The organism is Marinobacter denitrificans (genome assembly GCF_008795955.1).
GTDB lineage: Bacteria > Pseudomonadota > Gammaproteobacteria > Pseudomonadales > Oleiphilaceae > Marinobacter > Marinobacter denitrificans.
The window spans coordinates 346,030-461,372 of record NZ_VMHN01000002.1 but is presented as its reverse complement, the minus strand read 5'-3'; the positions used below and the strand labels follow the sequence as shown (position 1 = coordinate 461,372).

Annotated in this window: 99 protein-coding genes and 3 tRNA genes (1 of these 102 running past the window's edge); 28 read left to right on the top strand and 74 right to left on the bottom strand. The window is 54.5% G+C overall.

The window, feature by feature from the left end:
- The 5 genes from FO268_RS10030 to xrtA all read left to right on the top strand — a co-directional run.
- Window positions 1-874 carry the 3' portion of an SDR family oxidoreductase gene (locus FO268_RS10030; protein WP_150992506.1) on the top strand. 74 nt of this gene lie to the left of the window's left edge, so 874 of the gene's 948 nt are visible here — the last part of the coding sequence; the start codon falls outside the window, past its left edge; its stop codon occupies window positions 872-874.
- Between the two features lie 29 nt (window positions 875-903).
- A complete protein-coding gene (gene prsK, locus FO268_RS10025; protein WP_150992504.1) occupies window positions 904-3,042 on the top strand; it encodes an XrtA/PEP-CTERM system histidine kinase PrsK in 2,139 nt (712 codons plus the stop codon).
- Window positions 3,043-3,162: 120 nt separating this feature from the next.
- Window positions 3,163-4,536: a PEP-CTERM-box response regulator transcription factor gene (gene prsR / locus FO268_RS10020; protein WP_150992502.1), complete on the top strand. Its 1,374-nt coding sequence runs from the start codon at window positions 3,163-3,165 to the stop codon at window positions 4,534-4,536.
- 52 nt (window positions 4,537-4,588) lie between these two features.
- Window positions 4,589-7,288, top strand: coding sequence for a tetratricopeptide repeat protein (locus FO268_RS10015; protein WP_150992499.1), 2,700 nt, complete (start codon window positions 4,589-4,591; stop codon window positions 7,286-7,288).
- A 17-nt stretch (window positions 7,289-7,305) separates the two neighbouring features.
- The gene (xrtA, locus tag FO268_RS10010) at window positions 7,306-8,808 is read left to right on the top strand and encodes an exosortase A (protein ID WP_191966938.1); all 1,503 of its coding nucleotides are present in this window, start codon (window positions 7,306-7,308) and stop codon (window positions 8,806-8,808) included.
- A gap of 85 nt (window positions 8,809-8,893) precedes the next feature.
- On the opposite strand, the gene FO268_RS10005 is transcribed toward xrtA, so the two are convergent.
- On the bottom strand, window positions 8,894-9,568 hold the full coding sequence (locus tag FO268_RS10005) for a THxN family PEP-CTERM protein (protein WP_150992495.1): 675 nt from the start codon (window positions 9,566-9,568) through the stop codon (window positions 8,894-8,896).
- A 258-nt stretch (window positions 9,569-9,826) separates the two neighbouring features.
- Between FO268_RS10005 and FO268_RS10000 the strand changes: the two genes are divergently transcribed.
- Complete coding sequence (locus tag FO268_RS10000) at window positions 9,827-11,176, top strand: glycosyltransferase (protein ID WP_191966937.1); 1,350 nt, start codon at window positions 9,827-9,829, stop codon at window positions 11,174-11,176.
- Here the strand turns inward: FO268_RS10000 and FO268_RS09995 are convergent.
- The 5 genes from FO268_RS09995 to FO268_RS09975 all read right to left on the bottom strand — a co-directional run bounded on the left by FO268_RS09995 (window position 11,151) and on the right by FO268_RS09975 (window position 16,817).
- Window positions 11,151-12,032 (bottom strand): polysaccharide pyruvyl transferase family protein, encoded by an 882-nt coding sequence (locus tag FO268_RS09995; protein WP_150992491.1) that lies wholly within the window; start codon window positions 12,030-12,032, stop codon window positions 11,151-11,153. The two genes, FO268_RS10000 and FO268_RS09995, sit on opposite strands and share 26 nt — an antisense overlap.
- 66 nt (window positions 12,033-12,098) lie before the next feature.
- Window positions 12,099-13,643 carry a golvesin C-terminal-like domain-containing protein gene (locus FO268_RS09990; RefSeq protein WP_150992489.1) on the bottom strand — a complete coding sequence of 515 codons (1,545 nt, stop codon included), beginning with the start codon at window positions 13,641-13,643 and terminating at the stop codon, window positions 12,099-12,101.
- A 97-nt stretch (window positions 13,644-13,740) separates the two neighbouring features.
- A complete protein-coding gene (locus FO268_RS09985) occupies window positions 13,741-14,382 on the bottom strand; it encodes a PEP-CTERM sorting domain-containing protein (protein ID WP_150992487.1) in 642 nt (213 codons plus the stop codon).
- 132 nt (window positions 14,383-14,514) lie between these two features.
- Window positions 14,515-15,678: a DegT/DnrJ/EryC1/StrS family aminotransferase gene (locus FO268_RS09980; protein WP_191966936.1), complete on the bottom strand. Its 1,164-nt coding sequence runs from the start codon at window positions 15,676-15,678 to the stop codon at window positions 14,515-14,517.
- 5 nt (window positions 15,679-15,683) lie between these two features.
- Window positions 15,684-16,817 (bottom strand): glycosyltransferase family 2 protein, encoded by a 1,134-nt coding sequence (locus tag FO268_RS09975; RefSeq protein WP_150992483.1) that lies wholly within the window; start codon window positions 16,815-16,817, stop codon window positions 15,684-15,686.
- Window positions 16,818-16,989: 172 nt separating this feature from the next.
- On the opposite strand from FO268_RS09975, the gene FO268_RS09970 reads away from it, so the two are divergent.
- Together FO268_RS09970 and FO268_RS09965 are read left to right on the top strand one after the other, a co-directional pair.
- Window positions 16,990-19,044 carry an acyltransferase family protein gene (locus FO268_RS09970; RefSeq protein ID WP_150992481.1) on the top strand — a complete coding sequence of 685 codons (2,055 nt, stop codon included), beginning with the start codon at window positions 16,990-16,992 and terminating at the stop codon, window positions 19,042-19,044.
- A 231-nt stretch (window positions 19,045-19,275) separates the two neighbouring features.
- Window positions 19,276-20,433, top strand: coding sequence for a polysaccharide pyruvyl transferase family protein (locus tag FO268_RS09965; protein WP_150992479.1), 1,158 nt, complete (start codon window positions 19,276-19,278; stop codon window positions 20,431-20,433).
- Between the two features lie 235 nt (window positions 20,434-20,668).
- On the opposite strand, the gene FO268_RS09960 is transcribed toward FO268_RS09965, so the two are convergent.
- On the bottom strand, window positions 20,669-21,997 hold the full coding sequence (locus tag FO268_RS09960; protein WP_150992477.1) for a phenylacetate--CoA ligase family protein: 1,329 nt from the start codon (window positions 21,995-21,997) through the stop codon (window positions 20,669-20,671).
- A gap of 130 nt (window positions 21,998-22,127) precedes the next feature.
- On the opposite strand from FO268_RS09960, the gene FO268_RS09955 reads away from it, so the two are divergent.
- Together FO268_RS09955 and FO268_RS09950 are read left to right on the top strand one after the other, a co-directional pair.
- Window positions 22,128-23,159 carry a polysaccharide deacetylase family protein gene (locus tag FO268_RS09955; RefSeq protein ID WP_225316585.1) on the top strand — a complete coding sequence of 344 codons (1,032 nt, stop codon included), beginning with the start codon at window positions 22,128-22,130 and terminating at the stop codon, window positions 23,157-23,159.
- Window positions 23,156-24,337, top strand: a complete 1,182-nt coding sequence (locus FO268_RS09950; protein ID WP_150992473.1) for a glycosyltransferase — start codon at window positions 23,156-23,158, stop codon at window positions 24,335-24,337. The genes FO268_RS09955 and FO268_RS09950 overlap by 4 nt, the downstream gene beginning before the upstream one ends.
- Here the strand turns inward: FO268_RS09950 and FO268_RS09945 are convergent.
- From FO268_RS09945 to FO268_RS09925, 5 genes are read right to left on the bottom strand one after another with little or no spacing between them, the layout of a single operon-like run.
- Entirely contained in the window at window positions 24,312-25,154 is an 843-nt protein-coding gene (locus FO268_RS09945; protein ID WP_225316582.1) for a Stf0 family sulfotransferase, read from the bottom strand. The two genes, FO268_RS09950 and FO268_RS09945, sit on opposite strands and share 26 nt — an antisense overlap.
- Window positions 25,155-25,157: 3 nt before the next feature.
- The gene (locus FO268_RS09940; RefSeq protein WP_150992471.1) at window positions 25,158-26,618 is read right to left on the bottom strand and encodes a lipopolysaccharide biosynthesis protein; all 1,461 of its coding nucleotides are present in this window, start codon (window positions 26,616-26,618) and stop codon (window positions 25,158-25,160) included.
- Window positions 26,611-27,885: a polysaccharide pyruvyl transferase family protein gene (locus tag FO268_RS09935; protein ID WP_150992469.1), complete on the bottom strand. Its 1,275-nt coding sequence runs from the start codon at window positions 27,883-27,885 to the stop codon at window positions 26,611-26,613. The genes FO268_RS09940 and FO268_RS09935 overlap by 8 nt, the downstream gene beginning before the upstream one ends.
- Entirely contained in the window at window positions 27,878-28,651 is a 774-nt protein-coding gene (locus FO268_RS09930) for a sulfotransferase family protein (protein ID WP_150992467.1), read from the bottom strand. Before FO268_RS09930 ends, FO268_RS09935 begins: the two co-directional genes overlap by 8 nt.
- Window positions 28,652-28,666: 15 nt before the next feature.
- The gene (locus FO268_RS09925; protein WP_150992465.1) at window positions 28,667-29,845 is read right to left on the bottom strand and encodes a glycosyltransferase family 4 protein; all 1,179 of its coding nucleotides are present in this window, start codon (window positions 29,843-29,845) and stop codon (window positions 28,667-28,669) included.
- On the opposite strand from FO268_RS09925, the gene FO268_RS09920 reads away from it, so the two are divergent.
- Window positions 29,816-31,141, top strand: a complete 1,326-nt coding sequence (locus tag FO268_RS09920; protein WP_202336597.1) for a glycosyltransferase family 4 protein — start codon at window positions 29,816-29,818, stop codon at window positions 31,139-31,141. The genes FO268_RS09925 and FO268_RS09920 overlap by 30 nt on opposite strands.
- Here the strand turns inward: FO268_RS09920 and FO268_RS09915 are convergent.
- Genes FO268_RS09915 through FO268_RS09905 form a run of 3 tightly spaced genes read right to left on the bottom strand, consistent with a single transcriptional unit; the run spans window position 31,126 to window position 34,351 of the window.
- Window positions 31,126-32,262: a glycosyltransferase gene (locus tag FO268_RS09915; RefSeq protein WP_150992461.1), complete on the bottom strand. Its 1,137-nt coding sequence runs from the start codon at window positions 32,260-32,262 to the stop codon at window positions 31,126-31,128. The genes FO268_RS09920 and FO268_RS09915 overlap by 16 nt on opposite strands.
- A gap of 38 nt (window positions 32,263-32,300) precedes the next feature.
- A complete protein-coding gene (locus FO268_RS09910; protein ID WP_191966934.1) occupies window positions 32,301-33,485 on the bottom strand; it encodes a glycosyltransferase family 4 protein in 1,185 nt (394 codons plus the stop codon).
- Window positions 33,486-33,538: 53 nt separating this feature from the next.
- A complete protein-coding gene (locus FO268_RS09905; RefSeq protein WP_150992457.1) occupies window positions 33,539-34,351 on the bottom strand; it encodes a sulfotransferase family protein in 813 nt (270 codons plus the stop codon).
- A gap of 230 nt (window positions 34,352-34,581) precedes the next feature.
- Between FO268_RS09905 and FO268_RS09900 the strand changes: the two genes are divergently transcribed.
- Window positions 34,582-35,502 (top strand): hypothetical protein, encoded by a 921-nt coding sequence (locus FO268_RS09900; protein WP_191966933.1) that lies wholly within the window; start codon window positions 34,582-34,584, stop codon window positions 35,500-35,502.
- Window positions 35,503-35,563: 61 nt separating this feature from the next.
- Here the strand turns inward: FO268_RS09900 and FO268_RS09895 are convergent, their stop codons facing one another.
- Genes FO268_RS09895 through FO268_RS09885 form a run of 3 tightly spaced genes read right to left on the bottom strand, consistent with a single transcriptional unit; the run spans window position 35,564 to window position 38,668 of the window.
- Window positions 35,564-36,859 carry a glycosyltransferase family 4 protein gene (locus tag FO268_RS09895; protein ID WP_150992456.1) on the bottom strand — a complete coding sequence of 432 codons (1,296 nt, stop codon included), beginning with the start codon at window positions 36,857-36,859 and terminating at the stop codon, window positions 35,564-35,566.
- Window positions 36,856-38,136 (bottom strand): O-antigen ligase family protein, encoded by a 1,281-nt coding sequence (locus FO268_RS09890; RefSeq protein WP_150992454.1) that lies wholly within the window; start codon window positions 38,134-38,136, stop codon window positions 36,856-36,858. Before FO268_RS09890 ends, FO268_RS09895 begins: the two co-directional genes overlap by 4 nt.
- A complete protein-coding gene (locus FO268_RS09885; RefSeq protein ID WP_150992452.1) occupies window positions 38,129-38,668 on the bottom strand; it encodes an arsenate-mycothiol transferase ArsC in 540 nt (179 codons plus the stop codon). Before FO268_RS09885 ends, FO268_RS09890 begins: the two co-directional genes overlap by 8 nt.
- Window positions 38,669-38,870: 202 nt before the next feature.
- Here FO268_RS09885 and FO268_RS09880 point away from each other — a divergent pair, with 202 nt between their 5' ends.
- Both FO268_RS09880 and FO268_RS09875 read left to right on the top strand, forming a co-directional pair.
- Window positions 38,871-40,046, top strand: a complete 1,176-nt coding sequence (locus FO268_RS09880; protein WP_150992450.1) for a carboxylate--amine ligase — start codon at window positions 38,871-38,873, stop codon at window positions 40,044-40,046.
- A 2-nt stretch (window positions 40,047-40,048) separates the two neighbouring features.
- Complete coding sequence (locus FO268_RS09875; protein ID WP_150992448.1) at window positions 40,049-41,224, top strand: carboxylate--amine ligase; 1,176 nt, start codon at window positions 40,049-40,051, stop codon at window positions 41,222-41,224.
- On the opposite strand, the gene FO268_RS09870 is transcribed toward FO268_RS09875, so the two are convergent.
- The 13 genes from FO268_RS09870 to prpD form a co-directional block, all read right to left on the bottom strand.
- Window positions 41,221-42,027: a polysaccharide deacetylase family protein gene (locus FO268_RS09870; RefSeq protein ID WP_225316654.1), complete on the bottom strand. Its 807-nt coding sequence runs from the start codon at window positions 42,025-42,027 to the stop codon at window positions 41,221-41,223. The two genes, FO268_RS09875 and FO268_RS09870, sit on opposite strands and share 4 nt — an antisense overlap.
- A 242-nt stretch (window positions 42,028-42,269) precedes the next feature.
- On the bottom strand, window positions 42,270-43,376 hold the full coding sequence (locus FO268_RS09865; protein ID WP_150992444.1) for a hypothetical protein: 1,107 nt from the start codon (window positions 43,374-43,376) through the stop codon (window positions 42,270-42,272).
- 69 nt (window positions 43,377-43,445) lie between these two features.
- Entirely contained in the window at window positions 43,446-45,071 is a 1,626-nt protein-coding gene (locus tag FO268_RS09860) for an asparagine synthase-related protein (RefSeq protein ID WP_191966931.1), read from the bottom strand.
- A 13-nt stretch (window positions 45,072-45,084) separates the two neighbouring features.
- Window positions 45,085-46,188 (bottom strand): glycosyltransferase family 4 protein, encoded by a 1,104-nt coding sequence (locus tag FO268_RS09855; protein ID WP_150992440.1) that lies wholly within the window; start codon window positions 46,186-46,188, stop codon window positions 45,085-45,087.
- A 21-nt stretch (window positions 46,189-46,209) separates the two neighbouring features.
- Complete coding sequence (locus tag FO268_RS09850; RefSeq protein ID WP_225316580.1) at window positions 46,210-47,190, bottom strand: GNAT family N-acetyltransferase; 981 nt, start codon at window positions 47,188-47,190, stop codon at window positions 46,210-46,212.
- On the bottom strand, window positions 47,187-48,500 hold the full coding sequence (locus FO268_RS09845) for a FemAB family XrtA/PEP-CTERM system-associated protein (RefSeq protein WP_150992438.1): 1,314 nt from the start codon (window positions 48,498-48,500) through the stop codon (window positions 47,187-47,189). The genes FO268_RS09850 and FO268_RS09845 overlap by 4 nt, the downstream gene beginning before the upstream one ends.
- Before the next feature lie 21 nt (window positions 48,501-48,521).
- Entirely contained in the window at window positions 48,522-49,388 is an 867-nt protein-coding gene (locus FO268_RS09840; protein WP_150992436.1) for an XrtA system polysaccharide deacetylase, read from the bottom strand.
- A gap of 38 nt (window positions 49,389-49,426) precedes the next feature.
- Window positions 49,427-50,665 carry an outer membrane beta-barrel protein gene (locus tag FO268_RS09835; protein ID WP_150992434.1) on the bottom strand — a complete coding sequence of 413 codons (1,239 nt, stop codon included), beginning with the start codon at window positions 50,663-50,665 and terminating at the stop codon, window positions 49,427-49,429.
- A 43-nt stretch (window positions 50,666-50,708) separates the two neighbouring features.
- Window positions 50,709-51,656 (bottom strand): P-loop NTPase family protein, encoded by a 948-nt coding sequence (locus FO268_RS09830; RefSeq protein WP_225316579.1) that lies wholly within the window; start codon window positions 51,654-51,656, stop codon window positions 50,709-50,711.
- On the bottom strand, window positions 51,656-53,182 hold the full coding sequence (locus FO268_RS09825; RefSeq protein WP_150992432.1) for an XrtA system polysaccharide chain length determinant: 1,527 nt from the start codon (window positions 53,180-53,182) through the stop codon (window positions 51,656-51,658). The genes FO268_RS09830 and FO268_RS09825 overlap by 1 nt, the downstream gene beginning before the upstream one ends.
- Before the next feature lie 52 nt (window positions 53,183-53,234).
- The gene (locus tag FO268_RS09820; RefSeq protein WP_150992430.1) at window positions 53,235-53,879 is read right to left on the bottom strand and encodes an XrtA/PEP-CTERM system exopolysaccharide export protein; all 645 of its coding nucleotides are present in this window, start codon (window positions 53,877-53,879) and stop codon (window positions 53,235-53,237) included.
- Between the two features lie 59 nt (window positions 53,880-53,938).
- Window positions 53,939-55,351: a TIGR03013 family XrtA/PEP-CTERM system glycosyltransferase gene (locus tag FO268_RS09815; protein ID WP_150992428.1), complete on the bottom strand. Its 1,413-nt coding sequence runs from the start codon at window positions 55,349-55,351 to the stop codon at window positions 53,939-53,941.
- Window positions 55,352-55,603: 252 nt separating this feature from the next.
- Window positions 55,604-57,088, bottom strand: a complete 1,485-nt coding sequence (gene prpD, locus FO268_RS09810; RefSeq protein WP_150992426.1) for a 2-methylcitrate dehydratase — start codon at window positions 57,086-57,088, stop codon at window positions 55,604-55,606.
- 464 nt (window positions 57,089-57,552) lie between these two features.
- Here prpD and FO268_RS09805 point away from each other — a divergent pair, with 464 nt between their 5' ends.
- Complete coding sequence (locus FO268_RS09805; RefSeq protein ID WP_150992424.1) at window positions 57,553-59,175, top strand: FAD-binding oxidoreductase; 1,623 nt, start codon at window positions 57,553-57,555, stop codon at window positions 59,173-59,175.
- Between the two features lie 120 nt (window positions 59,176-59,295).
- Complete coding sequence (locus FO268_RS09800) at window positions 59,296-60,135, top strand: PEP-CTERM/exosortase system-associated acyltransferase (protein WP_150992422.1); 840 nt, start codon at window positions 59,296-59,298, stop codon at window positions 60,133-60,135.
- 133 nt (window positions 60,136-60,268) lie between these two features.
- On the opposite strand, the gene FO268_RS09795 is transcribed toward FO268_RS09800, so the two are convergent.
- From FO268_RS09795 to FO268_RS09735, 13 genes are all read right to left on the bottom strand, one after another.
- Entirely contained in the window at window positions 60,269-61,081 is an 813-nt protein-coding gene (locus FO268_RS09795; protein ID WP_150992420.1) for a THxN family PEP-CTERM protein, read from the bottom strand.
- Window positions 61,082-61,762: 681 nt separating this feature from the next.
- Complete coding sequence (locus tag FO268_RS09790) at window positions 61,763-63,361, bottom strand: hypothetical protein (RefSeq protein WP_150992418.1); 1,599 nt, start codon at window positions 63,359-63,361, stop codon at window positions 61,763-61,765.
- A gap of 105 nt (window positions 63,362-63,466) precedes the next feature.
- Window positions 63,467-64,636, bottom strand: coding sequence for a 2-methylaconitate cis-trans isomerase PrpF (gene prpF, locus FO268_RS09785; RefSeq protein WP_150992416.1), 1,170 nt, complete (start codon window positions 64,634-64,636; stop codon window positions 63,467-63,469).
- Entirely contained in the window at window positions 64,633-67,245 is a 2,613-nt protein-coding gene (gene acnD / locus FO268_RS09780) for a Fe/S-dependent 2-methylisocitrate dehydratase AcnD (RefSeq protein WP_150992414.1), read from the bottom strand. Before acnD ends, prpF begins: the two co-directional genes overlap by 4 nt.
- Window positions 67,242-68,372 (bottom strand): bifunctional 2-methylcitrate synthase/citrate synthase, encoded by a 1,131-nt coding sequence (gene prpC / locus FO268_RS09775; protein ID WP_150992412.1) that lies wholly within the window; start codon window positions 68,370-68,372, stop codon window positions 67,242-67,244. Before prpC ends, acnD begins: the two co-directional genes overlap by 4 nt.
- 120 nt (window positions 68,373-68,492) lie before the next feature.
- Window positions 68,493-69,380 (bottom strand): methylisocitrate lyase, encoded by an 888-nt coding sequence (prpB, locus tag FO268_RS09770; RefSeq protein ID WP_150992410.1) that lies wholly within the window; start codon window positions 69,378-69,380, stop codon window positions 68,493-68,495.
- 46 nt (window positions 69,381-69,426) lie between these two features.
- Window positions 69,427-70,107, bottom strand: coding sequence for a GntR family transcriptional regulator (locus tag FO268_RS09765; protein ID WP_150992408.1), 681 nt, complete (start codon window positions 70,105-70,107; stop codon window positions 69,427-69,429).
- Window positions 70,108-70,212: 105 nt separating this feature from the next.
- The gene (locus FO268_RS09760; RefSeq protein WP_225316577.1) at window positions 70,213-71,388 is read right to left on the bottom strand and encodes an AI-2E family transporter; all 1,176 of its coding nucleotides are present in this window, start codon (window positions 71,386-71,388) and stop codon (window positions 70,213-70,215) included.
- A complete protein-coding gene (locus FO268_RS09755) occupies window positions 71,343-72,923 on the bottom strand; it encodes a glucan biosynthesis protein (protein WP_150992406.1) in 1,581 nt (526 codons plus the stop codon). Before FO268_RS09755 ends, FO268_RS09760 begins: the two co-directional genes overlap by 46 nt.
- Window positions 72,905-74,962, bottom strand: a complete 2,058-nt coding sequence (gene mdoH, locus FO268_RS09750) for a glucans biosynthesis glucosyltransferase MdoH (RefSeq protein ID WP_404802915.1) — start codon at window positions 74,960-74,962, stop codon at window positions 72,905-72,907. Before mdoH ends, FO268_RS09755 begins: the two co-directional genes overlap by 19 nt.
- A 79-nt stretch (window positions 74,963-75,041) precedes the next feature.
- On the bottom strand, window positions 75,042-75,308 hold the full coding sequence (locus tag FO268_RS09745) for a hypothetical protein (protein ID WP_150992402.1): 267 nt from the start codon (window positions 75,306-75,308) through the stop codon (window positions 75,042-75,044).
- A complete protein-coding gene (locus FO268_RS09740; RefSeq protein WP_225316652.1) occupies window positions 75,305-76,822 on the bottom strand; it encodes a glucan biosynthesis protein G in 1,518 nt (505 codons plus the stop codon). Before FO268_RS09740 ends, FO268_RS09745 begins: the two co-directional genes overlap by 4 nt.
- 124 nt (window positions 76,823-76,946) lie before the next feature.
- Window positions 76,947-78,122 carry a ShlB/FhaC/HecB family hemolysin secretion/activation protein gene (locus tag FO268_RS09735; RefSeq protein ID WP_150992398.1) on the bottom strand — a complete coding sequence of 392 codons (1,176 nt, stop codon included), beginning with the start codon at window positions 78,120-78,122 and terminating at the stop codon, window positions 76,947-76,949.
- Window positions 78,123-78,490: 368 nt separating this feature from the next.
- Between FO268_RS09735 and galU the strand changes: the two genes are divergently transcribed.
- Entirely contained in the window at window positions 78,491-79,327 is an 837-nt protein-coding gene (gene galU / locus FO268_RS09730) for a UTP--glucose-1-phosphate uridylyltransferase GalU (protein ID WP_150992396.1), read from the top strand.
- Window positions 79,328-79,339: 12 nt separating this feature from the next.
- Here the strand turns inward: galU and FO268_RS09725 are convergent, their stop codons facing one another.
- On the bottom strand, window positions 79,340-79,756 hold the full coding sequence (locus FO268_RS09725; protein WP_150992395.1) for a helix-turn-helix domain-containing protein: 417 nt from the start codon (window positions 79,754-79,756) through the stop codon (window positions 79,340-79,342).
- Between the two features lie 131 nt (window positions 79,757-79,887).
- Between FO268_RS09725 and FO268_RS09720 the strand changes: the two genes are divergently transcribed.
- Window positions 79,888-80,760: a RibD family protein gene (locus FO268_RS09720; protein WP_150992393.1), complete on the top strand. Its 873-nt coding sequence runs from the start codon at window positions 79,888-79,890 to the stop codon at window positions 80,758-80,760.
- Here the strand turns inward: FO268_RS09720 and FO268_RS09715 are convergent.
- The 4 genes from FO268_RS09715 to FO268_RS09700 are packed head-to-tail and all read right to left on the bottom strand — an operon-like array spanning window position 80,735 to window position 85,046.
- A complete protein-coding gene (locus FO268_RS09715) occupies window positions 80,735-81,676 on the bottom strand; it encodes a lysylphosphatidylglycerol synthase transmembrane domain-containing protein (protein WP_150992391.1) in 942 nt (313 codons plus the stop codon). The two genes, FO268_RS09720 and FO268_RS09715, sit on opposite strands and share 26 nt — an antisense overlap.
- On the bottom strand, window positions 81,666-83,612 hold the full coding sequence (locus FO268_RS09710; protein WP_150992389.1) for a glycosyltransferase: 1,947 nt from the start codon (window positions 83,610-83,612) through the stop codon (window positions 81,666-81,668). The genes FO268_RS09715 and FO268_RS09710 overlap by 11 nt, the downstream gene beginning before the upstream one ends.
- Entirely contained in the window at window positions 83,599-83,997 is a 399-nt protein-coding gene (locus tag FO268_RS09705) for a 6-pyruvoyl trahydropterin synthase family protein (RefSeq protein ID WP_150992387.1), read from the bottom strand. The genes FO268_RS09710 and FO268_RS09705 overlap by 14 nt, the downstream gene beginning before the upstream one ends.
- A gap of 32 nt (window positions 83,998-84,029) precedes the next feature.
- A complete protein-coding gene (locus FO268_RS09700; protein WP_150992385.1) occupies window positions 84,030-85,046 on the bottom strand; it encodes a zinc-dependent alcohol dehydrogenase in 1,017 nt (338 codons plus the stop codon).
- An 82-nt stretch (window positions 85,047-85,128) separates the two neighbouring features.
- Here FO268_RS09700 and FO268_RS09695 point away from each other — a divergent pair, with 82 nt between their 5' ends.
- From FO268_RS09695 to FO268_RS09665, 7 genes are all read left to right on the top strand, one after another.
- Window positions 85,129-85,851: a CDP-alcohol phosphatidyltransferase family protein gene (locus tag FO268_RS09695; protein ID WP_150992383.1), complete on the top strand. Its 723-nt coding sequence runs from the start codon at window positions 85,129-85,131 to the stop codon at window positions 85,849-85,851.
- Window positions 85,848-86,450 (top strand): YceI family protein, encoded by a 603-nt coding sequence (locus FO268_RS09690; protein ID WP_150992381.1) that lies wholly within the window; start codon window positions 85,848-85,850, stop codon window positions 86,448-86,450. Before FO268_RS09695 ends, FO268_RS09690 begins: the two co-directional genes overlap by 4 nt.
- A gap of 150 nt (window positions 86,451-86,600) precedes the next feature.
- Window positions 86,601-87,671, top strand: a complete 1,071-nt coding sequence (locus FO268_RS09685) for a hypothetical protein (RefSeq protein ID WP_150992379.1) — start codon at window positions 86,601-86,603, stop codon at window positions 87,669-87,671.
- 120 nt (window positions 87,672-87,791) lie between these two features.
- On the top strand, window positions 87,792-88,877 hold the full coding sequence (locus FO268_RS09680) for a hypothetical protein (RefSeq protein ID WP_150992377.1): 1,086 nt from the start codon (window positions 87,792-87,794) through the stop codon (window positions 88,875-88,877).
- 139 nt (window positions 88,878-89,016) lie between these two features.
- The gene (locus tag FO268_RS09675; RefSeq protein WP_150992375.1) at window positions 89,017-89,973 is read left to right on the top strand and encodes a DMT family transporter; all 957 of its coding nucleotides are present in this window, start codon (window positions 89,017-89,019) and stop codon (window positions 89,971-89,973) included.
- A 55-nt stretch (window positions 89,974-90,028) separates the two neighbouring features.
- Window positions 90,029-90,105, top strand: a tRNA-Val gene (locus tag FO268_RS09670).
- A 272-nt stretch (window positions 90,106-90,377) separates the two neighbouring features.
- On the top strand, window positions 90,378-91,232 hold the full coding sequence (locus FO268_RS09665; RefSeq protein WP_225316575.1) for a nidogen-like domain-containing protein: 855 nt from the start codon (window positions 90,378-90,380) through the stop codon (window positions 91,230-91,232).
- A 69-nt stretch (window positions 91,233-91,301) separates the two neighbouring features.
- Here FO268_RS09665 and FO268_RS09660 read toward each other — a convergent pair whose 3' ends face one another.
- From FO268_RS09660 to FO268_RS09630, 7 genes are all read right to left on the bottom strand, one after another.
- Window positions 91,302-92,309 (bottom strand): NAD-dependent epimerase, encoded by a 1,008-nt coding sequence (locus FO268_RS09660; RefSeq protein WP_150992373.1) that lies wholly within the window; start codon window positions 92,307-92,309, stop codon window positions 91,302-91,304.
- A gap of 20 nt (window positions 92,310-92,329) precedes the next feature.
- The gene (locus FO268_RS09655; protein WP_150992371.1) at window positions 92,330-93,058 is read right to left on the bottom strand and encodes a TIGR04219 family outer membrane beta-barrel protein; all 729 of its coding nucleotides are present in this window, start codon (window positions 93,056-93,058) and stop codon (window positions 92,330-92,332) included.
- A gap of 34 nt (window positions 93,059-93,092) precedes the next feature.
- Window positions 93,093-93,806, bottom strand: a complete 714-nt coding sequence (gene purC, locus FO268_RS09650; protein WP_150992369.1) for a phosphoribosylaminoimidazolesuccinocarboxamide synthase — start codon at window positions 93,804-93,806, stop codon at window positions 93,093-93,095.
- Between the two features lie 43 nt (window positions 93,807-93,849).
- The gene (gene bamC, locus FO268_RS09645; RefSeq protein WP_225316573.1) at window positions 93,850-94,881 is read right to left on the bottom strand and encodes an outer membrane protein assembly factor BamC; all 1,032 of its coding nucleotides are present in this window, start codon (window positions 94,879-94,881) and stop codon (window positions 93,850-93,852) included.
- A 103-nt stretch (window positions 94,882-94,984) separates the two neighbouring features.
- Window positions 94,985-95,860: a 4-hydroxy-tetrahydrodipicolinate synthase gene (gene dapA, locus FO268_RS09640; protein ID WP_150992365.1), complete on the bottom strand. Its 876-nt coding sequence runs from the start codon at window positions 95,858-95,860 to the stop codon at window positions 94,985-94,987.
- A 112-nt stretch (window positions 95,861-95,972) separates the two neighbouring features.
- Window positions 95,973-97,049, bottom strand: a complete 1,077-nt coding sequence (locus FO268_RS09635) for an AI-2E family transporter (protein ID WP_150992363.1) — start codon at window positions 97,047-97,049, stop codon at window positions 95,973-95,975.
- A gap of 30 nt (window positions 97,050-97,079) precedes the next feature.
- Window positions 97,080-97,307: a sulfurtransferase TusA family protein gene (locus FO268_RS09630; RefSeq protein ID WP_150992361.1), complete on the bottom strand. Its 228-nt coding sequence runs from the start codon at window positions 97,305-97,307 to the stop codon at window positions 97,080-97,082.
- 159 nt (window positions 97,308-97,466) lie between these two features.
- On the opposite strand from FO268_RS09630, the gene FO268_RS09625 reads away from it, so the two are divergent.
- Window positions 97,467-98,945 (top strand): M48 family metalloprotease, encoded by a 1,479-nt coding sequence (locus FO268_RS09625; protein ID WP_150992359.1) that lies wholly within the window; start codon window positions 97,467-97,469, stop codon window positions 98,943-98,945.
- Window positions 98,946-98,947: 2 nt separating this feature from the next.
- On the opposite strand, the gene nadA is transcribed toward FO268_RS09625, so the two are convergent.
- From nadA to aspS, 14 genes are all read right to left on the bottom strand, one after another.
- On the bottom strand, window positions 98,948-100,009 hold the full coding sequence (gene nadA, locus FO268_RS09620; RefSeq protein WP_150992357.1) for a quinolinate synthase NadA: 1,062 nt from the start codon (window positions 100,007-100,009) through the stop codon (window positions 98,948-98,950).
- Between the two features lie 149 nt (window positions 100,010-100,158).
- Window positions 100,159-100,234 (bottom strand) — tRNA-Lys (locus FO268_RS09615).
- Window positions 100,235-100,301: 67 nt separating this feature from the next.
- Window positions 100,302-100,377: transfer RNA gene (locus FO268_RS09610), tRNA-Lys, on the bottom strand.
- Window positions 100,378-100,462: 85 nt separating this feature from the next.
- The gene (gene ybgF, locus FO268_RS09605) at window positions 100,463-101,236 is read right to left on the bottom strand and encodes a tol-pal system protein YbgF (RefSeq protein ID WP_150992355.1); all 774 of its coding nucleotides are present in this window, start codon (window positions 101,234-101,236) and stop codon (window positions 100,463-100,465) included.
- A gap of 12 nt (window positions 101,237-101,248) precedes the next feature.
- On the bottom strand, window positions 101,249-101,815 hold the full coding sequence (pal, locus tag FO268_RS09600; RefSeq protein ID WP_150992353.1) for a peptidoglycan-associated lipoprotein Pal: 567 nt from the start codon (window positions 101,813-101,815) through the stop codon (window positions 101,249-101,251).
- A gap of 71 nt (window positions 101,816-101,886) precedes the next feature.
- Complete coding sequence (gene tolB / locus FO268_RS09595; RefSeq protein WP_225316648.1) at window positions 101,887-103,140, bottom strand: Tol-Pal system beta propeller repeat protein TolB; 1,254 nt, start codon at window positions 103,138-103,140, stop codon at window positions 101,887-101,889.
- Window positions 103,141-103,229: 89 nt separating this feature from the next.
- Window positions 103,230-104,195 carry a cell envelope integrity protein TolA gene (gene tolA, locus FO268_RS09590; RefSeq protein ID WP_404802920.1) on the bottom strand — a complete coding sequence of 322 codons (966 nt, stop codon included), beginning with the start codon at window positions 104,193-104,195 and terminating at the stop codon, window positions 103,230-103,232.
- A 96-nt stretch (window positions 104,196-104,291) separates the two neighbouring features.
- Window positions 104,292-104,738, bottom strand: a complete 447-nt coding sequence (gene tolR / locus FO268_RS09585; RefSeq protein WP_150992347.1) for a protein TolR — start codon at window positions 104,736-104,738, stop codon at window positions 104,292-104,294.
- A gap of 43 nt (window positions 104,739-104,781) precedes the next feature.
- Window positions 104,782-105,471: a protein TolQ gene (tolQ, locus tag FO268_RS09580; protein WP_150992345.1), complete on the bottom strand. Its 690-nt coding sequence runs from the start codon at window positions 105,469-105,471 to the stop codon at window positions 104,782-104,784.
- A gap of 14 nt (window positions 105,472-105,485) precedes the next feature.
- Window positions 105,486-105,929: a YbgC/FadM family acyl-CoA thioesterase gene (locus FO268_RS09575; protein ID WP_150992343.1), complete on the bottom strand. Its 444-nt coding sequence runs from the start codon at window positions 105,927-105,929 to the stop codon at window positions 105,486-105,488.
- Window positions 105,922-106,950 (bottom strand): Holliday junction branch migration DNA helicase RuvB, encoded by a 1,029-nt coding sequence (ruvB, locus tag FO268_RS09570; RefSeq protein ID WP_150992341.1) that lies wholly within the window; start codon window positions 106,948-106,950, stop codon window positions 105,922-105,924. Before ruvB ends, FO268_RS09575 begins: the two co-directional genes overlap by 8 nt.
- A gap of 144 nt (window positions 106,951-107,094) precedes the next feature.
- Window positions 107,095-107,727, bottom strand: a complete 633-nt coding sequence (gene ruvA, locus FO268_RS09565; RefSeq protein WP_150992339.1) for a Holliday junction branch migration protein RuvA — start codon at window positions 107,725-107,727, stop codon at window positions 107,095-107,097.
- A 66-nt stretch (window positions 107,728-107,793) separates the two neighbouring features.
- Window positions 107,794-108,324: a crossover junction endodeoxyribonuclease RuvC gene (ruvC, locus tag FO268_RS09560; RefSeq protein WP_150992337.1), complete on the bottom strand. Its 531-nt coding sequence runs from the start codon at window positions 108,322-108,324 to the stop codon at window positions 107,794-107,796.
- Between the two features lie 18 nt (window positions 108,325-108,342).
- Complete coding sequence (aspS, locus tag FO268_RS09555) at window positions 108,343-110,148, bottom strand: aspartate--tRNA ligase (protein ID WP_150992335.1); 1,806 nt, start codon at window positions 110,146-110,148, stop codon at window positions 108,343-108,345.
- A 182-nt stretch (window positions 110,149-110,330) separates the two neighbouring features.
- On the opposite strand from aspS, the gene fabR reads away from it, so the two are divergent.
- Window positions 110,331-110,954, top strand: coding sequence for an HTH-type transcriptional repressor FabR (gene fabR, locus FO268_RS09550; RefSeq protein ID WP_150992333.1), 624 nt, complete (start codon window positions 110,331-110,333; stop codon window positions 110,952-110,954).
- Window positions 110,955-110,959: 5 nt separating this feature from the next.
- Here the strand turns inward: fabR and FO268_RS09545 are convergent, their stop codons facing one another.
- Genes FO268_RS09545 through tadA form a run of 4 tightly spaced genes read right to left on the bottom strand, consistent with a single transcriptional unit; the run spans window position 110,960 to window position 114,281 of the window.
- Window positions 110,960-111,391: an HIT domain-containing protein gene (locus FO268_RS09545; RefSeq protein ID WP_150992331.1), complete on the bottom strand. Its 432-nt coding sequence runs from the start codon at window positions 111,389-111,391 to the stop codon at window positions 110,960-110,962.
- Between the two features lies 1 nt (window position 111,392).
- Window positions 111,393-112,736 (bottom strand): UDP-glucose dehydrogenase family protein, encoded by a 1,344-nt coding sequence (locus tag FO268_RS09540; protein ID WP_150992329.1) that lies wholly within the window; start codon window positions 112,734-112,736, stop codon window positions 111,393-111,395.
- Between the two features lie 51 nt (window positions 112,737-112,787).
- Window positions 112,788-113,771 carry a UDP-glucose 4-epimerase GalE gene (gene galE / locus FO268_RS09535; RefSeq protein ID WP_150992327.1) on the bottom strand — a complete coding sequence of 328 codons (984 nt, stop codon included), beginning with the start codon at window positions 113,769-113,771 and terminating at the stop codon, window positions 112,788-112,790.
- Between the two features lie 9 nt (window positions 113,772-113,780).
- Window positions 113,781-114,281 (bottom strand): tRNA adenosine(34) deaminase TadA, encoded by a 501-nt coding sequence (gene tadA / locus FO268_RS09530; protein ID WP_150992325.1) that lies wholly within the window; start codon window positions 114,279-114,281, stop codon window positions 113,781-113,783.
- A 239-nt stretch (window positions 114,282-114,520) separates the two neighbouring features.
- On the opposite strand from tadA, the gene FO268_RS09525 reads away from it, so the two are divergent.
- Entirely contained in the window at window positions 114,521-115,069 is a 549-nt protein-coding gene (locus tag FO268_RS09525) for a hypothetical protein (protein WP_202336596.1), read from the top strand.
- Window positions 115,070-115,343: the final 274 nt, after the last annotated feature.

The window sequence follows — 115,343 nt, the reverse complement described above, 5'->3', positions numbered from 1 at the left end:
GCTGCGGGAGACCTGTAACCTGGTAGCGGTGGACTTCCGTGAGCAGGTCTATCTGGGCGATGACATTCCCAGCTATTGCATCGACTTTAACAAGCGCTCGTTCGAGGATCTTTTCCGGCGCTACCAGTTCGATGGCATCATCCACCTGGGCCGTATCATGTCCAGCCAGCTCACCCGCATGCGCCGCTACAACGCCAACGTGCTGGGCACCCAGAAATTGCTGGACCTGAGCCACAAATACAACATCAGACGGATGGTGGTTTTATCCACCTTTCATGTCTACGGTGCGGTAGCCTACAACCCGGCATTGATCGACGAAGAAGCGCCACTTAAAAGTGCGGGCCTGAGCGCAGACCTCATCGATTCCGTAGAACTGGAAAACCTCGCCAACATCTACCTGTGGCGCTATCCGGATTTGAACATTACCATTCTGCGCCCCTGCAACATCGTCGGTCCCGGCGTTCGCAATTCCATAAGCACCCTGCTGGGCATGGAACGGGCCCCGGTTCTGGCGGGCTTTTCACCAATGATGCAGTTTATCCATATCGACGATATGGCCGACGCCATCGTGCTTACCTACAACAAGCCCCAGCGCGGCATTTTCAATGTGGCACCTGAAGACTGGGTGGCCTATCAGCACGCCCTGAAACTCTGCGGCTGCAAACGAATTCCCATACCCTCCATTCCGCCAATACTTCCGAAGATCATATTACGGACCCTCAATCTGCGAAGTTTTCCTTCGTATCTGATGCACTTTTTCAAGTATCCTGTCGTGATTGACGGCAGAGCGTTCGCGAGAGAGTTCGGATTCACCCCCAAGCGACCGCTGAAAGAAATATTCCGGTTCTACCGCGAGAACAAAAAACCGGTGTAACTAATGGCGAACAACGCAGGACGCGAGCCATGCTGAACGATTTCAGCCTGATAAGTCATTCCATCGCAGCCATAGCCTATGGGCTGCTGGGGCTGGTTATTGCCACGCGATACCTTCGGCGGGATATCGACCGCTCACTGGTACTGGCCTCTTTCGTTACCCTGATATGGGCCGCCTCCCTGATCGCCCAGAGCCTGTGGGGCGAGCCCGGGTTTTTCATCCGTTATACGCTGGAACTGCTGCGGGACGCAGCCTGGATCACAGTGCTTTTCGCCCTTTTGCGGGATTCCTTCCGGACCGCCAACCTGGTCGGCCGGCTGCGCCGTATCCTCGCCACGGCCACAGTGGCCCTGGTCGTACTGCTGCTAGGCGCCGGGTTATTGGAATACGCCTTCGGGATGACCATTCTCGACGGTAAAACCAAAGTCGTGGGCCAGATCGCCCTCTCCCTGCTCGGCCTCTCCCTGGTGGAACAGATCTGGCGTAACTCGCTGTCATTCGGCCGCTCCAGCATGAAGTATGTGTGCATCGCCGTCGCCACCCTGTTCGCCTTCGACTTTTTCATGTATGCCGACGCCCTGCTGTTTGGCCAGGTGGCTGACTCCTTCTGGAATGCCAGGGGCCTGGTCAATGCTGCGCTGGTACCGCTGTTTGCCGTCAACGTTATCAATACCCGGAAACAGCCGGTGGATTTCCAGCTCTCCCGCTCAGCGGTCTTCCATGCCGGCACCCTGCTCCTGGCCGGGGCCTACCTTCTGTTTCTGGCGTTGGGGGGCTACTACGTAAAAACCCTCGGCGGCGACTGGGGAGAGGCGCTTCAGGTCCTGTTTCTTACGATCGCCCTCGTATTTCTGGCCACTTTGCTGACATCGCGACGGATCAGATCCCGGTTGATGGTATTCATCAGCCAGAACTTCTTCGACTACAAATACGATTACCGGGAAGAGTGGCTGAAGATGACCCGTGAGATGGCGGATCTCAGCGATAACCCCCCACTGCCGGAGCGGGTGATCCGCATCCTCACCAGCCTGGTGGAAAGCAATGCCGGCGCTCTGTGGATCCGGGAAGACCAGGGCGATTATCTTCTCAAAACCGCTGTAAACCTGGTAACGCCGAAATACACAACCATCGACGCCAATTCTGAATTGGTTCGGTTTTTTGGTGAACGTGAGTGGATCATCGATCTGCATGAATACCACAGCGACCCGGTTGCCTATAACCTGCTGGAAATTCCCGACTCAATCTCGAAGATTCCAGACGGATGGCTTGTCATTCCTCTGTATCTCAGCAACGACCTTTACGGTATCGCAATGATCGGCAACCCCTACGCCCGGGTGGAGCTGAACTGGGAAAACTTTGACCTCATCAAGGTTGTCGCCCGGCAAACCTGTAACCTGCTGGCCCAGGCGGATGCCCAGAACCGGCTCTCACGGGCCATGCAGTTCGAAGCGGTCAGCAAGGCTTCCGCTTTTATGGTCCATGACCTGAAAACGCTGATTGCACAACTGTCGTTACTGGTAAAGAATGCCCCCCGGCATCGGGAAAACCCGGCGTTTATTGACGACATGATCAACACCACGGATCACGCTGTTCGCAAAATGTCCAATCTGGTAGACCATATCCGCAAACCGGCGGACGAAACCCTGGAGACCGAAGTGGTGGAACTCCGCGAGGTCATTACTCACCTTGCGGAGCATTATTCCCGCCGCCAGCCAACACCTCGGGTGGCAGGCACTCCCGGAAAGATCTACATCAACGCCGACCGGGACCAACTCTGTAGTATCCTCGGCCACCTGATACAGAATGCCCAGGATGCCACCCCACCGGACGGCGAAATTACCCTGACCCTAAAAACCGCCAGCGGCAGTGTGGTACTGTTTATTCAGGACACAGGAGCAGGTATGACAGAGGACTTCATCCAGAGCCAGCTGTTCAAACCGTTTGAGAGCACCAAGGGGCTGACCGGCATGGGCATCGGTGCCTATCAGGCCCGGGAATACGTGCGCAACGTGGGCGGCAACATAGACGTCACCAGCGAGCCGGATCTGGGTTCCTGTTTTTCTCTCCGCTTTCCTCTCGCCAGGCCCGTTGAGGAAGAGGGGTCGGCCGAAATCGAGCCGGAGTTACCGGGTAGCGACCAGCTCGAGCCACAGAGGAATGCCAAATAATTGACTATTTTTGAATCCGCCCAAGTCTATCGTTGCAAAGTGTCAATGTTCAGTTAAGAATCAAGGGTGAGAGGATTCACTGCAAAACCATCACAATACAGAAAGGGATTTGTAGCCGTTGTGAGTAGACGACTTTTAATAGTAGAGGACGATCCTGGTCTGCAAAGCCAGATGCGCTGGTGTTTCAGCGAGGACCTGGAAGTGAGCGTTGCTGCAGACCGTGAGTCTGCCCTCGCAGCCCTGCGCAGGACTGAACCAGATGTAATCACCCTGGATCTGGGCCTTCCCCCTGATCCAGGCGGAGCGTCGGAAGGTTTTCTGTTACTCGAGGAAATCCTGCGGCTGGCCCCCATGACCAAGATCATCGTGGTAACCGGCCGGGAAGATAAAGAGAACGCCGTCAAAGCCATCGGCATGGGTGCCAGCGATTTCTACCAGAAACCCCTGGATGCCGATATTCTCACATTTGTGGTCAACCGCGCCTTCCGGCTCGCAGAACTCGAACGTGACAACCGTGAACTGGCCCGCCAGCGCAACGGCACCAGCATCAAGGGCATCGTTGCAGCCAGCCCGCAAATGCTCTCCATTTGCCGGACACTGGAAAAAGTCGCTCCCACCGATGTAACCACACTGATTACGGGCGAGACGGGCACCGGCAAAGAACTGCTGGCGCGCGCCCTCCACGACCTGAGCCACCGTGCAGAAAAACCTTTTGCCGCGATCAACTGTGCGGCGATTCCCGAGAACCTCCTGGAAAGCGAACTGTTCGGCTTTGAGAAAGGCTCGTTCACCGGCGCCACTCAGAGCAAAAAAGGCAAGATCGAAAACGCCAACGGCGGCACCCTTTTCCTGGACGAAATCGGTGACATGCCCATGCCTCTGCAAGCCAAACTGCTGAGGTTTCTGCAGGAAAGAATGGTAGACCGGGTGGGCTCGGTGAAACCCGTCGCCGTGGATGTGCGCGTAGTCTGCGCTACCCACCGGGACGTACAGGAGCTCATCACCGAGGGCACCTTCCGTGAAGACCTTTATTACCGCATCAGCGAAATCACTCTCGACGTGCCTGCACTACGCGACCGGGAGGGCGACGCGCTCGTTATCGCGCAGTCGTTGCTGCAATCCCTCGGCAAGCAGATGGACCGCCCCAACCTGGCCTTCACCGAAGATGCCATCAAGGCCATCAAGAGCTACCCCTGGCCTGGCAACGTGCGGGAAATGATCAACAAGGTGAAGCGGGCCACCATCATGGCGGACGGCAAGCGGGTGACCGCCGCCGACTTGCAGCTGAACTGCGACCTGGATGCCCCCGAAAGCCAGCTGAACCTGCGGCAGGTGCGTGAAAATGCCGAAAGAGCAGCCATTATCCAGGCACTTCAGTCCTGCAACTTCAATATGGCGCAGGCCTCACGCCTGCTGGGTATTACCCGGCCAACGCTTTACAACCTGACCGACAAATATCGGATAGAAACATCCTCCGAGTCTTCGAGTGCCTGAGTAACAGGCAGGGAATCCATAACAACACCCGAAAAAGGAAAGGAACAGGGCCATGAAACCAGTATTAGCAGTACGTGCCACCCTACTTTCAGTTGCCATCTCGCTGACCCTTGCAGGTTGCGGCGGCGACAGCGATGAAATGAGCCAGGAAGAAATCCAGTACATGAGTCATCTGGACCAGTCCCGGTTCTTCCAGCGCCAGGGTGAGCTAAAGGCCAGCACGCTGGAGGCGCGTAATGCCATTGAATTGCAGCCAGAGCAACTCGACCCCTATTTTCTGATTATTGACAACCTGCTGAAGGCCGGCGATGCGATCAATGCGGAAAGACAACTCGCCTGGGTCCTGGAGCAGATCCCAGAGGAGAACCTCAATTCCGAGGTAGAAAACCGGGCCAACCTCATGTACGCCGAAGCATACCTGATGCGGAACCAGCATGAGCAGGCACTGGCGGCGCTCGACAGGATCACCTCTCCAGACCGGTCGCTAGAGACAGAGGCGACTCTGCTCAGGGGCGAAACCTACCTGGCATCAGAGCAACTCGATGAAGCCAGCGCGGCCTTTGAAGAAGCCAGAACCGTTGACTCAGGCGCGGTTGAGGCGGTGGTCGGCCTTTCTAAAGTGGCTTTCGCCCGGGAGGAAAAGGAAAAAGCCGCAGAGCTCGTCGCTGAGGCAGAAGAGATAGACGGTGAGGATACCGAACTCTGGCTATGGAAGGCCCAGATGGCTCACGCGGAGAAAGACTGGCAGAAGGCAGAAGACGCCTACATCAGAGCGCTTGAGGATATTGGCCAGTACGATGTCATGACCCAGCGGAAATACGCCACTATCTCCGCCCTTATCCGCGTATTGAGAGCCCAGGGAAAACAGGCTGAAGCGTTTGTCTATGAAGAAATACTGGCCAAGTCTGCACCCGGCACCATCAAAAGTAACCTGATGGCCGCCCAGGACGCGATGGAAGAAGGCGACCTCACCAACGCAGCACGTTACCTTGAGGAAGTTCGTGCCCAAGCACCCGGTCATGAGCAATCCGCCTTGATGCTGGGCCTGGTGCGTTTCCGGCAGGGGCGTGTCGAGGAAGCCGAGAAGCTACTGGCACCGGTTGCCGAAATGGGCGAATCGGAGGTTGCCGGTAAACTGTTGGCAGCCACCCGGTTACAAATGCGCAATCCGCAAGGCGCGCAAGACATACTCGATAAACTCGAAGGCAAAGACTCCGACCCCGAAACTCTGGCTCTCGTCGCAATAGCATCACTTGCCAGCGGTGACACCGAGGCCGGTGAGGCCTTGATGGAGAAAGCACTGGAACTCAACCCCGACAACCACCAATTGCGGTTGCGATATGCAAACTATTTGAGTCGTAAGGGAGAGCATGAACGAGCCATAGACCTGGCAAGGCAGGTGGTAAACAAGGCGCCTGAGATGGACCAGGCGCGGAACCTTCTGATTCAGGCCCAGGCTCGCTCCGGGGATGTTGCGGCAGCCACCACTACGGCATCAGAGTGGATCAAAGAAGATCCTGACAGTGTCGCAGCCCTGCTGACTCGTGGAAACCTGTCAGCCAGCCAGGACAGAATGGAGGAAGCACGGGACTATTTCACGCAAGCGAGCAATAAGGATGCCGGTGCCCCGGGCCCGGTTCTCGCATTGGGCCGATTAGCTCTGAGCCAGGACAATAAAGCCGAGGCGCAAAGGCACTTCCGTAAAGCCGTGGAACTCGCCCCCGATAGTCGCGAGGCCCTTCAGGGACTCACCGCAGTTCTGGAGCAGGACGAAACCGAGCGTTTCATGAGACAGGTTCTGGAGCAGAATCCTGATGCCACCGGGCCACGTCTCGTCCTGCTGGAACTGGCGCTGCGCCAGGGTAATAGCCAGGAAGCGGATGACCTTACAGCCACTCTGTTGGAGCGAAAAGAAGAGAATACGCCATCACGGGCAGCGCCTCTGGTGGCAAGTATCTACAACACTATCGCGGCGAGCCTGCGAGAGGCAGGAGAGACTGACCGCGCTTCGGCGGTTCTCAACCGCGCCAGAGCCCTTTTCCCTGATAGCGAAGAAATTTCCCTACAGGCAGCCCAACAAGCCTTTAGCGCGGAAAACGAAGATGAAGCTCGGAGCATTCTCCAGGAAGCGAAACAACAACATCCGGATTCTCCAAGGCCGTATCTGCTAGAGGCGCGTTACTTTGAAAGCGAGGGGCAATACCAACAGGCGGCCGAGTTCTATCAACTGGCTATGGACAAACAGTCCACCGCACGCATCGTCAATGCCTATGCTGCAGTCTTGCAGGGCGCAGGTCGTGAAGAGGAAGCGCTTTCACTGCTTGAGTCCGGCATTGAGACCTACCCTGATAGCTTGCAGTTGCGCCTGAGACTCGCACTGCTTCAGCAGTCTGAGGGCGAGAAGGATAAAGCCAAAGCCAATTACGAGAAAATACTCGATTCCATGCCCGAGAATACCGTTGTGCTGAACAACCTGGCCTGGCTATATCACGAGGCAGGGGATGAGCGAGCTGTCTCCATGGCCAAAAAAGCCTATGATCTTGCGCCAGAAAGCGCCGCTATAGTGGACACTTATGGGTGGATCATGCTGAAAGCCGGTAACCATCAAGAAAGTCTGCCTATCCTGCAAAAAGCCCACGAGCTTCAACCCGACTCAGAGGAAATCGCTCTGCACCTCGCAGAAGCATACCGCGCTGCTGGCCGGAATGCTGAAGCAAAAGAAATTCTGGAAAAATTTGGTGATCAGGGCTGATGGATCGAGGTTTAACAATGCGGTATTTCTGGCTGGCCTCAATTCCGCTGCTGGCGGTGGGGCTCTGGGCTGAATGGCAGTCATTTTTTGATCTGTGGTACAACTCGATTATCTACCACCATGGGTTTCTGGTATTGGGTGGCGTGTTCTTTGTTCTCTACAAAAGGAAAAACTCCCTCGCGGCCCTGAGAATGAAAGGCTCGCCCCTGGGGCTATTTTTTCTGGCTGGCGCTATTGTGGGGCTGATCCTCTCCCAGGCGGCGGACATCAGAGTGTTCCGTCTGATGCTGGCGTTACTGATCATCCTCTTCTGGGGGTGGTCAATATGGGGAAAGGGATTTCTGGCCGTCGCAGGCGGGCCCATTCTACTGCTGGTTTTTGCGGTACCCATATGGGACGACTTCTCCCCCCTGCTCCAGCACATCACCGTTTTCTTTAACACAATCCTGCTGCAGGCATTTGATATCCCTGCCACCATCCACGAGTTCTATATTATCCTGGATGTCGGAACATTCCTTGTTGAAGATGGATGTAGCGGTGTGCGCTACCTGATGGTCGCGCTATTTCTCGCAGCTTTCTACGGCCAGCTTTATTACGGCTCGAAGACCCGCATTATTCTGCTTATTGTGATTGCCGGCCTGTTGTCCATGGTGGCGAACTGGATAAGAGTTTTCGGCATCATCGCCGCGGGGCATTACACCAACATGGAAACCTCTCTGGTAGAGGACCATGAACTCTTCGGATGGGTCATCTTCGTCATCATTACGCTGGTACCGCTTTTCTTTATCTCCACCTGGCTTGAGCAGCCTTCCTCGAATGCCGCTGACGAAAATGTCCATCCCCAGCCTGAAACTGAACAGGCGCATACAAGCTCGCTGTCCATCAAGTGGCCTCTGGTGGCTTCGCTGCTGCTCCTCGTGCCACCGCTGATACCGGCTGCCCTTGATGCCCGAACCGAACGCATGGCCAGCGCCTGGGAGCCAGACCTGCCTGTGCCTGAAGCCGGCTGGAGCGGCCCACTCAAGCACGCAGATTTCTGGCAGCCAGACTATTCAAAGCCAGACATTGATCTGGGCGGAGTGTATGTGTCGGATGATCTGGAACGGGTGCAAGTGCAAGTCACAGGGTATCGCCGGCAGGCGCAGGACAGGGAGCTGCTCGGGTATCGAAACCAGCTGTTCGACCGAAAGGAATGGAAGCTTGTTTCCAGGACCACTCGGGCCCGTAACGGCAACAATGATGCTAGCCCGGATGCCGTCAGTGAGACGGTTATCCAGAAAAATGCCGGCGGCTCTTACGTCATTTTATGGTCGTGGTATCAGATAGGTGGGCAACTCACCACGTCGAACATCGAAGTAAAAATCCAGGGAGCACTGAACAAGCTCAGGGGAGACGCCCGTGGCGCCCTATGGGCACTTGCTGGACGGTGTGAAAGCGTATCAAGTGAAGGCGAGACAAGCCCGGACTGCTCCGGGCAGAGAGCCACCTTCGAAAGGTTCCTGAACGGCGCACAACGGTGACATTTCATCCGGCCAATAAAAAACCGGCGCTCATTCGAGCTCCGGTTTTTTTGTTCAAGACCGCTACAATCGTTGTAGGCAGCCTTTATTGGGCTAGAGGCTTGCGGCGACGGGAAAGTCCGAGGCCGGCAAGACCCAGACCGAGCAGCGCAAGAGTGCCTGGCTCAGGAACCTTGGTAAATACACCTCTGAGCTGGGCCACGTTGTCGCCATGCTCCGGTGAGATCAGTTGCTCAAGGGTAGGACCGCCGTTTTGACTGAAGCCTCTCAAGTCAAGTGTGTACCAGGTTCCGTCAATGTCGAACGCTTCTGATGACATGAGGCTCTCGAAGGACACAATGTCGTCGCAGCAGTCGCTACCAGAGTTCCGTGTTTCTTCATGGAGGAACGTAAACGCCAGAGGCGTCGCATAGGGGTTTCCGTCCACGGAGATATCCATTGAGATGCTCAGCAGAACACTGTCGATACCTGAACCAGTATTAATCTGATAATTGAAATGGGTGAAAGTGCCCAGATCAAATTCTTCGTTGATATCTACATTAAATGCGGCGGGTGCAGATCCATCAAAACGGTAGCCGCTCTGTGTTGGCTGACCAATGCCCCAACGAACTTCCCGGCCTCCGTCACTGTAAACGGCGCTACCGCCTTCGGCGTCTGACCAGACACCAGATACGCTATCAACGGAAATCACGGGCATTGCAAAGGCAGGTATAGCTAATGAAGCAGCGAACACTCCTCCCAACATCGACATCTTATACATGGTAGATCCTTCTTCATTATGGTTACTGCGAAATACTCTGTCGCCTATAAGCCATATCCATGCCAATTATTTTTAATCTTTATTTTTCAAAGTGTTATTGATTATAAAAGCTTCAAATGCTTCGTCGTATGTAAAGTTTTTCGACACCATCTGTAAAGCAAGCGCAACAGTATGCGGATTTTAATTTGCGAAGTAGACTCCACTCAGGATAATTCGCGAAACAGCCAAATATTCGATAAACGAAAAGGACTTTCGAAAATGCGTATCACGTTTGTGGCCTTAATACCCGATGCCGGGCACGTCATCCCCCTACTACGCATTGCTTCCACACTGAAGTCGAAAGGTATTGAGTGCAACTTCATCCTGCCGGAGGAAGGCAAAAGCCTTCCGGCAACCCATGGGTTCGAGTATGACCTGCTACCTCCTGTGCTGCCGGCCAATGCCGACTTTCTTCTAAAAAAGATTTCCCATACCAGCCCGCTTTACAGAAAGCTCTTTTTCAATCGGTATTTTGAGTCCCACTATTTCCAGCCAATTCAATACAAAGGCTTTTCCTTTCTGCCCCAGGTCAAAGCGAACCTTCAACACCGCAAACCAGACCTGATCATTACAGACGAACACCTGTTAGGCGCCGCAATACATGACCTGGGTGTTCAACTGGACATCCCGGTCCTGATGCACCGTGCATCCGGGTCAAACCAGCAATGCCAGAACCCACAGCCATACGCTGACCAGCCATCAATTCTGGCCACTAAGACTATCCCCCTAATGGCAAAAATTATTGGAAAGCTCTCGGAGGCAGCCCAATCAACGCTGAACAATAAGGCGCACAGCTCGATAAAAGAAATGAAGGTCGAGGTAAACCGAAACTGGGATGAGATCATCGAAAGAGCAAAACTGTCGGGTAGGCCCAAACAGATCTTTACAACGGGCATGGCCACGATTGAGTGCCGTCACCTTCAGCCCAGAATTACTGTCTGCAGGGACGCTCAGGCATTTGGCCCACTTCCTCCCCTTCTTGCCGGCGACATATCCAGGGAAGACGGGGCCTGGCTCGAAACACAGCCCAAGAAACCCGTCATTCTGGTGAGCCTTGGCTCTATGGTAACCATTACCGACAAGCTCTCCCATTGTTTGATCATGGGAGCGAAACTAAATAATTGCAGAATTCTCTGGGTTTCCCGGACTGATCCTGTACCCGAAAATTTCAGGGATGACCCTGATATTCGCTGGATTTCCTGGGGGCCCCAACCAACGCTATTAGCAGACCCTCGCGTACGTGGGTTTGTATCTCATGCAGGGTCCGGCGCAGTGCAGGAGGCGTTCTGGTTCGCAAAACCAATGCTGTGTATCCCGCAAATATGGGACCAGCCATACAATGCCTGGGTTGTCGAAAGTCTGGGCGCAGGCAGAGTTATCAATAAAGATCGATTCTCTGTTGAGCAAGTATCCGGATACCTCCGGGACATCCTCCACGATAACTCGATAAAAGAGTCAATGGATCGCTACTCCCGGGAAATCCGGGAGCAGGATAGCGGCATTAAGGTTTGCGAGTATATTCTGGCGGCAGCCACCTCCCGGACTATAAGCGGGAATAGGTCCTGTTGATCTCACTCACGACGTCCAGGAGCGCCTGTATTTTTGACTCCATCACATGTGGCTGGCTAAGCAAAGGTTCCTGCGTCGCGATAACCCGTCTGATGTTACGTTTGAGGACCTGCCCCTTACCGCGTTTATACAATCGCTGGACAATGGACGTCGGCTGATTCCCTTCCCTGCTATCCCAGCATCGGGGCGACAGAGAGTGAACCACGCCTCCATTCAGTTCCATCGAGTCCATCCAGTCGCGCCATTTAAACTCATGGAACTCATGTAGGCTCACGGGAATCCAGGGAACCCGCATCGCATCAGCAAGAATCGCCCCGTGCATTGCTTCCGTCACGATATACGGTGCACTTGCCACGGTGTGGATAAACTCATCCGCATTGCAACTCGGGGTCAGGTAATCCATATCCAGCTTGTCGGCAGTTGCCGCAAGCAGTCGCCCTGTTGAAAGGTGAGAGTTAACATGCGGTATAAACACAGCCCTGGAACGCTTTATCGTGGGCTTACTATAAATCTCTGAAAGCAAGATGGCGCCATCAGCTATAGCTTTGTCCAATCCAACGCCAAGCGCCCTGGCCGAGCCAGGCCCCCGGACACAGGCAACATCCCAGGTTTCATCAAGTTTTGTATGAAATTGTCCATACCCCACACCAGAACTGAAAATCACCTTTCTGGCATAGTGATCGTTATTTCTTATGTTTTTATCGTTCAGTATTGTCCCGATGCCGAACAACGCAATGTCATCAGACGACAGAATGTCTTTGCTGATAAACCTGCTCATCAGAGCAGGATTTATGTCGTCACCGAAATTCCTGACACCCGTTCTTTCCATGAATTTGTCAAAGTAAACCAAGGCCACGTACGTCGCTCCTTAACGCTTTTTACCGGGAATCCGCAGCCTCGTTCTAACACAGGACAGCTCCCACTATTCAATTACAGTTACTTCAGGGTCCGTATATTCACTCGCAACCCCCTCCGTGTCCACAGCTCTTATCTGGAACTGCCATGCACCGGCCGGGAGATCACTCACAACATAGGACCGCGTCTGATCAGACTCTATTCTGATCGGCTCCACAACTTTCGTCACCGGTTCCAGTTTGATGGCATCTGCAATTACGTAGCCATCAGCATCGTTCGCCAGTACAACGATCACCTCGCTGGAGCCGGGAATAAACGACCCCAGATTCCGCCATGTACCGCCGCCCGAGGTCTGATCTACAGTGAACTGATTTTCAACAAGTGCACCGTCCACTGTTTGGTACTGAACATGGTAAGTCGCATTTGTTGCACGGTTCCTGTACGACGTCCAGTTAGCTGACAAACGATACTCCGCCCCCGGCGAAAGGTCATTAACCGACCAGCTTGCAAAGCTATCTCCTGTTCCTGCGGGCATTGCCACATAATCCTGGCCCACATACCCTTCCGTGGCCGTCGAAGTGCCCGCATCAGGCCCGTAAACCACGAAGCCGGACGATTCGTTATCGGAAACGATTCCGGGGTCACTGTCATCCACTGCCTGGGCATATTTCAGTTCGTAATAATCAATCTCTTCCGGGGAGAGTTCACTGCCATCAGTTCGTGACAGGGGTGCCTCCCAGGTAAGCAACACCGTATCCGGCGCCAATACACTTGAGGCATCCTTGGGGTCTGTACCTGCCAGATATTCCTCGTAGTTCGTGTACCCATCACCATCTGCATCGAGATCACCGTCGGCTACTGTCGGATCCAAACCCGCGTCGTTCTCGTAGCCGTCAGGAATGCCGTCACCATCAGTGTCGGAGTTAAACGGATCCGTCATCCCCAACGATTCCTGTAGATTCGTCAAACCATCGCCATCAGGGTCCCGCTCGGCATCCACAGCATTGGTAGGGTCAAGGCCGTTCTCAAGCTCCCAGGCATCGAGCATGCCATCGTTATCGGCATCCACAGAGGGTGTTTCGGCAGCTTCTTTAAAAAGAATGGCATCCGCTATGACATAGCCATCAGTATCGTTGGAGACAGTAACGCGACTGGTAAGCGATGACATGCGGAAGGTCCCGAGTTTGAACCACTCCCCTCCAAAGTCCCTCTGGTCAACCTCAACCGTTGTGGTGGTCAAAAAGTCCTGACTATCAAGGTGATGCACAACATATTTAACATTGGAACCACGGTTGCTGTGAGCCGTCCACCTGGCATACACATCAAGCCGCTTAACGATATTCAGGTTCCAGGTCGCAGTCTTCTCACCGGTACCCGCTTCACCAGCAAAGTAGTTTTCTCCGATGTAACCGCTTGAGACCGATGACTCCTTCCATTCACCATCGGTGTAAAAACCAGGGTTGGTATTATCGATAATGTACTCGGTTTCAATGCCGGCTGCTGGCGCTGGTAGCTCGTCTACATCAATTTTGGGTTTGAAACTACTACAGCCGGTTACCACGCTTCCTGAAGCCACTGCCAATACCAGTAACTGTGTCCTTTTCATCATCATCCCTCCCTTGGTGTGCATAACAACTATAGGAAGGATGGCACAGATTCAGACTTACACAGGCCGGGCGATAGTACGTTTAGCAATATAACGGCAGTGGTTATCGCTGATGACGTTGGCGACGTTTGATCAGGAAAAAACCAAGGCCAAGCGCTGAAAGCACCAATGTGCCTGGCTCCGGCACCTTCAAAATACGGGTGATCGATCCGTAAAGATCTTGTTCGGAACCGGTCGAGCTGCCATCAAGCTGGTTAAAGAACCAGAAATGAAAGCCCCCCGACCGAAACTGATCCAGATTGAGCTCACCGGTATCCCGGACTAACTGCTTTTCCTCCGGTATTGGGACTGTCCCGGTTTCCTCCATACCCAACAACGTAAGGTATATATCGTAGGGGGTAACCACAGATCCGTTCCCTTCAGGGGCCGCCAGCGGGGAGAGGCTGCCGGTTGTGTAAAAGCGCTCCGGCGACCAGTCACCCCAATGGTAATAGCCATTACTCTCTTGCTCGAAAATAGTCCAACCGCCTATAACACCATCAAAGGAAATCAGGTGCTCTCCGGCGTCATTCTTGCCAATATCCAGCCGGATAAGAAATTCATCCCCGATATCAACATTTGCCAGGGCGTTCGCCGCAGCGGCCTCACCCGTAACCGTTCCATACAGATCGTAGGAATAATAAGGTTTCGCGTTGACACCACACGCGAAAGAAAGCAAAACGCCAAAGAAGATTATCTGTTTCATACAGCACACCCCTATCCTTAGGTACCAAAAGGCCAGACTGACCGGTGAAAACCTCTTCCTGAAGTCGATACAGCGCTATAAAAGACTAAAACAGCGGGAAGGACTGACTGGCCCCTGAACAGCCAGCATGCGTCATTTTTTATGTTGGGCGGTAACCTTGTCAAGCGTTGCTGCGATTATTGCCAGGTCCTTCTCAGAAACATCTTCATGGCTTGGCAGGGTGACCAATCTGGCAGCGAAGAACTCTGCGTTCGGATAGCCTTCGCGCAAACCGTCCAGGCAAGCAGATACACCTGCTATGTCAGGCAATTTATACCCGTAAAAGGCATTGGCACCGATACCTTTGGCAGTTAATGCGTCAATCGCTTTATCCCTGCTTTCCCTGTCGAGCGCCAGCAACCCATACCGTAGCGTCACCCCACCTACACGGTCGCCCTCTGCAGCCTCATTGCCCATAAACAGCTTCCAACCACGAGCCTCAAGAAAGCCCAACTGCCTGGCGTACTCCAATACAACGTTGGGCCTCTGTTCCGCAGCACGAATACCTGCACCCAGAAGCCCACCAGGCAAAGTTACCCGTTTTATGCTGACCAAAGGTTTGTAAACCGTAGCACCCAGCCCAAGAAACGGAACCCGCCTCAGCAGGCCATAGCCAAGTCGCCCCAGAAGAAAGTTGAAAATGCATCTCCGGGCATGCCACTTCCAGTCAATGCTCACCGGCTCCACCGGTAGCGTGAGCAATCTTTCTGCTGCGCCGGTACGATGATCCTCCCGCACCAGTAAGGCGCCACCCCCCATCAGATTGATGGGCTTACCACGACCAAAACTCAGCACCGCGCAATCCGCATTCGGTTCGCGGGCACAGTCCGGGGGGAAACATTGTGCAGAATCCTCAATAAGCCAGATATTACGATCCCGGCACAGGCTCGCCAGCGCATCCAGCTGCTCTGGCACACCCAGAAAGCCCGCAGCAATGATCGCAACGGTCGCGTCAGAAAAGGCCGCGGATACTTGTTCAGTGTCCATAAAAGGCCGGCCAGGCATTAAATCCACCAGCACCGGCCTCGCTCCCTGCGCCACAACGGCAGCAACGAGATCCGGGCACCCATAGGCGGGCAGGATGACTTCTGGTGCTGAGTTTGTCAGGCCGGACCGCCCGATTGCCAACAACACCGCTGCAGACAGCGCCTGAGTGCCAGAGCCCATGTGCCAGGTGTCGTAGTTCTTCTCCCAGGGCAGGCACGATGCTGTGCCCAAAGCCGGTGCGGGGACACGGCTTCCAACAGGTCTCAACATGCCAATCATCGTTTGGAGGGTGTCCAGACTGTCATTCGCCGGCCGGACAGAAAATCGATCGTGGCACGGGCAATAGCCAGGTTAACCTGAACAAAGAAATAGGGAATCTTGAAGACCGTACGCTCTCGAAGCTCGGGTTTGAAATGACCGGTTATTACAATACCGTAAAACACCAGCTGAGCCAGGAGTGCAAGAAAGTAGACAGCTCCCTTGCCAGCCAACAATAGAGAAGAAACGAATAGTAAGATCTGAAACCACGGCACTGCCCAGCGCATCAGTTTGTGCCCGAATACCTGGAATGCAAACATACCGAATCGAAATGGATTGAGCACCTCTGGGTGCCGGCTCAGCGCTGTCAGTCCTCTTATTATGGTTCTTACCTTACGCTGGTACTCTTTCGATGCATCCGCCACATCCTGATAGAAACCCAATACATCGGGCGCTGTCACAGCCACTAGCCCTTGGCGAGCACTACTAAGGGCAGTATTGAAGTCACTAGGTGAGTAAATATCCCATTCATCACATACTGACCTCCTGGCTGCAAAAAAAGATCCGCTTAGCCCCACGAGCCCTGCCCTGTCGGACTCCAGCCCTCGCAGCCACATTTCGTAGCGAACATAAGCACCCTCTCCCACCACGCCACCATCGCGGCTGGTGAAGCGGTCTTCACTAGAGACCGCCCCCACGGAAGGGTCGTCAAAATAGCGCACCATCCGCCCTATCGCATCTTCAGGAATCGACGTCGCGACATCCGAAAATATCAGAATATCGCCGGTGGCTCTTCTAATGGCGTGCAATTGCGCGTGTTCTTTGCCTTTTCTCTCCTCGGCACGGGCGAGCTTAACGCCCCGGCCCTGGTACTCCAGTACAATCTGGTCTGTACCATCACTTGACGCATCAGAGGCAACGATGATTTCCAGGTTCGGATAGTCCAGACCCAGACAGTTCTCGATTTTTTCGCGAATACGGTGGGCTTCATTATGCGCCGTAACAATCAGGGAGACCGCTTGTTGATTGCCCGCCGGCGCATGCGCTGATCCGGATCCTGGACGGCGGGGCATAAAACGGAGAATTAACGGATAAACAAAGTAGCTGAAAAGTGCGCCAACAGCTGAAAACCAGAACAGAAAAACCAACATCGCTCCCAATCCCTGTGAACCTTTGTGGATGACATCTCTGCACCATAATGGCAGAATCGTTATGACGCTCAATTATACATGTAGGAAATAAAGCCGTTAAACGAAAGCAATAGAGTCCCGCAATGAGTTTCTCCATTGCAAATTACTATTAAATAATGATGGAAAATCAGGGATGACAGCTATCAGAACGGATACCCGCCGAAGGAACGATATCCAAGGCCTGAGAGCTGTTGGTGCCCTGCTGGTTGCAATATACCACATCTGGATAGGAAGGGTTTCAGGTGGCGTAGACGTATTTTTTATCGTTTCAGGCTTCCTTCTCATAGGCTCCCTCAGCCGCGAATTAGAGTCTTCCCAGCACGTCGACCTATTATCATTTCTAAATCGGCTTGCCCGACGGCTCCTCCCCGCCGCCTTTTTCGTCATCATTGCAATACTGGCAACCGGTTGGCTCTGGCTCCCAAAAATCCAGTGGGACCGGACGATAGAACATCTGGCGGCCAGTACCCTTTACATTGAAAACTGGTTACTCGCTTTTAACTCGGTTGACTACCTCGCAAGGGAAACCACTGGCTCACCAGTTCAACATTATTGGGCCATGTCCGCACAAGTACAATCATTGGCACTGGTAGCGATTCTACTGACAACTCTAGGCTGGGTGATGCGACTGACCGGAAAAACCGTAACACAACACCGGCTTCTCTCGTTTTTAAGTTTTCTATTTTTTACATCTTTTATCTATTCCGTAGTAACTACGGCAAATAATCAAGCATTCGCTTATTTCGACACCTTTGCCCGAGTCTGGGAGTTTATTGCTGGGGGCCTCGTCGCACTTTTGCTACCGAAATTCACCTTGGGAAATTACTCGAGATTGGTTCTTGGGTGGCTCGGACTTATCGCAATAATTTTATGCGGTATTATCATTGATGTCTCAACGTTATTTCCCGGCTATGTAGCGCTTTGGCCAATGTCAGCCGCTACGATGATACTGGCGGCAGGATATGGACCATCCGTGTCATTTGGGGTGGAGCATATACTTGGGAGCAAGCCTCTGGTATGGCTGGGTAATATCTCTTACTCGTTTTACCTTTGGCACTGGCCTATATTAGTGGGGTACCTGACACTGTCCTACAAAAACAGTGTGTCGCTTGAGGCAGGGTTTTCTATACTGCTGGTCTCCATTGGTCTCGCTTACCTTTCCGAACGTTACATAGAACGTCCATTCCAGGCAACCCAGAAGATCAACCAGTTCCGGACTGTCTTCGGGAGCATATTGTCAGTTGGCCTGATAAGTTTAGTGCTTCTAACGTGGAATACCTATAAAAACCATTTAATAGACCAAGAATTTGCCCTCGCATACGCTTCCAATACTTATACAGGTAGTGCGGCACTCAACACCGTTGAGTACGATTCTGGTGACTCTCCTATATACCCTGGCCTCCTTACCGCCTCCCAAGACCGAGGACTGCTCTATCGGAGAGGATGCATTCAAACTATGTCTGGGACAGAAATCAAAAGTTGCACCTTTGGCCCGGAAAACGCCAAATTTGAAATGGCTCTGGTTGGGGGCTCCCATAGTGCCCAATGGGTCCCCGCATTTCTAATTTTATTGAAGAAAATTCCAGACTGGAAATTAACAGTCTATACCAAGTCTGTGTGCCCTTTTAGTACAGAGCCACTCACAAATATAAAAGAATACAGAGACTCCTGTCGGGAATGGAATGCAAGCCTTCTCAGGCGACTTATCGAGTCTCCCCCTGACGTAGTAATCACCCTGGCTACCAGAACAACATACCCACAAAGTACAGAAAGAGAGCACGTCCCGCAGGGCTATAGGAATCAATGGCTAGCTCTGCTTCAAAAAGGAATTAACGTGATTGCTTTGCGCGACACACCGCGATTTGGCTTTGATGTACCACTATGTGTCGATGTTAACGGGCGCAACTCAATAGACTGCATGATCGAACGCGAAAAACTTTTACAAAATTCAAACCCCGCAATGGTGCTGGAAGAAGCCGAGGAACTTAATATAGTAGATCTAAGCAACTCGTTCTGCACAAAAAAAACCTGTCCACCAGTCGTCGGAAATCTACTAGTGTACCGTGATAAAGGGCATTTATCCGCAGCCTATATGAAGTCGGTGGCTAGCAGATTGGGAGAAGAATTTATACCCAGGTTAATGCAGATAAGAGATTTAAACAGGTTAGGCTCGACACCTTTAAACTAAGATAGAGGATCTTTCTGACCTGCCCCTAGCCGTTAATATGGCTGATTGCACGTAACCAACTATTTGGAAAAAACGGTCAGTACGAATAATTGCATAAAGCTTTCCCGCGTTAACATTGCATAACTGCGATTCAAGGTTTCACGCTGGGATGCTAGGGATTAAATCCAACAAAACTTAAAATTAGTCACACTTTTACCTTAACCGTGTTGTAAAATTTGGGGCCCGCGATTTATGAATTATAAACCTAAAGTAGCAGTTATCTGCGCGTACAATGATAGCAATCTCGGCATGTACAGCGTCGATCTGGCTGCCAGAGAATTCTTTTCGGAGCTTGCCTGCGAATTTGACCTTTTTGTCGCCCAAACATCCAGAGTCCGAGGTGCACGCTTTCTAGAATTTCTCGGCCCGAAAATCCTCCTGAAGAAATTCAAAAACTATGGCGCGCTTCGCTATCGTTTGCTCCGAAATACCAACCAATTAAGCGATTACACGCATCTCGTCTACTGGGGAGACTTTATAAGCAACCCCGTGTATGGAAAGCATAATTTCTCCGAACTCGAAGTCCGAAAAGCACATTCAGTTGACAAGCGATTGGCATTTCAGTTTTGGCGCTATCTTTTCGCGCTTAGCGAAGGTAAGCCAACCCCAAAAGTGCTATCCATTGGAAACAACCTGCAGAACAGCTTTCAAGAACTTGGTGGTGAGCTTCAGAGTATCATTGAGGGCTTCCGTGCCAACTTTGATCTATTTCTACCGCGAGACCCCTGTTCCGTGAAAAACATGGCCGACAATTTAGGGTCAGGCGCTTTCGCCTGCCGCCTTGACCAGGGCATGGATTGTGCGTTTCTTCTCAATACACCAGAAGCATCCAAAGAGCGCACCCAAACCTTCTGCTATCACTTTGGGCGGTCAGGTTTCCAAGAAACATCGGACGCGGTGATTAAACTAGAGAAAAAAACCGGTTTGAAGGGAGTTCCCCTAACTAATTGGTTAAACACAGATCCGACTCACGCAAGAATCGTCTTCCCAAGACTGCGTCGTCAAATTGCAGAAGCCAGATTTGTATTCACCGACACCTATCATATTTGTGTAAACTCGATGAACTTGAATACTCCCGTTTTTGGCGTTGGCAGGCACTCTTCGCAACAAAAGGGAACCCTTGGAGATTTCAAAAAGAAAGTTTTGTTTGAAATGGTCGGTTTGTCCGATTTCTACAAAGATGCTGATTCAGAAACTGACAAACAATTTTTGGAAAATATGGTCAACTACATAACCAGAAACCCAATTATCCAGATAGACGATACTCGAGTTAATGGCACGTTCGCCAAGCTCAATGACCAAGCGGGATCATTTAAAGAAAAACTAAAAAGTGAAATTCTCAACTTCTAACCGGCCCGGACAAGGCTTAGACTTTGTCTTTGCAACGGGGGCAGACCAGCGCCGGGAATATCGGCGCTTTGCTCTTCCATAAAGCATTTCCCAATGCGCCAAGCGCCCATGATCGACGCCTCGGTGCCGGTTGCCGGTGTCACGCATTGAATGCCGCTGTACAGGTACTGCTCGTTGTTTGCGTGCTCAAACGCCAGCATCCAGGCACGGCCTGCCAACCTTCCCAAGAACTATTTTAGAGTTCACATTTCACCAGGCGTAGCTTCCCAGACTTCTCTCTGTATATCTCATCCACAATATCAATGTTGTAATTTATGTCACTGGATATATCTCTTCTTAAGTCGTTAACCAGCATTTTATGTATGTCATGAGACCAGTTTTTATTGGGGATAATTCTGACGAGAACTTGATCCAAGGACTCCTGGACTACCTGGAACTGTTCAAAGGCATTGGTTTTAGACTGAATGCCTTCAAAAACATAGATAACGGCTTCTGGGTGGATGCGGCTTCCTGATGGCATCTGGAGTACGTCATAAGCCCGCCCATGAATAGATTCCAGAAGAGGAAACCCTCTCCCACAATTGCAGCGCTTATCCGAGAGCGTGGCATAGTCGCCCAGCCGATATCGAATCACAGGTGTGGAAAAATTATAGAAATCCGTAACTATAATCTCACCGCCGCCGGAACCATCCTTTTCAACCTCAAGTAGCACGTTATCAGACATTACGTGCATCCCTCCATGCTCACATTCATGCGCTATAGAACCAACTTCACCACAGCCATACTCATTAAAAACAGAAACGCCGAAAGCCTCAGAGATAACCTGTCTGGATTTCTCCGTAAGAATTTCAGAGGTAGTAATAACAGATTTAACTGAGGGTATCGGTGATAACTGGTTATCTAAAATATGGCGTGCAAAGATCTCTATAACACTAACATACCCATATATAAATCCGGGTTTGAATGATAGCGCCTCTTGGTGATACCGATTCAGTGATTCGGACGTCAGATCAAAAGCGGAAACCCGCTTCCTGTTCGCAATCAAATCGGTAATAAAAGCCTTTGCTTTACCTGCGGTAGAATGAGGCACCCCCCAGAATCTTAGTTGAGGATCGCCTATGCAGAGCCCCGCCCATTCGTAAGCTCGAGCTGTAGCGCAACGTTCACGAGCAAGAGCCATAGGGTTTTTATAGAGTTTGACGGGTTGTCCGGTGGAACCTCCGGTCGTCTTACTCGACCGGAAAAAGCGCCCATGGTCGACAGACATTTCGCCAAGGCTGTTTATCAGATCACGTTTAGAAATCGTTGGAATATTCTGTAGATCATCAAGACTTTTTACAGATTGCGGCTCAACACCAGCATCATCATACAGCTTGCGGTAAAAATCAGAATTTTTATACGCATATGACAGGATATTCTTGAGCCGGGAAAGCTGGAGGTCAGCTAGCTCCTCCTTTCCGACCCACTGATTACGCCTGTATTCATTCATCAGAAACGCAATCGGCTCTCCTTTTGCCATTGTCGCCGGGTAATAAAATAGAAACTTGGACACATTCTTATGCACGCGACTATCCTTCCTTGTGCTTCACTTCCGGATGACTTTCGAGCCAGTGACTGGCAGAATCTCTGTGCCAGCAAACTATACATGGACGATTACGCCAAAACCACAGGCTTGGCCGACGGAGGCAGAAGGCGTGGCTACTTTACGATCCTTATTGAAATTCTGGGCTCTCAGTGCTTTCGCTATCTACGGATGGCTACGGCTGAAATTAACCCGCAGCCCTACCCTGATCATCCTTACCTACCACCGGGTGCTGCCGGAAAGCTCCGACGAACGGGAACGGGAACAACCGGGCATGATCGTTTCACCCGGGAACCTGCAGAGGCACATAAAACTCATTCAGTCCCTTGGCGCAGTCCCCATCCACCTGGACGAATGGCTACGCAAGAAAGAGGCCGGCGAGGCCCTGCCGGCACTGTCGGTAGCCTTTACCTTTGATGACGGCTGGAGGGACAACTACCTGCATGGTTATCCCGTACTCCGCCAGGCGCAAGTGCCTGCAACCATCTTCCTTGTCACCGGCATGGTAGACACGGGCGATACCTTCTGGCCTGAAAAGGTCATTCGGCTGGTCCGTACTCCAGGTATCGATCTCAGCGATCAAGCCTTCGCGTGGCTTCAGCCTTACCTCAGCGATCGTGGTAGCAAATCCACCCCCCTCTCCCTTCTGGAGGCTGATGAGATAATCCATCGCCTCAAAGAGCTGGATGATGTCACTATTATTCAGCACCTGGAAGAATCAACGTCGCTGCTCACCGCCGAAGACAACCTGGCCGATCAGGTACCCGTAATACTGCAGACCGAGGAACTGAAGGAAATGGCCGGGGAGAACCTGGTCAAATATGGCGCTCACACCAGAAACCACTTCCGCCTTAACCGGCTGAACAGCAAAGAGGCGCTTGAAGAACAAATTGCAGGGTGTCTGTCAGATCTTGAAACCATGAACGTCATCAGCGTGCCGATCTTCTGCTACCCCAATGGAGACATCACCGACGGTGGTGAACACCTTGTTGCAAAACATTATCAGGCGGCCTGCACAACCAAAACCGGCTGGAACAGAGCCGCCAGCCGAAATGACTTTGACCTCCATCGTTTCAACCTTCATGACGGGAACAGTTCAACCGCCCGCACATTTCTGGCCACCATCGGGCGCAGCCTGGCATGAGTGAAGAAACGATGAAGCCCCCTATTACCGTGACGCATATCATATCCGGAGACCTCTGGGCCGGAGCCGAGGTGCAGGTCTACAACCTTTGCCAGGCCCTCAGTGCCCGCATGGACGTTTCCGTGACCGCTGTCGTCTTTAACCCCGGCATCCTGCACGACAAACTGGTAGAGCTCGGCATTCCGGTAACCCTTGCTGCCGAGACCCATACCGGCCCCTTTTCAATCGCAAAAGCCATCGCCACTCACTGCAAAATGCAGGGTACCGACATCGTTCACACCCACGGTTTCAAGGAAAACGTATTGGGGGTGCTTGGTAAGGAACTGGCCAGGGTGCCTTACTCGGTCAGAACGGTCCACGGCAATCCTGAACATGAGTTCTCATTCCGAAAGCCGCATAAATGGCTAACCAGCCGCCTGGATATCTGGCTTGGCCGATTACGTCAGCAAGCGGTCATAGCGGTGTCCACTCAGCTTGAACACTCTCTGCAATCTACGTTTCCAGGGAAGGTTTTCAAGATTTACAACTTCGTCAATGTGGAGGAGATTCAGCAAACGTGGCGCTCCGAAAGCCATAACACGCGCAACCAGGGGGCCTTGCTGGGTATTGTAGGGAGACTGGTACCGGTCAAACGCGTGGACCTTTTCATCAGAATTATCTGCTCCCTGAACGAGGGGGGCTACCCCTGCCGTGGAGCAATAATTGGTAACGGACCACTGGAAGAAAGCCTTAAGAAACTTGCGCAAGAGCTAGGCGTCAGTGACCGGATCAGTTTTAAGGGTTTTGTGAATCCCGCGATGAAGGAAATCAGCAAGCTGGACGCGCTGATAATGCCATCCGACCATGAAGGGCTGCCCATGACATTGCTGGAAGCCGCCACCCTGGGCATCCCTGTGGTAGCCCACAACGTTGGTGGCATTCCCGAGGTACTTGCAGGTTGGAAACAGGGCGGCCTGGTCGACGAACAAACCCCTTCTGCCTATTCAGAGAAGATTCTTTCAATACTGCCAAGACTGACCCAAGCTGAAGACGCAGCAGCAACACCGCAGCTGGCGACTTCTCCCCCTGAGTTCGAAAATAAATTCAGCAGTCGGGAAAATGCCAAAAAATACGTTGCGCTATACACAAACATCCTGTCTTTACACAGAGGCATTAACCTACCGACAGCATCGTCCTGAACTTTGTTAGCAGGCGTTGCTTCAATCCCGGATCCGGAGAGACCAGCTCGTTATTACTGTTCTCAAAATCCCGGACAAATTGCGCTACCCACTCGTCATTCAGACTACTGCCCTGCCTGGCAGTTACGTGCTCCTCCTGGGCCAGGTTTTCCTCCAGCTGAACATCCATAAACTCGGCGATGGCGTGCACGCTGGCTCCCAGATTCATCCGCACAGAATCAAAGTCCATCTCAATATAGTTGCAGCCATTCGCTGCGAGAGTGTAGCGCCAGGACGCGTTATCAAGAATTACTTCCCGCAGACATTTCTCAATCTGTGCAAAGCGATATTCGGGAGGATTACTGTTTTTGGGTTCCTGACCTGCAATCCACACTCCCGTCTGTCTGGCAATTGCCAGAGATACGGCCTGCTTCAAAACGCCTTCACGAGAAAGGAGCACGTAATAGGCCTCAGGAAAAAGAGCCTGCACCCCGTCAAAGCCACCGAGCACACTGATGTGGGTATAGTGGAGTTTTATGCCGAATACACCATTTGGCGAGGTTCTTCTTTGCGTCAGCTCCCTGATAACACGCTCTGTACTCTCCGTATCAATGCGTCTTTTCCACTCCTGGAGGTTTGCCGGGTTTGCATACTCCAAAGGGAAACCGAAGCAGCCAGTCTGGTGGAGAGTGTGACCTAACATGTGGCTGCCACAACGGGGTGTTGATGCAATAACCAGCGTCTTATCAGGACCCTCCTGGCGCGGAAAATCATGAGTTTCCGAAAACTGATCCTTGTACAAATGCACGCCATAACCTCCTGTCTTCAGGCCAACCAAAAACTAACCGTCGCTTCGTCGATTAGCGAATTGAGCCGCCACGATCTCCAGAATATCCGTTAATGCCTTGATTCTTAGCACGAAGGCAAGCAGCACATAGATGCCCCCCCCAACCAGAACCTGAACCCCAAAGGATCCCAGAGGACCAATTTCATACAACATCGGGTCGAGCAGCGTAATCCCGACAGCCATGAGAACTGCCGCTGCCAAGGTGCGGGAAAAAGACAACATCAGTTCAAGCAGGCTCAAATTGATTAGCCGACCTGCAATCGATAACGTAATCAGGCTGTTAATCCACGTCGCCGTGGTCATCCCGATGACAATACCTTCTATGCCCCAGGGGAGGCCAACAATGACCCCTCCGAGCGCAATGGGGCGGGTCAACAGATTAACCTTAAACTGGAGCTTCGCCCGGCCAAGCGCGAGGTAGACCGAACCGGTAACAGTCACGATAGAGCGCGCTATTCCGGCCAGGCACAGCACCTGCAAAAGCGGCACCAGCTCTGCCCATTGCTCTCCAAGAACACCGAACACAAAGTTTTCTGCTACCGCAAAGATGCCTGCCATCATCGGAAATGTGAGCAGAGCAATAGCCTGGGTGCTCCGCATATAAACTTTCCGGATTCGTTCTATATCCGACTGAATCAAACTCAGCGCCGGAAACATAACGCTGCCCACGGTATGGGAAACATTCTGCAGCGGAAAAAGCATCATTGACTGAGCCTTGTCCAATAACCCTGCGGCATCACCTCCTATATATTTACCCGCAAGCAGCTTGTCCGCTTTCATCGTTGCGAACCGAATGACCCTTGTAGCAAACACATAAAAACTGAAACCGAAAAGCTCTTTCAGCGCTCCACCACTAAAGGCAATCGCAGGCACCCAGCGCGCTGCTCCCCAGACATAACATGTTGCGACAAACCGGAGTATTACCGGTTGCCAGGCCAGGCCCCAGTAACCATAGCCTTCCCTGACCATTAACACTGCAACGATCCCGGCGATGATCATACCCAGCAGATCCGCCACAGCGGTAACCTGAAAAGACAAATCCTTTACCAGGCGTTGCCTGGGCACCAGCCCCAGGGCTCCAAGAATAAACTGGAGGGACAGAACCAACCCCAAGTGAGTCAGTTCTTCCCTTCCGTAAAATTCCGCAATTGTGGGAGAAAGCGAGGACACGAGAGCCCACAGCCCGATACCCAGCCCGAGGTTCGTCCAGAATACGGTATTGTAATGTATCTCCTTTACATCCTTTTTCTGAACAAGAGCCGACCCAAGCCCCACGTCCATTAAAAGGCCGGCGAAGCCGGTAAACACCATCATCATGGCAATCAGGCCAAAGTCATCCGGTGTCAGCATTCTTGCGAGCGCGATGCCAAACCCCATGGAGATGACCTGAGTGATCACCTTTCCGCCCGCAGTCCAGCTAAGAGCCTTGAGAACTTTACCTCTGAAGTCAGACATCGGGCAGTTGATCCATCACCGCTGCTGCTTGCCGGTTGCAGTCGGCACGCACTGCAAACACCTTCTCGCGCCAGAATTCGAGGTTATCGAGCATATGCCCGAGGGCGGCTTCAGAACCTTCAGGGTTCATTTCCTTAGTCGACAACCTTGCTTCGTCCATACCCAACTGGTGGAACAGCTCCTCAAGCTTGAATTCGTAAGCGATCCCCAATACGGGTGTGCCTGCCACCAGGCTGAGAATGGCGGCGTGCATCCGCGTTGCGATGACCATATGGAAGCTCTGATAGGCCCTCACAATGTCCAGGGGTTGGCGGAACTGGCGATCAACGGTGACATTCGGGGCGACGTCTTGGGGCAAGGCGGAGACAATTTCATCTGCCAGTTTTGTATCATCCGTCCAGTACTCGGGGATTCCCTGGCAGGTCGAAAGAAACACCACTTCCGCGCCATAATCCCTTACTACTCGGTTGACCATTGCAGTCACAGACGCCTTATATTGCTCACCCAGGGAGCGATCGCCATCATTAAAGAAGTGCATCGTTCGAACGGACACTGCAATCCGTAAAGCACCTGACGGAGGCGCAGGCCGTTCCACATCAATCACAAACGCAGCATCTTTTGCCAGGGCGATCTTGTCCGCCGGAATACCAAGCTCCAGAACATGCTGACGGGATCGCTCATCGCGCAGGCATATGGCCGTTGCCTTATGAAAGATATCCGTGAACGCTTGCCGGTATCTCGGCTGAGCAAAGGGCCCGAGTGTCTGGGTAAAAAACGCCAGCGGAGCACCCGCAATTAAAGTTAACCGATAGTCCCGAATATTGGTCCACAAACCGTAATTCTCGGTCAGGTAAGTGCCACCGGTGCTTACTACAAGGTCTGCGTTTACGTATTCAGCAACCGACTCGCAATCTTCACGACTGGCAATTAATCGCCCAAGATATCCCACCTTCCAGCGGCATAACCGAGCGACGAACGAGAGCTTCATGAAACGAAGTCGTTCAACCCAGTGCCCAAAGCCGTTAGCCTGCATTTTTCTGCCCAGCCTGGTCCTCGGCGGGTTACCGAACATTGCCTGCCGGAAATTTGCCCAGGGGTAATACCTGCCCGCGGCTTCGGCAGACTTGTCGAAAACAATCACACGCGTATTCGAGCCATACCGCCGCCTGAAAATTTCGAACATGCCCCACAGGATGGCAGCATCTCCCGTATTCAGTGAAACAATATTGGTGACGAGAATTCGTTTGGGGCGATCATGTTCATTCATATCCGAACCTGGACATCAGCGGCGACACAATATGCTCAATGCGCTCCAGATTATGAGGACCAAAAAACTCCTCCAGACTGCCTGAGCGAACTCCTTTTGGTTGAAACTGTACATCCACCAAAGAGGATATATCTGCCAGCCTGGTATAACCGAGGTCTTTCGCCAGAGCTTCAATTTCCGCTTTTTTGTTGGTTCTGAAGTCCTCGTAACGGATCAACCTTACGTTGTCCTCGTTCTCCAAATAATGTTCAGCAGAGACACGCCAACGCCAAGCCATCTTCTCGAGAAAATCGTCACCAGGCATATCGGGTGACCGCCCGTTGAGCACATTTCCCCACGCTCCCGAAAGGTTAGCTACGGCTTGTTGCGACACTGCAGGGTCGCCCGCTATCTTTAATCGGCTGAGGATGCTGCGGATATTTTCCCGCGGGTCCCGCACGATAAAAACCATCTTTGCCTCCGGGAAGAGTGTTCCCAGATCCTTGAGAAAAAGAGGGAAGTTAGGATCCTTGATGATCTCGCCGTTAAACACATCCCTGAATTCTTTCCAGAGGCTACCCAAATCAAGTTCGCCCCTGAACAGCTGGTCGCGATAGACAACGCCTTTGACGTCCAGTTTGTAGAACGGATCACTGCAAACGGTTTCTTGTGCGGCTTCTGCCAGCAACTTCGCAATCGCAGTGGTTCCCGATTTTGGCATTCCTGCCACTATTACCTTGCCTTTACCGCTTGAAAGCGGAACCACCTTGTTCAGCAAACGCTTCAATTGCCCGACCTCCCTTCAAGCCAAACTGGTTGTCTGTCTGTCTGCGCCAGCTAACTGCTGAAACAGCTCAAGTGTCGCATCCGCATTATGCTTCCAACTCCTTTCCTGCTGGATCAACTCCCAGCCAGCTCGCCCCAGCCTGGCTGCGAGTTCCGGCTCGTCTCTCAGGCGAATAAGCTGGTTCAGAATGTCATCTGCAGTGTCATCACATAAAAGCCCGTTCTTACCATGGTCGATGATTTCCGCCATCTGGGCCCTGTTCGAGGTAACCACCGGTGTCATGCACGCCATGTACTCAAACATCTTCATAGGGGAATTGTGGAAACCGTATGGGGACCACTGATAATCCGGATGCAAGGCAACGCAGGCATCTGCACAACAGATGGAATCAAGAATGCCTTCCCGGTCCAGGCCTTCTCTTATTTCAACATTTGGCCCCTCAGGCAGGAATTCAGTCCGCTGATTGACTGCCAGAACGAACTTTATGTCCGGCGCCCGACTCTGCGCACGAAGGACCGCACTCGCTATAAAGTCAAGGCCCTGCCAAGGGTAAATCGCGCTTCCGCTATAAAACACAGTGAAAGCATTGTCCTTTCGAAGTGACTTGCGGCGTGTTATTTCCTCCACGGATATCACCGGGCCTCCGTTAGGCAGAACGTTAACGTTAGTGAGCTCCAGTGCTTCACGGGCGTAGTGGCCCAGGGCGGAAGAAACACAGATAGCTGCATCTACATCTTTGCAAAGCTCTTTTCTCAGCTTCTCTTCACGCTTAATGCCGGCAAGCTTTCGCGTCGCATGAATCCAGCGCTTCAACCCCTTTAGCCAAGATTCTCGCTCTCCTGCCCGCTTTCCTCCCAGCCATGAAAAAGCAAGAGTTTCGTTAGCCGGAGAGTTGATTTCCCAAATGATTGGCTTGTGCTCTCCTACCCTTGCCATACATTCAGCAGCTGCTGGCCATTCAGATAGGTAGCGGGCATCAATGCGGATATAAAGCACATCGATGGCTGCACAGAAAGCCCGGAGAGAGCCGGATTCAGAACCCTGGTAATTCCTGGCACCTGGCATTGTGGGGTCATCCACCACCAGCACCTGGTGCCCTGCTTTCAGAAACCCCTGTACCAACTCCAGGGCATGGACATGGTTGCCACCTTTCGGAGGATAGGCGTGCATCTTGTACATATAACCGATTTTCACCAGACAATCTCCTTATCACTGGTACAGCGCAACGGTCTGTTCGGGTACTGCGCTTTCTGGCATGATTACGGCGCGAATTGTGGGAAGGATGCTACCACCGAACGGCGCGTATGTCTGCAACCCTGGATACACGAAACCTTAATGGAATCCTTAATGAAACAGCACGATAACGGAAATATATTGCTGGTCTCCAATTACCCATCTGACGTCGGATACGCTTGGTGGCTGATGGAACATTTTTGGGTCCTTCTGGCGGAGCATTTCAAAGCGCGGGGCGCTAAAGCTTTCCTCGCCTATCCAAGCATCAACCAGCTACCAGCCGCTATCCAAGACAGCTGCATCACCCCGGTGGAGCTCGAAATGACCGGTTCCGGGGCGTTGCCGTCCAACCTCAAAACGTTTATCAAAACCAATAATATCCGCCACATGTACCTGACAGATCGCTCCTGGTTCAACCCGCAGTACGCGGCATTAAGACAGGCCGGTGTGAAGAACATCGTCGTACATGATCACACGCCAGGGGATCGCCCCGTGATTGGCGGCCTTAAAGGACTGATAAAGGCGGTACGTCATCGGCTTCCGCTGGTCTGCGCCGACAGTCAGCTGTGTGTCTCACCCCTGATGCGCCAGCGTAGTATTTCCAATGGCCGGTTACCGGGTGAACGCTGCCACGTGGTACAGAATGGCATACCGCCGATTCAATCCTCCGCTACTTCGCGCTCCTCGCTACTAGAGAGTCTTGGTATCCCCGATGATCGACAGGTGTGCATCACTACCGGCCGCGCTCACCCCTATAAGCGCTTTGATTTCATCATCCAAACCGCTGCAGAGCTTCAAAAGATCGAGCCTGACAACCAACTTGTCTTCGTACTCATTGGTGATGGCCCTGACTTTAACCGGTTGAAACAGCAGGTTCAGGACCTGAAGCTTCAGGAAAGGGTGCGCCTGACCGGATTCCGAACGGACGCCAAGGCCTTGTTGGGCGCCGCTGATATCGCTATGCATGCTGCTCTCGGAGAGGGGTTCTCTCTCTCCATCGTGGAGTATATGAGCGCGGGACTGCCGGTACTGGTGCCCGACATCCCTTCGGTAAAGCAGGCGATCGACCATGAGGACAATGGCTTCGTGTATGAAAAAGACAGCCCTGCCAGCGCCGCGTCTTACATTGCAGCCCTCCTCAATGATGACAGCCGAAGAAAAGCTATGGGAGACTCCGCCAGGAATAAGGCCAGCTCACAGTACAGTCTCGACAACTGCAGCCGGGAATTCATCAGAGCCTGTCAAACGCTCTTCTGAATAATCTCCCAGAGTCGCCCAACGCTCTTTTCGGTAGTCCAGTTTTGCAACACTCTGGCACGCGCCTGAGCTCCCAAGCGCTTTGCGTATTCCGGTTTTGTCGCTACCTGAACCAGCGCCTCCGCCATCCCGGTTGCATCGTACTCGTCCACTAAAAGCCCGGTTTCGCCCTCTTCGATGATATCGCGTATACCGCCGTGGCGGGTTGAGACCACGGGAAGGCCCATACCCATCGCTTCCAGAACTCCCACCGGGGTCCCCTCCATATCACCATCAGGAGCGCGAACCGAGTGTTGAACAAATCCACTGGCCTGCTTCATGGCCTTGAGCACATAGTCGTGGGATTGCGCACCTGAAAACCTGATTCGGTCGTCCACAGACAACGCTTTTGCCAACTGGAGACAAGGTGTTTTCAAAGGCCCATCTCCGATCACCTCAAGCCGGGCATCAGGAACGTGCTTCAGGAGCTCCGCAAAAGCCAGTAGCGAAACGAAGGGGGCCTTTTTCTCAACCAGGCGCCCCACCATCAGGAACCTTGCAGCGTGTTCCCGCAATGATGCTGGCTCATCGGCGACATCTGCACCACAGGCGTTATGGAATAACTTCTCTGCAGGCGCGCCCAGTTTCGATAGCTGCTCACACATATGGGTGGAAACACCAACGATTGCAGCAGCGTTGTTGAAAAGTTGCCTGTAACCCCCCTCAAGCTCCGCGAGCAAAGACTCCCTATAGGCGTCATAACCATGGAACTGAGCAACCAGAGGCACCCCTGCCTGGGTGCATGCTTCCATTACCGAAACAGCCGTTGGCCCATATTCTGCCAGCACTGCGTCTACCTGATTGCGTTCAAGGAAGCGCTTTAGTGCACTGGTATCCTGCGTGGCGACGGTACAGCCAGTCACCTTCCGTTGTAGCCATCGCACGCCGAGCGGAAGCAGTGCCCTGGACGCCATATACGCCCCGGCACCGGAACTCCCTGATCGTATCATACGGTAACCAGGATTCCCGACCAGAGACACCACCGAACAGGGCATACCATTGATATGGGCGTGCAGAAAGGTTTCGGAGGGGCCCAGCTCATTTCCATCCTTATTGACAACAACAGCCAGCTTGAACGACATAATGCATTTCCTGTAAAGCGGATTTGAAATAAGGAGGTTCAGGCCTGGCGATACAGCGCCTCGAGTGATTCACCAAACTGTTTGTGGTTATGGTGTGACAGGATATGACTCAGAGCCCGGGCGCCTTTCTCCCTGATCTGTTGCGGATTTGCCAGAATTTCTTCAAACACGTTTATCAATCCTGCTTTAATTGCGGCGGACAGCACTGCCCGATCGTGATCGCTCTTGAACCAGGCCTCACCGCCTGTCTCCTGTTTGTTAACGGGGATGAGCCAGCCCCGGTCATCACTATTGATTTCCGGAAACGCCCGAACGTTGGTGGTAATGACCGGCCTGCCGCACGCCTGGAATTCCAGAACCGAATAGCCATAGGTTTCGGCGTAAGAAGGCAGCAACCCTACGTCACAGGTGCGCATTTTTTCCAGAACCGATTCCGGACTGAGTGCCTCATGATGCTCGATCCACTCGCCATTCTCGGCAATCACAGCCCTGATACGTGCCACATCCTCGGCATCCGATGAGGATGCATAGGCGTCTGGCTGAAGGCGGCTGACGATCACCAGCCGGAGATCGGTATGACCTCGCCTTCTGACCTCTGCCAGCGCATCAACAATTTCCTCTCCCCCTTTTCGAAAGAAATGATGGCCGACAAGCATGAAGGTTATCTTTCCATCTGTTTCATGAGGAAATGTTAACTCCCCATCGGCGTCTACCAGGGGTTTCTGAGGTGGGTGCAAGACAAGTGTCTTGCTCTCTATGTGATCTTTGAATTCCGGGAAATGCCCCAAAAATCGCCCCTGGATCTGCCTGGCACTGTTCGAGAGTGCGATCAGCCCTTTACACTGATCAGCGGCGAGCAATGAAAGCGCACGCTTTGTCGCTTCTGACGAGCGAACCCTCTCCGTATCAGACGTATGATTTGTCAGCACATGCCGGAAACGGGGTATCAGAGTTTCATAGGTGGTTACCCACGGTGTTCTGGAGTAATTGATGCCATTGAACAGATGCAGACAGTCCACCCGATTCAATCCAAAATCGCGGAACTGAAACTGCTGGTCAAAAAAGCGATCTGAAGAAGGGTCTGCACCCAGCATGGGGCTAACTCGCCTTAACAGGGAGAAGTAGTCGCGGCAAAGGTGGTAGCGGGCGCCCTCGACACAACCGATGATATTGCGCACTTCAGGATACTGCCGGGCGGCGTACCCGATCTTTAACGTGGACATGATGGCAACCTTAAAAACGCTTGAACAATTGAACTGGGCGTAAAATTCTGGTGCTACTCGCCGGTTAACTGCGCCCAGACTTCTCTGCATCGCTTCTCGATAGCCGGAGACATATCCGGCTTGCGGTTTTTGCCAACGGACCCTGCGTATACCTCATCGGTCATCGAAGGGAACCATTTCATGCCAAGTAAATTACAGATTTCCTGCATGGTCTCATCCGGCTTCTGAACAAGGTTCTCATACCGGATCTTGGTAACACGGGGGTTCGACTGAAGATCAAGGAACGTGTAAGAACTGTTGTAAAGAAGCCAGTACAGGCCAGCGGCATCTTCAAGAGACAGGTCAGCATGACAGTGGCTGGCGATAAACTCCCTGATCTCCGTAGGCGCCTGAGGTTGCCTGGCGAAGCCTGTTTCAACCCAGCTCCGGACCGCACGAACCTGGGCCTCACCAAAAAAACGTACCATTGAGTTGATGGCATCGTCGGGATTGCGGATGACAAAAATGACGACGCCAGAAGGGAATTCGGTAAGAAACTCGCGTGCCCGAAGCGTTTCGACAATGGGTTTGAACAGCACCTGGCTTGCCCGGCTTGAGTTGACGGCACTCTGAACAGCATCAAAATTTTTCAGCCGCCAGTTATCAAACGCTTTCGGATTGTCTTCATTTATGAGCTCCACGTCCCAGGCTTTGCTCAGGCAATGAGAGACAATATCCGTACCAGACCGACCGCTTCCCAAAATGAACACTGGTCGTGTTGCCTGAGAAGGGGTAACAAACTGGTAAAGCCGCTTTAGATAATACCGTCCTCGTCTCTTCGCCCTGTAGAGCAGGACACTCTGCTTGATTTCAACATTCAGAGTCATTAGAAATCCTTTTCGTTAAATCGCGAGAAGAATAGTACTCAAAAAGCCCCGTTGTTCAACCAAAACCAATACTTGCCAATAATGAACAATAGCCTAAAGTCACGCGGCAACTAGCATAAACCGCCTCTAAGCCACTCACAAGCAGTAACCAAACTGCAACCATACAAAACGCAAAATTTTGTCAAATGCGCTATAGTCGCAAACTGAACTAGCTCGGGAGTAGGATCCACATGGTACATCTGAAACAACTTAAGCACCTCACCGTATTAGCCCTTGCGTCCCTCTTGGCCACCACAGTCAATGGTGAGCCACTGATGGTAGACTCCTTCGAATCCGGAGATATGGCGGCCACAAACGCAGAGGGTTTTGATTGGGGCCGAAACAATAGGACATCCATTGTCACAGCAGACGCCGTGGTCTACAACAATGGCGAAAGAGACACAGCGATACCTAGTGGGCGTGATTGGGATCCTAAACATGGCGAGCATAGCTTGAGATTTCGATATGCAGCTGGAGATAACATGTCAGAGCAGCGCTTCAAGCTCGGAGGAGCTTACGAAGACATGTGGTTACAGTATTGGATCAGGGTCCCGATTAATTACACTCACGGACAAAGCTCGCCTAGCAATCACAAGTTTTTCGCACTATGGATGGACGCCTATTCACATAAAGGAGAAGGCCCAACAGTTGCGTGGGAATTCTGGGGGTCAGACGGCGGTTCAAGTAGGCTAGCCTTCCATTACAGTGAAGGCTCTTTTAATATCATGGGTGGGCATCAGGGTCATGATGACTTCATATCCGTGCCGGACGACCGTGGCCGCTGGATGGAAATAACAATTCATGCGAAAGCGTCGTCAAATGGACAGTCGAACGATGGCGTAATTGAGTTGTGGCGCAGATGGGAAAACGAATCACCTAGCCAACGAAAACTGATGCATCAAACAACTGATGCAGTTCTTCCGCTACCGAGCCAAGGGGTCCGAGGCTGGAATGCAGGCTACTTCATGGGATGGGCCAATGCTGCCTATGCGAATGATACCGAGTGGTTAATTGATCATATAACCATTTCGGAGCAGTCATTACTCGGCACGCAAGATTTGACGAGTGCCACCTCAAAAGCCCCTAACCCTCCTGTCTTGTCACTGAAGTAGAAGCAGAATTTCACCAAGCCGAAGGGACTTTTAGTTCCTTCGGCTTGGTCGGTTGGGCAGTTTAAAGATGCAGGTAATCCTTCCGGCCAGCGTTGAGTTCACTTCCATTGCCACTTGCCCGCCTAGGGGCCAGTTGATCAAGTGCTTCCGCGTATCTTTTCCCAATGCTGAGATAACTGTAGCGATTCCTGATCAATTCCGGACCGGCTTTACGCAAGCGCGCCTCTTTCTCCGGATTGCCAAGCAGGTCTACTATCGCATCCACGTAGCTCTCTGGTGTTTGCGCGAACGTCACATCAATCCCGTCCTGAACCTTAATGCCCTTGCACGCAAAAGGGTCGGCTATAATGCAGCAGCCACTCGCTAACGCATCCAGAATTTTGAGCTTTGTGCCCCCACCTGTGCGAATTGGGCAGATATAGAACTGCGCCCGCCAGAGGTAGTCTCGAACATCATCAACGAAACCATGGACACGGAACAATTCATCAGTTTCGGCAAGCTTCAACATTTCCGGAGTGGGGTCACGCCCGATGATATCCACACGCATATCAGGGAGTCTCACTTTGATCAAAGGCCATATCTCGCGGATAAAGTATTCTACTGCCTCTCGGTTTGGGTACCAGGAAAGCCCACCGACAATCACTATGCTTTTGGGGGCCACCGTAACGGACGAGTTTGGGTAAAAATAAGAGACATCCGCGCCGTTTGGAACTGATATGAATTCTCCATCGCCTATAGCAGCCTTCATCGACTCGGCGTCTTCGTCTGAACAGGTAACATTGAGGCTCGAATGCCGGCAGTGTTCGACTTCACTTTTCCATAACCGCGAGGCCTCATACTTGTAGTAAAGACTTTTTACCGGATTCTGCTCAGTTTTTGAGCGTGCCCTGAGCATGGCTGATTCGAAATTGTGATGGTTCAGAACAACAGGAAGCCCCTTCAAAAGGTCGGAGTAGACACAGAGACTAATGGTATCGATATGCACCGCATCGAAGGACTTTTCGGCGAGCAGGCTAGCTATGGTGTCCCTAGCCTCAGCAGATTTGAGCCATTCCATGTTGTAAGCTTGTCCACAAAACAACGCTTTCAGTGCCGTAAGATATCGCCCTCCGGAGATAGCATCCTCCGGGATGTCCAGCACGTGAATGGATTCAACGCATTTGAGCAATTCCTGTTTTGCATATTCCAATGGATCATTCTGGTCTGGGAGACTTGCTGAGAGGAAGCCTGCTTGGTTAAACGCAACTAATGTAATTTCGTGGTACTTGCTGACCTCCTTGATCATGTTATAGGTACGTTGGAGCACCCCCCCCTTGGGAGGGTAAGGAATCAGATGGGACAGCCAAAGTAACTTCATGATCGTCCTTTTTTTCGTTTAGAGTCTTCCATAAAACTGTTTCGCATAGACACCAAAAGCGCCAGGTGAATCCAAAGGTACGGATAATAAGTGACCGTTACAAACTGACCTGCCACTATAAAACCGAGTAGTGAAAGGTTTGCACAAGCGCCTATCAGCTTTTGATTGTTCTCACACCCATCGGCACGGAATCTCTGAGCCTTTCTTAATGCGACTAGAATTAGTATCAAAAATATAGCTAAGCCAGTAATTCCCGTGTCTGTACCGACCTGAATTATAATATTGTGAGGCAACTCCACTCGATGGAGGAGCACATCATCTGCGTAGTAACGCCCGAAGTATGAGGGAAAATTAAAATAGCCCACCCCAAGAACCGGATGCTCTTTGATCATCTCGAGTCCGTTTTCCCAATACAGAATGCGTTGTTGAGAAGTTCTGTCTTCTCCCATTGTGCGGAACCGATCTTTTTGCTCTTCAGGCAAAAACGTCCACAGTAAGGTCACCGCTATTGCACACGATATGAGAACCTTGGGTTTGAATACGGTTCTATAGTTCATCACTACAAGTTGAACCACTAACGCAAGCTGCGCCCCACGTGAACTGGCCCCAAGGATTACCATGATTGCAGTAATCGGCATCAGCATCAGCAACCAGTACCATGTCTTGGTGATACGGGGCTTGAGCGAGTGGGCAAAGGCCCAGGCTATGGGCCAGAACACCAGCATCTGAATGGCCAGCTCGCCGGAATTCTGAAAAAATCCTGGTGGCCCAGAAAGCCCCCAAGTGGTAAAGGAAAAACCCCGCATTGCCCACGAAATTGCAAGGGACAAGGAAATCTTGAAAGAGGCCACCAGGAAGATACACAAGAAGATAAAAAAGCGCTTCCTGGTATTAACGATGTTGATGATAAGAAAGTAGATGATCACCCAGAGGTAATAATTCTCAAGCTTTCCATAAGATATCGAGGGAAAATAGGCAAACACACTGGATAACAGAATGAGGATAAGAAAGAGAATCAGCAAAACGTTTACTGATGAAGACACCCAACGTACGGTCCGGTCCGCAAAGCACCCCACGAGAGCACCGATGATAGCCAACTGGGTCCAGGGCAAAAAATCTATAATCGGATAGATCGATTGAGGGCGCACATACTCAAAAAACAGGTACATGCAAATCATCCAGAAAGCAAAGCTTTCGCTTTTTAAATATCGCCAATTCATGCCGATATTCAGCGAATAGAGATCCTCTTCGGTTATTTCTTTGGCTTTTTTACGCATAGAGCCCCCGCACACTTTCCATGACTATGGTTTCGCACCGTGTGAAGAACGCCGGACAGCAATTGAAAGGGTCGTGAATATACGGTATCGGGTTTCGGCAATAGCTTCCGGCAAGAACCAACGTGTATTGTTTTCCTATTTTTTGCTCGAACTGATATAGATGAGAGGGCTCCATAACAACGATAAGGTCGGAAGCCCTGAATTCAAAATCCCGGACGTTGACGGTTTTATGGTCTTCAAGGTTTAGCCCTTGCTGCCTGGCAAACTCACGCGCACGGGGGTCTGCAGGAAAGGCGTCACCGCAGTTCAGGCCGCAGGACGCGGCCTCCATCCCCAGGCTGCGAGCATAGACCTCTGCCAGAGGGCTGCGGCAAATATTGCCGCTACAGATAAAGACCACCCGCCGGGAGGTGACGGGGCCCGGGGGGCGGGAATACTTCCGGTAGGCGCCTGTTAACGACAGAGCGCGGTGGTAGATAAATCGGACAAATCCCTGTTTCGAGCCAAACCGCTCGTACACCCACTGGCTCAACGAATAATCTCCCTTTAGTTCAAACCGAACGCTGCCGGACTTCCCTTTTGTAGCCCATCATGCCACAAACAGGGTCGCCTCTGGCACCGTTACGAGCGTTTCCTACATTTCCGTAAGAAGGCTGCGATAGAATTCGGGCTCATTATGCAGGATAATCGCCTCACAGTTGAATACTCGGTAAAAACACAGGACGTTGCTACCTATGGAACCCAGAATTCTGGTGCTGGACGGAAATCAAAGGGCAGCACTTGCAACAGTGCGCTCACTGGGTGCGAAGGGGTTATGGGTAGCTGTTGGTGAGAGTTGTGCGCCCTCCATGGCCGGGCTGTCCCGGTATTGTCACCAGAGCCTCACCTATGCTGATCCTTTCAACGCGCCCAGACAGTTTTTTGAAGACCTCCTGAAGCAGATCGACGAACACAACATTTCATTTCTGCTACCCATAACGGAAGCCACCACGTACGTTATTCTGGCTTACCGAGAGGAGCTGCCCGCGCATGTTACTCTCCCCTTCCCGGAGACGGCGTCGGTGGAGCAGCTTGCCAACAAGAACAATCTATTCCAGCTGGCGCTTGAGCAGAACGTACCGGTGCCGGAGACGATATTCTGCTCTGAAGCCGAGGAAGGCCTCAAGGCACTGGAGCGCATCGAGCATTTTCCGGTTGTGCTAAAGCCTTTCAAATCAAAGATACTGCAGCCGGCTTCCATCATTTCTACACAGGTTATTGTTGCGCATTCGGCTCAGGAAGCTTCCGAGGCCCTGCGAAACCATGATTTCTTTCAATTCCCATTCACCATACAGTCCTTTATCGAGGGTTCCGGGCAGGGAATTTTTTCCCTGTTTGATCATGGCGAACCTGTGTGCTTTTTCGCCCACCGCAGACTGAGGGAAAAACCACCGGGCGGTGGTGTCAGCGTTCTTTGCGAGTCTGCCCCGGTCAATGATCAACTGCGAAGCTATGCAGAGACACTGCTTCGTTCTGTCGCCTGGCACGGTGTGGCAATGGTTGAATTCCGGGTCGCCCCGGATGGGCCTGGTTATCTGATGGAAGTGAATCCGCGGTTCTGGGGGTCACTCCAGCTGGCCATCGACTCGGGAATCGATTTTCCCTGGTGGCTGTACCTGGCAAGCACCGGGCAAACAGTACCGCAGGCAAGCTGGCAGCACCGGCGAGTGCGATGGTTGCTCGGCGACCTGGACCGGCTTTACCTTGTGCTGAAATCTTCGCCAGACTTCTACTCGTTCGGACAGAAGCTTGCTGAGATTTTGCGGTTCTTCACGCCAGGATTAAGAACCCGTCATGAGGTGAATCGCTGGAAAGACCTTCGCCCGTTCTGGTTCGAGGTAAAACAATATCTACGTGCATTGAAAAGTTGACGATGTCTATGAATCAACCCTATGTGATCATACTTGCTAACGGCCTGAATGGTCTTGGAGCGGTACGGTCAGCCGCGGATGCAGGTTTGCGAACCTATACCCTGCTGACAAGCCAGACTGACCTGAGCGCCTATAGCCGATACAGCCAGTACCGCTTTATATTGCCGGCCAATCCCGGCGTAGAAGATATAAGGCCGGTTCTGGACCAGCTTTACCGCAATGAAGATGGCCCGGGGGTATTATTGGCATGCTCGGACCTTGCAGCGGAACTGCTCGGTAAACTGAAAAGTGAGGGTTACTCCAATCACCATCTGATCGTTCCTTCGTCGGAAACCACCGAAATCCTCAACGACAAAAAGCTGGAATGTCAGTCGATGGAAGAAGGCGGTATTACGCTTCCAAAAACCTATTACGATTTGGCCAACGACGCCCCCGCCTCTTTCCCGCTGATCATCAAGCCCCGCACATTTCGGGAATACGCTGTATTGGGGGCGAAAAATGTCATCGTTAACTCCCTGGCGGAATTCGAAGAATTCCGTAAAGATTTCCGTGGCAAACTGGACCGCTTTATTGCCCAGGAAGTGATTGAGGGTGAGGACGATAACCTTTGGGTGTGCAATGTTACCTTCGACCTGAACAAGCAGTTGAGTGCCTGTTTCGTGTTCAACCGCCTGGGCACCATGCCCTCTCATTATGGCGTAACCTCACTGGCGATCAGCCGGGAGAATCAGGCGCTGCGTGACGAATGCGCAAAGATCGGCGAGGCGCTCAATTATTCCGGGCCCGCCATGATCGAGTTCAAGAAAGACCAGAATTCCGGGAACTATTACTATATTGAAACCAATCCACGCCTTGGCATGTGTAACTGGTTTGATACCCGGTGCGGGATTAATAACATTCTGGCGGCCACCCAGGTAGCTTACGGCAAGCAGGTGGCATTCGCACCCCAGAAGAATAACCGTGTGTACTGGAACTTCTTCGGTGACCTGGTAGCGAGGCTTGAAGACCGCGAAAATGTGTTAGCAGTGCTCTTTCGCTATATCGGGCTGCTCCGCTACCGCCGGGTAGCCGCACTGTTTTACTGGAAAGACCCCCACCCTGCGTTCCGCTACTCTTGCATGTCCATCAGGGACATTGCTACTCGGGTTATGCGGAAACTGCGCGGGGACACCAATTAGCTCCGCAGCTTTTCCTTTAATGCTTCAAAGCGGTTTACAATCTGAACAAAGTCTGCGGTATTCTCCGGCAGGGAAAAGCGTGGAAGTTGATAGCGATCCTGCCCCTGCCTTACATAGGCCGGAACCGTATTAAAGGCCATGTTGAACCCGGCCTGCCCGAGTTCATTCACGTCGCCGCTATCGTAATCCGCAGGCCGACCTGTAGGGTACGCGAAGACCTGTGGGGTATACCCCAGTTCTTCCTCAACTCGTTTCAGGGAACCCACGATTTCTTCCCGCTTTTCTGCCGGGTTCAATGTTGACAGAATTCTATGGGTGCGGGTATGGGGATAAACACCATGCCCCCTCTCCCGCAGGGACTTTGCGTCACTCCAGGACATCGGGCGGTATTCAGGGGGAGTAGAAGAGGGAAAATCAACACCCAGTTTCCCGAAAAGCTCCTCCCGAAGCCACTGGTAGATCTCGGTTTGAGGCCCCGCTTTCAGAGCTTCACGAATCTCCTTCACGGTTGCCTTCGCCGAGTTAACCTCAAGATTGACCGAATAGACCGTGCCGGACGGCAGGCGAATGTCTGTAGGCTCTGAACGGGAGTGGTTGAGTGCGTAGGAAACCTGGTCGTCCCAGGGCCACAGTTGTTGGTCCAGGAGGCCGGTGATAACAAAAAAGTTCAGTGGGAAGCCGAACTCGTCAAATACCCTTGCCGCCACATCGTGATGATCGTAAAAACCGTCATCGATGGTAAACATGACGGACCTGGAGGGGATTGGCTGCCTTTTATCAAGACATTTCCAGAGTTCGTCCATTGAAAGGACGTGGTACCCCTTGTCAGTAAGGTACTGGAGGTGGCTACGCAATTGATCCGCAGGTAGGCCGGACGGAACGCCATCATCTCCGTTGGTGACTCGGTGCAACATGAATACTGGCAATCGACCAGGACATAACAGCCGATAAAGACCAGTCTCACCAACGACGTTTGCCCACTTCAGCACTTTATCCTTCAATGCCAGACTCCCGATGAAGTATTTTGCAGCCCCCTGGAAGTCATCTAGAGCAGTGCCCGCTTGAGTCGGATCAGTGCGCCGTTGATGAAGGTTTCATCCAACTCCTTCAGCGCTTCTCTTTTTCGGAATCGACTGAGTAACCGACTTATTGCCTTCTGGGCCTCCTGGTTCCCGACCTCTTTCGCAAGCTGATAGTTTTCAACCCAGAACACGTATTGGTTGTGTTTTTCCAGCCGAACGTCATCCAGGCAGTCGAAGTTGGGCAGGCTGGGCAAAGAGTCAACGGTTCTGTTGAACAGTTTGAGTGCAGTCATTGTTCGCAGGCATTTTTCACATTTTCCGCAATTGTAAGCGGAGTGCACATTACAAACCCTTAACTCGTCCAGTCCGTGCGGCCAATCAAGGATAGCTCTGGTTTTGTCAGTTCTGAAAGCAATACCATGATGAACAATATGGGTCCTGCCATTGCTTAACAATGGATCGCTCACTGGATGGCTGCCACAGGGGAACAGGTCATTGTAACCATGACTGGCTGGAACGAACAGTTTTCCCAGCCCCATACCAATCCCGGTGCTCACTAAAATAGCACCGTGATTGTCAAAATCTTTGCAATCCAGATGCTCTTTAACATTGGTGGTGACAGAGATGAGGTTCAAACCGGAGTTCCGGGAGAACTGCCAGGCTAACGCACGTGTTTTTTCCCAACGTTGCTGTTCTTTTATGGAGATATCCAGACCAAGGCACAGCACCAGGTGGTCAAGCTCTTCAGACGTTTTCGCGACAGTATAAAGGCTGTCTACTCCGCCACTAAAAAAGCATCCGGCGCCATTGCCAGGCTGTGAGTGTTGTATCTCATTTTTTGCAGTGATCTGCACCCGGGCCAGACCAGGGTACCACTGCCTGAAGATCTCCTGGTAAAGACTCAGGTTTCCCAGCAGCTCTGTGCTTACCGGCACTGACTCGTCAATGCCAAGATTTTCTCCCTGTTGCATAGCCGGCACCAGTGCGGCCATGACAAACGCATCACCACTGATGACTTCAGGACACGCTATACCGTCATAGGAAAAGTATATCTGCTTAGGGCCTACCCAGGCCGAGAGCGTCCAGCGCTGCTCATCACTTTCTTCAACCCTTAGGTTCCGGATCTGCATCCTGCACACCTTCCATAGTTAACGAGAAACATGCTAACTGGCAGGCCCCAACTTCCCGGACTAGTGCTATTAACCAGCACTTTGCCTATTAGTCAGGTACATCAAGTTTAATGCGGACCAAGCCTGTTCTGTATTCTTACTTTCAGAATAGATTTTACAGTAATCTTCGTTATCTGAAATTACAAAATGCTTAATCCATTGAGGGAACGGAGTGGGAAACCCCAGCTTTTCCAGATATATAGCTTCAGGTTCGATAAACTGACAGGCTAATTGCTTTAACAAAGGTTTAACGTGACTTGAAGTGTCTCTACGGAAATTCCTGGGAATGCTGAGCTCGCTTGGGCCAAACATCTGCCGGTTCGAAAGTCTGTTTGAGAGTGCAACCATGCGTTGATTGTAGAAAGGCGTGACGATTTTTTTACCCAGTAAAAGTGCGCTGGTTTCGATTTCCACCATGTGCTGTGAACAATCGGTTTTTAGATTGAATTCCGTACCAGAGACACGGGTGAAAGCCCTCTTGCGGTCTGCTGTATTATTTTTTGGTGGTGAAACCCCAATAGAATCAAGGGTCTTGCCAATGAAGGGTTCGGTAATTTGCGGAATTTCAATCAGTTGCCCTACCCCATGGTTTTTAATACTGGCGCAGATCGATTTTAGCCGAGCAGGGATCAAATAGTCTGGAATAAAACGAAGCACTCTGGCGTACTTTCCATCCATAATGCCGGCTTTGACAGGGCGGCTCCCGAACATCGTATCCGCGTATTCGCCATAAAGGATATTTTCTTCAGGAATATGCTTGAACAAGGCGTGCAAAACCAGGGAACTGTAATTCCTGTTGGGAACACCGTTTGCGTCAATCACCTCAAAAAAAGATGATTTAAACTCGTCCGGATGTATGGTGACAATACGATGCTCCAGCCCCAGCTTCTTCCCAAATCCGATAGCGCGCTCTAATTCAGGGTTTTCACCTTTATCCCATGTGGGCGTATAAGCTTTAACCTTATCGAAAACCTGACAGGCAATTGCAGCGAGGATAAAAGAGTCCACTCCTCCACTTAACAAAACGGCCGCAGGTTCTTGTGTATTAATCTGTTGATAAGACTCACATATACTGTTTTTAATACTTTCAATTAAGTCGTTATCGCTGGATGGTTCCCCACCTTCCCGAATCCTGAGTTGCTCAGCTCCGGTTTCGATGACGGCTAATCCGTTTTTGTCATCATAGGTGATACCGTGCAACAGAGGTAAGACCGACACGCCGTCTTCCAGGGCATCCTCGGTAATTATCCGGGAAACCAGTGCATAGCGCAGCGCTAGAGGGTTCCATTGGATCTGGGTATCCTGGACAGCCCGGGGGTCGGTTGTCACGATTATGTGATCAGTGGTCTCCCTGATCAGCACCCGTTGACTTCCGTATCGATCACGGACGAGTGTCAGGTTATTTCCATCACGTGAAACAAAAACTGCCAGAAAATTGTACTCAGCCCCGCTCACAAAATCCCAGTCGTTGCTGACGATTTTCGCGACAACATCCTCTTCGGACATATTTGCGGGTAATCGCGTGTAATACAGTGTTCCCGGGTTTGGTCCTGTCGATTGGTAAAGGCACGGAGAGCTGACCTTCACTTCCGCGCTTTTTCCCGAAAGGGAGCCTTTATGGATATTGACCGTCATGTACACACGAGAGACATCCATAACCTTTCCCATTCTATTCGATCAACTGGCTGTAAATTTCTTTGTAACTCTCCAGCATGGCCTGCAAAGAGAAACGAGCTTTTGCATTTTGCTTCGCTTCTACAATCATGCGTTTACGCTTCGACTTGTCTTTCATCTTCTGAATGGCCACGACGATTGCCCCAGGGTCTTTTACTGGCACCAATATGCCAGACACACCATCCATAATAATTTCCTCGGGCCCCCCGCTGCGGGTAGCAATAACCGGCACTCCGGACATCATCGCCTCCACCGTAGAAATGGAGAAACCTTCGGACACGGAGGGCAAGAGGAAAATATCTGCCTGCCGAAGAATATTCGCGACATCTGTCCGAAACCCCAGCCAATGAATATTGGGTGGTTTCGAAGCTTTCGCGACCTGTTCCGTCAGCTTGTTGAAAAGTTTTTCTTTCTGGTGGCCTACTACCACAAAGTGAACATTCGGGTCCCGATCCGCCATTGTGATTGCGGCGTCAACCAGATACTCATAGCCTTTTGCCGGGCGGACGTTGCCGATAGAGACCACCAGTCTTGCGTCTTCTGGTAGCCCCAGTTCTTTTTTGAGCCCTGACGCAGGGGTTCTGTTGAAGGCCTTCGGATCCACACCGTTATAGATCAGCTTCAGTTTATGGGTAGGCAACGGGCTGCGATCGGCCAGTTCTTCCTGAAGCCGCTTCGACACGCAAACAATTGTAGAGGCACCCCACCCGATGAGGGAAAACTTTGCCTTGAGAAACCGCTCTCCCGAAGCAACATCCACGGCACCATGGAAGGTTGCAATCATGGGCTTTCTGCATATCAGGGCCAACAGAGCACCATAAACATTTGAACCAAGCAGGTGCGCGTGTATCAGGTCCACTTTCTGGCTAATAATCAACTGCCGAAGTGCTTTGATATAGTCAATATTGAAGCTTCCCTTGGAGTCGATAAGGTGTGGGGTGAGGCCAAGGCTGCGAACCTGGTCAGCCACCCAACCCTCGCCACGCAATACCACGATATTGTGGAATTGTGTCTGCTCCAACTCTTTCAGAAGATTGGTGAATACGGTCTCCGCGCCACCGGGACCCGTTGTATCTATGAGATGCAGAATGGTAGTCATCGCTCTCCTTGCAACAGTGGTTTACCCTCTCATCCAGTAAAGGGCACGGAACAGAACGCTTTTAACAAGCATGATGGATATGAACTGGTAATGGTCAGTCGCAAACCGGGATTTATAGTCTTCTCTCTTACCCCACCCGGCCAGCAAGTCCAGACGATGGGTATCCTCCGCCCGGAAGGCGTCTTCGATAGCGTAACCGAGATGCAATGAGCCAAGGGATAACTTTCTGTGGAAGTTCTCATCGAAGCCGGCCTGGATGTTATAGACAACGCCTTGATACCAAACGTCATAGAGTACTGAAACCACTTCGTCGTCACAATACAGCGCAGACAGCAGAGGCTTGCCTCCCTCTTTTTCAACGCGCGACAAAAACTTCTTGTGGAACTCCAGGCTGGTAGGCGTGACACAATTTTTCTTCCACCGTTCCAGGTGAAACCGGTTCAGGTATTGAAAGAAAGTGTCAGCGTTCGCTGGCCAAAGGTTCTCTTGCCGAACGTTCCCAAGGGACTCCAGTATTTTTCTGCGGTTGTAGAGGCGCAAACGGCTGTTGGCGCCCAGGGACGCAAGATAGTTATCGAAGCTGCCGGATGTCGACACGGCGTAACCATTGTCTGAGGCCGTAATCCTGAACGCCCAGTTATGCGTGGCCGCAATAGTCACCAAAGCAGACAGCTCTTCAGAGCCCGTCCGCAGGTCATTGAAAACGGCTTCTGTCCAAGGCTCTGCCTGGAGAATCTGTTCCATTTCCCGCAGTAACGGCTGCCCACTCAGATCATCGCGGCAGAACTGATTGTACTCGGTTCTGGGTGTTCTCAGCTCCCGATAGCTGGTTCCAACGAACTGGAGTGAACGTACCGGCAACACGCCCTTCAGCCGGTACCGTGACTCGTATAGACCGGATACCTGGCCATCCCATTTACTGACCAGTCTGAAACCTTTTTGATTGCCCCAGGTTTCCCACCATGCACTTTGCCAGGCCTTGGTCTGGAACAGACTCATCATGGCAGCCTCTTGACGATGTGAGGCCCCAGCAGGTTCGTTAGCATCACTGGCAACCGTTGCCACACCGCTATCATCAGTCTGAATTTCGGGTTGTCGGGGTTTAGCGCCGGCAGTTGGTCGCCATCCGGTAGCACATAGTCCCAGTAGAGCTTCAGGGGCTGCGCTCCCCATTGCTGCTTAAAGCGATAGGTGCCGGCATCCTGGCTGCAGCGGCCAAAATCAAACACGCCAAACCCTTGCTGGACAGCAAACTCCAGAATCTTCCAGTACATACTCATGTTGATACTGGTGTGGTTATAGCGGCGCAAGGTCGACGCCCATGGAATCTCCATTCTGCCTTTGTAGCCGGTCAGAAAGGCGCAGCCTACGGCTCGCCCGTCTATTCGTGCAACCACCAACCAGGCCTGTCCTTCCAGAGCCTGTAACAGATTGGCGAAGAAGTCCTTACCGTAAACAGGGGTCCCGAGGTCACGCATGTTGACTGCGAAAACCCTGTAAAATTCGTCGAGCAGCTCGGACCCACCAATGATGAGATCGGTCATTTCCCGCTGGCCCCGGCGTATCTGAGCACGCACTTTGGGCTGGAAACTGTCCCAAAGATCATTGGTGTTGTCGGGCAGGGGTAGCCAGAAAACCACTTTGTCGGTCTTTTGCGGCAGCCCCAGGGCGTTATCCTGGCAAAAACGGAGCTCCAGGTGTTTGGCGTTAACCTCCCGCCGCCACTGATCCGCGCTGGAAATCAACTCCAGGGCAACTTCCCGGTTATCCGCCAATACCCCTCCGTAATTGAAATAAGGCATGCCCACAAGAAAGTTGCCAAACAGACGGCTGTTGAGTTGCACCAGGGGAAGTACACCAACCACGCTACCTGTATCGTCAAATGCACAGAAATATCTGGCATTGTTCCCACAGGTATCCTCGATAAATCCGGACACTGTCGGGCGATGCCATACAGAAGCTGCCGGGTGTTTAGCCAGGTAAGCCTCGACGCCAGCAGGGCCGTCGCCAGTAAAGTGCTGAACTTTGATTGCACCGGAGGATGCCTTATCGGCAATAGCCGGGGGCATTTCAATGACCCCGGGAGCCCATTTTTTAGCTGCCCGGGTTTCATTGAGCTGTTGTTTGAGCAATTTTTGAAGCTGCTTTATCTCATCTGAGACCTGCTTCAGCTCGTCAATCAGTTTGTCTGCATCGCGACCGGATTTCTTGGCTTCGCCAATTTTCCGGCTTAGGCGACCTTTGGTATTTTTCAGCTCATCGAGCCGATCTTTTGAGATATCCAACCTCGGCTCAGGCATCTCCATTCCCATTGCGCTATCCTTAACAGTCTCTTAGACGACAACAGCACCAGCGGGTATCTTGGTCTCCGACAGTACATCTGAAACTGAGCCGAAACGGAAGTCCTCAAGCAATTGCTCAAGCCTCCCCATACATTTGTCCAGATTGTTATAGTGCCTGAAGCGTGAAAGTGGTTTGACCTTCAATCGGGGCTGGCCGGTATCTATCTCCCATGGATGGAGATAGAAAATGAAAGGCTGCCCTGCCCTGTTAATCTTGCCAAGTCCCCATCGGCTCAGCCAATACGGGTAAAGACGGAAGTATCCCCCTCCCGCTATGGGTAACCGGTAGCTACCCAAGGGGCAGGTAGAAAGTGGAAATTCGATCAGTGTGCCGCCGCCGGGGGCTTCCAGCCGATAAGGTTCGTGGGGCGTACCCGGCATGCCGTAGCGGTCGTGATGCACCGGGAAAATGGATGAGTCCCAGGTAAACCCCTCTTCACAAAGGATATCCAATGCCCAGCGCGACTGCGCAGTAATCGAGTAGCTGGCTGCCCGGTACCCTGTAATGGGCTCGCCGGTTATATCTTCCAGTATTTGTTTCGACCTTCGGGTTTCATCCCGGAAGACCTCCGGCGTCTGCTTATAAACCAGCTGATGGCTATAACCGTGGCTAGCAATCTCGTGCCCGGCTTTCTGGATCCGCCTGATCAGTTCAGGAGACCGTTCAGCCACCCACCCCAAAGTAAAGAACGTAGCTTTCACACCTTTTTGTGAAAACAGTTCAAGCAACCGATCCGTGTTGGCCTCTACGCGATATTCCATCGACGACCAGTCATTCTGGTCGACGGCTTCCGCAAGCGCAGCCACCTGAAAGTAATCTTCAACATCGATGGTCAGCGCGTTCTTTGTCACGTCCATATAGCTCCGGGTAGTAGACTTTCTTCTGCGACGGCAAATCAGAAAAACTTGTAGTCAAGAGCCAGTGATACCCAGTTCTCCTGGTATTCACCGGCGCTTGAATCACTGTCTCTGGTGGTATGGCCAACGCGACCGCTAATATCAAGATCCTGGGTAAGCTCGTAAATCAGGCCGATATCGGCGCTATAGGTGTCATCATCAATGTCATCAGAATCGAAAGTGCGATGCCGATATCTGCCCCGGGTCTGAAGAGAAAGCAAGGTTGAGATTGTGCGGTTGTAGTTAACTGTAAAACCGACGGCCTCCTCAACTTCGTCTGTCCGGAAGTAATGTTGTCGGTTGCCGAATACACCTACATCGATGGTAGATGCATCGCTGAATTGTCTCACAAAACCCGCGCTTGCTGCCGTTACCTCTACCGCACTGGTTTCACGCAGGTTGAAAACAACTTCTCCAAACCGGACATCAAAATCGGATGTCTGGTCAGTCAGTTCACGACTGCCTCTGACATAAGCCTGGGTTACAGGATTGATCTCCCGGTCAAGAGAGAAGTTCCATACAACGCCATCATTCGTCTGGGTATTACCCCCGAAAGTGCTCTCTATTTCGCTGACACCAATACTTCCCGATAAGCTTGTTGCCTGCCAGGTTTTGGAGAAAAACACGCTGGCTACGTCGGTATCAATTTCAGCGCCGGTATCCAGTTCCGCCCGGTTGGTACTGAACTGAAGTCCGCCAGAGAGTGTCTGGCTGAAGATATGGTTCCAGCTGGCGCTGCCGATGTAACGGTCACTGTCTGGATCTTCCGGTTCACTATAGTCCGTGTTCTGATACTTTGCGGAAAACGTTAACTGGTCGAGTTGGCCAAGCATTAAAGAATAAACCGGCCCGGTCTTGAAGACGTTCTTTCGTGTGCGGTTCTCCGGAGTGTCGCTGGCTCTCGCGTTTTGAGAAACGTCCCGCAGGTTGTCGGACACTTCCCAGGAAAGCCCTCTCGCAATTTCGCAATCTCCGTCGAAATCCAGAGCTACATAGTTCCGGGGATCAAAGGTATCGTCATGCCAGACACCATAACCAAGCTCTGCAGCGGTTCGTGCCTCACACTCGCCGGGATCAGTCCGGTGCGCAACTGTCAGGTTGGCTCTTGTTTCCGTATCGCTGGTTTCGTTTGACGATGTGCGCGCTGCGTTGTCGCTGAAGCGACTGGTCAGCCCTCCTGACAAGGTCAGTGGCTCAGAGTGGGCTACGTTAGCAGCAGCAAGGACCGTGCACGCCATAGTATACGTGAAAAATTCTGGGCACTTCCGTGGCCCGGCTGATCTAGCCATTGATAACCGCTCCAACAAATTTTTCCGGGTTGAACGCAGAAGCCGCATCCTCGACACCGCTAATCGTCATGCCTCCGTGAGGAATAACCAGCATCGCGTAATCGCACAGATCGGCAAGAATGCGGGCATCAGGTGTTTCTGTAATAGGCGCGGTATCCAGTACGATGAACCTGTCCGGATACCGTCTTCGAACAGCCTGCAGAAACTGCTTCATGCGGAACGACGTGAAGAATTCACTTGGGGTTTCACGCCGGCTACCCGCCGGAATCAGGCGCAACCTGGGGATGCCGGTGGGGTACAGAATGCGTGAGATGTCGAAATCGGAATCGTCCAGAAAATCAGTCAACCCGGCTTCAGGAACAATATCCAGGGTGGAATGAAGGGCGGGGTTGCGCAGATTGCAATCAATGATCAGGGCCGTTTTCGCCTCGTCGAACGCAAAAGCGGCAGCCAGGTTCAGCGAAACAAAGGACGCCCCGGCGCCAGTACCGGCGCCACTCACTACCATTGTAAAATTATTACCGCCAGATTTTTCCAGCAGTTTGGTACGGAGATTCCTGAAATGGTTTACCAGTTTTCTGTTACTGGATTCAGGATAGATGATCCGCCTTTCATCCAAATCATCCGGAGTTAACCGTCGCGGCTCCTGCATCCGGACAATCTGTTTACTGATGACGTATCTGTCGACGGTTCCGGGGCCAAGCTCAAGGGAACTTGGCACAAGCATCCGTGAGTCATCCCAGTCAGAGTAAGACCGCCCCCCTGACACCTCGCCGCCTTTACCGTTACCGCTGCCGTTGGCGTTGGCGTTGGCGTTGCCTCGACTTTCGGACCCGGGTTGATAGTCACCGCCCACGCTTCTGACGCGATTGTCTTTCCTGGCGTCATGGTCCTGCTTATCGAAGATTTCTTTGTCCTGATCCGTTCTGGAATCGTTCATTAGAATACTCCAAACACTGCGGCCAGAGCGACTGCGATATAGGCCCCTGCCACGACAACCGCCATTACTGAAACTGCCATTGTCACCCTGCGCTCCCGTCGTTTCTCGAACGGCGTACGCACTTCAGGAAACTGCTCCAGTATCGACAATTCAAGTACGTCCTCAATCTGTTCCCGGGACCGTACTCTCGGGTCTACCTGCAACAAGGCCGCTACAGCGCCGAATGGCGCGACTAACCCTATGAACAGTCCTGCGAACGCGAACATTGAAAACTGCGGCCCTGCTGGACTCGTGGGATACTGTGCCGTTTCGTTAATCCGGTAATTCAGTCCCTGCCCTTCAATATCGAGGTGCATGGAAACCCGTGCCGTTTCCCGACGTTTAAGCAGATCGTTATAAATCTCCTTATTGACTTCCAGGTCTCGCGTCAGCTCTGAGTACTGAGCCTTGTTTGACTGGATGCCCTCCATGCGACCTTTTTGCTCCGCAATCAGCCTTTGAAGAGACTGGATCCGCGTTTCCACGGTCTCAATCTCCGTATTGGTGGTTACCAACGTAGAGCGCATGTCCTGGAATACCGGATTGGCAATGTTTTCATCACCGAACGATTCTGGCGAATCCATCTGGGTTTCTAGCGCTCGATCCCTTTGCTTGCGAAGCTCAGCAATCTGTTCGCGTAGAATAACGATGTCCGGATAGGTATCGTGGTAGCGCAACCGCAATGAGTCCAACTGTTCTTCCATTGAGTTGATACGCTGCTGGTAGGCATCACCGGCCTGCCCCTGGCGAATTCTGGGGTTGACCTCCGTCATTTGCCGTTCGATCGCATTGGCTCGGGTTTCAAGCTCCTCCTTCTCAAGCTGGGCCATTTCCAGGCGGCTTTGGAGGTTCGACAAGCGGGAGTTGGCACTGGACTCTGTTCCGTCAACATTTTCTGACAGGAACTGTTTCAGGCGCTCCTCTACCCCGGCGATCTGCCGTTCGTAACTTTTGACCTGTTTATCGATAAAGTCATAAGCCGAACGGCTTTCAGCCCGCTTCCGGTTACTGTTTTCTGATATGAACACCTGCCCCAGTTTCTGCGCGATCTGAAACGCTTTGAGGGGAGACGACGCTGAATAGCCAATACTGAAGTAATTGTCGCCGCGCGTAGCCACCGACATATTACTTCGGATACCGCTTATGCGGCCCGTCAGCGCTTCGTCACTCATGTTCTCAGCGTTCTCGCCAAAAATCTCAGTGTCCCTGGCGATTTTCTCCATCACGCTGCGGGTCCACAGCAGCTCCTTGGCCGCAGAAGCTTTTTCACTGATTCCGGTCGTGACGGCCCGCCCTTCCATCAATGGCTGAATGATATTTCGGTCGTCCACAAAAATAATAACCTGGGACTGGTATTTGTATGGCCACAGAAACCCAGCCGCCAGCACGGCAAAACTGACCGCAGCGAACACAAACAGAGCAAGCCATTTGCGGGTACGGATCTCACGAGCAATTTCTGTAGGTAACCGAGTTAATGGAAGTGCCATAGTTATTACCTGCTATCTGAAGGCGCCAGCTGAATTGTTACTCCCGAATTCATCAGATACGTCTCTCTGGCACCGTCAGGATGTCGCCCGGGCGAAGCCTGTAATTGGTGGAAATATCACCTCGGGTCAGTATTTCGTCCAGTTTGACGGGGATTGCGACAACCTCTCCGTCAACTTTCCTGAACAGGACCGATTTGTTTGCAGCTGCGAAGGGTGAGAGGCCTCCTGAGTTCAGCACCATATCCAGTACTGTCATGCCGGCGCGATGCGGAACGGAGGTTGGTTGTTGAACAGCTCCGGTTACCCGAACGCGGTCACTGAATTCGTGGCTCCCCATGCTTGTCACAACGACACTGACCTGGGGCTCACGAATATAAGACTCGAGGCGCAGCTCGATATCCTTGGCCAGCTCTTCCGGTGCCAGCCCACTGGCCTGCACATCACCAGCGAGAGGCACCGAGATCTTCCCATCGGGCCTGATGGGTACTGAGATACTGAGATCTTCGTTGCGCCAGACTGAAATACGGACAACGTCTGTCGCCCCCAGAATGTACTGGTCGACGCTGTTCGTTGTGTCAACATTCAAAGCCTTCTGAATCTTTTCGGGCGATGAGGTGCCGGGGCCGGCACAACCTGCAATAAGTGTTACCGCAGTCAGGGACAGGAGAAGTCCCTTCAGTGAGTACTTCGATGACATTGTTTATCCTCTCTGGTTCCGTTTGTATTTCCATGTCTCGGGGAGAGCTGGTCCCGAAACTACCTTGATCCTTTTTTGAACAGTACCACTTCTACTGTCTGAATTATAATCAATAAGTCGAGCAGCAGACTTTGGTTCTTGATGTAGTAGAGGTCATAGCGGAGCTTTTCGCGGGTGTCCTCTTCATTATCTGCATAAGCAAAACAAAGCTGGGCCCAGCCCGTCAAACCCGGTTTGACCCGATGACGCTCGCTGTAGAACGGAATCTTCTCCGACAACTGCTCTACAAACACCGGTCTTTCGGGCCGCGGCCCAACGAAGGCCATGGTGCCATTCAGTACATTAAAAATTTGTGGCAATTCGTCAATCCGCACTTTACGGATGAATTCCCCTACCCGGGTTACACGAGCGTCATTCTTGCTCGCCCATACTGCACCGTTTTTTTCGGCGTCCGTTCTCATTGAACGGAATTTGTGTACCTTGAATACACGCCCGTTAAGCCCAACCCGTTCCTGACTGTAAAAAATCGGTGCTTTGAAGCCGTCCTCGATCTTGATGGCGATGGCGGTCAGCAGCATAAGCGGCAAGCCGGCCAATAACAGAACGCTGGCAGCCAATATGTCGAGGGAACGTTTGCCAAACCCGAATACGGACGAGACGGTGAATCCGTCAGAGAACACCAGCCACCCGCGGGTGACCATCTCAAGGGCTACTTTCCTGGACTCCCGCTCGTAGAACGAGGCACCGTCCACGATCCTCACTCCTTCCATCTTGCATTCCAGCAGGTCCTCCATGGGCAGCCCTTTGCGGCGATCATCCACAGCTACCACGATCTCATTGACCGGATGTTTGATAATGTACTGTTGAAGTGTCGTGGGGATGTTCAGCAGATATTCTTCGCTGATTTCAATCGGCTCGTCCGGCAATGGCACAAAGCCGGTCAGGATAAAGCCCTTACGGTTGAATGGCGTTCTCAGATCCTCGTGAATCTGCCTTGCGCGGAAGCCAGCACCCAGCACCAGCACCTTTCGTTTAAAGGTTTCCTTGCCCACGGTGGCAAAAAAGAGCAAGCGGGCAATCCCCAGTAAGAAAAAACCGAAAACCGATCCTGTCGTCAGCACGCCGCTGGCGCCGAGGTACCACAGCCACTCACTGGACAGAAGGTGGGCAAATCCACACAGGGGTATACTCACGATCAATGCCATGATGGTGCGCAGCATCATTCCCGACATGCCCTCTTCCAGGCGGGACTGATGAACACCCAGGGCGACCATGACCAACAGGTTTATTGCTGAAAACACGATTGCGGAGGGCAACAGGAAACCCAGGTTTTCAGAAAAGAAGGAAAGGTCACCGAAATAGCGAAAGAACACAGCCAGCGCAAAAGCAAACGCCAGCACGAGAAAATCGATCAGGCCAAGAATGACATACGGAAGATGGATATAGTGTTTGAACAATCTGACGTGGGCCACGCCAACTCCTTTTGCTGTTCACAACTACAAGAAAACGCATCCAGTGCGCTTACATACGGCGTTACGTGAACAGCAGTGTACTGTAAATTTCTGTAACTGCAATCACCGGTTTACGAGCAACGCCGGTTAGATGTGAAGGAGTCTGACGGCCCAAAACCCGCAATCGGCGGGTGCTCCCTGATTGCACGAAGCGTTCTCTGGCTTCGAGTATGTATATTTAACTGACATAACCGTAATCTTGCCGTAACACTGTCATATCACAAAAAGCTCAACGAACTCGTGAACGGGCGTACCTTCCAGCTCTTTCTGGTCCTTGCAGAGCTGAAAGATCTGCTCGCAGCGCTGGCCGGGGAACCGCGTGGCGAGGTTGCTGCGAAATTTGTCTTCCAAAAGCGGGAGCCCTTCTTTTCTGCGGCGACGATGGCCAATAGGGTATTCAACAACAACCTTGTCTGTACTGCTGCCATCCTTGAAATGCACCTGTATGGCGTTGGCGATGGAACGCTTGTCCTCTTCCAGGTACTCACGGGTATATCTTTCATCTTCAACCACTTCCATTTTTTCCCGGACTCTGTCGATGACCGGATTGCCCGCATGGAAGCTGTCTTCGTAATGTTCAGCATTCAGATTGCCGAAGATCAGCGGTACTGCCGTCATGTATTGCAGACAATGGTCCCTGTCCGCAGCGTTCGCGAGCTTGCCCTGCTTGGAGATGATGCGAATGGCTGACTCATGGGTGGTGATGACAATCCGGTCGATCTCGTCGAGTCGATCTCTTACCTGCGGGTGCAGGGTTACGGCAGCCTCCGCCGCAGTCTGGGCGTGAAACTCAGCCGGAAAGGAAATTTTGAAGAGGATGTTCTCCATTACGTAGGATCCAAAATCCTGGGGCAACGAAAACTGACGCTCACCTTCAGGCTTCAGCGTCTGATCTTTATTGATTTTGCTGAACAGTACGTCGTAAAAACCCCACTGGGGGGCTGTCAGTGCACTCGGGATTCCCATCTCCCCTCTCATGGCAATATCTGCCAACCGCACAGCACGAGAGGTGGCATCGCCTGCTGCCCAGGATTTACGGGAGCCGGCGTTAGGTGCGTGACGATAGGTGCGTAAAGACTGGCCATCGACCCAAGCATGTGAAAGCGCCGACAGAAGCTGCTCACGGTTTGCACCCATCAGCTTTGCGGTGACAGCGGTGGACGCCACTTTCACCAGGACTACGTGGTCCAGCCCTACCCGGTTAAACGAATTCTCCAGAGCCAGAACACCCTGGATTTCGTGGGCCATGATCATGGCTTCCAGCACACTCTTCATGGACAGCGGGGTATTACCCCCGGCAACCCGTCGTTGGGAAAGATGGTCAGCCACCGCAAGGATCCCTCCAAGATTGTCGGACGGGTGGCCCCATTCGGCCGCGAGCCAGGTATCGTTGTAGTCCAGCCAGCGGACGATGCACCCAATATCCCAGGCAGCTTTTACCGGGTCCAGGCGGAACGGCGTTCCCGGAACGCGGGCACCGTGGGGGACTACCGTACCCTCAACGAGAGGCCCAAGGTGTTTCAGGCAGTCGGGAAACCGGAGGGCAAGCAGCCCGCAGCCTAATGTATCCATCAGGCAGTGTCGGGCCGTCGTCATAGCCTCTTTACTCTTTATTCGATAGCTCAGGGTATAATCGGCGATCGTCTGTAAGAGGTGATCGTAGTCGGGGCGTTCGTTAAGATCGAAAGTTGCTGACATTGAACTGGTTCCCTTGTCGGAAGCTATATGTGTTGCAGCCTAGTTGAAGAAGCCATGGAATCCAGTGGACACGTATGTATAATATCGATATATATTCATATGTATGTCCACTTTCGCTACACATTTAATCTGCCAGCAATATTAAACCGTATTAATTTCAAATAGTTAAATAAGCGAGCGCCTCTATATCTCGTTGATTAACTTTTTCTGACAGCTTATTACATAAATAAGTTAAAATATTATTAATAAACCACCCCTGCTTTACTTCTCTGATATCACTTTAACTGCTTGATTGTAATTCAGTTCTTTATCACCATTCGTTTTCAAAGTCGTAATGCTATACCGTGGTCTTGCCTCCCTTAACTCGCCTATAATCTCGCCCTAATGACCCTAATGATGAACAACCCGTCAGCAAACGTTAACAAAACACCTATTAACGATATTGATTAACCGTGGAACCGCCCGTGAATAGCACCTCTACAGAGTCTGCAATTGCCGAATGGGTCACTATTCTGGGTGAATCCGGAGTAGTCGCTGCTGGCGCAGAGAGTTTTGGTGCTTCCACAATAGGAACAACCCGTACTATTCCGGCCGTGCTTCGCCCGGAGAATCAGGAGCAGGTGGCAGAGCTTTTACAAGTCGCGCAACGGTGGCAGGTTGCGGTCTACCCCGTTAGCACCGGCAATAACTGGGGCTACGGCAGTGCCAACCCTGTTGAGGACAACTGCGTCATTCTCGATCTGAGCCGGCTTGATCGTATTTCCGATTTTGATCCTGAAATGGGCGTTGTCACTGTTGAACCCGGCGTAACCCAGGGCGCCCTTAGGGCTTTCCTTGATGCCCATGAAGGCGAATATCTTGTTCCAGTGACCGGCGCGGGCCCCACCTGCAGCATTCTTGGTAATGCCCTTGAACGTGGTTACGGCATTACGCCCATTACAGACCATTTTGCAGCGGTGACAAAGATCGAGGCCATATTGCCCGACGGCACCCGCTACCAGACGCCCCTGAGTGAACTGGGCGCTGCAGAAGTAGACGGCCTTTTCAAGTGGGGGTTGGGGCCATATCTGGACGGGCTGTTCAGTCAGGGGAATTTCGGCGTAGTGGTGAATATCACCATCGCCCTCGCGCCCGTCCCCGAAACCGTGACCGCATTTTTCTTCTCCACTAAAGACGACGCCAAACTGGAAGCCCTGGTCCCCACCGTCAGGGCCGTGCTACGGGCCCTTGGCGGGTCTGTCGTGGCAATCAACCTGCTCAACAGCCAGCGCATGCTCTCTATGATGACGCCCTTCCCTGAAGACAAAGCCATTAATGGTGTTCTTCCTGCCCCTGAAGTGGAAAGCATGGCTCACAGCCATGGTGTTCCCGCCTGGAGTGGGGTTGGCGCAATTTATGCCTCCAAAGAAGTAGCTCGGGCAGCCCGACGCACGCTACGACGGCTTCTCGGGCCGGTGACTGACCGCCTCATTTTTATCAACCGGCGGAAAGTTGACACCGTGCGAAATGTTGCCCGTTTACTGCCCGGCCGGCTGGCTACACGGGTCAAGGGCATGGCGGACACGCTCTCGGGAGCTCTGGAAATCATGCATGGCACGCCCAACGATGTTGCATTGGCGCTGGCCTATTGGCGCTCAGGAGAGCTGCCAGCGCCCGGAGAACCGAAAAATCCCGCTCGCGATGGCTGCGGCCTTATATGGTTTGCGCCGCTGGTTCCGATACGAGGAAAAGATGTTCGCCGTTATATCGACATGATTGAAAGAGTTTGCCCGCAGTACGGCATCAATCCACTGATTACACTGACGACCGTAAATGATCGCTGTTTCGACTCTACCGTTCCCCTGCTGTTTGACCGCAGGGATGCCGATGCGACAGCACGGGCAAACGACTGCTATCGCGCACTGGTGGAGGCGGGACAAAAAGAAGGCTTCCTTCCCTACCGTCTCAACATCGACGCGATGGGAATGCTGAATACCGGTGACTCCGCTTTCTCAAGACTTGCCAGTCAACTGAAAGCCGCAGTCGACCCCAATTTTATCCTGGCGCCCGGACGTTACGTGCCCAGGATAAAGCGTTCCGAGGTCTGATGAGCTGTAACCTCGATACACCCGTAGTACGCCGTCTGTTGACGCTCTAAGCGGCGCTTTTATTTCACTGCGACTATCGCCCTAACAGCTCCCGGAAAGGGACAGAACGAGGATATAGAGATGCACTCAGGGTTTGCACTTCAACATATAAAAGAAAACACAAAAAACGAGCCGAATGAGGAAGATGTCAGCACCATTTTCAATTCGGTATTCAATGTCCAGTTGGCGACATCGCCAGAGGTGATTAACGAGGTCTTCGCAGTCCGGTACCAGGTTTATTGCATTGACCGGCCTTTCGAAGACCCCAACTGCTTTGCTGATAAAATGGAGCATGATGCCTACGATCCCCGATCCGCACATGCATTGATCCGACACCGGATAACCGGAGACAGCGTAGCCGCCGTTCGTCTTGTTATGGCGGGAGATACTCCTGAAGAGGCCGATTTTCCCATGGAACGCCCGTGCCTGCCCCGAATGGACCAGAATGCGCGAAATGCCTTTGCAGGCGCGCGCCGGGAGCACATCGCAGAAATCTCCCGGATGTCGGTCAGCCGGGAGTTCCGGCGGCGTCTCAATGAAGACCTGTCAGCCACGGGTATCAGCGATTTTGCCTGCTACAGTGATGCAGAAAACGGCAAACGCGCCATGCCTTACATCAGCCTTGGGCTTTTCTCCGCGATCCTCCAGATGTCGGTCAAACATGGCATAACTCACTGGATGGCCGTCATGGAGCCCGCACAGCTGCGCCTGTTAAAGCGGTTTGGGGTGGAATTTGATCATGTGGGGCCGGTCATGGAGTACCATGGGCGCCGCCGTCCTGCCTTCACCGAGGCAGCATCACTGATTGAAGGCATCAGACAGCGTCGTCCGGATGTCTGGTCACTGATCACTGACAATGGTCGCTACTTGCCAGCAAAGCCGGATGCAGCCTACAAGGCAAGCGAAAGAGAGGTTGCCTGAAGTTACGCCTGGACGGAGCCGTATGCCCAAAGGTGTGCGTTGACAAAGGAACACCTCAAATCAAAAAGCCCCCGCCACATGGCGGGGGCTTTTCTTCAAGCACTTTTAGCTAAACGTCAGATCTTCTCAAACGTTATGCTTGTGCTGCTTTTTTCCTGCGTGACAGACCAAGCCCTGCAAGGCCCAGGCCCAACAGTGCGAGGGTGCCTGGCTCAGGCACTTCTGTAGCAGTGATACGGAAACGGGTTTCGAAGTCGTTCACCGCACCTTCCTGAGTGATCAGACCGATACAGGTAGCTGATGCGCCAGCTTCTGTACAAGCTTCCTCGCCGAGGTAGGCCAGACCAGCCAGCTCAAGGAATACTGTATAGGTGTAGTCATCAATGGTGAACGACGGTGAGGCAAATTCGAAGCCGTCATCCGTTTCCACGAGGCCCAGGTCATCAATGTTGTCAATGGTGAAAATGTCATCGCAGTTAGAAATTGATGCGGTGATACAGTTACCATTGTTCAGAGTTTCATTGAAGAAACTCGCGAAGGTACGAGACTCCGGAGCCAGAGGGTCTCCGGCCGGGTTAGCTGGGGTCAGCGTCAGCGTGGACGTCAGATCGAAGCTTTCCAGTGCAGCACCTCTGGCGGGCAACACGTTGTTGGTATGGGTAAATGTGCCACCCGTTACGTAGCCGCCGTTGGTCATGAGGCCACTTCCGGCAGATACATCAGTGATCGAAACCGATGACTGCGGATCAGAAACACCCCATGAAAGCGTGCGGTTGGAGTCAGAGGCTGTAACGCCACCGTCTCCACCGGTCTGAGTCCAGTTGGAGAACTCGCTGTTTACCTCATAGCCCCAATCCGTGATCAACTCGGCGCTCGCAGACTGCGCGCCCAGCGCGAACGGGACAACAAGAGATGCTAAAAGTGTTCTTTTAATTGCAGTATTCATAGGTTACTCCTCCTTGATTATGGACGCCGACGACTAAGTACACACGTCAGCGGTCTACCATGACAAAGCATCTCCCATGCCACATATAAAAATTTCTGCTTTTTCAACTTATTACAATTATTCCCTCAGTGTTTTATAAACACAGGTGTAAGCATATTCGACAGCCAGATAACCTATATGCATCGCCTTAGGCTCCATGTGTTTTATAACGATACATATAAGCAGAAAAGTCCATAACGTAAACCTTCAAATAGCTCACTTTATAACTGACTGTTAATAAAAATCGCATCTAAAAAGCACTTAAACAACAGCCCGCCGTATAAGGGCGTAAATTATGCTGACGTCGGTAATGCGAACCAGGACGCAAAATTTCGATATATAAGTGTTGGGTTTCTATACACCCCTTGTTTCAAATCCGTTACACCCTGAATGCTTAATCGGTTACCCAACTGTTTTAAATGAAGTATTCCCTAGCTGGTGCTTTTTGTTGCTGGAACTCAGCCAGCCTATCGCTGCACATAAGATGACACGCAGAACACAGGATGCCTGCGAGAAAGAGGGAGAACGAAAAATTGAAAGGACCAAACGCCAACGTGTTTGCTGGCTAGGTAGTAGCTCTGGGGCTGGCAGGCAAGGCCTCCACAGCACCCACAGTCAACGTAAATAATTCTGACGGCGCTATCAGTTAACCGTTCGGTAGTCCGACGTCACGAAGCTTAGCCACCCTCTTTCCAGCTCAAGTTCCTGCAAAGCAAAACCGTCGTCACAGAATGAAAACACGCTCACGTGGCTGTTGATGGCATAGAGCGCATCCATTGACTGGCAGTTGTACTGCAGTTTCGTGACGGCACCAAGATAGCTTCCGGTGTCTTCATTCACTTCCCAGATTTCAGGGTTCAGTAGCGCCACGGGACTATCAATGGCCTTTGGTTCGTCAGAGGTGAGCGCAAATACTTTTGAGCGGTCGCCTCCCCGGGCGAGATTTTGTGCGGTGGCATAATAGGTTTCTACTGCAGTCACAAGTGGCTCCGCAGCGGCCTGAATCATCAGGGTTCTGTACCGCAACTCTGAGTTTAGGTAGTTGATGAAAAGCAGGGAGTCTGTGCGAGCGGCCCTGAACGCAGAATCTTCGGCCAGAAGCAGAGTGACCTCACCGGAGGCAAGGTCAATGCTATGCGCTTCACTCGTAGAGACAAGCCGGTCAACATCGTCGTAGGTGGAAGACAGGACAATGGCCTTGCGACCCACGAGAAAAACCTCATCGATCACCCAGCCATTGTCGTATTTTTGTGAAAAGTCAGCCAGAACGGAAGCAGACCGGTTGATCTGGTCGACCTTGTGAAGCACCCCGCCATCGTCGATAACGGCATATCGATCGTCCTCAATAAGGGACCGTGACGCCAGCCTTGCGTTGCGAGAAAGCCCGGTCAGCAGTGGCTTCGCCCCGGAAAGCCCCGAGTTCACTAACATCGAGACCGTTGTAGCAAGAAACCGATCATCATTCAAAACACCAACATAGGTGTCGTCATGAGTCAGGCCAGGCGCTGCCATGGGATAGATTTCCGGCTTCCTTGTGCTTCCTTCAAGGCGCTGCAATACCCGCCCGGACTCATCGTAAAGGGTAACCGTCTTATCCGCATGGTTATGGGCGGAAATCAAGTCGATATTACCTTCGCCATTGAAGTAGACATGGGAATAAGTCGATTTCCCGTCCGCCTCCCAGCGGTCGACCTTTCCGTTCTCGAACTTCACCCAGTATGTATTATCGTCAGAATCGACAGAGGTGTCACAAGTAAGGTTTCCGCCGGACATCTCCACATAGACTAGCCCGCTGGCAAGATCGCTGTTCGCGAAACCTCGCACGGAACATGGTTCCTGCCCTTTCCCCAGGTCCCATAATTCAGCGCTTTCCCCGGTGACACGGCTGTGAATTGATACTGCATCAGGGCTGGCCGTCACGACTGCGGGAGCGAATAAATCATCTTCATAGACGCCGCCAGCAAATACCTGGCCGCCTACGCTGTCGTCCGACTGAACAACCCCCAGGGACCGGGACTGAAGATTGCGACGGTAGACTCTGGGGTTATCTTCGGTGCCTCGTAACGAAAAATCGTAGGCAATCGTGCCATCCGTATCTGGCAGGGAGCTATCCCCCGTAGCATCAGACCCGGAGGCGGCGGAGCTCCCTGACGAGGAGCTTCCTTCGCCACATCCGGTTAATACGAGAGACAGTGTCAGTATGGTTGCAGACAGGCGGGAAAAACCAGATGGTTGCGGCATGTTCACATTCCTTTGAAATTTAAGCGTTTATCCCTTTTCTTAAAAAGGCTTACAAGCGCTCTATTTCAGAATCGTGAAACATGTCGCACACAACGTCACATTTCGTTACAAAGGAACCCTTACCCAGCCTTCCATCAGTACACGCGCACTGCGGCTCATAATCGCCTTTGTAGCAGTCCATTGGCCATTTAGCTGGGCGGCTTCCGCTCCTACCTGCAAGGTGCCGGAGGGGTGGCCGAAGGTCACTGATGTCCGGTCTCCACCGCCGGCTGCCTGGTTCACCAGCGTTCCCGGCACAGCTGCAGCCGTAGCAATGGCGACAGCGGCTGTACCCATCATGGCGTGGTGAAGCTTGCCCATGGAGAGAGCACGCACAAGAACGTCAACATCCCCTGCCCCGATGGTTTTGCCACTTGAAGAGACGTATTCGGAGGGCTTCGCCACGAATGCGACCTTGGGGGTGTGTTGGCGGTTGGCTGCTTCTTCCACCTGCTGGATCAAGCCCATCTTTACAGCACCGTGGGCGCGGATGGTTTCGAACATCGCCAGGGCTTCGGGGTTACTGTTGATATCCTCCTGCAACTCTGTGCCCGTGTACCCGATGTCTTCCGCATTCAGGAAGATGGTGGGTATACCGGCGTTGATCATTGTGACCTGGAGGGTTCCTATACCGGGCACTTCCAGGTTATCCACCAGATTGCCCGTGGGGAACATGGCGCCTTCACCGTCGGCCGGGTCCATGAACTCCACCTGCACCTCAGCAGCAGGGAAAGTAACACCGTCCAGTTCAAAATCACCGGTTTCCTGCACTTCACCATTGGTAATGGGAATGCGGGCAACGATGGTCTTCCTGATGTTGGCCTGCCAGATCCGAACGGTGGCGGTGCCGTTTTCGGGAATGCGGTCCCTGGCCACAAAGCCACCGTTAATGGCAAACGCGCCTACCGCAGCGGTCAGGTTGCCACAATTACCACTCCAGTCGACGAAGGGCTTGTCGATGGATACCTGCCCGAACAGGTAATCCACATCATGATCCGGCTGTGTAGGTGCTGCCAGGATAACGGTTTTGCTGGTACTGGAGGTGGCTCCACCCATGCCGTCGATCTGCTTCTGGTATGGGTCCGGGCTGCCGATGACCCGGAGCAGGAGCTTGTCCCGGGGTTCGCCCGGGACTTGTGCTGCCTCCGGCAGGTCTTGCAAGCGAAAAAAGACACCTTTTGATGTGCCGCCACGCATGTAGGTGGCGGGGATCCTGGTTTGGGGTGTATAGGTCACGCCGCCCCCTCCGACTGAAGGAAATCCTCGGCAAAGCGCTGCAATACCCCACCGGCGCTGTAGATGGACACCTCCTCTGCGGTATCCAGCCGACAAATTACAGGCACACGCTCGGTGCTGCCATTTTTGCGGTGAATGACCAGGGTGAGTTCGGCGCGAGGGGCAGCTGTGCCTTCCACGTCGTAGGTTTCGGTGCCATCGATGGCGAGGGTTTTGCGTGTGGTGCCTTCCTCGAATTGCAACGGCATCACACCCATGCCCACCAGGTTGGTCCGGTGAATACGCTCAAAGCCTTCAGCCACGATAGCCTCCACGCCAGCCAGAGCAACACCCTTGGCAGCCCAGTCACGGGAGGAGCCTTGGCCGTAGTCGGCGCCGGCAACAATGATCAGCGGCTGCTTGCGCTCCATGTAGGTTTCAATGGCTTCCCACATGCGGGTGACTTTGCCTTCCGGTTCGATCCTCGCCAACGAGCCCTGCTTCACGTTGCCGTTTTCATCCCGAACCATTTCATTGAACAGTTTCGGGTTGGCAAAGGTGGCACGCTGGGCAGTCAGGTGATCGCCACGGTGGGTGGCGTAGGAGTTGAAGTCTTCCTCTGGCACGCCCATTTTGTGTAAGTATTCACCGGCTGCGCTATCCATCAGTATGGCGTTGGACGGCGACAGGTGATCCGTGGTGATGTTGTCTGGCAAAACTGCCAGCGGGCGCATGCCCTTAAGGGTTTTCTCTCCAACCATACCGCCTTCCCAGTAAGGCGGACGGCGGATATAGGTGCTCTGGGGGCGCCAGTCGTAGTTCGGATTGGTGTTGGCCTGAGCATCCCGGGTGATGTCGAACATCGGAATGTAGGTGCTGCGGAACTGCTCCGGCTTCACGCTGGCCTTTACGATGGCGTCGATCTCCGCATCGTCCGGCCAGATGTCCTTCAGGGTGACGGGGTTGCCCTCTTTGTCGTACCCCAATGCATCTTTTTCAATGTCGAAGCGAATGGTGCCGGCAATAGCATAGGCCACCACCAGTGGCGGTGAGGCCAGGAACGCCTGCTTGGCATAGGGATGGATACGGCCGTCAAAATTGCGGTTACCGGAAAGCACGGCGGTGGAATACAGATCCCGATCGATGATTTCCTTCTGGATTTTCGGATCCAGCGCGCCGCTCATGCCGTTACAGGTAGTACAGGCGAACGCCACCACGCCGAAGCCGAGTTCTTCCAGCTCGGACATCAGGTTGGCTTCTTCGAGATACATCTTCACGGTTTTGGAGCCCGGCGCCAGGGAGGTTTTCACCCAGGGCTTCCGCGTCAGGCCAAGCTTGTTGGCATTGCGGGCAATCAGGCCCGCCGCCACCATGTTGCGGGGGTTGCTGGTGTTGGTACAGCTGGTGATGGCAGCAATGATGCATGCGCCGTCCGGCATTTTGCCCTCTTCCTGCTCCCACTTACCGGCAATACCGCGCGCCGCCAGTTCAGACGTCGGCAGGTGGGCGTGGGGGTTGGATGGACCGGCCAGAGTGCGATTGACCTTCGACAGATCAAACTTCAGCACACGTTCGTATTCGGCGTTTTGCATGCTGTCGGCCCACAGGCCGGTTTCTTTGGCGTACCTTTCCACCAGGGCAACCTGATCATCTTCGCGCCCGGTCAACTTCAGGTAATCGATGGTCTGGCCGTCGATGTAGAACATGGCAGCCGTAGCGCCATATTCCGGTGTCATGTTGGAAATGGTGGCGCGGTCACCCACGCTCAGGCTGTCAGCGCCTTCGCCGTAGAATTCCAGATAGGCCCCCACCACCCTTTCCTTGCGAAGGAATTCAGTGATGGCCAGAACCATATCGGTGCTGGTGATGCCCGGCTGCAGTTTGCCCTTCAGCTCAACACCAACGATGTCCGGCAGCCGCATCATGGAGGCACGGCCCAGCATCACGCTCTCGGCTTCCAGCCCGCCAACGCCTACGGATATCACACCGAGGGCGTCGACCATCGGGGTGTGGCTGTCGGTGCCTACGCAGGTGTCCGGGAAGGCAATATGTCTGCCCTCGCCGTCCGGGCGGTTCTGAATCACCGGAGACATTTTCTCCAGGTTGATCTGGTGCATGATGCCGTTGCCCGGAGGGATTACATCCACGTTCTTGAACGCTGTTTTGGTCCAGTTGATGAAATGGAACCGGTCGTCGTTGCGGCGGTCTTCAACGGCGCGGTTTTTCTCGAAGGCGTCTTTCTCAAAGCCCGCGTGTTCAACGGCCAGGGAATGATCCACGATCAACTGGGTTGGAACCACCGGATTGACCTTTGCAGGATCTCCGCCCTTCTCTTTGATGGCATCACGCAGGCCGGCCAGGTCTACCAGAGCAGTCTGGCCCAGGATGTCATGGCAGACCACGCGCGCCGGGTACCACGGGAAATCCAGGTCGCGTTTGCGCTCAATGAGCTGTTTCAGGGAGTCCGTCAGCACATTCGGGTCGCAACGGCGAACCAGTTGTTCCGCCAGGATTTTCGAGGTGTACGGGAGTTTGTCATAGGCGCCAGCCTGAATGTCTTCCACAGCCTGGCGGGTGTCGAAATAGTCCAGGTCAGTGCCCGGAAGGGGTTTGCGGTAATCAGTATTCATGCTCGCTCCTCAATCGGCACCCACTGTGCATGGGCCGGGCCGTTGTAATCGGCACTGGGGCGGATAATGCGGTTGTTTTCGCGCTGTTCTTTGACGTGGGCTGTCCAGCCGGAGACCCGGGACATCACGAAGATGGGGGTGAACAGTTCCGTGGGAATGCCCATGAAGTGGTAGGCAGAGGCGTGGAAGAAGTCGGCATTGCAGAAGAGTTTCTTCTCGCGCCACATGACTTCTTCGCAGCGCACCGACACCGGGTAAAGCACAGTGTCCCCCACTTCATTGGCGAGCTTCTCGGACCACCTCTTGATGATGGCGTTACGCGGGTCGGACTCGCTATAAACCGCGTGGCCGAAGCCCATGATCTTTTCCTTACGCTCCAGCATGCCCAGCAGGCCCTTCTCGGCATCGTCCGGGGTCTGGAACTTCTGGATCAATGCCATGGCTGCTTCGTTGGCACCGCCATGGAGCGGCCCCCGCAAGGTGCCAATGGCACCGGTTACACAGCTGTGAATATCAGACAGCGTGGAGGCACACACCCGGGCAGAGAAGGTGGAGGCGTTGAACTCATGCTCGGCATAGAGGATCAACGATACGTTCATAACCCGCTCGTGCAGTTCGTTGGGCTTCTTGCCGTGGAGCAACTCCAGGAAATGACCACCAATGGAGTCCACATCACTCGCTGTGTCGATGCGAACGCCCTCGTGGGCGAAGCGGTACCAGTAGGTGATAATGGCCGGGAACAGAGCCAGCATGCGGTCGATCTTGTCATCCTGCTCGCTGAAGTCGGTTTCAGTTTCGAGGTTACCCAGCATGGAGCAGCCGGTGCGCATCACGTCCATGGGGTGAGCATCTTTGGGAATATGCTCGAGCACGGCTTTCAGGGCATCCGGCAGAGTGCGCAGACTGGCCAGCTTTTTCTTGTACGCGTCGAGCTCCTGCTGATTGGGCAGCTTGCCGCGAAGGAGCAGATAGGCCACTTCTTCGAACTGGGCGTTCTCGGCCAGGTCGCTGATATCATAGCCGCGATAGGTCAGGCCGGTGCCGGACTGGCCCACGGTACACAGTGATGTTACGCCGGCAACCTGGCCGCGAAGGCCCGCTCCTCCGAGTTTTTTTGCTTCAGCCATGGTGTTTCTCCCCTCATCATTGTTTGGCTGTCGGATTACGGATTCGCCTAATCCGACCTACAATTAATACTTCCCCGTAGATCGGATTAGGCCGTAAGGCCGCAATCCGACAAAACGGGTTTAGCCCTTTTTCTGCTGGAACAGCTCATCGAGCTTCTGCTCAAACTCGTGATAGTTCAGGAAATCATACAACTCCATCCGCGTTTGCATCAGGTCAACCACGTCTTTCTGATCACCCTTCTCCAGAATGTTCTCATACACCGTCAATGCGGCCTTGTTCATGGCGCGGAAGGCGCTCAGTGGATACAGCACCATTCCGGCGCCAGCCTCGGCAAGCTCCTTGCGGTTGTACAGGGGCGTGGCGCCGAACTCGGTAATGTTGGCCAGGATCGGTACGTCCAGGGCTTCCGCAAAGGCTTTGTAGTGCTCCAGTTCGGTGACGGCTTCAGCGAAGATGCCATCCGCACCGGCTTCGATACAGGCTTTGGCTCGTTCAATAGCAGCTTCGAGACCTTCTTTCTGGAAGGCGTCGGTGCGGGCCATGATAAAAAAGTCGTCGTCTTCACGTGCATCCACGGCAGCCTTGATGCGGTCAACCATTTCCTCCTGGGAGACGATTTCCTTATTGGGGCGATGGCCGCAACGCTTCTGGGCGACCTGGTCTTCAATATGGACTGCTGCAGCGCCGGCGCGTTCCATCTCACGAATGGTGCGGCCAATGTTGAAAGCGCCGCCCCACCCGGTGTCGATATCAACCAGCAGCGGGACGTCGGTAGCGGCGGTAATGCGGCGGACGTCTTCAACCACATCGTTCATTGAGGTTATGCCCAGATCCGGCAAACCGTAGGAGGCGTTGGCGACGCCGCCACCTGAGAGATAGATGGCCTGGTGACCCACTTTAGCGGCCATCATGGCGGTGTAGGCGTTGATGGTACCTACAATCTGCAAGGGATGATTGTCTTTGAGAGCCTTACGGAAGCGGGCGCCTGGGGATGGTTTTCTGGACATGGGGTTGGCCTCTCTATTCTGGTGGATTCTTTCTCTCGGATTACGGTCAGATGCTCAGGGTGCCGTTGTGGATCTTTGTTTCTATGTTTTTGCGGGCGGCGTTGATATGACGTTTCATCAGGAACTCCGCCAGTTCGCCGTCACGCTGAGCAATGGCTTCAGCGATTCTTCGATGCTCTTCCAGAGCCATATGGGGCCGACCGGAGGACGTGCTCAGTCGATATCGGTACATCCGGACCATATAGTAAAGATCACCCAACAGCATTTGCGCGAGTTTTGTGTTACGGCTACCGGTGGCGATGCGGTGATGAAAGTCGTAATCGCCTTCGGCCTGATAGTAAGCCTGCCCCTGAGCCTGTTCGATCATTTTTTCATGGCTGTCCAGGGTTGCCTGGAGGTCTGCGATTTCGTCGTCAGTCATTCGTTCGGCGGCCTGTCTTGCCGCCAGGCCTTCCATGGTTTCGCGGATGCGGTACAGCTCCAGGAGCTCCTCGGCGCTGACTGACACCACTTTTACTCCGGCATGGGGCCGGCGGACCAGCAATCCCCGGGATTCGAGGCGGCCAAGGGCCTCTCGGAGGGGGCCGCGGGTCAGATTGAAACGGGAGCAGAGTTCTACTTCACCAATTTTCTCGCCAGGGACGAGATCGCCTTTCACGATTGCTGTTTGCAGACAATCGAAGGCCTCGTCGGCGCGGGTGTAGGTTTGAATGGCAGCTTCGGACATATTTTGTCAACAATAGTGACTGTAATGCTCCGAAATTTACGCCCAAGGGATCATATTGTCAACAATCTATAGACTAAAGAATGCTCAGTTGTTGACATGATGCCTTCATTTTCCCAGTAACTCGCCTAGCGGTTTCAGCTTGCCAACGTGGTCACAGAGGGTTTTGATGATCATCAGTAGTGGCGTTGCTATCACCAGCCCTATCGGACCCCAGAGCCAACCCCAGAACAGCAGGCCAATGAAGATGGCTATTTCATTGAGACTGGAGACGCGACTGGTGAGCATGGGCAGCAGAATATTACCCTGGATGCTGGTGATCACCAGGGATACAACGGCGACGAGAGCCGCCATATCCAGAGCTCCGAACTGAATGAACGCAGCCATGCCAGCGCCGATGAACACGAGGAACGGGCCCAGATACGGCACGGCGCTTGCCAGCCCGGCAACGACCCCCCAGAAAATGGCCTGCTCCACTCCGATCAGGAAGAACGACAGCCAGGTAAAGAAACCCACAAACAGCGCAGACAGAAACATGACAAACAGAAAGCGCCGAACCTGGAAATGGAACTCGTTCATTATTCGCGCAGTATTACGCATGCTGCTGAAAGAAGGGCCCGAGAGTTTGACTGCCTTACGTTTATAAAGCCTCCCTGCCGCAAGCATGAAATACACCAATAGCAGCGCAGAAAAAGCCTGGGACACTATTACCACTATTGCCGATGACTCCTGCATCAGGAAATCCCTGATCTTGAAAGGATCATCCACCACCTTGACGCGCATTACCTCTGGCTGACCTGTCTCTTCCTCCTCTTCCTTGGTACTGTCCTCGATCTTCTTGGCCACCGTCTGGGCCTTTTCCATAACGCCTTCTTCTTCAGGCGCCGAGCGTGCTTCGCCGCGCTGGAACTGCTCGATGGCCAGGGGCGCTTTGTCGAGCATGGCCATGGTTTCCCGATGCAGTGGGATGCTCGAAGCAGCAATGGTGGCCACCACTACGGTCAACACCAGCGCTGCGCCGAGGGGGCGAGGTACCCGGAACCTCGCCGCCACGGACACCAGTGGGTCCAGAGCGTAACTGATGATAATGGCTACCACTACTGGCAGCAGCACTGCCTGAGCCCAGGAAATGAAGTACACAACCACAACGCTGGTCAGGACAATTATTGCAGCACCGCGGAGATTCACCCCCCGTATGACAGCTTCACCTCCCTTGCCCGCTTCCGCCTTTTCCATAGCTACCCTCTCTCGTGCTTCGGTGGCGGCGTGTACTGGTACAGCCATGTTTCTGTCAGCACCTGGTCACCCAGTTTCAACTGCAGCCGCAGGTCGATTGGCTCCAGAGAGTCATCCGGAACGAGATCAAACATGGCACGGTAACCCTTGATGGAATCCAGAGGGCGGGCAGAGGTAATTTCTGTCCGGCCGCGGCTGGCTGTAATGACCGGCTCGACCTCTGCATCGTCGGCAAGCAAAGGCAGGGGGCCGCCGGCGAAGTCCACAGCAAACCGCCATGAAAAGTACTCTCTTTTCTGGCCGACCACGCCCCCAAGCCCGGTACGAGTTGCCTGCACAGTCGCCAGCTGGACGGGGTGTTTCGGCGGCTCTGAACCCCAGCTCAGATTATAGGAATACAGGTATTCATTACCCGGCTCCAGCGGCTCTTCGGGATTCCAGAAGGCGACGATATTGTCGAATGTTTCGTCTTTAGTGGGAATTTCCACCAGCATTATGCTGCCGCTACCCCACTCCCCGTGGGGTGTTATCCAGGCACTCGGACGCCGGTCATAGAACACTCCGTCATCCTGGTAACGGGCAAAATCACGATCGCGCTGGAGTAAACCGAAGCCTTTCGGATTTTTGTCAACAAAACTGTTCACCTGAAGTGATCGCGGGTTCACCAGCGGCCGCCACAGCCACTCGCCCTGCCCGTTATGAACCGCCAACCCGTCAGAGTCGTGGATTTCCGGCCGCCAGTCGTAGGCCATTCGGCGATCGTTCTCACCGGTCTGGTACATACTGGTCAGGGGCGCCATGCCAACCTGCTCCATGGTTTTGCGCGGATACAGCGCCACGTCTACATTCATCACCATGTTTCGCCCAGGGGTCATGGTGAAGGCGTAGGCTCCTGTTGTGCTCGGGGAATCCAACAATGCGTACACGACCATTTGATGGCTACCGGGCGCCGGCTTTTCCAGCCAGAAGGCCGTGAACTGGGGGAATTCCTCTCCACGATTGAGGCCGGTATCGATAGCCAGCCCCCTTGCGGACAAGCCATATTGCATTTCAGAACCAACCGCACGGAAGTAACTTGCGCCCAGAAACGCCACCAGGTCCCTTTCGTAATCGGTATGGAAATGTACGCGAAACCCGGCATATCCAAGATCTTCAGGCAGTGTACCGAGCGGTTCCTCTCCTTCGTATTTAAAATAGCCCGGCTTGTAGGCCAGCTCACGGGCCTGACCGTTCTCGACCTCGTGAATACGCACTGGAGACCTGAAATACAGGCCGAGGTGAAACAGCTGGACCTGGAAGGCGTTATCGTCATTGCGCCAGAGGGCTTGATCCGGGCGAAAACGGATTGCCTGATAGTCGTCCCACGACAACTGCTTGAGAGACCCGGGCAAATTCCCTTCCTCCGATTTCCAGGGCTGTCCTGCCAGAGTTCTGGCGTGCCCCTTAAGCCAGGCATAGCTGAACGGTTGCGCATCACCCAGCGAATCGGCCTGTGCCTGCCGGCTGAAAATCAGGGCGGACAGTGGCACTGCCTGGATCCCTGCAAGTGCAACGAAGGTTTTGATCAGTTCCCGTCGGTCCATGGTGTGCTCCGTTTTCGTCCTTTTCTGCTTAACGTAGTAATACGCCGGCCCCAGAAACTGTCGGGAGGGGCTTGCCAGGCAAGCTGGTGGAGATCCGCCACGGACTGCCTGTCTCGAAATAACTGGCTGAGCTCGCTGCGAGAGAGAGAGCCGGGGCCGTCTGCACCACAACGCTCCACGAGCGGCTCCAGCAGTTTCGCCCTTCTGGCCAGGCGGATATTGCGTGCCAAAGCCTGATGAAGCCGATTCAGACTCGGTCGGATCACCGCTTGCTCCACAGCGGTCAGCATGGGGTCGTCACCACTGTCATTCCGCGCGGCACGGGCATCGTCCAGCACCTGCACAGGCGTAAGCTCTTCCGGTATCAACAGCATACCGCGCTTACGCAGGGCCTGACCGACCCCCACACGACTCAGCCATACCGACGTGGGGGCTGCCAGCACCAGCGGAATCGCAACCGGTAAAGACCAGAGGAAGAACATGGGGTCCAGCGTCCAGGCAAACGCAGACCAGGCTGCGGCAACCACCATTCCGGGTAACTGCGTCACAAAGGCCTCGCGCCAGGTCGTCTCCTGTGTGCGGTTCTGGCCAGCCCAGGTCAGAGAGAGGTTCAGTAAGGCGCCAAGAACATAACGGCTGTGGGCCATCATTCGAACCGGGGCGAGCAGTACAGAGACGACAATCTCGGACATCACGCTGAGGAAAAGTCGCCAGACTCCGCCGAACTGCCTGGCAGTGCCGTGGATAACCGCATCCAGAATGGCCAGGAACTTTGGAATAAACAACAGCGACAAGGTACTTAACGCGAGGCCCAACGCCCATTCCGGGCGCCACTCGGGCCAGAGTGGGAACAGGCCCTGATGACCCTCGGGGAAATAATCAATGCTGGCAACGGTCATCTGAACCGCTTCTACGGTGGTAAGAATCAGAAATGCCAGCCACAGGGGCGAGGCCAGATAGGCCATAACACCGTTCAGCAACGCCATCCGGTGGGCCAGGCGAAGCCGGCGCCCGAACAGCAGGATCCAGAGATGCTGGAGATTGCCCCGGGACCAGCGATTGTCACGGGATAACTCGTCCGAGAGCGTTGGCGGTGACTCCTCGAAACTGTTGCCCAGGCCGGGCTCCAGCCATACCTCGTGGCCCGCCCTGCCCATGTAGGCCGCCTCTACGAAGTCATGGCTCATGATGGGGCCGCGGAAGAGACCGAACCCGCGCAGTTTGCGCAGGCCGCAATGGTCCATAAAAGGTTTGATGCGGATAATGGCGTTGTGTCCCCAGAACGCTGCGTCGCCCATCTGAATCGCGGCCAGGCCGGTGGCGAACAGGGTGGAATACAGCCGGTTGGCGAACTGCTGCACTCTGGCAAACAGCGACTGGCCATTGATGATGGAAGGGGCAGTCTGGAGTATGCCGACATTGGGCTCCCGTTCCATCAACTGCACCATACGTACGATGGTGTCTGCGCTGAGCAGACTGTCCGCATCGAGGACAACCATGTAGCGGTAGCGGCGGCCCCAGCGACGCAGAAAATCCGCAACATTGCCGCTCTTGAAGTTGAGGTTCACCCGCCGGCGACGGTAAAACAGCCGCCCTTCTGCCCCGAGCTCCTGACACAGGCGATACCAGGTAGCCTGCTCTTCAAGCCATACATTCGGATCACGACTGTCTGACAGAATATGGAACTCGAACTGGTCCAGCTGGCCTGAGCGCTCCAGGTCCTGATACACCGCCTTGAGCCCGCTGAGCGTCCAGTGCACTGGCTCATGGTAAACCGGCATGATGATGGCTGTTTTGGCCAACGGCGTGGTCTCTAGCACCTCCGCCGGATGCCGCTTTAACAGACTGTAGCGATCCCCTCCCAGAAGACGCAACACAAAGCCCAGGATCGCGGTCCAGAAGCCTACGGCAATCCACATGTACAGCAGGGCGAACAGCACCAACAGCCCCAGTTCCACCAGGGTTCCGCCATGGTAAGGCAGAACCCAGAGCAGAAAGTAGCACGCGGTGAGGGTTTGCCCCACGACGAACAAAGTCATGAAAAGACGCCTGACGGTAGCGACTCTGCGCCAACTGCCGGAACGTCTCCGAGCCTGCACCTCTGCTGCTTCAGCCAGGTCAGTCATAACCGATGCAACCCCGTTTCAGCGGTGGGCTGGCATCCGGAATGATTTCGCGGGGACGCTCGAAGTAATCGGGGATACTGGAGACACATCTGGCGGGCAGATCCGGGCCCGCGCCTTCAGCAAGTGCCGAATCAACAAGACGAAGGGCCTGCCTGCAGGTTTCTGTGGTGAGTACAACACCCTCATCGCCCAGATAGGCCAGGACACGTTCCAACGCTTGCTGGCAAGGAATGTCCGGCATGTTCAGGGCCCCCGTCATGATTCGCCCTGTCGGTTCCTGGCAGCCTCGGACAGCGAATAGCTCCAGACTTCCGTCAGGGGTTCGTCGTCCAGCAGTAACTGACCGCGAAAAACCGGTTCCGGTCCGCTGCCTGGCCGCACCAGCATCGACAACCGCCAATTGTTGTCTGCTTCAACAAATTCCACATAGTGCTCAATGATTTCGGCGCCTTCGCTACCACCGCCCTCACTGACCTTGCTCACAACCGGGGCATCGGGTTCGAGATCGTCCAGGGGCCCGCCGGCAAAGTCTACGACGATGCGGTAGCTGTTCTCCACGTTGCCTCCCCCGGGTCGATTACCATCTCCCACGAAGGTTTTAACCGCCCGCCCCGTGTTCTGGCCGGCAACGTCCTTGCCACCAAAACTGAGGGTATAGTCCAGTTTACGGTGGTCTCCCTCGCTTGCGCCTCCCTTCGGCTTCCAGAAGGCGACGATGTTGTCGTTGGTTTCCGACTTGGTGGGAATCTCTACCAGTACCACTTCACCACCAGACCAGCCTGGCCGGGGGGACACCCAGGCGCTGGGGCGCAAATCATAGCGAGCGCCGGCATCCTCAAACTGGTGAAAGGCGGTGTCTCTCTGCATCAGGCCAAAGCCGCCCAGGCGATCAACCTGCAGGTAACTGAGTTTGAGTCGATCAGGATTGACCAGTGGCCGCCACAGCCACTCATCCCTGCCTGCGTCGTGAATCAGCAAGCCATCAGAGTCGTGAACCTGGGGCCGCCACTCCCCGGGTGGCTGGCCGGTATTCTCGCCGTAAAAGAACATGGAGGTGAGGGGTGCAAGGCCCGGCTGCTCAATGTCGTTACGGAAAAACAGTTCCGCACTGACATTTACCCGCGTGATTTCCCCGGGCTGTATATCGAAACGATAGGCACCGGCAACACTGGGGCCATTCAGCAATCCATATACCCGTATACGATCACTGCTCCCGCCGGGCCGCTCAAGCCAGAATTCAATAAATGAGGGAAACTCTTCACCAACAGGAAGGCCAGTGTTCAGGGCAATACCCCTTGCCGACAGCCCGAAGCGATTACCCGCCCCTACTCCGCGCAGGTAACTTGCGCCGGCAAAGACCAAAAACTGATTCTGTTCCGTTCCTTCGCCCAGGGGGTAAGTCAGCTTGAAACCGGCATGACCGAGATCTGCCGGTACCCGCTTGGCGAGTTCATCGGGAAAGCTGTAGGCGGTTTTGTCAAAAGGGATCGACCGCACACCGGTGGCGTCAATTTCGTTGAGCTTGACGGTGTGGGTATAAAAATTACCCGGGGGAACCATCATCACCCTGAAAAGGGAAAGGCCTTCTTTCCAGAGGCTTGCCTCCGGATTAAAACGAATTGCCTGATAATCCCGGTAACCCAGATCCCTGAGAAAACCGGGCACCTCCGGTGGTGGTTCGTATTTTCCGGCTGCCAGGGCTCTGGCCTTCTCCACTACATCTCCGAACACAAATGCATGAGCCGGAACTGTGTAGAGAAAACACGACAACATGAGCAGCGCTAGCAATCTTGTCCCTGAGTGCATGGGTCTTCGACCTCTGTTACGTCCCTTAGATCTACTAATGTAGCACCTGCGGGCGAAACTTACTCAAGTGACAACTTTGTAAGACGGCGAATCAGATACCCATGGACAGCGAGAACCGCACGTCCGGGTGATCAGGCATTGTCATGGCGGTGCTCGACGTGCGAAGCATCCGGCCCACGCTCACATTTGCAGTGAAAGCACGGCCCTGCATTTTCAGGGAGACCTGCCCGGCACTTGCCTTGCCGTAACGGTTTGCCTGGACCCCTGAATAGGGAACCCAACCCTGCAGCACAGCGAAGTTCACGCTCGACAACACGCCATCGACAAAGGGCATCGGCCAGGCGGGGCTGGCTGTGTCCAGGCGAAGCCAGCCACCACGAACAACGGAAACCGACTGGCCGTTGAAGCCGGCCAGCATGGAAGGGCCCGCGACGGTCAGGTATTCGGACGACGGAAGGTCTTCATCGGCGAACTGGTAGCGTCCTTTTATCCGCCAGCTCCACTGGAAAAACTCATGCTCTAAAGAGGCCGACATGGCCACCTTGTAGAAGTCCTCGTCTTCGGAATTGCTCTCTTTCATCGGGTAGTCGACTGCCTTGGATTCACGCCCGCTCAACGCCAGCACGCTGGTATTGGCGAATATGCCATTCCAGAGTTCGTGACCACCCCTGGCCTCCAGGCCAAATGTCGAAAGTTCGTAACTGGATTCTGAAACCAGGCTGTCTTGCTCGAACGAGGCGCTGTCGCGACCGTGATGTTTTGCGATACCGTCAAAGGCCATCCCGAAACGTGAGAACAACGGACGACTAAAACCCAGGCCCATAACGCGTGATTGGCCACTGGCATTGACCCGGCGGCTGGCGTTACTCACAGCACGGTCGTAGCGGGATCGTCCTGCTTCGACCTGAAAACGGTTAGCCCCGGCCGGAAAACGGTATCGGAAGGAGGCTGCGCTGGAGTCGGTATCGTTTTTGTAGGAGCGGGCATCGCGGTAGTCGAAGCCGATGGCGTCTTTCTTGCCGATCAGCCTGTCCGCCGCCACGCCCACGGAGCCATCAAGACCGTCGCTGTTCAGTGCCGTCTTGCCTGAAAACTTAAGTCGTGACCGCAACCAGTGCTCGCGCTCTTCCTTGAACGCGTCCGAATTCCCGGCAAGGTAATCGGAATGGGGCTGCCAGCCGTTACGGAGCCAGGATCCGTTTTCTTGGGCATAAAGAGGCTGAGTGATCGTGCACCATATCAGTGCAATCAACAGGGTTAATTTCAATGGTTCAGTTCCCGCCAGATAGCGCCGGCCACAATGCGAGAGGAAAGCCGGTTATTCTAAAGAATTTTTCATGACGGGGAATGTATTGCATCAGAACGAATAAATCCAGCGCCTGTTGCCTAACTTTACAAACGAAATGTGACACCAATACAGTCAGTTACAACAACATCTGAAAGTTTTTTCTATGCAAATCAACAAGCAATACCAAAGGTTACGAAACCCCGCTTTTTACGAAATTCTACATTTCGGCACCGGGGCCTCCATTTAAGCCAACAACTTGGTTACACTTGGCACAATTCGTGAGTCAGCCGTCAAGGATGACTGACTTACAACAGGCAGTGACCCACGCGAATATAAGGACGACCATTATGATCAAGAAGTGTCTCTTCCCTGTTGCCGGATATGGCACCCGTTTTCTTCCCGCCACCAAAGCCATGCCCAAAGAAATTCTGCCGATTGTGAACAAGCCTCTTGTGCAGTACGGGGTGGAAGAAGCCGCAGAAGCCGGTGTTCATGAATTTGGTTTCGTCACCGGGCGGGGCAAGCGCGCAATCGAAGATCACTTTGACATCAGTTATGAGCTGGAGCATCAGATTGCCGGGTCTGGCAAGGAAGATCTTCTTACCTCCATCCGCGAGCTGATTGATCACAACTCTTTCGCTTTCACCCGCCAGAACGAGATGAAAGGCCTGGGTCATGCCATTTTGACCGGGCGCAACCTGGTGGGCGACAACCCCTTTGCGGTTGTTCTCGCAGACGACTTCTGCGTGGCAGACGATGACGGCGAAGGCGTACTCGGCCAGATGGTCCGGCTCTACAATCAGTTCCGCTGCTCTATCGTCGCCATCGAGGAAGTACCGGAAGACGAGACTCACAAGTACGGCGTGATTGCCGGTGAGTCCATGAAGGATGGCCTGTACCGCATTACCGACATGGTTGAAAAACCTGCCCCTGAGGATGCCCCCAGTAACCTGGCGATCATCGGCCGCTATATCCTGACGCCGGACATTTTCTCTATCCTCGAACGGACACCGGCGGGCAAAAACGGTGAGGTGCAGATTACCGACGCCCTGCTGGAACAGGCAAAGAATGGTTGCGTGCTGGCCTACAAATTCAAGGGGCGCCGCTTTGACTGCGGCAGCATTGACGGCTTCGTGGACGCCACCAACTACGTCTACGAAAACATCTACAAGAAAGGCAAGTAGCAGGACGGAGGGTTATTTGCCCAGGATCTGCAGAATCATGCGCCGGTTTTCGCCGGAGGTTTTCCGGAACCGGCGCAGCAGTTCCGCCTCTTCGTCTGACAGCTGAATCCGGCTGATTTCCTGCTCCAGTTCCGTCAGCGCTGCTGAGAGATCATCCCCCTGGCTGAACGCCAGACCTGGCAGCTCCAATTGCCCGGTATCGCAGGTATCGTCCAGATCCAGCAAGTCTTCAAGCGGCGTTCCTGTCTTGATGCACAGGTCAAGCAGCTCAGTTACCCCCGGGTAGCCCCTCTGCCGGGCATCCATTGCCTCCCAGTTGGCCACCCTCACTTCGTCCACACCACACATCTGAGCCACGTCCCCACGGGACAGTTGCCCGGCCTCCCGAATCTGCCGCAAACGGCGGTTGAAAGTTTGCAGGTACCGCATAAGGATTATTCTCTGCCGGGTTTCTGGGGGTTTTATCACGCTTTTTGTGAATCACACCGGAAATGTAACGTACATATAGCTTTACACACAATCTGCCTATAATGAATCCACCAGCAATGGAATTACTCGGTATGGCGGCACAGATACTCGACAAAAACACAGCCTGGACCCTGATACTCGAGGCAGTGAACCGCAGTAACGTGACACTGTCGTTACCCGGCAGCAATACCCCGGCGCTCGAGCTCAGCGGGGAAGGCAACTGGCAGTTGCAACTGCCTGCCGATACAGAAGCCAAAAACCTGCTGTCGGTTTTCCTGCCCCTGTGTTGTCCGCTGACCCGTGGGGCGCCATCCCGCGTAGTGGGCCAGATGGGACAGAGCCTGGATGGCCGCATTGCTACAGTCACAGGCGCCTCGAAATTTATTAATGGTGACGACGGCATAACCCATCTGCACCGCCTGCGCGCCGTATCCGAGGCTGTAATTGTAGGCGCCGGTACCGCTGCCACCGACAATCCCCGGCTTACGGTTCGCAAAGTTCCGGGCGTGAACCCGGTCAGAGTGGTGATTGACCGTCACCGGCGGGTACCGGAGGATCATCACCTCTTCTGTGATGAGGCCTCTCCCACTCTCAGGCTGGTTGCTGGCGAATACCGCGCGGGAAACAAGTTGGCGCCAAGGCACGGCGTTACCGAAGTCCCTTGCCTTGGTCTTGATGAAACCACAGAGCCCGGCCATTTGTTGTCGGTTCTGGCGGACTTCGGCCTGCGCAAGATTTTCGTGGAAGGTGGCGGGCTGACCGTCTCGGAATTCCTGAATGCAGAGCTTCTGGACCGGCTCCACGTCATGGTTGCGCCGATGATCATCGGAAGCGGACGCCCGGCTTTTTCGCTCCCCGAGATCACCCACCTCGACAGCGCCCTGCGCCCACGCGCGCAGATGGTGGACCTTGGCACTGACATGCTGTTTGATCTGGATTTCAGTGAACGGGCCGACGGCCACTGAGAAGAAACAGTACGCCTGGCAAGCTCGAAACCAACACCGCCAGCCCATAGCCCACGCTCAGCGCCACCCCCTGCTCAGCAGGCAACCCGACCAACGGCCATAAAAGTGCCGCAGCGCCCTCACGCACTCCCCAGCCAGCCACGCTGACGGGGACGGCCATTGCCAGCAATAACAGACTGCAGAGCGCGATCAGGATGAGTACCTCTAGCGCACCTGCCCAGTACCCGGCCCCGAACGCCAGAATTGCGAATACCCCCAGATAAGTCGCCACCACCACGGCGGACGAACCCAGCTGCACCACTATTGCGGGCCAGCTCACCAATGACTTACGGATATCCCGGCGCAACGCATGGACATACCCCCTGCCCCGTGCCCAGAACCTGGCAACGAGGCCCAACACAATCATCACCATGACAGCAACGCTGATGGTCAGCCCGCCGAGATCCGAGACCATTCCCGCAGTCTGCCCCTGGAACAGTGCGAGCCATGTACCCAGGCCCAGCGCAACGGAAATCATCACCAACTGGCCGGACAGCCTTTCAATCATTACTGCATGAACAGCGCCCAGCCGAGATCCGGAATCAAGGCTGTGGCGCCAGGCGCGGTTAACGTCCCCCAGGACACCACCGGGCAGTACCTGGTTCAGGAACGTTGCCAGATAGTATTCCCGAACCGCCGCGCTAAAAGGCAGTTCGATGCCCAGCCGCCCGGCGGTGTAGCGCCAGCGCCAGGCCGATACCATTACCTGGAACACTGAAATCACCATCGCTGCCAGCAGCATTGGCAGGGAGAATGCGGCTAGCTCCTCACCGATCACGGAGGTATCAAGAAAGATCGCCGTGGTTAGCAACAACAACAGGGTGAAAGCCCACCGCAACCAGATGGGCAAACTGGCCCGGGACATATCAGAGGGCATGTTCGAATGCGGGCCGGGCGAAAAGGTCCTGATGGACAACGCGAATGGTCAGCTTTTTTGCCCGTGCCTGGGCCAGTCGTTTATCAAACCAGCGTGTGGCGCGCTCCAGCTCACCAGAACACTGCTCTTGCACTGCCTGTTGCCAGCCTTTCAGTAACGCAACCTGTAACGCCGCCTGTTCCGCTGTTAGCTGCCAGGGGCTTGGTGCAACAGATGTTTGATAGCCGTAGGTTTGCAGGCGCGTCTGTAAATAGGTGGTTGCGTCCGGGCCCATGGCAGCCCCCGCCCCCTTTTCGCGATGTTGATGGGCATTGACCGATTCCAGAATCCAGTGGTCGTCGGCCTCTGCTGGCGACAACTCAAAACGACCATCATAGGTAAGCACAATCAACAGCCCGGCACGACGCTCAGCCACAGCGCTGGCAAGTGCCTTCAGCCATTCCGCAGACATCAGGTCAATCAGTGCCGAGGCAGTTACCAGCCGGGTATCATCCGGAATCTGGCTGGCCAGGGTCTGGTATGTCAATTGACAGACCCGGGTTTCCAGTGGCACATCCAGATGTTCCACCCGGTCGGAGGCCAACGACAGCAGGTGTTCGTCCTGGTCAAGCAGAACCCAGCGTTGGGGCACGGTCAAGGCCGGCACCAGGTATCTGGCATTGGAGCCCGTGCCCGCCCCCAGATCGGCTACCAGCAAGGGCGGCGCATGCTGACCACTCGCTGTATTCGGAGTGTTGTACTCATGCTCGGCCCAGCTCAGTACCTCTGCCATCAACGAACGGTTACGGGCCCGATGGTCTGCCGGCTCCCGCAGCGTCAGCCAGTCGCTGTCGAAGGTTGTAAGATCAGCAGGCGGAAGCAGGCTTTCAAGGGCGTCTCTGAACTCCGTCACTGCCAGGCTCCAGCGGCGCAGGCATTGGGCTTCTGTATTCGCCTGCCGTGTCATCCGCAGCAACTCTTGTGGATCACTCAGCCATTCTTTGAGGCAGGCTCTCAGCCTTACCGTATCGCCGGCCGGGTACTGACATATTCCCGGTCGATTACCCGTGCTCGCTAGGGCTCCACCATCGGTTGTGATGACCGGCAGGCCCGCCGCGAGAGCTTCATCAATCACCATGCCATACCCTTCGTACACGGATGGCAACACAAAGATATCCGCGCGTTCATAGGCCGCGGCCAGGCCGTCATCGTCCAGCTCCCCGGCCAGAGTGATTCGCGTCTCAAGGCCGTGCTCAAGTATAAGCTCCCGTATCCGGTGGCCGTAGGTTTCGTCCCGATCTGTTGAGCCGGCCAGCGTGCAATACCAGGCCAGGTGTTGAAGGTCACTCAGGGCTTCGATGAGATGATGCTGTGCCTTGCGGGGAGAGAGGTGTGCGACACACAGCACATTGAGGCCGCTATCGGGCTCGGTTGACCGTTCGTCGCCAGGAGATTCAGGAGTGACCGTGTCAGACCCCGGCTCCACTACACGAATACGTTTTGCAGGCACGTTGTAGTCAAGTAGCCGCTCAGCCGTGTGCCGACTGGTGGTGATTACCCCCGCCACAACAGCGAGCGCCCTGCGTTCGACCCGGAAAAGCCAGTCCCGGGCAGGAGCCGCCAGGCCGGTTTCATCCGCCAATGGGTGATGCACCAGCGCTACCATACTCAAACGCCCTGCGTGGGCGGCCACAACATCCGGCAGCCCGCCCATGGCCAACCCATCGAGAACAACGACAGAACCATCAGCCAGGCCCGCCAACAGGCTCTCCAGTGACGCCTCTGCGAGGCGGTCGGGGATCGGGAAAACACCATTCAGCCCTTCGCGAGAGGCCTCCACGCCAATGTCGATGAAACCTTCGGCTATCCGACGGACGTACCGATAACCACCGGTGTTCTGGTCAGGATCGCCAGGAACAACGAAGAGCACCCGTGGCGGAGTATCAAAGCTTGCCATGGTAGCTGGCCCAGGCAATGTGAGACTCACCGAGGGTGACCTTCATGCCACACAGGCCCTTACCGGTTTCCCCCAGTCTGCCTTTATGGATGGCCGCTGCCATACGATCAAATACTGTGGCAGCCATGAACTCTGTGGTGGTGTTACGGCCCGAGAATTCCTCGATATCGTCCAGGTTCTTCATATTGAATTCGGCAATCACTTGCGAGAGAACTTCAGATGCCAGGCCGATATCGACGATCAGGTCATCTTCGTCCAGTGCTTCTCTTTCAAAGGTCACGTCAACTACGTAGGTCGCCCCGTGCAGGCCCTGGGCCGGGCCGAAAATTTCTCCTTTGAAGCTGTGGGCGATCATTATGTGGTCCCTGACAGTAAGGCTGAACATAGGATCTGTTTCCTTGGTGCAAATGTGAGAATTCAAGAGTGGTTATAGACAATACGATGGCAGAGGGTTTCCGAAGCAGACGGGAAGGCTGGCCCAATGCGGGGCCCTCCAGCCAGAGAGGCCATAATCTCAGGTAATGCTTCGAAGGGACCTTCACCGGTTATGAGATTGTCCAGAGCGTCGTCCTTTAACAGCTCCAGAGCCAGGGACATGCGGTCACGATAGGTCCAGCGCGGCACCTGGGAGGGATGAAGGTGCCCAACCTGGCTTGAGCGTATTGTCAGGCGCCGGGAGTGAAAGGCATGACCAAGAGGTACGGGAACTGTTTGCGCCCCATACCAGCTCATTTCAACAATTCGCCCTTCCATACCCGCCAGTTGCAGTGACGTTTGCAAGCCTTCAGGATGGCCACTGGCATGAATAACCAGATCATGGTCGTCCTGCCCGGAACGGGTCTGAAAAGCAAGCCCCAGGGATTCGGCAACGTCCTGACGGCCGGCGTTGGTGTCCAGCGCGGTTACCCGGGTGCCCGGTATCCTGCTGGCGAGCCATGCCACCAGCAGGCCCACAACCCCAAGACCCACGACGGCAATCCGGTCGCCGATCCGGGGGGCTGCATCCCAAAGCCCATTTATCGCCGTTTCCATGTTTGCAGCCAGCACGGCCCGGCCGGGCGGCAGCCCCTGCGGTAAGGGTACAACTGCAGAGGCAGGCAGACGGTAGCTGGTCTGGTGAGGAAACAGGCAGAACACAGTCCGACCCAACAGATCATCGGGGCCAGAGCTTACCCGCCCGACATTGGCGTACCCATACTTGACCGGAAATGGAAAATCACCTTCCTGAAATGGTGCCCGCATCGTAAGGAACTCGGACTCAGGTACCTGATTGGTGTAAACCAAGGCCTCGGTGCCTCGGCTGATGCCGGAATACAGTGTCTGGACCTCTACCGCCGGATCGTCGGCAGCCTCAGCGGACGGAGGATAATGGTCAAAAGTCGCCGGGTGAATTCCCCCTTCCAGAGGGCCCGTAACCCAGAATGCGTTTGTCATATCGTCTGTTTCCTTACAGCGCACGTAAGCAACTATAGTTCATGGAGAATAGTGCATCGATAAGCACATACGCAGAGGTTTGATGATGGATTCCCGAACCCGGACATTTCAGCTGCCCGTGGCAGCAGACCTTATTTGGGGAGCCGGCCTGACTGCCCTGCTGGTTGCCGCCGCCGGTATCGGGTGGCAGATTTCTGCGGGGCTCTATGGTATCGCGGCATTGCTGTATCTGGCCATTGCCCTCCCGGTTATCTGCCGCTGGCCCTCCGGCCGGGACTTTGGCTGGGCCAATCGGGCTACGCTGGTACGCGCCGCAATGGTTGTATTGCTGGTGAGCCTGGCTCCTTTCATTGCCAGACTGGATAACTGGTTGTGGCTATACGGAGCATTGTGTTTGTTCGCCCTGGTGCTGGACGGAGTTGATGGTGCCATTGCCCGGACCACCCATTCCACCACCGCCTTTGGTGCCCGCTTCGACATGGAGCTGGACGCATTGTTTATTCTGGGGCTCTGTGTTGCCGTGCTGGCACTTGAGAAAGCCGGCGCCTGGGTTCTGGCGCTGGGATTAATGCGTTATGCCTTTGTGGCTGCCGGCCATTGGCTGACTTTTATGAACCAGCCATTGCCGGAGAGCTTTCGGCGTAAAACCGTGTGTGTCTGGCAGGTGGTGACCCTGATGATTGCCATCCTGCCGGTCACTTCAGCGGCGTTTGCAAACTGGACACTCGCGATCGCGCTGGCGCTGTTGTGTTATTCGTTCTCTACAGATCTGCGCTGGCTTTATCAAACTGGGAGACAGCCATGAAAACCTTTCTATCAAAGTCTGTATTTGCCATCAGCATGGTGCTGACCGCTCCAGCCCTAATGGCAGCGCCGGAAACCTATGTCATTGATGACGAGCATTTCTCCATGGCGTTTGAAGTGATGCATATCGGTTATGCGCCGGTGATGGGCATGTTCCGGGAGGTGGAGGGGCAATTTGAATACGACGAGGAAGAGAAACAACTCACCTCCGGCAAGCTGACTTTCAGAAGCAAAAGCGTATTTACCAACCACGATAAACGGGACGACCACCTGCGCAAGGACGATTTCCTCGACAGCAAGAAATTCCCCGACATCACCTTTGAAGTGACAGGGTTCGAATCTACCGGAGACAACGCGGGTGTTGTCACCGGCGACCTCACCCTCCTTGGCCAGACCCAGCCGGTGGATGTAAAGGTTACCCTCAACAAATCCGCCGAATACCCCATCGGTCACAAGGATTACACCCTCGGCCTCACCGCAGAGACGACCATCAATCGCAGCGACTGGGGCATGACCTATGGCATCGAGGATGACCTGGTAGGTGACGAAGTGCGCCTGCGGTTTGGCCTGGAAGCGGTCCGGGATTCCGGCTGGCTGTGAAAGATGTGACGCGCCTCACACCCTGGACACATTTTGTTACACAATCGGGCCAAATTTTTGCCAGAAACAAATTTGGCCCGTTATGTTAGAAGAACAATAAAAAAGTGACGTTCTCGTCATATACGAAATACCACCAACAAGGATCTGACGATGCCACTGCGGGCTCTGTTGACCCTCACCCTCGTTATATCCGGCGCTATCGGGCTGGGTTACCTGCTGGCGGCTGAAAACCCGCTCCGCTTCGCCTGGCTTCCTGGCACCCAGCCCGCAGAGCCACTGTCTGACACCTCTGATGCTCCTTCGCCTGGCATTGCTGACGATCCAATGCCACCCCCAACGCCTGAGCCCCCGGAGGATGCCCTGGGCTTCATGCTCGCCAGCACGGCTGAGCAATACACACAGAATATCCGCTATCCCGAATACTCCATCCCACTGTCGGAAGAACAGGCGAATGCCTACAGAGGCAATCGATTCGAGCCGATTGAGTTACCCCTGGAAGGCGATGGGCGATTTACGGTGACCCTAGAGAAGTATCGCTTTGTGCAGGACGAAGATATTCTTGTTGTGGCCACAATCACCGGTTCATCGGTAGTCTCCGACCGCCTGGAGGTCACTCTGGAGTCCACAGAAGCCCGCCGGCAACACGCCAGCTCTTCACTGAGCAATACCTCAGGCGACAATTACTACGAAGGCGTGATCGAGGCTGATGCCGAGCCGGGAGAATACCGCCTGATTGTCGAAGCCAGCATCGACGGCCAACCCGTACGCCACGCCTCTACCCTGATGATCGAACCCGACCTGGGCGAATTCGATGGGCTGGGAAGCCCCCGGGTGAGCAACAACGACCTGGTAATACCGGTTCACTTTGAAGCCAACGAACCCGGCTTCTACGCCCTGTCGGCGCAGCTTTACCATAACGGCCGTGCAGTGGCCCAGTTACAGGATGAGAAACGACTGGACGGAACCACCGACACCCTGGAGCTGAAGGCCCACGGCTCGGTTATCGCCAAGCGGAAGATCACCGGCGAGCTGGAACTCCGTCACCTGCAGATCCGCCGCCTGCCGGCAAGACCCGGCGATCGCACGGATTATGGCTTTGGCCCTGAGGAGGGCTATTCATTCTCGCCGCCGGACCTGGACGGGCTGACCGACACCCCGGCGAGCGATCCTGAATCAGAGCAACGCGCCGCCCTGCTTCGGCAGCTGGCGGACAAGTTCTGATGGCGGCAATGCCGCACCGGCTCGACGCCGGGTAGTGCCGGTTAAAAGAAGCCCGAACAATGGGCCAGCAACCGGATAAACGTCTTGCAATAACAACAATGGAATAAAGACGGAGCTTTTATGAAAACAAGAAAGCGAACTGCCTGTAAGACCGCTCTTGCGGTCGCCCTGGCCGGCGGACTGTTTGCCGGTACCGCCCAGGCCCAGTTGGCGGGCCACAACGTGGTTCTGGTTCACGGCTTCCAGCAGGAAGACCTGGCCAACCCGCCTGCCAACCTCGATGCAGTAAAAAGTGCCGGCGAGGACTACTGGCGCACCTTCTGGTTATCCCGTTCCGACGCCCGCATTGACTGGGGCAGCGATGGTCGGGTGGAAGGCAACATTGCCCAGCAGGCTTACCAGCAGCTGCGGCAGATCAGCCAACAGGGTCTGTGTAACGATTACTGCCTTGTGGTGTCCCACTCCACGGGAGATCTGGTCACCCGTCACCTGCTGGAAAACCAGGCGCGGTGGCTTCAGGCCGAAGGCCTTCAGCCACTGAAAATCCTCGCCGCCATTGACTACTCCGGTGCCGGCGGCGGTACCGAACTGGCGGACCTTGCCATGAGCATCGCCTACAACGACAGCTGGTATAACTGGCCGTTGAAACAGGCCGTCCGTGCTTTCACCGGCATAGAACCTGAGCCGGGCAAGCTTGGGGTGGTGAACGACCTGCAAACCAACGCAGCGCGCAATCTGGCGGTGAGCCCCAACAATATTCCACGGTTAAGATTTGTGGCCGGCGGTTCTTACTATGGTGGCATCACCAAACCGTTCATTGCCGGCACTGACGACGGTGTGGTTCCCACCCACTCCGCCTGTGGAGCGACCACCAGTAGTGGCATAGACTCCTGCAGCTCGAACTTGAGCCTGGCAGGCAAGGTGTCCAGCCAGAACGGCCCCTCTGACCTGTATTACAACCACTTCCCGATCCTGATGAACGAAGGCGTTTCCCATAGCGGCGTTCTGGGTTCAGAAACCGGCAACATATCGGTGCCAGTGGTGAACAATACAACCCTGAACGGGCTTCAGGTGGATTTCGCCAGCCGCACCTATAACAAACGCGCCTGGTGGCAATGGTGGGGCTCCGGTGACCAGTACGTAGAGATTCCCGGCTCCGACCAGACGGACATGTCCACACTGGTCTACAACACGCTTGATAACTGATAAAAGCAACCAGCGGGCTCACCCGCCCGAGGGAGTACCAACCGGCTCACGGAAGAGCCATTTTTACCCGTCCATGATAAACTCCGCCGCTGTCCCGCTGTTGACCGGGCCCAGTCTATTCTCTGCAAGGCGGTTGTGAATGCCTCTCTCGGACACCCATAAATCCGACCTTTTACTGGTTGTCGTCACCCTGATGGCCGCCATCAGCTGGATGTTTTCCAAGGAAGCGGTTCTGCTGATGCCGCCGCTGATGTTTATGGCCCTGCGATTCTTACTGGCAGGCTCTGTGCTGGCGGTTATTGCCTGGCCAGCGCTGAGACGGCTGAGCCTTGACCAGGTCAAGCGCAGTGCAGGTGTGGGACTTGTGTTTGGCGTTGCCATGAGTTGCTGGGTCATGGGCCTTTTTTACGCTACTCACGTCGGAGAAAGCGCCTTTCTGACCAGCCTGGGTGTGGTTATTGTACCGGTGATTGCCCGTGTGGTGTTTCGGGAGGAACAACCTCTGAGCACCTGGTTTGCCATACCTGTAGCTGTAGGCGGGCTGGCCTTGCTCTCGCTAAGAAATGGATTCCGGCCGGAAATCGGGCAACTTTTTTTCGTGGGTGCCGCCTTCATCTTTGCCCTGTATTTCACGCTTAACACCCGCGCCGCCAACCAGCGCACTGTCATCAATCACAAAGGCGAAACCGTGAAAAAGCATCGGGTACCTGCCCTCCCCCTGACCAGCATTGCGTTGCTTACCGTGGGGTGCGTCACGCTGATCGAATCGATATTCCTGGAGCCCTGGGCACCAACCTTTGGGGACTTCTCCGGCATGCTTGCCATGTGGATCATCGCAAGCGCCGTCATCGGCACGGCGGGCCGGTTTCTGCTCCAGACCTACGCCCAGAGCCTGTCTGCACATAGCCACGGCGTGGTGATCCTGGTGCTGGAGCCCGTATGGGTGGCCCTCTTTGCCGCCGGCTGGTTCAGCGAAACCATGTCTGCCACCCAGGTTGCCGGTTGCGGGCTGATTTTCCTGGCACTACTGATCAATCGCTGGGGGGTGATCAGCAAGGCGGTGAAAGGCTGGGCAAGAAAGCAGAAAACCGCCTGAAAGAGGTTGACCATGCCCATAGGAATCAGTATATTTCCACCCCGTTGCAGGACACAGGACCATAGCTCAGTTGGTTAGAGCGCTGCCTTGACATGGCAGAGGTCGGCAGTTCAAATCTGCCTGGTCCTACCATTCCTGCAAGCAAGAATATCATCAAAAAAAGCCACTCAGAGCGCAAGCCGAGTGGCTTTTTTTGTGCCTGAAATGTTCGTTCTATCAAAGTCTTAACACCAGATCCCGTCAGATATTTTTACAGATTTCCTTTCCTCGACCGCAGATAAATCTGATTTACTCATACAAATCAACCGAGTGCCCTCCTGGCCCTATAATTGCTACAGGGAAAGTCGAGCGACAGATATTTCTTCGCTTACAGAGATCAACCAGAAAACATAAGGATATATCAAATGGATAGGTTTTTAGGCAAAGCGCTAAGCATAACGGCACTTTCTATGACCGTTGGACTGGCATCATTAATGGCGCCCCCAGGCGCTTACGCTGCGGCCATTGTTTCAGGATTCGACAGCAATACCGTCGCCCGTAATGACGACCTTTCTGATGGTCCCATTAACTTTGGTTTTACTGCCAATTTCTTCGGCGTTGAGCACAATCAGCTCTATGTCAACAATAACGGCAACATCACATTCGATTCGACTCTGTCGACCTATACGCCTTTTGACCTCACCTCCACAGGCCGACAGATCATTGCGCCTTTCTTCGCCGACGTCGATACGAGTTCCGCAGGTGAGGCCGTAACTTACGGTACCGGCACCTTCGGCGGGCGTGATGCGTTTGGTGTGAACTGGATCGATGTGGACTACTACAACAGCAGCACCTCACACACGAACCGTAACAGCTTCCAGTTGATTCTGGTTGACCGCTCCGACATCGGCGCTGGTGATTTCGACTTCATCTTTAACTATGACCAGATACAGTGGGAAGCCGGCACAGCCAGCGGCAGTGATAGTGATGGTCTTGGTGGGGACTCTGCCCGGGTTGGTTACTCCAACGGTACCGGCGATGCGGGCACGTTCTTTGAACTGTCAGGCTCGGCGGTTAACGGCGCCTTTCTCGATGGCGGCCCCAATGCCCTTGTATCGAACCGTCTGAATTCGGATATTGATGGCCGTTATGTGTTTTCGGCCCGTAATGGCGGCGTTGACAACCCGGTTCCGGTCCCGGTACCCGAACCCGGCTCTCTTGCCCTGATCGGGCTTGGCCTGGCCGGCCTCGGCCTTGCGCGCCGCAGGCGTGCAGTCTGATTACAGCGAGACCTGAAGAAACTGAAACGGCGACCTTTGGGTCGCCGTTTCAGTGTGTGGGCTATCTGGCTAAATCTTGTAGAAGGCTCTGTACCAGTCCACGAAGTTGGCAATACCCTCTTCCACCGTGGTGGAGGGTTTGTAGCCTACATCGGTGATCAGGTCATCCACATTGGCATAGGTGGCCGGCACATCACCGGGCTGCAGCGGCAACAGGTTTTTCTCTGCCTTCCTGCCAACACGCTCTTCGATGATTTCGATAAAGCGGGACAGCTCCACCGGGTTGTTACTACCAATGTTGTAAAGGCGATACGGTGCCTTGCTGGTACCGGGGTCGGGCTTCTCACCGCTCCACTGGGGATTCGGCGTGGCTACACTGTCCAGGGTTCTGATCACCCCTTCCACGATGTCATCAATATAGGTGAAGTCGCGCCTGTGGTGGCCATGGTTGAACACGTCAATAGGCTCGCCCGCGAGAATCTTTTTGGTAAAGATAAACAGCGCCATGTCTGGCCGGCCCCAGGGTCCATACACCGTAAAGAACCGTAGGCCGGTGGTGGGCATGTTATAGAGGTGGCTGTAGGTATGGGCCATCAGCTCGTTGGCTTTCTTGGAGGCCGCATACAGGCTCAGAGGATGGTCCACGTTGTCATGCACAGAAAACGGCATGGTCTCATTGGCGCCATACACCGAGCTGCTGGAAGCATACACCAGGTGCTTCACATCATTGTGGCGACAGCCCTCAAGGATGTTGGTAAAGCCCACCAGATTGGCGTCGATATAGGCGTGGGGGTTCTCCAGCGAATACCGCACGCCTGCCTGGGCGGCCAGGTGAACGACCCGTTCCGGCTTTTGCTCCCGGAACAGCGCTTCCATCGCGGGCCGGTCGGCCACATCCTTGCGGACCTCGGTGAATCCCGGTTTGCAGGTCAGGCGCGCCAGGCGCGCCTCCTTGAGAGTCGGATCGTAGTAATCATTGACGTTATCCACGCCAATGACTTCGTCACCGCGGTCAAGCAGCCGATGCGCCAGATGGGAACCAATAAACCCCGCCGTACCCGTAACCAGAATCTTCAAAGTCCTTTCTCCCTGTTCCTTCAGAAGGTCAGCCCGGCACTCACAAACGGACCACCCAGTTCAATGTCCAGCCGGTCATCACTGTCTTCGTAATCAATGCTGATCTGACGGTAACCGGCACGAAGCTGCAACAGCGAAACTTCGTACTGGCCATAGGCGTTATAGTCGTAAACCGAGTCGCCGTCGAAGCTGATCAGGTTGGCTTCGCCACCCACCGACACACCCGTCAGGGGAAGGTCAAACCGGGCTGCCACGTAGCCCATGGGCATAACACCATCCACTTCTGTCTGGGTAACTTCTCCGCCGAGGGCCGTTTCCTGAATGGTCAGTTCGCCGTCCAGATTACGTGCGGTGAGGCCCAGATCCAGGTTCACCCAGTTATCCAGCACTTCGTAATAAAGCGTGACATCGAACTGGGTCAGCTCGAGATCGGAATCCACCTCGCCCGACACCAGGTCATACTGGGTCGACACCTCGCCACGTCCGCTCTGCTCGATACGGGTATAATTCAGACGAACGTTCGGTAGCAGCGGAACAGGGTGCTCGAAATAGGCGTTGAGGTTGGCGTTGGTGTCGCTGTCCAGATCCAGATCGTTTTCCAGATCGACAACATCACTTTTCTTGCCGGCTTCGCCGGACAAGTCGGAATCCCAGTAACTGATGTTCGCTCCCACACCGAGTACATCGGCCGAGACAACGGGAGCAGCAATCACCAGTGAACCGCCCAGGGCGAGTATCAATTTACGCATAATGCACCTGTTTCTGTTTGTTGGTTTTGACGGATCAGTCAAAACTGATGCCGAGCCGACGACCCACCTCTTCGTAAGTCTCGATTACATCACCCAGTCCCTGACGAAAACGGTCCTTGTCCATTTTCTTACGGGTCTCCTTGTCCCAGATACGACAGCCATCGGGGCTGAATTCGTCACCCAGGACGATCTCGCCACCTGCGCGGCCGAATTCAAGTTTATAGTCCACCAGCAGCATGCCCGCTTCGTCAAACAATGCCTTGAGAATATCGTTAACCTGGTAGGTCAGTTCTTTCATTCTGGCAAGTTCCTCGGCTTTCGCCCAGCCAAAACTCACCGCCAGTGACTCATTGACCATGGGGTCATGCATGGCATCGTTTTTCAGGAAGAGCTCAAAAGTGGGGGGATTCAGTTCCAGCCCCTCCTCCACGCCCAGGCGGCGGCACAGGCTGCCGGCCGATATGTTGCGGACCACGCACTCAACCGGGATCATATCCAGTTTCTTGACCAGGGACTCGGTACCAGACAGCAGGCCCTCGAAATGAGTGGGAATACCCGCCGCTTCCAGCTTTTCCATGATAAAGGCATTGAAGCGATTATTGACCATGCCCTTGCGGTTCAGCTGTTCTTTTTTCTCGCCATCAAATGCGGACGTATCATCGCGAAACACCATGACGAAACGATCGGGATCGTCTGTACGATAAACAGATTTGGCCTTGCCTGCGTAAAGTTCTTCACGCTTTTCCATTTCAGTCTCCGGGCGTGCCCGCACTGTGCGCGCACTCATGCTGTTAGTAAAGGTATTCGAACAGTTCCGACAACAGTTCAGGGGAGCGGTCGTCGCCGGTATAGTCTTCGGCGCGATTAACACTGACGACGATGTCGCCGCCATTCTGGGCAAGACGCACGTCAAAGGTGTGCTCAGGTTCGGGGTCGTCAGAGAACCAGCTGAACCAACCCGAGTCGCGCTCTGACTCTGGACGGAAGTCTACAAAGAAATAGCCATCCTCGCGGTTCAGATCCACTACCGGTATGTCGGCTTCATCGAGTGCGCGCCTCACCTCGGCCCAGGCACGGCCATAGTCGAGGCTCATGACAATCTGCTGCGGAGTCTCGTTGTCCGAAACCAGGCGAACAAGCGGTTCGCTGACCATGCCCAATGCTGCTCGGGAATAGGATTTGGTGTCTTCGCGGTTCTTCAGATGCTCTGACAGATCATTGAGCAGGTCTTTGCTGGTGGCCAGCTGCTCGCTGGTCCGACGATCACGGGTGCCCCATGCAAGCAGTTCTTCCGGATCATCCTCGACTTCGAACGAACGGAACTGGATCTCGGTGGTTTTACGACGAACGCCCGGGGCAACACGCGCCTGGACCACAATTCGTGCTTCCGGTCCGTCGGGGGCGTCCGGCAGACTCAGCAGTTGCCTGGCCTGCTTACTGAAGTTGACCAGTTCGCTCTGGATCAACCCCAACTGCGGGTTGTCGTAAGCCACACCGAGCCCGTTCTCATTCATATAAGCGGTGACCGCTGGCCACAACCTGCCCGGAACGTCGTTCACCAGCAGCCAGACCTGGCCATCCAGTTCCTCAACGACATAATTCTCGTCGAGGATATCGGACGTCATATCAGGGGGATTGGGGATGCTGTCCCGGTACATGCGGCCAGAGTCGGCAGCGCTGATTTCACGGATGGGCATTACCTCGGTGAACGTCCCCTCCTCTGCCGTCGCTGGCAGCTCCAGCGGTGTGCCTTCCGGTGCGTCAACGTAGCGCTCGGAGCGATCTTCAACAAAGCTGCAGCCAGCGAGGGCCAAAACAAGCATCAGGCCCGGGAGGGGCCTGATGAAATGTGCGGATTTAGTGTTTTCTGTCCTGAACCTAAACGCCATCAGGCGACTCCAGTTACGATAGATGATACAGCCCGACTCAGAGTACGCCAGAGGCTCTCAATGCTTCTTCCACTTCGCCGTGGAACTTGTCGCTCAGCGGGGTGAGTGGCAGGCGAATACCTTCACCAATCATGCCCATGCGATGGAGCGCCCACTTGACGGGAATCGGGTTCGCTTCAAGGAACAGCTTCCTGTTCAACGGCATCAGCAGCTCATTGAGCCTGTCGGTTTCCGCTTGATCGCCGGCAATAGCAGCTTCACACAGCGCAGCCATGGCTCCGGGCGCAACGTTCGCAGTCACTGAGACATTGCCTTTGCCGCCGGCCAGCATCAGCCCGGCCGCCGTCGCGTCGTCGCCGGAATAAACCACCAGTCGCCCTTTGACGGCTTCTATCAGCTCTGCGCCGCGGGGAATATTGCCGGTAGCGTCCTTGATGCCAATGATGTTCGGAATGTCGGCCAGGCGCTCAACGGTTTCATTGAGCATGTCACACGCGGTGCGGCCGGGCACGTTGTAGAGAATCTGATTCACCGGAACCGCTTCGGCAATGGTTTTGAAGTGACGGTACAGGCCTTCCTGGGTCGGCTTGTTGTAATAAGGCACGACCAGAAGGCAGGCATCCGCCCCCAGCTTGTGGGCTTCTTCTGTTAGCTCTATGGCTTCGCGGGTACTGTTGCCACCGGTGCCGGCGATAACCGGAATGCGGCGGTCGACCCGCTTTATGATGTGGCCAACGACCCGCATGTGTTCTTCCGGGTCCAGCGTTGCGGATTCACCCGTCGTACCAACGGCCACGATGCCATGCGTCCCGTTGTCGAGATGAAAGTCCACCAGCTTATCAAGGTGCTCCCAATGGATGCTGCCATCGGAATGCATGGGCGTGACCAGTGCGACAAGGCTCCCCGTAATCATAAAAACTCCGTACGAATAAAAACGATATGGTAATGTTGGGCACCACCCGACACAAGGGAATTAAAGGAGATGTCATGCCAGCACCCGGAGTGAACCGAAGGCCAGGCAGCCTTTAAGGCTCCTTTGTTTCCGCCGAATGCCCCTCCTTCACTGGCCATGCCGCAAATATCGCCTTGAGCATGGTGGCCAGCGGGATGGCAAAGAAGACCCCCCAAAGCCCCCAGATACCTCCAAAAAACAGAACCGCCACAATAATCGCCACCGGATGCAGGTTGTTCACTTCCGAGAACAGGACAGGCACCAGCACGTTGCCATCCAGAGCCTGAATGATGCCATAGGCAACCATAACCCAGATAAACTCACTGCCCCAGCCGAACGCGAACAGAGCTATCATGGCTACAGGGAGGGTAACAACCGCCGCCCCGATATAGGGAATAACCACACTCAGCCCGACCATCAGCGACAACAGTGCAGCATAGGGCATGCCCAGCAGCTTGAAAGACACATAGGTCACACCACCAACAATGAGGATCTCAACAGCCTTGCCACGCACATAATTTGCACATTGCAGGTTCACTTCATTCCAGATCCGGACCATCATCGGGCGCTGGGATGGGAGCATCCGTGACATGGACGCGAGCAGAACCTGACGATCTTTGAGGAAAAAGAAAACCAGGATGGGTACAAGTACCATATAGATCAGCAGGGCGACCAGGTCCGGTATACTGGCCAGGGAAAACGACACCAGCCACTGCGTCATACGCCCCGCTTCCGTCGTTACCTGATTATAGATGGTGTTGATACCTTCCATGGATATCAGGGTCGGGTACTGTTGAGGCAACACCTCAAGATAGGACTGCATCTCTCTGAAAATGCGCGGGGCCTCGCCAGCGAGTGACGTAACCTGTGTCCAGATCAGTGGCAACAGACCGAACAGGAAGCCAATCAGAACGCCGAGAAACACGAAAAAAACGCCGATAATGGCGACGAGCTCCGGCACGCCCATTTTGCTGAGCTTGGTCACCAGGCCCTGGAGGATGAACGCAATGATGATCGATGCTATGGCGGGGGCCAGCATTGAGCCGAACAGGATGACAAAGACTACACCTGCCAGGATCAGCAGGAAGAGAATGACGGCTTCTTCATCTGAAAAGTATTTGTGAGCCAGACCACGTAAAATTCTTATCATTAACGACTCCGAATGGTCACCACGGCAGGTTTAGCCGCCGCACTTTATCACAAAGGTGAAGCTGCCACCCTGTTCGGACGAACTGACCAACTCATGGGCGGACAACCTGAGGAACGCAGGAATATCCCGTGCGGACCCGGCATCAGTTGCGATCACTTCCAGCTCCTGGCCGGGGGACATGCTGTTCAGTTCGAGCTTGGTTTTCAGCAGAGGCATAGGGCAACGGAGCCCCGATGCATCAAGTGTTCGGTCAGCCATGACAACCAGATACCCGTGTGGTCAAAATTAAGAGCCGGCATTATGCCGACAGTGTTACTTTAATGCATCACAATCGTAACGGGCCACACACACAGGAGCGAACTTTCGGTGGCACAATGCTGTCTGACAAAATCACATGACAAGGGACACCGTCTATCCATGAGCCCGAGACATCGAAGCCCTGCGCCATGGCAGGGAGTACTGGCATTTACGCTGATGCTATTGCTGGGCCTGTTTTCAGGTAAAACGCTGGCGCAATCCCCGGACAGCACCCTGCCCTCCATTGGAGGCGCCGGTGGCGGCCTGATTTCGGGCCAGCAGGAAGCCGAGATCGGTCGCCAGGTCATGACGTCTATTCGGCGGTCGGCACCGCAGATCACTGACCCATTGGTCTACGACTATCTCAGCTCGGTAATTTACCAGCTGGTTCCGTCAGCCCCCCTTTCGAGCAGCGACCTGACCCTTGCCATTATAGACAGCCCCGACATCAACGCGTTTGCGGTGCCTGGCAACATTGTTGGCGTCAACGGTGGGTTATTCCTGAATGCCAGCAGCGAACAGCAGTTTGCGTCGGTACTGGCACACGAACTGGCACACCTGAGCCAGCGTCATTTTGCCAGACGCCTTGAGCAACAGGAGGCCAGTACACCTCTGACAATTGCCGGCATGATCGCAGGCATTGTGTTGTCGGCGGTAACCCAGTCGGACATTGGTATTGCCGCCATTGCTGGCACCCAGGCAATGGCAATACATAACATGCTTGCCTATAGCCGCGCCCACGAGCAGGAAGCCGACCGTATTGGCATGGAAATACTGGCGGACTCGGGCATGGACCCGAGAGGCATGCCCGAAATGTTCGAGATCATGATGCGCCAGAACCGGCTTCAGGGAAATCGGGTTCCGGAGTATCTCTCTACCCACCCACTCACCCAGAACCGCGTTTCTGACACCCGCAATCGTGCTGAACAATATCCCCGCCGGGATGTGGCCGATGCTCAGGAATATCATCTGGTGCGATCACGGCTCCAGGTGCGCTACGCCAAGTCGCCACAGGTTGCCGTAGAGACCTTCCGGGATTACCTGGACCGCCCTGATACCGAGAAGCCCGATGCTGTCCGCTATGGGCTCGCAGTGGCCTTACAGCACAGCGGGGACTACACCGAAGCGAGCAGCGAGCTTGAGCGACTCCTTGAGAGCGCACCGGGGCGCATTACCTATCAGGTTACCCTCGCCGAGGTCATGATTGAACAGGGTCGCGTGGAGCAGGCCCGCAGCATGCTGGAGGAAGCGCTGGAGCGGAATCCGGGGAACTACCCGATTACCGATATGCTGGCCCGGATTGAAACTGAGGACGGGAACGGGAAACGTGCAGCGGATTATTTGCACCAGCTGACGCGGGACTTACCGCAAAAAGAGCACCTATGGCTTCGGCTCGCTGAGGCCGAGGGGATGGCCCGGAATATTGTGGGGGTGCACCGGGCTCGTGCCGAACACGATATTCTGATGGGCGACCTGGAGGCCGCCCAGAGACAGCTGCGTCAGGCCCAGGAACGACTTCCCGCAGGCGCGCCCCTCCGACAGGTGGTCACGGAACGCCTGTCGCAGGTGTCAGCCAGGCTCAACCAGCAACGCAGCTGATATCAGGCGTTGCCGGCAGCCTTCAGGTTCATGTTGGCGGTAAAATCCAGCATCCTGTGCAGGGGCTTCAGGGCCTTTTCACGCAGCGCGGGGTCCACATGAACTTCCTGGTCGCCATTTTCGATCACTGAAAGCAGGTTCTCGAGCCCGTTCATTGCCATCCACGGACAATGAGCGCAGCTTCGGCAGGTGGCGCCGTTTCCTGCTGTAGGAGCTTCAATCAGGGTTTTATTGGGCGCCAGTTGCTGCATCTTGTAAAAGATACCGTTGTCGGTCGCCACTATGAACTGCTCATTGGGCAGGGTCTGTACGGCATGGATCAGTTGCGACGTGGACCCGACCACATCAGCCATCTCCACCACTGCATCAGGGGACTCCGGGTGAACCAGTACGGCGGCATCCGGATACAGTGCCTGAAGATCCTCCAGCCCACGATATTTGAACTCTTCATGAACGATACAGGAGCCGTCCCACAACAGAACATCGGCCCCGGTGGTCTTCTGGACATAATGGCCAAGATGCTTGTCCGGAGCCCAGAGAATTTTCTCGCCGCGGGCATCCAGTGATTCCACAATAGCCTGGGCACAACTGGAGGTAACCACCCAGTCCGCTCTCGCCTTCACGGCGGCAGAGGTGTTGGCGTACACCACAACAGTCCGGTCCGGATGCTGGTCACAAAAATCTGCAAACTCGTCGGCGGGACACCCAATGTCCAGGGAGCAGGTAGCTTCCAGAGTGGGCATCAGCACCCGCTTCTCCGGGTTGAGGATTTTTGCTGTCTCGCCCATAAAGCGTACACCTGCGACAACAACGGTTGAGGCTTCGTGCTGATTGCCAAAGCGGGCCATTTCCAGGGAATCCGCAACGCAGCCGCCCGTCTCCTCAGCCAGACGCTGAATATCCGGGTCGGTGTAATAATGGGCCACGAGTACAGCATCCTGAGCCTTCAAGGCCGCACGGATACGGGACTCAAGGTCGGCTTTCTCGGCCTCACTGAGGCTCTTGGGCTCAGCCTGGTGTGCCAGGTGCTCCTGAACCAGAATACGGTCTTCACCTCGTGTCATCACAGCATCTCTGTATTGCGCGTTAACCTGCGGAGTATATCACTTGGAGTCGATTACGCTCCCTACGGACAGATGTATGACCGTATAGCCAAAAAAAAAGAGCCCTGAGGCTCTTTTTTCAACAGAAAGCGTTTCGCTATCTGTTTTTTTGGTGGGTCGTGAAGGATTCGAACCTTCGACCAATTGGTTAAAAGCCAACTGCTCTACCAACTGAGCTAACGACCCGCAACTACCAGCCCGCTTCCGGACCCGGAACCAAACGATGATACATCCCACCACCTGGTTCGCAATTTGGTGGGTCGTGAAGGATTCGAACCTTCGACCAATTGGTTAAAAGCCAACTGCTCTACCAACTGAGCTAACGACCCAAACGAGGCGCATATAGTAATGATTTTTCAGCGCCGATCAACCCCTAATTCCCAGGTTTCTCAACATTCTTCACGCCAACGGAAATCAGCTGCTACCGGAATCCAGATATTTCTGCGCCAGCTTTGCGGCACCGGTATTCGGGTAGTCCTCAACGACGGTTTCCATTCGTGAGCGAGCCTGACCCTTTTCACCCTGCCGGTCCAGCGTAACCCCGAGCTTGTAGACAGCGTCCGGGGCCTTACGATGGTCCCCATAACGCGTGGCAACAATGGTGAATGCCTGCCGGGCCTGCTCAAGCTTTTTCTCAACCAGGTATACTTCACCCAGCCAATAATAGGCATTAACGGTGAGGTCGCCTTCCTCGTACTTATCAATAAAGTCATACAACCCGTTGATGGCCTGGTCGTAGTTCTTGTCCTGATGGATAAGCGTCTGGATCTTCTGGTAGGCGGTCCGCTCTTCGTCGGAAGGTTGGCGGTAAATTTTCGTTTTTACTCCGGAATTTCCCGCGTCGGAATCAGAACCACGGGTGTCCGCACTATCGGTCGGAGGCTCAGCCTGGCTTTCCGAAAGTTTCAGGATCCGCTGATCAAGATCGATATAGCGGTCCCGCGATTGCCGGGTCAGGCGATCAATCAGATTTTGTTGCTCTTCTACCCGCCCCTGCAGACGGCGAACTTCACCCTGCAATTGCTGGATCATGTAGAACAACTCTGCGTTGGCCTGGCTATTACCGGCCTTGCGTTCGGCCTCAGAGGAATTGTTCTGGAAAGCCGGGGAAACGGATTGCGCCAGAGCGCTGCCCGCCGGCCCAAAGGCCAGCGGGAGCAACACTGTCGCCATGAGCAAATGTCTCATGGGATTCGCCTGTTACTGGAAAACAAGTTCAACGCGACGGTTCTGGGCCCAGGAGCTTTCATCGGAACCCATGACTGCCGGCTTCTCTTCACCGTAGCTGATGGTTTCCATCTGGCCACGCGACGCACCGTTAACAATCAGGAAGCGCTCAATGGCATTGGCACGACGCTCGCCCAGTGCCAGGTTGTACTCCTTGGTGCCACGCTCGTCTGCATGACCTTCAATGCGTACATCCCGGCCAGGATTAGCCTGCAGGTAACGGGCATGGGCAACCAGCACTTCACGGGCTTCTGACTTGATCTCGGCAGTGTCGAAATCGAAGTAGAATGTGGTGATTTCACGCATCGCTTCCGCTTCAGCTCGCTCAGCGCGCTCCTCAGCTTGACGGCGCTGTTCTTCGGTCATCTCGGACGAGGACACACCGCCTTCGTCGTCGCCACCATAAACAGTGCTACCACCTTCCTGGTCTACACTGCCATAGGCTTCATCTTCAACGGGGTCGCCGGTGCTGCTACAGCCGGCAATCAGACCCAGGGAAAAAACCAGGGCCAACGCTTTGTGTTGTGCTGTCATTTTCATAGTCACTTCCTTCCTGTTGATAGTCTCTTGTTCATAAGTGCAAACGAACCCTGCGGGTTCAGGGTTTCGGCTTACCGGACAATTGGTGACCACGCCGGCTCTCGGACGTCGCCCTTTGAAGCGGGCAAACTATAAGCTGCCCCACCATCTGCAGCAATTACAGTTAGTACACTGTTTCCACCCTGCTTCGTGGCATAAATCAGCATGCGGCCATTAGGTGCGACACTGGGTGACTCGTCGGAGTCTGTACGAGTGAGAACCGTCTCCTCTTCAGTTTTCAGATTTGTACGTGCAATGTGGAACGACTTGTCCCTCTGATGCACATAATAGACGTATTTGCCGTCGTTGTCGGGACGTGGCCGGGCATTATAGCGGCTGCCAAAAGTAATCCGGCGGGGCTCGGCGTCCTCGCTGGCCTTGTGATAGATCTGTGGGCCACCAGAGCGGTCAGAGGTGAAATAGAATCCGTCACCGGTGTGGTCCCACATGGGCTCGGTATCGATGGACCAATGGTTGGTCAATCGCTTCAGTGAACCACTTTCAATGTCCAGCTTGTAGATTTCTGCATTGCCATCCTTGGACAGGGTCACCAGCAGTGAGCGACCGTCATCCGACCAGGCCGGCGCCGAGTTCAGGCCGCGGTAATCCGCAACGCGGGTACGGTTGCCGGTTGAAAGCTCATGGATATAAATGGCCGGCTTACCGGTTTCGAACGAGACGTAAGCGAGTTTTCTCGCATCCGGAGACCAGGCTGGGGAGAGGATCGGCTCGTCACTTTCCAATCTGACCCTGGCCCGCTTACCGTCTACGTCACTCACCTGAAGCCGATAGAGCGGCTCATCGCCGGAGCGCTCAAGGGTGACGTAGGCCAGTTTGGTTGAAAAGGCGCCGGGGACGCCGGTAATGGCTTCATACACCCGGTCGCTGATGTGATGGGCAAGGCTTCGGGTACTGTTGACCGAGGAAGAAGCCGTGGCGCCCATAATCCGCTGTTCACGGTTAACATCGAACAACTCGTAGCGCGCTTCGACCTTGTCGCCCCTGCGTGTCAGCTGGCCAACCAGCACATAGCGTTGCCCAAGCATCCGCCAGTCGCGGAAGTAAACGTCGTCGCCTTTCGCGGGAAGGCTGAGCATTTTTTCTGCCGGTAGCGGGCGGAACTCACCGGTCATGGTGAGATCGTCCTGCACGATACTGCTTATCTTGTCGCCTGACGGCATGGCCCCCGATTCTGAAAACGGAACGACAGCTACCGGAATGGCCGAATCAGCCCCTTCGGTAATCCGTATCAACAATTCGGCACTGGCGGGACTGCTGCCGATCATCACGGCAACCGCCAACACCCATGTCACCACTGCTCCTGAGAGTTGCCTGCCTTTACTTGTCCGGTTCGTCATCTGTGGTCCCATCGTCCTTATCTCAACCGCCGGGGATTGAACTCAATCGTAAACTGGCGGAAATAGCTTTCAAATGTGTCACGATCATCCGGAATCGGATACCGGTTCAGCGATTTCACTGCCCCTAGTGCCGAGTTATCAAACGCGGTATTACCACTGCTGGAGACAAGCTTTACCGAGGCAAGTTCACCGGTGGGCAGCAGCGTAATCTGCAGCCTCGCAGTCATTTCCTCGGTTGCCGACGACGGCGGATACCAGGCCTGGCTCAGGCGTTCCCGGATCAACGCCTGGTACTTCTGGCTTTCCGACAGCATCTGGGCTTCGCGAGCTTTGGCCGCAGCCGCTTCGCGACGTTTCCTTTCGTCGGATTCGCGTTGCTGCTGCGCCTCATCCGCCAGAGCTTCTAACTGCTGCTCTTGCAAGCGGCGCTCCCGCTCTTTGCGTTTGCGCTCGGCTTCAAGCCGTTCCCGTTCTTCACGTGCCTTACGTTCTGCTTCCTCTTGCTTTCGTTGCTCTTCGGCCCGTCGTTTTTCCTCGGCAGCCTTGCGGGCAGCTTCCTCCTGGCGACGCTTCTCTTCTTCGGCTTTCTGGCGTTCACGCTCCTTCGCTTCAGCCTCAGCTTTCTGGCGGGCGGCCTCTTCCTCCGCCTGACGCTGCTGCTCCTGCTTGCGCCGCGCCTCTTCTTCCTGACGCTGACGCTCCTGCTCGCGCTCCTTTTCCTGCTTGATGCGGCGAGCCTCCTGCCTTGCGCGCTCTTCTTCCTCAGCCTTCTGGCGCTCTGCCTCTTCCTGTCGCTGCTTTTCCTGTTCTTCCTGCCGCCGCTCTTCATCACGGTCGGGCTGATCCACCGGCTCTGTCACAGGGCTCGGCTCAGGCTCGTTCTGGGTAACCAGTCGCGCCGAAATACTGGGCGGCTGCGGATCGTCCTTGGGAACAGACCAGGACCAGCCCGCCAATGCCACCCCCAGAACCAGCCCATGCATCAGGATGGACAATGCGACAGGCGACTTCCAGGGTGGCTGCCCCGTACTGATTACATCACGCTCATGACCTCTCACAAAAACCTGCCTGCCCTGCGCTTACTCATCGTTGGTTGGTGCTTCGGTAATAAGCCCCACATTGGTGGCACCCGCCGCCTGCAACTGGGACATCAGACGAACCACCGTGCCGTACTCCACATGCTCGTCGCCCCGCACCAGAACTTCACGGTCTGTCCGCTGGGACAGAATCTTCGAGATCCGCTCCCGAACATCGCCCAGCGACATCGGATCGCTGCTTTCATCGCCCACATCCATGAAATACGCACCGTTGCTGTCTACTGACACCACAATGGATTCCACGTTCTTGTCGGACTGGATCGGCTCGGAGGTTGTTTCCGGCAGGTCCACCTTGACGCCCTGCGTCAGCATTGGCGCTGTCACCATGAAAATGATCAGCAGCACCAGCATCACGTCGATGTAGGGCACAACGTTGATTTCCGACATCGGCTTGCGGCGGTTGGCCGGCATCATTCCCATGCCTTTCATGTTCCTGTACTCCCGATTGTCTGTCCGTTACCGACAATGCTCATCACGTAGGTGTTTGCTCGCTGCTGTGGACCCGACGATGAAGAATGCTGGAAAATTCATCGGCAAAGGTTTCGTAGTTTTTCAGCAATGCGTCCGAAATTGACGAGAAGCGGTTGTACGCAATAACCGCCGGGATCGCCGCGAACAGACCCATGGCAGTGGCGATCAATGCTTCGGAAATACCCGGTGCGACGGTTGCCAGCGTGGCCTGTTGCACCTGTGCCAGCCCGCGGAAAGAGTTCATGATGCCCCAGACGGTACCGAACAGACCGATATACGGGCTGGTGGAGCCAACCGTCGCCAGGAACGGCAAATGCATTTCCAGCCGCTCCTGTTCGCGGGAGAATGCGACACGCATGGCCCGTTGAGTGCCTTCCATAACAGCATCGGCATCTCGGCTTTGCTGACGCAGTCGCGAGAACTCCTTAAAGCCGGCACGGAAAAGGGATTCCATTCCGGAAAACGGCGTGGGGTCGCTGTTCACTTCACGGTAAAGCTGCCCCAGGTCCATGCCCGACCAGAATCGCTCCTCAAAGGCATTCTGAGCCTGCTTCGCCTTGCGGAACACCTGAAGACGCTGAAAAATAAGCGCCCAGGAGACAATGGAAGCCAGGGCAAGTAACAGCATGACCAGCTGAACCAGTACCCCGGCGTTGGCGATGAGATACCAAACAGAAACTTCTGACTCCACCTTTTACTCCTGGATTATTCCACTTGTGAATTGGTTTTTCGGTCGCTTTCCAGCAACTCCAGCATGTTTGCGGGTAGCCGCCGCGGCCGGCCGGAGTCCAGTGCAATACAGGCTACGCGAACATCCGCAGAGGCCAGCACAGCGTCATCCGAAACCCGCACTACCCGTTGACAAAAGTCCATCCAGACCCGGCCAAATGCCACCGGTTCCGCGGTTACCCGTAACTCATCATCAAGCTTCGCCGGTATACCGTAATGGATGGACAGGCGCTGGACCACATAGCTGACATTGTCCGCCAGCCCCGCCCTCAGACCTACTCCGCGGCTGCGCACCCACTCTGTCCGGGCTCGTTCCATGTAATGCAGGTATTTGGCATGGTACACAATGCCACCGGCATCCGTGTCTTCAATATAGACTCGAACCGACAGACCGACTGATGGCTCGTAACGCTCAGTCAAACAGGTCTTCCCCCTCCGGCTTGGCGGGCACCACACCAAAATGCTGGTATGCGCTTGAAGTCACCATCCGACCGCGGGGCGTGCGCAGCATATACCCCTGCTGAATCAGAAAAGGTTCCAGCACATCCTCAATCGTGCCCCGTTCTTCACTGATGGCAGCGGCCAGGCTTTCGACGCCCACCGGGCCACCGTCAAACTTTTCAATCATTGCCAACAGTAGCCGTCGGTCCATGTGATCAAAGCCCAGGGCATCCACTTTCAGCATGTTGAGCGCCTGGTCGGCTATGGTTTCACTGATGCAACCATCCGCTTTTACTTCGGCAAAGTCACGCACTCGTCTCAGCAGACGGTTGGCTATACGGGGCGTGCCCCGGGAACGACGGGCAATTTCATAGGCGCCTTTGTTGTCGATTGTGACGGATGACAGGCGCGCAGAACGCAGAATGATGTCGGTCAGATCCTTCGTATTGTAGAACTCCAGGCGCTGGACAATACCGAAGCGGTCCCGCAGAGGCGAGGTCAGCAATCCTGCCCTGGTGGTGGCCCCAACCAGGGTGAACGGTGGCAGGTCCAGCTTTATGGAGCGCGCGGCAGGGCCTTCTCCGATCATGATATCCAGCTGGTAATCTTCCATGGCCGGATAGAGAACTTCTTCCACGGCGGCGCTGAGGCGGTGAATCTCGTCAATAAAGAGCACATCGCCCTCTTCGAGATTGGTAAGCATTGCGGCCAGATCACCGGCTTTTTCCAGCACCGGGCCGGAGGTGGTCTTGATGGAGACGCCCATTTCATTGGCAATGATATTGGCAAGGGTCGTTTTACCCAGACCTGGCGGGCCAAAAATCAGCACATGGTCCAGAGCCTCCTGCCGCCCACGGGCTGCGGAAATGAAAATTTCCATCTGTTCCCGCACAGCGGGCTGGCCCACGTAATCCGCCAGCACACCTGGCCGGATAGCGCGATCCTGAACTTCTTCGTATTGTCCGGCCTGGGATGAAATCAGGCGATCCGACTCGATCATTGAACTACCCGCTCAGAGGGAATCAACAACATGCCTGTACGCTCGTCTCGGGTTAATGATGCCCCAATTGTACAAACCGTTCTTTGGCTGTCACGTTACGCTCTCTACACATTGCACGCCAGCGTGCCCGGTATTGGCGGGCGTTCAGCTGGCCGGGATCATGCTCCGCAGCGCCAAGCGGATCAGCTCCTGGCTCGACATTCCATCCTCGGCGACCTTGCTGATGGCTTTCGATGCCTCCTGTGGCTTGTAGCCAAGAGCAATCAGGGCGGCTTCCGCCTCGTCCGCCGGGTGGTGGCCGCCGGCTGTTCCGGAGCCAGAAGCGCCTGTGCTGACTGTCGCATTTGGCGACCCGGGGATGAACTGCCCCTCAAGTTGCCCTATACGGTCAGCCATTTCAATAAGCAGCCGCTCGGCAGTTTTCTTGCCGACTCCCGGTAGCTTGACCAGAGCATTGGCATCGCGGGCTTCTACGCAGCGGATGAATTGATTGGCATCCAGCCCAGATAGAATGCCTGCGGCGAGCTTGGGGCCCACACCATTCACCTTGATCAACAGGCGGAACAGGTCCCGGTCCAGCCGGGAAGAAAAGCCGTAAAGACTCTGGGCATCTTCGCGGACCACAAAATGGGTATGGAGAACCAGTTCGTCACCGGTCTCGGGCAGGTTAAAAAAGGTCGTGTAGGGAATGTCGACTTCGTAACCCAGCCCGGCGCATTCCACCAGTGCCTGGGCGGGGGATTTTTCGATCAGGATGCCTCGGATACGACCTATCAACGGGTTTCTCCCTCGAATTCAATCTCGAATTCAATCTCGAATTCAATCTGGACTTCAATGAGCCTGTTATTGTCTTCTGACCCGGTTATTGCGCACCTTGCCGCCCCCACTGGTGGCCAGCCGTGCCATGCTCTGGCTCATATGGGCATGGCAGAGCGCAACTCCCAGAGCGTCAGCGGCATCCTCCTGTGGTTTACGGGACAGAGCCAGCAATACCTGCACCATGTGCTGCACCTGAGCCTTGTCGGCTCCGCCCTTACCTACCACGGCCTGTTTGACCTGGCGGGCAGAGTATTCGTGAACCTCCAGGCCGCTGTTGGCAGCTGCGACAATCGCCGCCCCCCTGGCCTGCCCCAGCTTCAGTGCAGAGTCCGGGTTACGGGCCATGAACACCTGCTCGATAGCAAACTCTCCAGGCCGGTACTCGCCAATCAGCGTCGCCAGGCTGTGGAAGATGGTTTGCAAACGTTCCGCCATGGGCTTTTCGCCAACACGGATACAACCGCTGTCAATATACTCAATCACCCTGCCCTCGGCACGGATAATGCCGTAACCGGTGACGCGTGAGCCGGGGTCGACCCCCATGATTATAGACACGTTGTATCCTGCGCCGTTTTAAACGTTACCTGGCGTGGCTTCGTTACCCTGCCCATCCTTGGCTGCCGGCTTGCGGCGGCGAATATGCAGTTCGCGCAGCTGTTTGTCATCGACTTCCCCTGGCGCCTGAGTCATCAGACAGGTGGCGCTCTGGGTTTTCGGGAAGGCAATGACGTCCCGGATAGAGCTCGCGCCGGTCATCAGCATGATCAGCCGGTCCAGGCCGAAGGCCAGACCACCGTGGGGCGGGCAACCGTACTTGAGGGCATCCAGCAGGAAACCGAACTTGGCACGGGCTTCCTCATCACCGATGCCTAGGGTGCGGAACACGCTTTCCTGCATTTTCTCGTCGTGGATACGGATGGAACCGCCGCCGAGTTCAGTACCATTCAAGACCATGTCGTAGGCCCGCGACAACGCAGTTGCCGGGGAGGCTTCGAGTTCTTCTGCAGAACACGAGGGTGCCGTAAACGGATGGTGAATCGCAGTCAGGCCGCCGTCAGGTGTTTCCTCGAACATCGGGAAGTCCACCACCCACAGAGGCGCCCATTCGCAGGTCAGCATGTTCAGATCGTGGCCCACTTTGATGCGCAGAGCCCCGAGCGCTTCATTGACGACGTTGGTCTTGTCCGCACCAAAGAACACGATATCACCATCCCCGGCACCAGCGCGTTCGATCACGGCCAGGGCAATATCATCACCCAGGAACTTGATGATCGGTGACTGCAGGCCTTCAACGCCCCTGGACAGATCATTGACCTTGATGTAGGCCAGGCCCTTGGCGCCATAGATGCCAACGAATTTGGTGTAGTCATCAATCTGCTTGCGGGTAAGCTCACCGCCCCTGGGAACACGCAGGGCTGCCACGCGCCCTTTGGGATCGTTAGCCGGGCCGGCAAATACCTTGAAGTCCACGCCGGCAACCAGATCACCCACATCCACCAGTTCCAGCGGGATACGCAGGTCCGGCTTGTCACTGCCGTAACGCTGCATGGCCTCGGAGTATGGCATGCGTGGGAATTCAGGCAGCTCCACTTCCAGCACATCCTTGAACAGGGAGCGAATCATGCTCTCGTTCAGTGTCATCAGCGTTTCCTCGTCAATGAACGAGGCTTCTACATCCACCTGGGTAAATTCCGGCTGCCGGTCAGCGCGAAGGTCTTCGTCGCGGAAACATTTGGCGATCTGGTAGTAGCGGTCTACGCCGGACACCATCAGCAGCTGCTTGAACAACTGGGGTGACTGGGGCAGCGCGAAGAAAGATCCTTCGTGGGTACGGCTGGGTACCAGGTAATCACGGGCACCTTCCGGAGTTGCACGGGTGAGGATCGGTGTTTCCACGTCCATGAAGCCGTTACTGTCCAGGAAGTTACGGATATAGCTGGTCACCCGTGAACGGAAACGCAGGCGGTTCAGCATTTCCGGGCGACGGAGGTCCACAAAACGGTATTTCAAGCGAACGTCCTCGCCCACATCGACATGCTCATCCAACGGGAAGGGCGGCGTGGCGGCGGCATTCAGAATGGACAACTGTTTTCCCAGCAATTCCACTTGCCCGGTAGGCATATTGGCGTTTTCGGTACCGGCAGGACGACGGCGCACACGGCCGGTCACCTGGATAACGAATTCACTGCGTACCTTTTCCGCCAGGGAAAAGCTTTCAGGAGTATCAGGGTCGAACACCACCTGGGAAATGCCATCCCGGTCGCGGAGATCCAGAAAGATGACCCCGCCGTGGTCGCGGCGACGGTGAACCCACCCGCAAAGTGTGACTTCCTGATCAATGTGAGATTCGTTGATTCCACCGCAATAATGACTGCGCATACCGGTTCCCGTTGTATCTGATGTGTGCGTAAAAGTTTGCAAAAATGGTTTTGGCGGACCCTACTGCAAAAGCGGCCCATTATAAACACAATGACGATGAAAATCAGGCTTCCGACACATTGGGTGACGGTAAAACTTTTCGTCGCTACACTGAGCCGATTTACCAGTCTTTGGAGCAGCCCTTGTCAGCCCGAGCCGAACAGAAACTCCGCACCCGTCGCGCCCTGATGGATGCGGCTCTCGCCCAGTTGAGTGCCGATCGCGGCTTTGGCAGCCTGAGCCTGCGGGAAGTGGCACGGGAGGCCGGAATCGCGCCTACCTCCTTCTACCGGCATTTCGCCGAACTGGACGAACTGGGGCTTGCCCTGGTGGATGAAGGCGGCGTGGCCCTGCGGCAGCTGATGCGCCAGGCCCGCAAACGAATTGCCCGCGATGGCAGCGCCATCAGCACCTCGGTGGACACGTTCATGGAGTATCTGGGCAACAACTCCAACCTGTTACGCCTGATGTTGCGGGAAAGCACCGGTGTGTCCGAATCATTCCGTACCGCGATCCGGGCTGAAATCGATCACTTTGTAACCGAGCTGGCAGCAGACCTTGCCCGCATTGCAGATGAACAGAAGAAGCCCCTTTCTGACCCGAAACTGGTTGCCGAAGCGATGGCTACCCTGGTCTTTAACCAGGGCGCCGATGCACTGGATGCAACGGCATCAGAGAAGGAAGCACTGAAAGTGAAACTGAAGACCCAGCTCAGGATGGTGCTGGTGGGCTCCCGGACTATCGCACGACACAAGTCAAAGCGCTAGCCCGGTTACCGGGAAAGCCGCTCCAGCAGCGGCCTGAGGCGCTTGCTCAACTCCGCCAGAGCCTCGTCACTGTATGGCGCTGGCGGCAGCTTGCCCCATACCGGCCCGGGCCAGGCCGGGTCACCCTCGTGACGAACAATGTGATGGACATGCAGCTGTGGCACCATGTTGCCCAGGGCGGCGACATTGAGCTTGTCGCCACTGAACAACTCCATCATGCCCTCCCCGAGCAGGGAGGATTCCGCCAGCAGCTGCTGTTGCTGTTCCGGTGACAGTTGGTAGATCTCCCGGGCAGCTGCCACTCGGGGCACCAGAAGTATCCAGGGCCAGTTACTGTCGTTCATCAGCCGGATGTCACACAACCGGGTTTGCCCGAGGCTGAGAGTATCCGCCTCCAGGCGCTCATGTAGCACAAATGATTGCTCGGGCACTGTCATGTCAGCCTACGTGGAACTGGTTCCTGCCGCGGCCTATGGCGTAATAAATCATGCCATGGCGTTCCAGCATTTCCGGTTCGTACAGATTGCGTCCATCGAACACCACGGGCTCTTTCAGCGCCGCCGCGATTGCTTCAAAGTCTGGTGAGCGGAATTCCTTCCATTCGGTGCAGATGGTCAACACGTCCGCACCTTTCAGGGCTTGCTCTTTGGTACCGCACAGCGTCAGCCCCGGCTGATCACCGTAGATGCGCTGGGTCTCCTCCATCGCTTCCGGGTCAAAGGCCTGGACAGTGGCTCCTGCGTTCCAGAGATCCTCCATCAGGGTGCGGGCAGAGGCTTCACGCATATCATCGGTATTGGGCTTGAAGGCCAGCCCCCAGAGGGCCACCACCTTGCCTTTGAGATCGCCATTGAAATAGTGGCTGATCTTGTCAAACAGCACATGTTTCTGAGCGTTATTGACGGCCTCAACCGCGTTCAGCAGCCGCGAGTCGTAATCACAGTCCCTTGCAGTGCGCGCCAGCGCCTGGACGTCCTTCGGGAAACAGGAGCCGCCGTAGCCACAACCGGGATAGATAAAGTGATAACCAATGCGTGGGTCGGAGCCAATACCCCGGCGAACGTTTTCGATATCCGCACCAAGCCGTTCGGCAAGATTGGCAATTTCGTTCATGAAACTGATTTTGGTGGCCAGCATGGAGTTGGCGGCGTATTTGGTGAGCTCCGCGGAACGGATATCCATGAAGATCATGCGGTCGTGACTGCGGTTGAACGGGTAGTAAACCTCGTGCAGCAGTTCCATGGCGCGTTCACTGTCAGTGCCGATAATGATGCGGTCCGGCTTCATGAAGTCGTTGATGGCCGCGCCCTCTTTGAGGAACTCCGGGTTGGAGACCACATCGAACTCCAGCTCCAGACCACGCTTATCCAGCCCTGCCCGCACAGCGGCCTTGACCTTGTCCCCGGTACCGACGGGCACGGTGGACTTGTCGACAACCACCTTGTAATCGTCCATGTACTCGCCAATGGAACGGGCAACGGCCGTTACGTACTGCAGGTCGGCGGAGCCATCTTCATCCGGCGGTGTACCCACTGCGATAAATTGCAGAACACCATGGGCCACCGCTTCCTTGGTGTCTGTGGTGAAGGCCAGCCGACCCGCCTCTACGGTATGCCTGACAATGGATTCCAGACCAGGTTCGTAGATCGGGATATGGCCGTTCCTGAGCTTTTCAATCTTGCCCTGGTCCACGTCCATGCACAGCACATGATGGCCTACATCGGCAAGGCAGGCGCCGGTGACAAGACCAACGTAACCGGTACCAAAAATCGTAATTTTCATCCGTTAAAACCCTGATGTCTGTAATGTGTTTGAAGCGTCAAGAGGGCTGGATCAGCCCTGTTTGTCCTGCCAGATTTTCTCCCAGGACAGGGCGGTTTCGACAATGGTATCCAGATCGTCATAGTCCGGCTGCCAGCCAAGTACCTTTTTGATCCGTGAGTTGTCTGCCATCAGCGCTGCCGGGTCCCCTGCCCGCCGGCCGGATTCCGCTACCGGGAAGTCGTTGCCCGACTTGCGCTTCACCACGTCGATAACTTCACGGACGGTAAACCCGCGCCCGTAGCCGCAATTCAGTACCCGTGATTCACCACCATTCGCCATATAATCCAGTGCCATCACATGGGCTTTGGCCAGATCCTCAACATGGATATAATCGCGGATGCAGGTACCATCGCGAGTATCGTAATCGGTGCCGAATACGCTCATGCCATCGCGCTTACCGGTGACACATTCACAGGCCACCTTGATCAGGTGGGTAGCCTCAGGCGTTGCCTGCCCCAGCAGTCCCTCCGGATTTGCGCCGGCCACGTTAAAGTAGCGCAGAATAACGTAATTCAGGGACGACGCTGCTGCCAGATCCATGATCATCCGCTCACTCATCATCTTGGACGCGCCATAGGGATTTATGGGAGCGAGAGGAAGATCTTCGGTCAGTACGGTTTCTTCCGGCATACCGTAGACCGCCGCCGTGGACGAAAATACCATATACGGAACCTGATGCTGCTCAACTGCTTTCAGCAGGTTCAACGTATTTCTGGTGTTATTGCTGTAATACTTGAGGGGGTTTTCGACCGATTCCGGCACAATGATATTGGCGGCAAAATGCAGTACAGCCTCAAAGCGATGCTGACTGAAAAGCTCGGCGACAGCCGCTTCATCTGACAGGTCACCCACCACCAGTTCACCGCAGGTGACCGCCCAGCGATAGCCGGTGGACAGGTTATCGAATACAACGATGTCGTGGCCGGCCTGGCCCAGTTGACGAACTACGTGGCTGCCTATATACCCGGCTCCGCCGGTTACCAGAACTTTCATAATCGGTAATCACTCCTTCCCTGACAATAATTGCCTGCGGCGACGATTGTCGGCCCGCCGCCGTGCGAAAAAAACACTGATGATATCACTACACCGGTTAGCCAGAACGCCACTAACGGATTCAACACGCCAGTTCAGGTGGTCCTCCTCAAGCGTTCGCCGGGCGGACTCCACCGCACCGGCTTTCGGCTCAGCAGCACCATAAACAAGACGACTGACGCGACTGTGCACGATAGCGCCCACGCACATGGTACAAGGCTCAAGGGTGACGTAAAGCGTGGCACCCGGCAACCGGTAATTTCCGACACGGCGGGCGGCATCCCGCAGCGCTCGGATTTCGGCGTGGGCTGTAGGGTCGCATCCGCTGATAGGGGCGTTGAAACCGGTTCCGATTTCCTTACCGTCGAGCACGACAACCGCGCCCACCGGAACCTCCCCTGCAGCAGCGGCCTGCTCTGCCAATTGCAATGCTCGGCCCATCCAGGCCTCATCCTCGCTGTTACCCGTCATCGTTACCCGCCCGTTCTGAATCGGCGGTGATTTTCCCCTGACTGGCATCCCCGTGCAAGCAATGTACCTGGTGGCGCCAACGCCGAGCCTTGCAGGGCCCTAAGAAGCACCTATACTACCTCTATAAGGAATGAGCCCAGGCTGGCAGTCGCAGCAATCGTCACGCCGCAGATCATTCCGCGTCAACGCAGTAACGGCGCATCTAATGCAATCTGTACAATGAAAGCAAGGAGCTTCTCATGATCAGATCCAATACTGCAGCAATGACTTTTTGTATTCTTGGAGCGCTGCCTATGGCAGTAGCCGCCCAATCGCCGGATTTCGGTCCAACAGAAGGCGAGCGCGAATTCTCTCTCTCAGGAACCGGCAGCAGCGACCGGGATTTCGACAGCAGCAGCATCGGCTTAACGGGCGATCTTGGCTGGTATCTGTCGGACAAAATGGTTGCCGGCATCCGGCAAAGCGCCAATTACGCCGACATTCAGGGTGAAGACGTCTCAGATGATTTCTGGAATGGCTCAACCCGGGCCTACCTCAACCATCATTTCCTTGAAAATCGTGCCCGGCCTTTCCTCGGGGCCAGCCTCGGCGGAATCTACGGGGATGGTGTCAAGGACAGCGCCTTTGCCGGCCTGGAAACCGGCGTCAAGTATTACGTTCGATCAAAGACATTTATCCTCGGCCGCGTCGAGTATCAGTTCCTGTTCGACGACACCGATGATGCTACCGACGCGTTTCAGGATGATGGAATCTGGGCCTATACCGTAGGTCTTGGCTACCACTTCTGAAGCTGGTTAGCACGCTGACCGAAAGGGAGGATGCCGGAGCCATCAGCAAGTCGAGTGCGATGGCTCCGCTCCCCTCCGGGCCACCGGCCAGGATGGGAGCTTTCCCAGGACTTCCTGACACCAGCAACCTGACAGACCGGCTATGATGGTCTATCTTTAAGGTTCATCCTGAATTCCACTTCTCGTGGCGATTCAGTGACCTTCCTGAAATTGACGCTGGGGAAGGAAAGCTGTGATGAAGCGGCGAAAAATGGACATTTTGTCCGATGATCGA

Coding starts and splice junctions, on each gene's coding strand:
- dapA (WP_150992365.1), bottom strand. CDS start 95,860: ATGATTACGGGGAGCCTTGTCGCACTGGTCACGCCCATGCATTCCGAT.
- FO268_RS09865 (WP_150992444.1), bottom strand. CDS start 43,376: ATGCAGATCCGGAACCTAAGGGTTGAAGAAAGTGATGAGCAGCGCTGG.
- FO268_RS09845 (WP_150992438.1), bottom strand. CDS start 48,500: ATGGGAATGGAGATGCCTGAGCCGAGGTTGGATATCTCAAAAGATCGG.
- FO268_RS09825 (WP_150992432.1), bottom strand. CDS start 53,182: ATGGCACTTCCATTAACTCGGTTACCTACAGAAATTGCTCGTGAGATC.
- FO268_RS10000 (WP_191966937.1), top strand. CDS start 9,827: ATGCGTATCACGTTTGTGGCCTTAATACCCGATGCCGGGCACGTCATC.
- FO268_RS09985 (WP_150992487.1), bottom strand. CDS start 14,382: ATGAAACAGATAATCTTCTTTGGCGTTTTGCTTTCTTTCGCGTGTGGT.
- prsK (WP_150992504.1), top strand. CDS start 904: ATGCTGAACGATTTCAGCCTGATAAGTCATTCCATCGCAGCCATAGCC.
- FO268_RS09540 (WP_150992329.1), bottom strand. CDS start 112,736: ATGAAAATTACGATTTTTGGTACCGGTTACGTTGGTCTTGTCACCGGC.
- galE (WP_150992327.1), bottom strand. CDS start 113,771: ATGAAAGTTCTGGTAACCGGCGGAGCCGGGTATATAGGCAGCCACGTA.
- FO268_RS09675 (WP_150992375.1), top strand. CDS start 89,017: ATGCCTCTCTCGGACACCCATAAATCCGACCTTTTACTGGTTGTCGTC.
- pal (WP_150992353.1), bottom strand. CDS start 101,815: ATGAAAATGACAGCACAACACAAAGCGTTGGCCCTGGTTTTTTCCCTG.
- FO268_RS09680 (WP_150992377.1), top strand. CDS start 87,792: ATGAAAACAAGAAAGCGAACTGCCTGTAAGACCGCTCTTGCGGTCGCC.
- bamC (WP_225316573.1), bottom strand. CDS start 94,881: ATGCTTGTTTTGGCCCTCGCTGGCTGCAGCTTTGTTGAAGATCGCTCC.
- FO268_RS09685 (WP_150992379.1), top strand. CDS start 86,601: ATGCCACTGCGGGCTCTGTTGACCCTCACCCTCGTTATATCCGGCGCT.
- FO268_RS09795 (WP_150992420.1), bottom strand. CDS start 61,081: ATGAATACTGCAATTAAAAGAACACTTTTAGCATCTCTTGTTGTCCCG.
- mdoH (WP_404802915.1), bottom strand. CDS start 74,962: ATGACTTTGTTCGTCGTGGGGCAAACCCTCACCGCGTGCTACTTTCTG.
- prpB (WP_150992410.1), bottom strand. CDS start 69,380: ATGTCCAGAAAACCATCCCCAGGCGCCCGCTTCCGTAAGGCTCTCAAA.
- FO268_RS09860 (WP_191966931.1), bottom strand. CDS start 45,071: ATGGATGTCTCTCGTGTGTACATGACGGTCAATATCCATAAAGGCTCC.
- FO268_RS09705 (WP_150992387.1), bottom strand. CDS start 83,997: ATGTTCAGCCTTACTGTCAGGGACCACATAATGATCGCCCACAGCTTC.
- FO268_RS10005 (WP_150992495.1), bottom strand. CDS start 9,568: ATGTATAAGATGTCGATGTTGGGAGGAGTGTTCGCTGCTTCATTAGCT.
- FO268_RS09690 (WP_150992381.1), top strand. CDS start 85,848: ATGAAAACCTTTCTATCAAAGTCTGTATTTGCCATCAGCATGGTGCTG.
- FO268_RS09625 (WP_150992359.1), top strand. CDS start 97,467: ATGAGCCCGAGACATCGAAGCCCTGCGCCATGGCAGGGAGTACTGGCA.
- FO268_RS09940 (WP_150992471.1), bottom strand. CDS start 26,618: ATGTCTGACTTCAGAGGTAAAGTTCTCAAGGCTCTTAGCTGGACTGCG.
- purC (WP_150992369.1), bottom strand. CDS start 93,806: ATGGAAAAGCGTGAAGAACTTTACGCAGGCAAGGCCAAATCTGTTTAT.
- FO268_RS09870 (WP_225316654.1), bottom strand. CDS start 42,027: ATGGACGAACTCTGGAAATGTCTTGATAAAAGGCAGCCAATCCCCTCC.
- FO268_RS09725 (WP_150992395.1), bottom strand. CDS start 79,756: ATGCGGTACCTGCAAACTTTCAACCGCCGTTTGCGGCAGATTCGGGAG.
- FO268_RS09700 (WP_150992385.1), bottom strand. CDS start 85,046: ATGACAAACGCATTCTGGGTTACGGGCCCTCTGGAAGGGGGAATTCAC.
- FO268_RS09765 (WP_150992408.1), bottom strand. CDS start 70,107: ATGTCCGAAGCTGCCATTCAAACCTACACCCGCGCCGACGAGGCCTTC.
- tolB (WP_225316648.1), bottom strand. CDS start 103,140: ATGATCGGCAGCAGTCCCGCCAGTGCCGAATTGTTGATACGGATTACC.
- ybgF (WP_150992355.1), bottom strand. CDS start 101,236: ATGAGACATTTGCTCATGGCGACAGTGTTGCTCCCGCTGGCCTTTGGG.
- FO268_RS09695 (WP_150992383.1), top strand. CDS start 85,129: ATGATGGATTCCCGAACCCGGACATTTCAGCTGCCCGTGGCAGCAGAC.
- FO268_RS09800 (WP_150992422.1), top strand. CDS start 59,296: ATGCACTCAGGGTTTGCACTTCAACATATAAAAGAAAACACAAAAAAC.
- FO268_RS09745 (WP_150992402.1), bottom strand. CDS start 75,308: ATGACGGGGGCCCTGAACATGCCGGACATTCCTTGCCAGCAAGCGTTG.
- FO268_RS09820 (WP_150992430.1), bottom strand. CDS start 53,879: ATGTCATCGAAGTACTCACTGAAGGGACTTCTCCTGTCCCTGACTGCG.
- tadA (WP_150992325.1), bottom strand. CDS start 114,281: ATGACGGGTAACAGCGAGGATGAGGCCTGGATGGGCCGAGCATTGCAA.
- FO268_RS09975 (WP_150992483.1), bottom strand. CDS start 16,817: ATGTTGGTTTTTCTGTTCTGGTTTTCAGCTGTTGGCGCACTTTTCAGC.
- FO268_RS09890 (WP_150992454.1), bottom strand. CDS start 38,136: ATGCGTAAAAAAGCCAAAGAAATAACCGAAGAGGATCTCTATTCGCTG.
- ruvB (WP_150992341.1), bottom strand. CDS start 106,950: ATGATCGAGTCGGATCGCCTGATTTCATCCCAGGCCGGACAATACGAA.
- FO268_RS09965 (WP_150992479.1), top strand. CDS start 19,276: ATGAATTATAAACCTAAAGTAGCAGTTATCTGCGCGTACAATGATAGC.
- FO268_RS09545 (WP_150992331.1), bottom strand. CDS start 111,391: ATGACAGTGCCCGAGCAATCATTTGTGCTACATGAGCGCCTGGAGGCG.
- FO268_RS09880 (WP_150992450.1), top strand. CDS start 38,871: ATGGAACCCAGAATTCTGGTGCTGGACGGAAATCAAAGGGCAGCACTT.
- FO268_RS09950 (WP_150992473.1), top strand. CDS start 23,156: ATGAGTGAAGAAACGATGAAGCCCCCTATTACCGTGACGCATATCATA.
- FO268_RS09665 (WP_225316575.1), top strand. CDS start 90,378: ATGGATAGGTTTTTAGGCAAAGCGCTAAGCATAACGGCACTTTCTATG.
- prpD (WP_150992426.1), bottom strand. CDS start 57,088: ATGTCAGCAACTTTCGATCTTAACGAACGCCCCGACTACGATCACCTC.
- FO268_RS09525 (WP_202336596.1), top strand. CDS start 114,521: ATGATCAGATCCAATACTGCAGCAATGACTTTTTGTATTCTTGGAGCG.
- FO268_RS09755 (WP_150992406.1), bottom strand. CDS start 72,923: ATGGACCGACGGGAACTGATCAAAACCTTCGTTGCACTTGCAGGGATC.
- FO268_RS09715 (WP_150992391.1), bottom strand. CDS start 81,676: ATGCCCTCTGATATGTCCCGGGCCAGTTTGCCCATCTGGTTGCGGTGG.
- FO268_RS09840 (WP_150992436.1), bottom strand. CDS start 49,388: ATGGACGTGACAAAGAACGCGCTGACCATCGATGTTGAAGATTACTTT.
- FO268_RS09710 (WP_150992389.1), bottom strand. CDS start 83,612: ATGGCAAGCTTTGATACTCCGCCACGGGTGCTCTTCGTTGTTCCTGGC.
- FO268_RS10015 (WP_150992499.1), top strand. CDS start 4,589: ATGAAACCAGTATTAGCAGTACGTGCCACCCTACTTTCAGTTGCCATC.
- FO268_RS09790 (WP_150992418.1), bottom strand. CDS start 63,361: ATGCCGCAACCATCTGGTTTTTCCCGCCTGTCTGCAACCATACTGACA.
- FO268_RS09850 (WP_225316580.1), bottom strand. CDS start 47,190: ATGATGAGTCTGTTCCAGACCAAGGCCTGGCAAAGTGCATGGTGGGAA.
- FO268_RS09835 (WP_150992434.1), bottom strand. CDS start 50,665: ATGGCGTGCACGGTCCTTGCTGCTGCTAACGTAGCCCACTCTGAGCCA.
- FO268_RS09900 (WP_191966933.1), top strand. CDS start 34,582: ATGGTACATCTGAAACAACTTAAGCACCTCACCGTATTAGCCCTTGCG.
- FO268_RS09935 (WP_150992469.1), bottom strand. CDS start 27,885: ATGAATGAACATGATCGCCCCAAACGAATTCTCGTCACCAATATTGTT.
- tolR (WP_150992347.1), bottom strand. CDS start 104,738: ATGAAAGGCATGGGAATGATGCCGGCCAACCGCCGCAAGCCGATGTCG.
- FO268_RS09720 (WP_150992393.1), top strand. CDS start 79,888: ATGGCGGCACAGATACTCGACAAAAACACAGCCTGGACCCTGATACTC.
- FO268_RS09875 (WP_150992448.1), top strand. CDS start 40,049: ATGTCTATGAATCAACCCTATGTGATCATACTTGCTAACGGCCTGAAT.
- FO268_RS09630 (WP_150992361.1), bottom strand. CDS start 97,307: ATGGCTGACCGAACACTTGATGCATCGGGGCTCCGTTGCCCTATGCCT.
- FO268_RS09905 (WP_150992457.1), bottom strand. CDS start 34,351: ATGACTCTGAATGTTGAAATCAAGCAGAGTGTCCTGCTCTACAGGGCG.
- FO268_RS09830 (WP_225316579.1), bottom strand. CDS start 51,656: ATGAACGATTCCAGAACGGATCAGGACAAAGAAATCTTCGATAAGCAG.
- prpC (WP_150992412.1), bottom strand. CDS start 68,372: ATGGCTGAAGCAAAAAAACTCGGAGGAGCGGGCCTTCGCGGCCAGGTT.
- FO268_RS09635 (WP_150992363.1), bottom strand. CDS start 97,049: ATGATAAGAATTTTACGTGGTCTGGCTCACAAATACTTTTCAGATGAA.
- xrtA (WP_191966938.1), top strand. CDS start 7,306: ATGCGGTATTTCTGGCTGGCCTCAATTCCGCTGCTGGCGGTGGGGCTC.
- FO268_RS09990 (WP_150992489.1), bottom strand. CDS start 13,643: ATGATGATGAAAAGGACACAGTTACTGGTATTGGCAGTGGCTTCAGGA.
- FO268_RS09970 (WP_150992481.1), top strand. CDS start 16,990: ATGACAGCTATCAGAACGGATACCCGCCGAAGGAACGATATCCAAGGC.
- FO268_RS09655 (WP_150992371.1), bottom strand. CDS start 93,058: ATGCGTAAATTGATACTCGCCCTGGGCGGTTCACTGGTGATTGCTGCT.
- nadA (WP_150992357.1), bottom strand. CDS start 100,009: ATGACACGAGGTGAAGACCGTATTCTGGTTCAGGAGCACCTGGCACAC.
- FO268_RS09855 (WP_150992440.1), bottom strand. CDS start 46,188: ATGACTACCATTCTGCATCTCATAGATACAACGGGTCCCGGTGGCGCG.
- FO268_RS09980 (WP_191966936.1), bottom strand. CDS start 15,678: ATGTTGAGACCTGTTGGAAGCCGTGTCCCCGCACCGGCTTTGGGCACA.
- FO268_RS09895 (WP_150992456.1), bottom strand. CDS start 36,859: ATGAAGTTACTTTGGCTGTCCCATCTGATTCCTTACCCTCCCAAGGGG.
- galU (WP_150992396.1), top strand. CDS start 78,491: ATGATCAAGAAGTGTCTCTTCCCTGTTGCCGGATATGGCACCCGTTTT.
- FO268_RS09760 (WP_225316577.1), bottom strand. CDS start 71,388: ATGGCTGTACCAGTACACGCCGCCACCGAAGCACGAGAGAGGGTAGCT.
- FO268_RS09910 (WP_191966934.1), bottom strand. CDS start 33,485: ATGTCCACGTTAAAGATCGGGTACGCCGCCCGGCAGTATCCTGAAGTG.
- aspS (WP_150992335.1), bottom strand. CDS start 110,148: ATGCGCAGTCATTATTGCGGTGGAATCAACGAATCTCACATTGATCAG.
- FO268_RS09740 (WP_225316652.1), bottom strand. CDS start 76,822: ATGTTGTCGTGTTTTCTCTACACAGTTCCGGCTCATGCATTTGTGTTC.
- tolA (WP_404802920.1), bottom strand. CDS start 104,195: ATGCATGGGCTGGTTCTGGGGGTGGCATTGGCGGGCTGGTCCTGGTCT.
- acnD (WP_150992414.1), bottom strand. CDS start 67,245: ATGAATACTGATTACCGCAAACCCCTTCCGGGCACTGACCTGGACTAT.
- FO268_RS09915 (WP_150992461.1), bottom strand. CDS start 32,262: ATGTCGTTCAAGCTGGCTGTTGTTGTCAATAAGGATGGAAATGAGCTG.